Annotated in this window: 67 protein-coding genes, 1 tRNA gene, 2 other RNA genes and 1 pseudogene (1 of these 71 running past the window's edge); 33 read left to right on the top strand and 38 right to left on the bottom strand. The window is 44.0% G+C overall.

Translation table 11 applies throughout. The features are described 5' to 3' along the window. The 7 genes from Xinn_RS00360 to Xinn_RS00330 all read left to right on the top strand — a co-directional run. Positions 1–1,527, top strand: partial view of an anthranilate synthase component 1 gene (locus Xinn_RS00360; protein WP_086953249.1) — the 3' portion only. 33 nt of this gene lie to the left of the window's left edge; the window shows 1,527 of its 1,560 coding nt (coding positions 34–1,560); its start codon lies off the left edge, out of view; it ends in the stop codon at positions 1,525–1,527. Beyond that, positions 1,527–2,123 carry a glutamine amidotransferase-related protein gene (locus tag Xinn_RS00355; protein WP_086953250.1) on the top strand — a complete coding sequence of 199 codons (597 nt, stop codon included), beginning with the start codon at positions 1,527–1,529 and terminating at the stop codon, positions 2,121–2,123. The genes Xinn_RS00360 and Xinn_RS00355 overlap by 1 nt, the downstream gene beginning before the upstream one ends. Before the next feature lie 15 nt (positions 2,124–2,138). After that, positions 2,139–3,137 carry an anthranilate phosphoribosyltransferase gene (gene trpD / locus Xinn_RS00350; RefSeq protein ID WP_086953251.1) on the top strand — a complete coding sequence of 333 codons (999 nt, stop codon included), beginning with the start codon at positions 2,139–2,141 and terminating at the stop codon, positions 3,135–3,137. A gap of 2 nt (positions 3,138–3,139) precedes the next feature. Beyond that, complete coding sequence (gene trpCF, locus Xinn_RS00345; RefSeq protein ID WP_086953252.1) at positions 3,140–4,504, top strand: bifunctional indole-3-glycerol-phosphate synthase TrpC/phosphoribosylanthranilate isomerase TrpF; 1,365 nt, start codon at positions 3,140–3,142, stop codon at positions 4,502–4,504. Between the two features lie 46 nt (positions 4,505–4,550). Next, the gene (gene trpB, locus Xinn_RS00340; protein WP_086956421.1) at positions 4,551–5,741 is read left to right on the top strand and encodes a tryptophan synthase subunit beta; all 1,191 of its coding nucleotides are present in this window, start codon (positions 4,551–4,553) and stop codon (positions 5,739–5,741) included. Then, the gene (gene trpA / locus Xinn_RS00335; RefSeq protein ID WP_086953253.1) at positions 5,741–6,547 is read left to right on the top strand and encodes a tryptophan synthase subunit alpha; all 807 of its coding nucleotides are present in this window, start codon (positions 5,741–5,743) and stop codon (positions 6,545–6,547) included. The genes trpB and trpA overlap by 1 nt, the downstream gene beginning before the upstream one ends. A gap of 210 nt (positions 6,548–6,757) precedes the next feature. Then, a complete protein-coding gene (locus tag Xinn_RS00330) occupies positions 6,758–7,072 on the top strand; it encodes a BON domain-containing protein (RefSeq protein ID WP_086953254.1) in 315 nt (104 codons plus the stop codon). A gap of 628 nt (positions 7,073–7,700) precedes the next feature. On the opposite strand, the gene Xinn_RS00320 is transcribed toward Xinn_RS00330, so the two are convergent. Then, a complete protein-coding gene (locus Xinn_RS00320) occupies positions 7,701–12,674 on the bottom strand; it encodes a trypsin-like serine protease (RefSeq protein WP_086953255.1) in 4,974 nt (1,657 codons plus the stop codon). A gap of 29 nt (positions 12,675–12,703) precedes the next feature. After that, the gene (locus Xinn_RS00315) at positions 12,704–15,676 is read right to left on the bottom strand and encodes a hypothetical protein (protein ID WP_143706501.1); all 2,973 of its coding nucleotides are present in this window, start codon (positions 15,674–15,676) and stop codon (positions 12,704–12,706) included. A gap of 363 nt (positions 15,677–16,039) precedes the next feature. Here Xinn_RS00315 and Xinn_RS21895 point away from each other — a divergent pair, with 363 nt between their 5' ends. After that, on the top strand, positions 16,040–16,177 hold the full coding sequence (locus Xinn_RS21895) for a hypothetical protein (RefSeq protein WP_169923506.1): 138 nt from the start codon (positions 16,040–16,042) through the stop codon (positions 16,175–16,177). 227 nt (positions 16,178–16,404) lie between these two features. On the opposite strand, the gene ompW is transcribed toward Xinn_RS21895, so the two are convergent. Next, entirely contained in the window at positions 16,405–17,046 is a 642-nt protein-coding gene (ompW, locus tag Xinn_RS00310; protein ID WP_086953257.1) for an outer membrane protein OmpW, read from the bottom strand. A 296-nt stretch (positions 17,047–17,342) separates the two neighbouring features. Here ompW and Xinn_RS00305 point away from each other — a divergent pair, with 296 nt between their 5' ends. Continuing rightward, positions 17,343–18,083, top strand: coding sequence for a YciC family protein (locus Xinn_RS00305; RefSeq protein WP_086953258.1), 741 nt, complete (start codon positions 17,343–17,345; stop codon positions 18,081–18,083). A gap of 23 nt (positions 18,084–18,106) precedes the next feature. Here Xinn_RS00305 and Xinn_RS00300 read toward each other — a convergent pair whose 3' ends face one another. Then, positions 18,107–19,813, bottom strand: coding sequence for a SulP family inorganic anion transporter (locus Xinn_RS00300; protein ID WP_086953259.1), 1,707 nt, complete (start codon positions 19,811–19,813; stop codon positions 18,107–18,109). 263 nt (positions 19,814–20,076) lie between these two features. On the opposite strand from Xinn_RS00300, the gene Xinn_RS00295 reads away from it, so the two are divergent. Further along, positions 20,077–20,613 carry a septation protein A gene (locus Xinn_RS00295; protein ID WP_086953260.1) on the top strand — a complete coding sequence of 179 codons (537 nt, stop codon included), beginning with the start codon at positions 20,077–20,079 and terminating at the stop codon, positions 20,611–20,613. A gap of 78 nt (positions 20,614–20,691) precedes the next feature. Further along, positions 20,692–21,120: an acyl-CoA thioester hydrolase YciA gene (yciA, locus tag Xinn_RS00290; RefSeq protein WP_086953261.1), complete on the top strand. Its 429-nt coding sequence runs from the start codon at positions 20,692–20,694 to the stop codon at positions 21,118–21,120. A gap of 87 nt (positions 21,121–21,207) precedes the next feature. Here the strand turns inward: yciA and Xinn_RS00285 are convergent, their stop codons facing one another. The 14 genes and pseudogenes from Xinn_RS00285 to Xinn_RS00220 form a co-directional block, all read right to left on the bottom strand. Next, positions 21,208–22,827 (bottom strand): condensation domain-containing protein, encoded by a 1,620-nt coding sequence (locus Xinn_RS00285; RefSeq protein WP_086953262.1) that lies wholly within the window; start codon positions 22,825–22,827, stop codon positions 21,208–21,210. Further along, positions 22,824–27,758: a type I polyketide synthase gene (locus tag Xinn_RS00280; protein ID WP_086953263.1), complete on the bottom strand. Its 4,935-nt coding sequence runs from the start codon at positions 27,756–27,758 to the stop codon at positions 22,824–22,826. The genes Xinn_RS00285 and Xinn_RS00280 overlap by 4 nt, the downstream gene beginning before the upstream one ends. Before the next feature lie 21 nt (positions 27,759–27,779). Beyond that, the gene (locus tag Xinn_RS00275; protein ID WP_244590101.1) at positions 27,780–34,685 is read right to left on the bottom strand and encodes a non-ribosomal peptide synthetase; all 6,906 of its coding nucleotides are present in this window, start codon (positions 34,683–34,685) and stop codon (positions 27,780–27,782) included. An 11-nt stretch (positions 34,686–34,696) separates the two neighbouring features. Beyond that, entirely contained in the window at positions 34,697–48,010 is a 13,314-nt protein-coding gene (locus Xinn_RS00270; RefSeq protein WP_086953264.1) for a non-ribosomal peptide synthetase, read from the bottom strand. A 60-nt stretch (positions 48,011–48,070) separates the two neighbouring features. Continuing rightward, positions 48,071–48,847, bottom strand: coding sequence for an amidohydrolase (locus Xinn_RS00265; RefSeq protein ID WP_086953265.1), 777 nt, complete (start codon positions 48,845–48,847; stop codon positions 48,071–48,073). A gap of 86 nt (positions 48,848–48,933) precedes the next feature. After that, positions 48,934–50,166, bottom strand: a complete 1,233-nt coding sequence (locus Xinn_RS00260; RefSeq protein ID WP_086953266.1) for an SDR family oxidoreductase — start codon at positions 50,164–50,166, stop codon at positions 48,934–48,936. A gap of 47 nt (positions 50,167–50,213) precedes the next feature. Further along, positions 50,214–50,981 (bottom strand): SDR family NAD(P)-dependent oxidoreductase, encoded by a 768-nt coding sequence (locus Xinn_RS00255; protein WP_086953267.1) that lies wholly within the window; start codon positions 50,979–50,981, stop codon positions 50,214–50,216. Continuing rightward, positions 50,978–53,824 (bottom strand): PfaD family polyunsaturated fatty acid/polyketide biosynthesis protein, encoded by a 2,847-nt coding sequence (locus tag Xinn_RS00250; protein ID WP_086953268.1) that lies wholly within the window; start codon positions 53,822–53,824, stop codon positions 50,978–50,980. The genes Xinn_RS00255 and Xinn_RS00250 overlap by 4 nt, the downstream gene beginning before the upstream one ends. Then, the gene (locus Xinn_RS00245) at positions 53,821–58,236 is read right to left on the bottom strand and encodes a polyketide synthase family protein (protein WP_086953269.1); all 4,416 of its coding nucleotides are present in this window, start codon (positions 58,234–58,236) and stop codon (positions 53,821–53,823) included. Before Xinn_RS00245 ends, Xinn_RS00250 begins: the two co-directional genes overlap by 4 nt. A gap of 67 nt (positions 58,237–58,303) precedes the next feature. Next, complete coding sequence (locus Xinn_RS00240; RefSeq protein ID WP_086953270.1) at positions 58,304–64,228, bottom strand: type I polyketide synthase; 5,925 nt, start codon at positions 64,226–64,228, stop codon at positions 58,304–58,306. Between the two features lie 85 nt (positions 64,229–64,313). Continuing rightward, a complete protein-coding gene (locus tag Xinn_RS00235) occupies positions 64,314–65,330 on the bottom strand; it encodes a DUF6347 domain-containing protein (protein WP_086953271.1) in 1,017 nt (338 codons plus the stop codon). A 321-nt stretch (positions 65,331–65,651) separates the two neighbouring features. Next, positions 65,652–65,875, bottom strand: a pseudogene (locus Xinn_RS22590) (IS1 family transposase); the annotation flags it as partial. An 82-nt stretch (positions 65,876–65,957) separates the two neighbouring features. Further along, positions 65,958–66,677 carry a TonB system transport protein TonB gene (tonB, locus tag Xinn_RS00225; protein WP_244590100.1) on the bottom strand — a complete coding sequence of 240 codons (720 nt, stop codon included), beginning with the start codon at positions 66,675–66,677 and terminating at the stop codon, positions 65,958–65,960. A 130-nt stretch (positions 66,678–66,807) separates the two neighbouring features. Further along, entirely contained in the window at positions 66,808–66,987 is a 180-nt protein-coding gene (locus tag Xinn_RS00220; RefSeq protein WP_086953272.1) for a YciY family protein, read from the bottom strand. A 324-nt stretch (positions 66,988–67,311) separates the two neighbouring features. On the opposite strand from Xinn_RS00220, the gene cls reads away from it, so the two are divergent. Together cls and Xinn_RS00210 are read left to right on the top strand one after the other, a co-directional pair. Next, positions 67,312–68,772 carry a cardiolipin synthase gene (cls, locus tag Xinn_RS00215; protein ID WP_086953273.1) on the top strand — a complete coding sequence of 487 codons (1,461 nt, stop codon included), beginning with the start codon at positions 67,312–67,314 and terminating at the stop codon, positions 68,770–68,772. Positions 68,773–68,968: 196 nt separating this feature from the next. After that, entirely contained in the window at positions 68,969–69,292 is a 324-nt protein-coding gene (locus Xinn_RS00210; RefSeq protein WP_211285987.1) for an HI1450 family dsDNA-mimic protein, read from the top strand. Between the two features lie 59 nt (positions 69,293–69,351). On the opposite strand, the gene oppF is transcribed toward Xinn_RS00210, so the two are convergent. From oppF to Xinn_RS00180, 6 genes are all read right to left on the bottom strand, one after another. Next, positions 69,352–70,353 carry a murein tripeptide/oligopeptide ABC transporter ATP binding protein OppF gene (oppF, locus tag Xinn_RS00205; RefSeq protein WP_086953275.1) on the bottom strand — a complete coding sequence of 334 codons (1,002 nt, stop codon included), beginning with the start codon at positions 70,351–70,353 and terminating at the stop codon, positions 69,352–69,354. Further along, the gene (gene oppD, locus Xinn_RS00200; protein ID WP_086953276.1) at positions 70,350–71,360 is read right to left on the bottom strand and encodes an ABC transporter ATP-binding protein; all 1,011 of its coding nucleotides are present in this window, start codon (positions 71,358–71,360) and stop codon (positions 70,350–70,352) included. The genes oppF and oppD overlap by 4 nt, the downstream gene beginning before the upstream one ends. Positions 71,361–71,369: 9 nt before the next feature. Next, a complete protein-coding gene (gene oppC, locus Xinn_RS00195; RefSeq protein WP_086953277.1) occupies positions 71,370–72,278 on the bottom strand; it encodes an oligopeptide ABC transporter permease OppC in 909 nt (302 codons plus the stop codon). 14 nt (positions 72,279–72,292) lie between these two features. Continuing rightward, entirely contained in the window at positions 72,293–73,213 is a 921-nt protein-coding gene (oppB, locus tag Xinn_RS00190) for an oligopeptide ABC transporter permease OppB (RefSeq protein ID WP_086953278.1), read from the bottom strand. A gap of 84 nt (positions 73,214–73,297) precedes the next feature. Then, complete coding sequence (gene oppA, locus Xinn_RS00185; RefSeq protein WP_086953279.1) at positions 73,298–74,938, bottom strand: oligopeptide ABC transporter substrate-binding protein OppA; 1,641 nt, start codon at positions 74,936–74,938, stop codon at positions 73,298–73,300. A 121-nt stretch (positions 74,939–75,059) separates the two neighbouring features. After that, on the bottom strand, positions 75,060–76,700 hold the full coding sequence (locus Xinn_RS00180) for an ABC transporter substrate-binding protein (RefSeq protein ID WP_086953280.1): 1,641 nt from the start codon (positions 76,698–76,700) through the stop codon (positions 75,060–75,062). Positions 76,701–77,605: 905 nt separating this feature from the next. Between Xinn_RS00180 and adhE the strand changes: the two genes are divergently transcribed. After that, positions 77,606–80,251, top strand: coding sequence for a bifunctional acetaldehyde-CoA/alcohol dehydrogenase (adhE, locus tag Xinn_RS00175; RefSeq protein ID WP_086953281.1), 2,646 nt, complete (start codon positions 77,606–77,608; stop codon positions 80,249–80,251). Positions 80,252–80,466: 215 nt separating this feature from the next. Here adhE and Xinn_RS00170 read toward each other — a convergent pair whose 3' ends face one another. Then, positions 80,467–81,078 carry a thymidine kinase gene (locus Xinn_RS00170; protein WP_086953282.1) on the bottom strand — a complete coding sequence of 204 codons (612 nt, stop codon included), beginning with the start codon at positions 81,076–81,078 and terminating at the stop codon, positions 80,467–80,469. A gap of 643 nt (positions 81,079–81,721) precedes the next feature. On the opposite strand from Xinn_RS00170, the gene hns reads away from it, so the two are divergent. Continuing rightward, positions 81,722–82,123 carry a histone-like nucleoid-structuring protein H-NS gene (gene hns, locus Xinn_RS00165; RefSeq protein WP_086953283.1) on the top strand — a complete coding sequence of 134 codons (402 nt, stop codon included), beginning with the start codon at positions 81,722–81,724 and terminating at the stop codon, positions 82,121–82,123. A 226-nt stretch (positions 82,124–82,349) separates the two neighbouring features. On the opposite strand, the gene Xinn_RS00160 is transcribed toward hns, so the two are convergent. From Xinn_RS00160 to galU, 3 genes are read right to left on the bottom strand one after another with little or no spacing between them, the layout of a single operon-like run. Further along, entirely contained in the window at positions 82,350–83,360 is a 1,011-nt protein-coding gene (locus Xinn_RS00160; protein ID WP_086953284.1) for an NAD-dependent epimerase, read from the bottom strand. An 8-nt stretch (positions 83,361–83,368) separates the two neighbouring features. Beyond that, positions 83,369–84,712 carry a UDP-glucose dehydrogenase family protein gene (locus Xinn_RS00155; RefSeq protein WP_086953285.1) on the bottom strand — a complete coding sequence of 448 codons (1,344 nt, stop codon included), beginning with the start codon at positions 84,710–84,712 and terminating at the stop codon, positions 83,369–83,371. A 24-nt stretch (positions 84,713–84,736) separates the two neighbouring features. Further along, on the bottom strand, positions 84,737–85,654 hold the full coding sequence (galU, locus tag Xinn_RS00150; protein WP_086953286.1) for a UTP--glucose-1-phosphate uridylyltransferase GalU: 918 nt from the start codon (positions 85,652–85,654) through the stop codon (positions 84,737–84,739). Between the two features lie 470 nt (positions 85,655–86,124). Here galU and Xinn_RS00145 point away from each other — a divergent pair, with 470 nt between their 5' ends. The 5 genes from Xinn_RS00145 (at position 86,125) to Xinn_RS00125 (ending at position 88,045) form a co-directional block, all read left to right on the top strand. After that, positions 86,125–86,586, top strand: coding sequence for a YchJ family protein (locus Xinn_RS00145; RefSeq protein ID WP_086953287.1), 462 nt, complete (start codon positions 86,125–86,127; stop codon positions 86,584–86,586). A 45-nt stretch (positions 86,587–86,631) separates the two neighbouring features. Next, positions 86,632–87,480: a formyltetrahydrofolate deformylase gene (gene purU, locus Xinn_RS00140; RefSeq protein ID WP_086953288.1), complete on the top strand. Its 849-nt coding sequence runs from the start codon at positions 86,632–86,634 to the stop codon at positions 87,478–87,480. A 132-nt stretch (positions 87,481–87,612) separates the two neighbouring features. Continuing rightward, positions 87,613–87,697: transfer RNA gene (locus Xinn_RS00135), tRNA-Tyr, on the top strand. A gap of 41 nt (positions 87,698–87,738) precedes the next feature. Beyond that, positions 87,739–87,871, top strand: a non-coding RNA gene (locus Xinn_RS00130) — RtT sRNA. Positions 87,872–87,912: 41 nt separating this feature from the next. Next, a non-coding RNA gene (locus Xinn_RS00125) (RtT sRNA) lies at positions 87,913–88,045 on the top strand. Positions 88,046–88,478: 433 nt separating this feature from the next. Here the strand turns inward: Xinn_RS00125 and Xinn_RS00120 are convergent. Next, positions 88,479–89,342, bottom strand: coding sequence for a LysR family transcriptional regulator (locus Xinn_RS00120; RefSeq protein WP_086953289.1), 864 nt, complete (start codon positions 89,340–89,342; stop codon positions 88,479–88,481). A gap of 649 nt (positions 89,343–89,991) precedes the next feature. Between Xinn_RS00120 and xthA the strand changes: the two genes are divergently transcribed. Further along, the gene (xthA, locus tag Xinn_RS00115; RefSeq protein ID WP_086953290.1) at positions 89,992–90,798 is read left to right on the top strand and encodes an exodeoxyribonuclease III; all 807 of its coding nucleotides are present in this window, start codon (positions 89,992–89,994) and stop codon (positions 90,796–90,798) included. Positions 90,799–90,857: 59 nt separating this feature from the next. On the opposite strand, the gene Xinn_RS00110 is transcribed toward xthA, so the two are convergent. Both Xinn_RS00110 and Xinn_RS00105 read right to left on the bottom strand, forming a co-directional pair. Continuing rightward, positions 90,858–92,789, bottom strand: coding sequence for a DNA topoisomerase III (locus Xinn_RS00110; RefSeq protein WP_086953291.1), 1,932 nt, complete (start codon positions 92,787–92,789; stop codon positions 90,858–90,860). Positions 92,790–92,942: 153 nt separating this feature from the next. After that, complete coding sequence (locus tag Xinn_RS00105) at positions 92,943–93,494, bottom strand: NAD(P)H nitroreductase (protein WP_086953292.1); 552 nt, start codon at positions 93,492–93,494, stop codon at positions 92,943–92,945. A gap of 171 nt (positions 93,495–93,665) precedes the next feature. Here Xinn_RS00105 and sppA point away from each other — a divergent pair, with 171 nt between their 5' ends. From sppA to pncA, 3 genes are all read left to right on the top strand, one after another. Beyond that, complete coding sequence (gene sppA, locus Xinn_RS00100; protein WP_086953293.1) at positions 93,666–95,564, top strand: signal peptide peptidase SppA; 1,899 nt, start codon at positions 93,666–93,668, stop codon at positions 95,562–95,564. 367 nt (positions 95,565–95,931) lie between these two features. Beyond that, positions 95,932–96,951 carry an asparaginase gene (ansA, locus tag Xinn_RS00095; protein ID WP_086953294.1) on the top strand — a complete coding sequence of 340 codons (1,020 nt, stop codon included), beginning with the start codon at positions 95,932–95,934 and terminating at the stop codon, positions 96,949–96,951. A gap of 11 nt (positions 96,952–96,962) precedes the next feature. Beyond that, on the top strand, positions 96,963–97,598 hold the full coding sequence (gene pncA, locus Xinn_RS00090; RefSeq protein WP_086953295.1) for a bifunctional nicotinamidase/pyrazinamidase: 636 nt from the start codon (positions 96,963–96,965) through the stop codon (positions 97,596–97,598). Positions 97,599–97,716: 118 nt separating this feature from the next. Here pncA and Xinn_RS00085 read toward each other — a convergent pair whose 3' ends face one another. Beyond that, positions 97,717–97,998 (bottom strand): YeaC family protein, encoded by a 282-nt coding sequence (locus Xinn_RS00085; protein ID WP_086953296.1) that lies wholly within the window; start codon positions 97,996–97,998, stop codon positions 97,717–97,719. 147 nt (positions 97,999–98,145) lie between these two features. Then, complete coding sequence (gene msrB, locus Xinn_RS00080) at positions 98,146–98,553, bottom strand: peptide-methionine (R)-S-oxide reductase MsrB (RefSeq protein WP_086953297.1); 408 nt, start codon at positions 98,551–98,553, stop codon at positions 98,146–98,148. A 340-nt stretch (positions 98,554–98,893) separates the two neighbouring features. Between msrB and gapA the strand changes: the two genes are divergently transcribed. Next, positions 98,894–99,889: a glyceraldehyde-3-phosphate dehydrogenase gene (gapA, locus tag Xinn_RS00075; protein WP_086953298.1), complete on the top strand. Its 996-nt coding sequence runs from the start codon at positions 98,894–98,896 to the stop codon at positions 99,887–99,889. 182 nt (positions 99,890–100,071) lie between these two features. After that, positions 100,072–100,947: a D-hexose-6-phosphate mutarotase gene (locus tag Xinn_RS00065; RefSeq protein WP_086956425.1), complete on the top strand. Its 876-nt coding sequence runs from the start codon at positions 100,072–100,074 to the stop codon at positions 100,945–100,947. Between the two features lie 179 nt (positions 100,948–101,126). On the opposite strand, the gene alr is transcribed toward Xinn_RS00065, so the two are convergent. The 3 genes from alr to fadR all read right to left on the bottom strand — a co-directional run bounded on the left by alr (position 101,127) and on the right by fadR (position 104,807). Then, complete coding sequence (gene alr / locus Xinn_RS00060; RefSeq protein ID WP_086953300.1) at positions 101,127–102,194, bottom strand: alanine racemase; 1,068 nt, start codon at positions 102,192–102,194, stop codon at positions 101,127–101,129. 21 nt (positions 102,195–102,215) lie between these two features. Next, the gene (locus Xinn_RS00055; protein ID WP_086953301.1) at positions 102,216–103,517 is read right to left on the bottom strand and encodes a D-amino acid dehydrogenase; all 1,302 of its coding nucleotides are present in this window, start codon (positions 103,515–103,517) and stop codon (positions 102,216–102,218) included. 567 nt (positions 103,518–104,084) lie between these two features. Further along, on the bottom strand, positions 104,085–104,807 hold the full coding sequence (gene fadR / locus Xinn_RS00050) for a fatty acid metabolism transcriptional regulator FadR (RefSeq protein ID WP_086953302.1): 723 nt from the start codon (positions 104,805–104,807) through the stop codon (positions 104,085–104,087). A 358-nt stretch (positions 104,808–105,165) separates the two neighbouring features. Between fadR and nhaB the strand changes: the two genes are divergently transcribed. From nhaB to ttcA, 3 genes are all read left to right on the top strand, one after another. Continuing rightward, positions 105,166–106,716, top strand: coding sequence for a sodium/proton antiporter NhaB (gene nhaB / locus Xinn_RS00045; RefSeq protein WP_086953303.1), 1,551 nt, complete (start codon positions 105,166–105,168; stop codon positions 106,714–106,716). 175 nt (positions 106,717–106,891) lie between these two features. After that, the gene (dsbB, locus tag Xinn_RS00040) at positions 106,892–107,410 is read left to right on the top strand and encodes a disulfide bond formation protein DsbB (protein ID WP_086953304.1); all 519 of its coding nucleotides are present in this window, start codon (positions 106,892–106,894) and stop codon (positions 107,408–107,410) included. Positions 107,411–107,588: 178 nt separating this feature from the next. Next, positions 107,589–108,503 carry a tRNA 2-thiocytidine(32) synthetase TtcA gene (gene ttcA, locus Xinn_RS00035; protein ID WP_086953305.1) on the top strand — a complete coding sequence of 305 codons (915 nt, stop codon included), beginning with the start codon at positions 107,589–107,591 and terminating at the stop codon, positions 108,501–108,503. A 251-nt stretch (positions 108,504–108,754) separates the two neighbouring features. Here ttcA and zntB read toward each other — a convergent pair whose 3' ends face one another. Further along, the gene (gene zntB, locus Xinn_RS00030; RefSeq protein ID WP_086953306.1) at positions 108,755–109,738 is read right to left on the bottom strand and encodes a zinc transporter ZntB; all 984 of its coding nucleotides are present in this window, start codon (positions 109,736–109,738) and stop codon (positions 108,755–108,757) included. 19 nt (positions 109,739–109,757) lie between these two features. After that, positions 109,758–111,347, bottom strand: a complete 1,590-nt coding sequence (locus Xinn_RS00025) for a peptide ABC transporter substrate-binding protein (RefSeq protein WP_280176123.1) — start codon at positions 111,345–111,347, stop codon at positions 109,758–109,760. Between the two features lie 200 nt (positions 111,348–111,547). Here Xinn_RS00025 and tpx point away from each other — a divergent pair, with 200 nt between their 5' ends. The 4 genes from tpx to tssK all read left to right on the top strand — a co-directional run. Next, positions 111,548–112,051: a thiol peroxidase gene (gene tpx / locus Xinn_RS00020; protein WP_086953308.1), complete on the top strand. Its 504-nt coding sequence runs from the start codon at positions 111,548–111,550 to the stop codon at positions 112,049–112,051. A 563-nt stretch (positions 112,052–112,614) separates the two neighbouring features. Beyond that, positions 112,615–114,591 (top strand): type VI secretion system Vgr family protein, encoded by a 1,977-nt coding sequence (locus tag Xinn_RS00015; RefSeq protein WP_086953309.1) that lies wholly within the window; start codon positions 112,615–112,617, stop codon positions 114,589–114,591. Positions 114,592–114,677: 86 nt separating this feature from the next. Then, positions 114,678–115,073 carry a DUF4150 domain-containing protein gene (locus Xinn_RS00010; RefSeq protein ID WP_086953310.1) on the top strand — a complete coding sequence of 132 codons (396 nt, stop codon included), beginning with the start codon at positions 114,678–114,680 and terminating at the stop codon, positions 115,071–115,073. A 108-nt stretch (positions 115,074–115,181) separates the two neighbouring features. Further along, positions 115,182–115,343 (top strand): type VI secretion system baseplate subunit TssK (tssK, locus tag Xinn_RS00005; RefSeq protein WP_169923505.1); only part of this gene is annotated, 162 nt, incomplete at its 3' end.

Below are 115,343 nucleotides of genomic sequence, written 5' to 3'. Positions count from 1 at the left end.
CAGCGAGAAACAGTCTATCAGGCTGATCCAACGCTGCTTTTCAACCAGCTATGTAATAATCGGCCAGCAACATTATTGTTAGAATCTGCTGAAATTAACAGTAAGAGAGATCTCAAAAGCATATTGATTATTGATAGCGCTATACGCATCGCAGCTAACGGTCGGCAGGTTGATTTTACAGCGTTAACTAAAAATGGCGAAAATCTGCTGCCTGTCTTAGCTAATCTGCTATCAGAAAAAGCCCTGACTACTCTCAAAGCACCCACCCTTCAGGTACAATTTCCTGCTATTAAAGAGAATTTAGACGAAGATAGCCGCTTAAAAGCCGATTCTGTTTTTGATGCATTACGTGCCATTACTGAATTATCTTCTTTTGCGGAAGATCCTGATGCCATTTTTGCAGGCGGATTGTTTTCCTATGATTTAGTCGCCGAATTCGAACAACTTCCCACACTCAAAACCTCTCAACGCTGCCCTGATTTCTGCTTTTATCTGGCGGAAACCATAATGATGATTGACCACCAAAATCAGCGCGCTATGTTACAAACTTCGCTGTTTGGTGCATCAAAGGCAGAAAATCAGCGCCTTGAGGAGCGTTTAACTGCGCTGGAAAATACCATTGCCGAGCCTCGCCAGCTCTTAAAACCGGTCACACTCCCTGACATGGAAATTTCCTGTAACCGGAGTGATGAACAGTACGCTGATATCGTGCAGCAGTTACAGCAATTTATCCGGCAGGGAGATATCTTTCAGGCTGTTCCATCCCGACGTTTTACCTTACCCTGCCCGGCTCCGCTGAATGCTTACCATACTCTGAAAAAACAAAACCCAAGCCCTTATATGTTTTTTATGCAGGATCAGGATTTTTGCCTGTTTGGCGCTTCGCCCGAAAGTGCCCTCAAATATGATTCCGATAGTCAGCAAATTGAAATTTATCCCATCGCAGGAACACGACCACGCGGACGTGATGCCTGTGGTGAGTTAGATGCTGATCTGGATAGCCGACTTGAACTAGAAATGCGCACCGATGCTAAAGAGTTATCCGAGCATGTCATGCTGGTTGATTTAGCCCGTAATGATTTAGCCCGTATTTGCGAACCGGGTAGCCGCTATGTTGCGGATTTAATGAAAGTCGATCGCTATTCATTTGTCATGCATCTTGTTTCCCGGGTTGTCGGTACACTTCGCCATGATCTGGATATTTTCCATGCCTATCAGGCCTGTATGAATATGGGAACACTGACAGGCGCCCCGAAAATCCGGGCGATGCAGCTTATTGCCCGGTATGAGAATGAACGTCGGGGCAGTTATGGCGGTGCAGTAGGCTATTTCACCGGTAAAGGGGATTTTGACTCATGCATTGTTATTCGTTCTGCCTATGTAGAAAACGGGGAAGCATCTGTTCAGGTGGGAGCGGGTATCGTTCTGGACTCAGTTCCGTACTCAGAAGTTCAGGAAACTCAGAGTAAATCCAGAGCTGTCATTCGTGCTATTGCTCAAGCTCACAACACGGAGGTCACATTCTGATGGCGAATATTCTTCTGATCGATAATGTTGACTCTTTTACCTACAATCTCGTGGATCAACTACGCTGTGGTGGGCATCAGGTTATTATCTACCGTAATACGGTATCCGCAGAGATAATAATGGCTCAACTTGAAAACATGCTATCGCCATTACTGATGCTGTCTCCGGGGCCGGGAAAACCATCAGATGCCGGATGTATGCCACAATTACTTCAACAGGTTATCGGAAAAATTCCGGTGATCGGCATATGCCTCGGGCATCAGGCAATTATCGAAGCTTATGGTGGCGATATCTCAGCAGCCACTGAAATCCTGCACGGCAAATCAACATCAGCAATTCATGATGGAGTGGCTATGTTCTTCGGGCTGCCTAACCCGCTTCCTGTTGCTCGTTATCATTCTCTTGTCGGTGTAAATATTCCGTCAACATTGGTTGTTTCGGCTTATTGTCACGACACTGTAATGGCTGTTCGTCATGACGATAACAGAGTTTGTGGATTCCAGTTCCACCCTGAATCTATCCTGACAACACAAGGAAGCCGATTACTTGAACAAACGCTGGCATGGGCACTCAAGTTGCCAGAGCAAGGTCAATAAAAGGAGGATGGGAAAATGCAATTAATTTTCGAAAAACTGTTCAGTGCCCAAGCCCTGACCCAGCAGGAAAGCAAAAAACTTTTTACTGCTATTATTTGCGGTGAGTTGAGCGATACCCAATTAGCCGCTGTATTAATCAGTATGAAACTGCGCGGTGAACAGCCACAGGAAATTGCCGGAGCTGCACAGGCATTTTTAGCCAATACATCTCCGTTTCCGCGCCCCGATTACACCTTCTGTGACATCGTTGGAACAGGCGGTGATGGCACAAACAGCATCAATATCTCAACAACCAGTGCTTTTGTCGCGGCAGCCTGCGGTCTTAAAGTAGCAAAACACGGTAATCGCAGCATTTCCAGTCGCTCAGGATCATCCGATTTGCTGGCTGAATTTGGTATTTCACTGGATGCCAGTGCTGAAGAATCCCGTCGGGCACTGGATGAAATCAATATCTGCTTTCTTTTTGCCCCCCGCTATCACAGTGGATTCCGTCATGCCGTGAATGTTCGCCAGCAACTGAAAACCCGTACTTTGTTCAATATTCTCGGCCCGTTAATCAACCCAGCCCGTCCACCGCTTGCCCTGATTGGTGTTTACAACCCAGAACTAGTGAACCCTATCGCCCAGACACTACAGGTATTGGGTTATCAGCGTGCTGCCGTTGTACATAGCGGAGGTATGGATGAAGTTGCTTTACACGCTCCGACTCAAATTGCTGAACTTAACCATGGTGAAATTATCCAATATCAGTTAACAGCGGAAGACTTCGGGCTGCCAAATCACCCGATATCAGCACTCAGCGGAGGAACACCACAGGAAAACCATCATATGATGAGCTTATTACTACAAGGGCAAGGTAAAAAAGCGCATATTGATGCGGTAGCGGCCAATGTTGCTCTTTTAATGAGAATACATGGTCAGGAAGACTTACGGCAAAATACGCAACAGGCATTGGATACGATTTACAGCGGTCGTGCCTATGAAAAAGTGATCACATTAGCAGCAGGGTTTTAATGATGAAAAGCAATGTATTACAGAAAATCGTTGAAGATAAGGCGTCATATCTCATCACTCGCAAGGCTGAACAGCCGCTGGAAAGTTTTTTGGATTCCGTTGTGCCAAGCCACCGCCGGTTTTATCAGGCACTGACGCACAAACAGACCGTTTTTATTCTGGAATGCAAAAAGGCGTCGCCTTCAAAGGGATTAATTAGGCCTGATTTTGATCCGGTGCGCATTGCTAAAACCTACCAGCCTTATGCTGCCGCAGTCTCAGTACTGACCGACGAAAAATATTTTCAGGGCAGTTATGATTTTCTCCGTCTGGTCAGTGCAGCCGTGCACCAGCCTGTTCTGTGTAAAGATTTCATCATTGATCCCTATCAGGTTTATCTGGCTCGTTATTATCAGGCAGATGCCATCCTGCTGATGCTTTCCGTACTGGATGATGAAACCTATCGTCAGCTTTCAGATCTGGCTCACAGCCTTAATATGGGAGTATTAACGGAAGTCAGTAATGAATCTGAACGCCACCGGGCAATCGCACTGGGAGCAAAGGTCGTTGGTATCAATAACCGGGATCTGCGAGATCTGTCCATCGATTTGCAACGTACCCGTAAGCTGGCAGCAGGCTTACCCGAAGAGACTATCGTTATTAGTGAATCAGGCATTCACAGCCACCAGCAAATACGCGAGTTGAGCCAGTTTGCAGACGGTTTTCTGATTGGCAGTGCTTTGATGTCTCAGTCCGATTTGGATCTTGCGTTACGCCGCCTGATTCTGGGTGACAATAAAATTTGTGGTTTAACCCGCCCACAAGATGCAAAAGCAGCTCTACAGGCAGGGGCTGTCTATGGCGGTCTGATTTTTGCCGAAAAATCACCGCGCAGGATAAGCCAGCAACAAGCGCAGCAAATTATTAATGAAGTACCTTTGTTATATGTGGGTGTATTCCAGAATCAGCCCATTGATTTTGTCTGCCAGACTGCCCGGACTCTTTCACTGACCGCAGTTCAGCTACACGGTAATGAAGATCAATCCTATATTGATGCGCTTCGCTCTTTACTGCCCGAATCCTGTGAAATCTGGAAATCCGTTGATATGTCAAAAACGGAAGGATTTTCCGGCCTGTCTAATATTGACCACTTATTACTGGACAATGGTTCCGGAGGTACAGGAAAAACGTTTAACTGGAAATTAATTGATAAAAGTTTTCAGCAGAACAGTGTTCTCGCCGGGGGGTTAAATGCTGATAACTGTCGGCAGGCCGCCGCATTGGGTTGTTACGGACTGGATTTTAATTCCGGTGTTGAACTCAAACCCGGAATTAAAAGCAGCCAGAAAATAAAACAGGTTTTTCAACAATTACGCTGCTACCAGTGATATTTCAGACAACTAATATTCAGACAGAAAGTGGGAAATGAAAACAATGAGTAAATTAAATCCGTATTTTGGTGAATTTGGCGGACAATTCGTCCCCCAAATTCTCAGCCCTGCCCTTGACCAATTAGAAGAAGCATTTATCGAGGCAAAAAGTGACCCTGAATTTCAGCAGGAATTTCATGACCTACTGAAAAATTATGCCGGTCGTCCGACCGCGTTAACGCTATGCCAGAATTTAACCAAAGGCACCAAAACCCGTTTATATCTGAAACGTGAAGATTTACTTCATGGCGGGGCACATAAAACCAATCAGGTATTAGGTCAGGCGTTACTGGCGAAACGAATGGGAAAAAAAGAGATCATTGCCGAAACGGGGGCTGGTCAGCATGGCGTGGCAACCGCGCTGGCGTGCGCGCTGCTTGGCCTGAAATGCCGTGTTTACATGGGGGCAAAAGATATTGAACGCCAATCCCCCAACGTATTCCGTATGCGTCTGATGGGTGCAGAAGTCATTCCTGTTCACAGTGGCTCTGCAACCCTGAAAGATGCCTGTAATGAAGCCATGCGTGACTGGTCCGGCAGTTATGATAAAGCACATTACTTGCTTGGCACTGCTGCTGGCCCGCATCCTTATCCAACAATGGTACGTGAATTCCAGCGTATGATTGGTGAAGAAGCCAAAGCTCAGATTCTGGAAAGAGAAGGACGCCTGCCCGATGCCGTCATTGCCTGTATTGGCGGAGGTTCAAATGCTATCGGATTATTTGCGGAATTTATTCCTGAAACGGATGTGCGTCTGATAGGCGTTGAACCCGCAGGGCATGGTATTGAAACCGGAGAGCATGGAGCACCATTAAAACACGGCAAACTGGGCATCTATTTTGGTATGAAATCGCCGATTATGCAGACAGAAGACGGGCAGATAGAAGAATCATATTCCATTTCTGCCGGTTTAGATTTTCCTTCCGTTGGCCCTCAGCACGCCTACCTTAACAGCATCGGGCGGGCGGATTATGTCTCCATCACAGATGATGAAGCACTGGACGCATTTAAAGCGCTGTCACTGAATGAAGGAATTATTCCGGCATTAGAGTCTTCACACGCCCTCGCCTATGCACTGAAAATGATCCAGCAGGAGCCGGATAAAGAACAATTACTCATCGTCAATTTATCCGGTCGTGGCGACAAAGATATCTTTACTGTTCACAATATCCTGAAATCCAGGGGGGAAATCTGATGGAACGTTATGAGCTGCTATTCAAGAAATTAGAAAAACAAAATCAGGGCGCTTTTGTTCCTTTTGTCACTCTCGGTGATCCTAATCCTGAATTATCTTTAGATATCATTGATGCCCTCATTTCCGGCGGAGCCGATGCGCTGGAGATTGGTATTCCTTTTTCCGACCCTCTGGCAGACGGGCCGACGATCCAGAATGCTAACCTGCGTGCTCTATCTTCCCATGTTACACCAACACTCTGTTTCGAATTACTGACACAAATTCGGGCAAAGTATCCCGATATTCCCATCGGCCTGCTAATGTATGCAAATCTGGTATTCCACAATGGAATAGATGAATTTTACGCCCGCTGTAAAAATGCCGGGGTTGATTCCGTTCTGGTTGCTGATGTGCCAGTCTCTGAATCGCGCCCTTTTTACTCTGCAGCCATAAAGCACAATATTGCTCCCATTTTCATCTGTCCGCCCAATGCAGATGATAATTTATTGCGTGAAATTGCCTCATTCGGACGCGGTTACACTTATCTGCTATCCAGAGCAGGTACTACCGGTGTACAGAACAGGATGGAAAATCCACTGACAGAGCTGGTCAACAAACTCAAAGAATATCGTGCAGCTCCGGCTATACAGGGGTTTGGCATTTCCGAGCCAGCACAGGTGACATCTGTTATTAACAGTGGTGCAGCGGGTGCAATCTCAGGTTCAGCCGTAGTCAATATCATTGAGAATAATTTACATCAACCACAGGTTATGTTAGAAAAACTCAGGGTATTTGTTCATTCAATGAAATCCGCTACCCTACGATAGTATCGGTTTCCCCCATAAGTGAATTTATGGGGGAAATGACTAAAAACAAAATCTACTTTATTTGTAAGTTCCCTTATCTTCAACAATACTTCTGAATTACTGCTATTCCAACATTCCTCTGTAAAAGCCTTGCCACAGTGATGTGTGTAAAATCATCGCCAGAGAACAAAAATCGTATTTTATTATTCCTGACATCAACGGAGAGCCATTATGAAAAAATCACAATCCATTTATGCATTCTTTATCGCAGCCGTTATCACCGCAATGTTATCTGCATGTGCGCCAACAGCCACTACCGAAAGCACAGGCAACTATATTGATGACACCGTAATCACAACAAAAATAAAAACGGCACTATTTGAAGACAAAAGTCTTAACTCCAATGATATCAATGTCGAAACTTATAAAGGGCGTGTTCAGTTGAGTGGTTTTGCGCGTTCCCCCGAAGAAGTCAGGCAGGCCATTCAAATTGCAAGAAGCATTTCGGGAGTTAAAACGGTTATTAACTCGATAAAACTCCGGTGATTAAACTGATATAAGTTAACCTGAATTCTGGATAAGAAATTGACGGTGATTTCTTGACCATTTTCGACTGAATGATGACTTATAGCCTTAAACGGAAAAAAACCGTCACTGAAAATTTTCTATTAAAATAGATGTTTCAGTGACGGCTTAAACATAATTCGGATTATAGAATTTTACACAGGAAACAATTGTAAAATAGTGGGTATCGTGACCAGTGCAATAAGCAGAGAAATGATAATGGAAAAAGAGATAATTTCCTGTTTAAACCCATATTTATTCGCAAAAACATAAACACCCGCTCCGATAGGCTGCGCAGCCATGACAATCGCGGTAATTAACCAAAACTGATTTTAAATGGAATGTAACTTCAGGCAGGGATAAAAAAAGCCCCGAAACGGGGCTGAAAGACAGGAGCACTGTCTATCAGCTATCAGGTGATATGACGTACAAAACAGGGATGATACCACAGTGATTAGAATTACAGGGGCTAAATACCGATTCGGCTGTATTATTGAATAAAAGAAACCCTATCGCATCATGATTAAGTATCAAGTAAACGATAGGGTCGGAATAACTATTTACTGTGCCTGTTTTTTATTAAAACCTATCAATCAACAGATTAAGATATCTATCTTAGGTATGGACGATAACAAAACCGGCGTTGTGCTGAAGTGGGTTGCCCGCAATATTGGGCATAAATTGTTAATGTGTACTCACCCAGTTGAGTAATTTCTTCATTAAAATTCCACTGCCCATTACCATCAGCGGTTATACTATTTTTTGCAGCATATTCTGATGTCATCATCTCTTTAGATAAATTAAACCCCCGGCAAAAAACATTTTCACTATGCAGAATATGATATGACATCTCCATATTCGGTTGTGCTGTTCCTTCTATACTCACATCTATTGGATGATTATATTTACGATAGATTCCCTCATGAGGGTTGGTGATACTCAAAACAGCCGCATTCACATCATCAGTTTTCTTATTGTAATAGGGATGGCCATTAACTGTAATAGTCTGCTTGGCTTTGACTGTGTATATTCCCGGTTGCGCGTTTTCCAGAGTACAGCTCCATGTACCATCCGTCATTGAAACACGTACAGGGCCACATTTCTGGGGTTTTTTACCCTCCAATGTAGCTTCCAAAGAGATATCAGCCCCTGTTGTTGCGATCCCTGTAATCGGAATAGAAACAGTTTTATTTGCAACCGCACAATCCGGTTCAGCCGTAGGATTAATGGTAATATCCTGCATGTAAATCACATCAAAATTGCGTATTACGGGCTTACCTGATGCTACATCACCTATCCATTGCTGAGCCAGGAGCTTATATGAACCCGGAATTGATTTCATGGTCGGGCAAGCCCAATGCTGATTTTCATCAACATATGTACTACAAAGCAGTGCACCAGAAAGATGTATGGTGATATGTGCTCCTACCTGCCCTTTACCTGCTATGGTATAGGTCGGGGTTTTGATTTGCTCTCCTTCTGTAGGTTCAAGCACACGCATTTGCAGATTATCCCCGTAACGCACTTTAAAACCCCGATTAACATGAGTGCCTGCATCATCCATAGCTGTTACATTATAATCCCCCGATACAGAACTATAAGGCCCACATGTCCACGTATAATTCTGCTTATTGAGCTTCGCAGAGCATTCATCATGGCCACCGAATGCTTTTACAGTAACTGTTTTAGCATTCTCAGGTATTGAGCCACTCAAGGTATATGAAGGTGTTTTTATAACTTCACCTTCTTTGGGGCACTTTATTGTTAGTGCATCATCTCCTATATAAAATGCCACTTTTGCCGTGGATTGTTTCACTTTGTTCAGGAAGGCTGTTGCTACCAACGTCTGTTCTCCTTTAGTGGAGGTATCTAATCCATTAATTCCTTCCCAATTTCCCTGATCATCTACAGTCATGCCATTCTGACAAATTTGCGACAACTCTTTGCTATCCAGACAAACTGTCGTCCCCGGCATTCCGGTACCCTTCGGCAAGATGTTTTCAAGATACTGATATAATCCACCGTTATGTGGTTGCGTGATAGCCACTGATCTCGTGGTTTTAGTCTGAACTTCAAAAGAAACAGATGAATGGGAATTCTGCGTACCATCAATAAATTGTTCAGCGGATACAGTATATTTACCCTCTTCCGGCTGATAAGGCCCACAAGACCATTTGCCTGATTTATCAATAGTGGTACGACAATCTTTAGTGTTACCAAACGCATTAATGTGTACTTCAGCCCCTTCTTCCCCAGTACCTTCAATAGAGAAAGGGAGAGTCGTTATTTTCGCACCATGAACAGGATGAGTAATATCTATTTTTGTTTTGGCAACAACATACTTGCGTGTGACCTGAGACGTTCTTTCATAATCTCCCCCAAATGCTGTCGAGGTCGTTTCCTTATACTGAGCCGCATAAATATAGAATGTTCCTTCACTTGTTGCCGATAATACCGGTTGGTTAGGGCAGGCCCATTTACCTTTTGAATCCACAGTAGCAGAACAAATTATTCCCTTCTTAGATCTTGGAAGTGTCATTTTTTTTGGAGGTAGAAACTCTTTTGCCCCGGTAACGATAATTAATTGCTTAGGGCTTCCCTGACCTTCAATAGATATCCCATCATGTAGCTTATATTGCGCTCCCTTGGCTGGTGAGGTAATGCGCATAGGAACAGTAAAATGCCAGGTGATCGGCTCCCCGACATGCGCCTTATTGTGAGTTTCCTGTAGCTTAATCGTATAGGTATCTCCACCTGAAATAGCACTAGGATGAATAATCAAATCCCAAAAGGAGCCAAGGCCAGTGCTGAATGGCGAGTTAAATAATGAAGATATGCCGCCGAAAATCGACCCGAATATATTACTGAGAAAACCACCGAAACCGCTACCACCGCCGGAGCCGCTTAGTGAGCCTGAAAGGCGGATAGGATTATCTGGATCTACAGTTGAATTATCTTTAGGGTTCTTTACGTCAAATTTTTCCTTTTCCGGATCATCATTTTCACCTTTAATAGTCAGCTTGGTAGTATCTTTAGCAACAACTTTTCCTTCTTTCATTAATTCAGCGGTTATTTCATAAGTACCCTCTGGAAAAATTATTGGATTCCCACATTCCCAATTACCATTATCACTTACAACAGCGCCGGTACAAATAGAAGTCTCCTGAGCAAGTTTTTGATTATTCTCCTCCGGTTTTGATAAAGAAGGATCTATTTTTCGCCTTTTAACATCAACCTCATCTCCGGGAATATTAGAACTACCGGATAAATAACTGGCAGTACCTACTGTACTGGTTTCTCCAGTAGAAGGAGTTTCAATCTTAACTTCAGGTGTTATTATCCGAAAATAACTTCTTTCAAAAGATGTATTTCCCCAATATCGTTTAAATTTTTCCAACCCTAATGGATAATATTCATCCGCTACTTCAATATAGTAAAGCCCATCTTTTAGTTCATAATAGGGTCGTTCAATCTCCCAAGTTGGAGGTCTATTTTTCTCATGATTCAGAACAAGACGAGAAAAATAAACCTCTCCACCCGCTAATTTTATTTTAGAAAAAGTCTCTTTACCCTCATCTTTCTTATATATAGAATACTCAGACTTTAAAATAAAATCCTTATTTGGCAAAGTATACTCATTGTCATCACCACCCTCCCCCTTGGCCAATATATTAGGTTGATTTGAAGAGTTTATTTCTCTCGGATTGTTAATATCATACTTATCCTTGAATGTTGGCGCTAAATATCCTCCAATTAGACTTGATTTACTCCATAACACTGGGTCAAATGGGTCAACATGATCAATTTTTTGCGTAACGAAAAGTTTAAAACTCGACAACACTTCATTTGATTTAGTTATTTTTTTATTAAGAATATATTTCTTGCCTGAAGGATCATTACCACAATCTAAATATGCCTGATTGAAAAAACAAAAGAAGCTCGCTGAATCATCTAACACCAAGCTGAAAGGTAACATTTTAGTATATGAATTTACGCCATCAACTTTAATGACTGGTTTTTTATTTTCTTTTGGTTGAAACAATATATTAACCTGATCGTAAATATTTAATTTATCAGTATGTTGCTTTGCGGTTATTTTATAATTCCATTTTGTTTCATCACTTGGGCTTTCAGTGACTTTAATATCCTCTTTGACTTCACATGACCAAAAACCATAATTTGTTGTTTTTATCCTATTATTAGATCCAGGCATCTTGCATAATTCTTTTTGACCATATTTATCATCGCTAGTATTAGATTGCAATGTGAGCTCAATTTCTGAATCAGGATCAGCATACCCACGTATTATAAAATTCTTAGTAGATACTGTTGATTTATCAGCCGGATAAACAATACCGAATTCTTTTGAAATGGAAGATATCTTTGCTTGTACACTATCCTCTCTCCACGCTACATTTTTTGACAAACTATCGGGTGATTCTCTGGCTATAATAATCACATTTTGCTCTTCTTCTTTATTAACTCCTTCAGTAAAAAATTCATTGTTCGGAATCTTACATTTCCAATTACCTTTATTATCAACAGTATCTTTACATTTGAATTTTTTTTGCGGGGCATCATTAATAGAATAAATTATTTCTATTACACTGCTTGGTCTTCCCCATCCCTCAATAAGAATATCATCACCTCTCTTTTTCAAATGAGAATTCCAATCCGGGTTATCAATCCAGATCTGCTTCATTGTTTCAGAAAACCACTTCCCAGGAGAAAAAGGTTCGATAAAATCCCTCTTATTATGTTTACCTGTAGTATCTGAAATTGCAAAAAAAGGGTAATCTTGATTATAAGCATCTTCCTGATTTACACTGGCCATGTCAAAACCAAAAGAAGCAACCCCAATAATTGTATCGTTCCAAATAATAGGTCCCCCGGAATCACCATTTTGTATAACCCCCGGCTTTAATCCTTCTTTTTTATTTGCTGTTGCAACCAGTCCATTATTGTCAAAATAATCATGTGCAGGAGAAACAATAATCACATCAGCACGATACTGTGTATTATCACTATCATCTTGCCGCTTACCTGTTTTTTTATTAATTCCTCTATAACCATACCCATAGGCAGAAGCTTGATAATAATCACTATCTAATCGTTGATAAGCTTCATCATAATTGAAAAAACGACGAATACGACCATACTTTCCATCCAACTCCAATGGATTATCCAACTTTAAAATCGCTAAATCATGCGAATCAGTAGTTTCATATAATGAAGGAATATCCATTTTTATAAAATTATTAGCTGATGCAGTCACTTTTTTATTTTTATTATATGCGCTAACCACATAATAGTTTTTAGCTGTATCATCTTTACAATGCGCTGCAGTTAAAACATAACTCGGCGATATTAATGAACCTGTACATATGCTATTTCCTTTATTTTCTTTATCGACAGAATAGATACTAACAACCCAAGATTTGCATTTATTGCTATTAATATCCTTACAACTATCCTCTCCTCCAGCAATAGTTTTTAATGGTGGCAATTTCATCTCACTTTCAGCAAATGAATTACTAAAATGGAATAAAAACAGTAAAATAAAAACACACCTGATAACAATCATGCCAATCTCCTTAAATATTAAGGCGAAAATTAATTTTTAACAGTGCAATTCATTCCGTCATCACCACCTGTGCATTCGATATTTTTTTTACCTCTGCCATCATAACTCTCATTATTAGATTCTTCTTCAAAGGTAAACGTATACTTTCCTCTACGAGCGTAATTCTTATCTTCATATTTCCAATTACCATTTTCATCAGGTACAGCAATTTTAATACTCCCAACCCCATCAAGTGATATTAGAATATCAGGATCTAAATATTCATCTTCACCTTCATCTTCAATAGTTGGCATAGATGTGCCATAAAACTCGGTGAAAACACCGTCATTTTTAGTTGCTACAGAAAAAAGTTTAGAACTGAGTATTGTCACTTCATCTTTCTCATCAGGCATTAAACCACCAGATGAATCTTTGCCGACAGCAGTAATAGTAATAAAACCTACTGGTACTTCCTGAGCCTCATAATGCCAGGTATCATTATCAGAACTAGCAGGGGATGGTGAAGACTCGGAATTACCGGATTTATATGACACCTCAACTGTAATTCCAGTATCAGCCTTACCTTCTATTGAAACATTTTGTGTATCCTGAGTATTGGAAGAAATGAGTTCCTTATCTTCAGGCTTAGTAATCTTTACAGAACAGGCTTGCACAGAGTAACTCACTTCACTTTTACCGGGCATGCCGGGTAAGAGAGATTGATGAACAGACTGCAATTCTGATGAAGACTCGGAAACTGATGCCTTATAATTAATGGAACAAACTGCCGTTAAATATTCCAGAGTCCATTTACCTGTATCCGTCTCAACACTCGGCGTATAACTTTTTGTTGGTGAATAAATCGTTCCATCATTGTTATAACCCGTTATCTGAACCTGTATATCTCTTGCATCACCTGCTGTATCACTATTAACCAGACCCGATAAATCGTATTTTCCGGCAGGAATAGTTTGCCCATCTTGTATTGAAGTGATCGTTTCTCCGCATGGCGGGCCATTAAATGTAACACCCGAATTACCCATACCAGTAATACTCACTGTGCCGGTAATACCACATGGCACCCACATGTATACTTCCCAGTCATCACCATCACCAATATGCTGGGTTGAGTAACTATTATTATCGAAACTGGTGACAAGTACAGGCCAATTTCCATCTTCAGCACGGCCTTTTCCTGAAACGGAAATATAGTTATTGCCAATGGTGGAATTAGGTTCCGGGCTGGTTATACTCGCAGAGCAATTTTGTGCCGAGTAACTCACTTCGCTTTTACCGGGCATTCCAGGTAGGAGAGATTGATGAACAGACTGTAATTCTGATGAAGACTTGGAAACTGATGCCTTATAGTGAATGGAACAAATGGCTTCTAAACCTTCCAGAGTCCATTTGCCTGTATCCGTATCAACACTCGGCGTATAACTCTTTTCTGGTGAATAAACAGTTCCATCATTGTTATAACCCGTTATCTGAACCTGTATATGTTTTTCATCATCAACCGTATCACTATTTACCTGTCCCGATAAACTGTATTTTCCGGCAGGAATAGTTTGCCCATCTTGTATTGAAGTGATCGTTTCTCCGCATGGCGGGCCATTAAATGTAACACCCGAATTACCCATACCAGTAATACTCACTGTGCCGGTAATACCGCATGGCATCCAGATATGTCCAACCCAATTATCACCATCCCCGGTAGGCTGGGTTGAATAACTCTTCTTATCGAAACTGGTGACAAGCTCAGGCCATTCTCCATCTTCAGTACGGCCTTTTCCTGAAACGGTAATATAGTTATTGTCAGCGGTGGAATTCGGTTTTGGGCTGGTTATACTCGCAGGGCAATTTTGTGCCGAATAACTCACTTCTGCTGATGCTTTTGCTATAGAAAAATATAAGTAAGGAGATGCAGAAGCTTTATATTGAATAGAGCAGACTGCCTCTAAATCTTTCAGAGTCCATTTACCTGCATCCGTATCAATATTCGACGCATAACTCTTTTCTGATGAATAAACAGTTCCATCATTGTTATAACCCGTTATCTGAACCTGCACATTACCAGCACGTGAATCGATATTTGCCAGCCCCGATAAAGAGTATTCTCCAGCTGGAATAGTTTCTCCATCCTGCATTGAGGTAATCGTTGCTTCACACAATGAGCCATCAATTATTAAACCAGAATTATCTACATCTTTAATACTAACTGAAGTACCAAGACCGCATGGAAGCCAGAGGTTACTTTCCCAATGATTATTCGATGTAGCTGTAACACTAACAAAATAAGGAGAAGAAGTAATAGAAGAATTGATACTAAGTTCAGGTAAAGTTCCATCTTCATTTAAACCCTCCCCTGAAACTAAAACCCAGTTATTATCTAAAACTGTATTAGGAGCGGGAGAAGTAATTCTTGGTGGCTCCCAGTCATTATCATCTTTTATAGTGATAGTAATATTATTATTGTCATTAATTGGATAACCATCGTTATTTAAACAATCACCGCCACCACAATCAACAGTAACGGTAAGATCACAACCCCGAGCTGTATCAACATGATAAAACCATCCCATCCCAGGACCCAACCAAGTTGGGTTATAAGAAAAATCTAATGTAATATCACAACCCTTATATTTTTTATTATTAAAAATAGTCTCTGTAGTCCAATCAATAGTTTTTGCTATTCCCGTACATAACGGAATACCAAACGTATTTTTAATTTCAATTTCTTGTCCAAAACTACCCCCGGCTGACACGGAAAAACTTTTTTCTCCTGAATTATACATACAACGATCGTCAATTCTATCAATATTTAATGTGTCATGTTTACTTTCATTTTTAATTGTTAAATTGTAATAATAAAATGGAGGTACTGGCCATATTCCGGGCTTTTTTTCTTGGCTATTTTTTATATATGGGATAATTACCATCCTATCTGATTCAGCTGCATTAGCATTATGAAAAATGATTGATACTATAAAAAATAATATGGAGTATAAATTTATTTTTTTCATAAGATAATATCTCATCAAAAAATGATGTTGTCTGGTGAAAAACAACAGAATGAAATTCACGATAGATTTAAACAGAATTAAATTCAAACAATTCCATTTATAAAAAATATACTATCCGTTACAGATTCAACTCATTGGCCGATACACAGAAGAAAAACACATCAAAAAAAACGGTTGACAAGCAAATAAAGGATCAGTTCGCTAGTACGCAGGATTGATTCAGATACATATTACTAACACTCTACTAACAAGGCGCTTATGATGATCACACTTATGAAAACTATGAGAACAGCTCAAACCGTGCGTTGGTGGCTCTACTTCCCTCTCAGGGCGGTTGAATAACGATAATAAAAGAGGGGGAGTATGACAGATAAGGACTTCAATATTTCGATAAATCAGCGAGAAACGGTCTATCAGGCTGATCCGACGCTGCTTTTCAACCAGCTATGCAATAATCGATCAGCAACGTTATTATTAGAATCTGCTGCCTGTCTTAGCTAATCTGCTATCAGAAAAAACCCTGACTACTCTCAAAGCACACACCCTTCAGGTACAATTTCCTGCTATTAAAAAGAACTTAGACGAAGATAGCCGCTTAAAAGCCGATTCTGTTTTTGATGCATTACATGCTATACCCATCGTAATTAAAGATGGGTATATGTGACTGGGGTGAGCAAGCGTAGCCAACAAAGAAGCAGCTTGAAAGACGAAGTGTATATATCAAATCATCAGAATTTATAACCAACACCGAACATAAATACCCAAGGATTAAGGCGGGTTTTATATTTTTGTTCTTGATCAGCAACTTTAAATTTCACATCAGTTTCAATATTAATCCACCAGAGTGAAGTATTTAACATCCAGTTTTTATCAAGTTGATAATCCAGACCAACCTGCCCTGCAACACCCCAGGAGTTTTTCAGATCCAGACTATTTAAATTTGCCGCTTTTACAGTAGCATTATTATTAAATTTTTCATCAAAAAATGTTGTATAGTTTATACCTACGCCGACATAAGGACGTAATTCATTCTCTGCATTACCGAAATAATATTGAGCCATTAATGTTGGTGGTAACTGTTTAACTCTCGCAATTTCCCCTGCACCCGGCAAATTGACATTATGTTGAAATGGCGTTGCAGCCAATAATTCAGCACCAATATTATCAGTGATCATATAACCGAAAGTTAAACCTAATTGCGTATTATTATTTACATTAAATGAGCCTAAACCTAATACATCATCAGAGCCGGTATGTGGCCTTACCGTTGCTGTACCAGCACGGAACAGGAAGTCACCGGATTCATGGGCAAAAGCAAATGATGGGGCCAGCGTTGCCGCAGCCAGGACAAGCGCAGAAATTTTTTTCATTATCGATCCCATTTATTTAGTTTTTGTGGTTACAAATTTATTATTTCACCTATGGGATATTTTGAATTGATCCAAGTCAAAATTACCTGAATATCTGCCTATCAAAATTTGAGTGGTTAACAACGATTTGTCACAATCCTCACATAAATGGAGCATGCTCCATTTATGACAATGAACCAATTTTAATAAGTAAAATTGCACAATAGTTGTCAACTTTATCTTTTAGCTATCCAATAATCCGTTGAACAAGGTACAATTGGGTTTCATTACTGTTTCATCTGATAGGAGCCATTTACATGCCCATCACGGCAAATACCCTGTATCGTGACAGCCTCAACTTTTTTAAACACCAATTGTTGAATATTGTCATACTCTCTGTTTTAGCCGCGTTGGTGACTACACTGCTGAATCACCTTCTGATACCTGATGGTGAGCAACTTAAGTTATTGACTGAAATACAAGATACTTTTCGGGAATCCGGCAATTCAGGTATTAAAAACTATATTGAGCAATTGGCCCCGGAAACACAGCTAATGCTCATTCGCACAATGGGCGGGATCTTATTTTCCAGTATTTTTGGTGATACTTTACTGACTGCCAGTGTATTAATACTTATCAGTGCTATTTCCAACGGGCATCAGACTAATGCGCTACAAGCCTGTCAACTATCGTTGACTCAATTACCTAAGATGTTTTTACTGGTACTCATCTGTACCCTGTTAGTTCATATAGGTTACGCTTTGATGTTCATTCCGGGAGTTCTGTTTTCAATTGTATTTGCATTTGCTCCGCTTCTGCTGCTTGAGAAAGGCAAAGGTATATTCGTATCCATGCAGGAAAGCTGGCGATTAGCATTCGATACTTTCCGCCTGTTAGTTCCTGCCGTTTTGCTATTGCTTGCAATGAAACTGATTATTGCGCTTGGATTATCCAAAATGCCGGACATCGCCTTATCAACAGCAAATAACCTGTTGTCTTCCCTGTTGCTGATTTATCTATTCCGTTTGTATATGCTGGCTAAACCAAAAAATCCGTAGATGGCAAACCAAACAGCCTCGCTTTATTCAGCGAGGCTCTCTTCAGCCTGTTTTTTACTCTGGATCAAACGAATAGCAAAATAAAGATCGGGAACAACCATTAAATCCTCATCACTACGCCGGAGTTTGTTCTGTTTTATCCAATTCTTTAATTCAGTGCTGCGGCCTGCAAGAACTAATGTTATTCGTTTCCTTTTCAATTCAGTAATCAGTTCATCCAACACAGCGAACACACTGACATCATCATGGGTAAAACTGACTGTTGCATCGATCACCAGCCATTCCGGGCGTTTGGAGGTACTGTTTATATGTTGTAAAACCCGCTTTTTGAAATATCCGGCATTGAAATAAGTCAGAGGAGAGTTAAAACGATACATGACTATTCCATCGACAGGTACAATATTATTGCCCTGATTGATGGAGCGGATCATTCCCTGTTCATTTACTCCTAATAACTGATCTGAAGGACGAAATATAATGCGTAAAAATTGTAATAAACCCAATAACACCGCAAAACCAATTCCATCAATCACACCAACTAACAAAACAGCAACAAGGGTAAAAGTGGATAGTATAAAAGCCTGACGATTGCGTTTCCGATATGCCCAGATATTTTTTAATCCGAGTAATGACCATGTAGAAAATATCAGGACAATACCTAATGACGATAATGGAATATATGACAAAAATTTCGTCATAAAAAGCAACACCAACAAGATGGTGATTGCAGAAATTATCGATACCATCTGGGTTTTGCCACCAAGGGCATCATTGACCGCAGTACGACTGCTGGCTGCACTGACTGCAAACCCCTGAGATAATGATGAAGCAATATTGGCAATACCCAATGCCCGTAATTCTGAATCTGCATCTACCTGATAACCGTTTTTGCTGGCAAAGCTACGCGCCGTTATCATAAAACTGACAAAACTGATAACAGCCAGGTTTATGGAAGGAACCACCAAATCACGGATACTACCCAGTTCAAATTCAGGCACTGGTACAATTGGCAGCCCATCTTTCATATGACCAACAATCTCAATACCATATTGATTTAATTCAAATTGCCAACTCACATAAGTAGATATCAGCATCGCCAGCAATGGTGCTGGCCAGCCCGGACGCAGGAAACGTACACTCAGCAGAACAAGTAAAGTCATTGCAGACATTGCCATTGTCGGCCAGTGAGATTCCAGTAACTTATGTGGTAATGCAATCAACCGCTCAATCAGTTCCAGAGGCAAACCAGAAATCCCGAATACTTTAGTAATCTGGCCCGCCATAATAGTAATGGCTACCCCATTGATAAAACCTTTTAAAATGGGGCGCGAAAGAAAATCTGCAAATGCTCCCAACCGAAAATGGCTTGCCAGTATGCACCAGATCCCTGTCATTAACGTCATTATAATCGCAAGCTGCCAGCGGACATCTGCATTTCCGAATGCCAGAGGTGTTACCGCAGCAGCAATAACAGCACACGTTGCAGCATCCGGCCCGATAATCAACTGGCGGGATGTGCCGAATAGTGCATAAACAAACATAGGCAGAATACAGGCATACAGACCAATAATTGCACTTATGCCCATTAATTCAGCATAAGCAATCGCCACAGGTAAAGCGACAGCGGTAACAGACAGGCCTGCCCGTATATCATGGCTAAAATATTCTTTCCGATAATTGCAAAGACTCTCCAAACCCGGCATCCAGCGATATAACCTTTTCCCCAGCATAGTTTTCCTCAACATAGCCTTACGCAATGGTTTAACACAATTCATAACCAAGTAATCAAGCCGTTACATAATCAATGATTTTACATAATATAGCGATACAAACCTTCTGTGAAAGGAGATACATTATAAAATCAGGTCAAATCAAAACCCACAACGCGCCCTCTCCTGACGGTCTTTTTCTTTAAACCATTTTATTAAGATCTGATACACTCTGGCATAAATTCAGAAACCTGCCATCATGTGTATTACAGTGAGCTAATTTTATGAAACAACTTCTAGATTTTTTGCCATTAGTCGTTTTTTTTGTTGTCTATAAGATGTATGACATTTTCTATGCTTCAGGTGCATTGATCGCTGCTACCGGGCTGGCTGTTGTTATCACTTATGCGGTTTATCGCAAAGTTGAAAAATCATCTTTAATTACCTTCGCAATTACCGCTGTCTTCGGCACACTGACTTTAGCCCTTCATGACCCTTTGTTTATGAAATGGAAAGTAACTGCTGTTTATGCCATTTTTGCACTGGCTCTGCTGATCAGCCAATGGGTGATGAAAAAACCATTAATCCAGCGTATGTTGGGCAAAGAGTTAGAATTGCCTGTTGCTATCTGGAATAAACTGAATATGGCTTGGGCCATTTTCTTCATTGCTTGTGCATTAGCAAATATTTATGTCGCTTTTTGGTTACCTCTAGATGTTTGGGTTAACTTTAAAGTATTCGGGCTAATGGCATTAACACTGGTCTTTATCGTATTGAGTGTGATATATATTTACCGCCATCTGCCCCGCGAACAAGAATAATAACAATAATTTTCATATGGATACCTGCCGGATTATGGGCAGGTATTGTTGTATTCACCAAATAAAGCAAGTTTTCTAATGACACAACAACAATGCTTACCAAACGGAGAATTGGTTCTCCGTACACTGGCTATGCCAGCTGACACTAATGCCAACGGGGATATCTTCGGTGGTTGGCTGATGTCCCAGATGGATATTGGCGGCGCCATTCTGGCAAAAGAAATTGCAATGGGACGTGTAGTTACTGTCAGCGTAAATGGCATCAGTTTTCTAAAACCGGTCGCGGTAGGTGACGTCGTTTGCTGTTATGCCCGTTGTCTGAAAACAGGCAACTCATCCATTACCATTCACATTGAAGTCTGGGTGAAAAAAGTAGCATCTGAACCAGTCGGGCAACGTTATCGTGCCACTGATGCCGTTTTCACCTACGTCGCCGTTAATGAAAATAATACTTCCCGCCCGTTACCGGAAGGGAAAAGAAATTTCAAACTGGAAAGCAGTAACTAAGGGTCGCTACTCATTGAGAAAGTAACCCGTCAAGGTGCTGGTTTTTATCCGGCACCTTGTTGGTTTTGCGTACTCATACTCTGTATCTCATTCAGGTATAAGTAAGGAAAGGGACGATAGTTTTTCTTTAAGTAATCCGGTAAACCGCGCCATTCCTGCCTGATTGAAGCAGCAACAATTGATTTGCATGATCGGTTTTCCATCCTCAGAAAGTGTGACATAAATATTGATAGAGTCATTTTCCCACCGGGTAGAAATGGCCTGACTGGATAGTGCCTGATACTCCCGATGTTCACTTTTCCAGTAACTGCTCAGGTGCAATCCGCCCGGTCTGTTATCAGCAACCGCAGCCTTGAATACATCCTGTAATATGTTGATATTAATCGTCGGTTGTGAGATTTCTACACTGCGCTTCGTTCGGCTGATAATAGATTGCGGAGGTCTCGGCTCCATAAACAGAAAATCAGCCAGAAAGTGTGGATAGAGCCGGGCACGCCGGAATATTTTGCTGTAAAGCCAGCTACCGGTACGGATAGCCAGAGAGTAAAGTTTAGGGCTTTTATGCCAGCGCTGTTCAGCCAGCACGCCAACAGGTAAACCCCACGGGCACTCCATATGGTCATAAGCAGATAAAATCTTTTCCCTGATCTGTTCCAGCAGGGCAATTGTTGCCATTCCCTCCTCTGTTTTTTTATCCTCCTTGTTTTTATTCTTTATGCCTGTTTTATCCATATCGACAGGCACTGGCATGACGCGCAGCGTGGGTGCCATCAGTGTTTCACTTCCGGGCTGTTCCCGCCCTTCCAGTACCGAATTAAGGGAAAAACGCGCCTGGCCTGTCATGGCATAAACCACCTCAGAAACCAGTGTCAGAAAAACCATCTGCAATGTGGCTTTTTGCTGCTTTGCCAGAATACTCAGCGAATCATAGCTATTATCGGGAAATGGCAGGTATAACTCATGGTCGGTAAGGCTATCCTGATTGAGATAACAGGCAGGAAAGCGCGCATATGGATACCCCGTCAGATGACGCCGCCAGAAATCCCGATCCTGCCGCTGCCGACGATGATACGTTGCCCGCTCACGGCTTACCCATTCATCAATCTGCATCTGTTCTGACGGGTTTTTATCACGGTGCTCCAACGACATTTTTTCCCCGTGGCACCCTTGTGCATAAAGATGCCATAGCTGTTGTTCGAACAGATGTATGGCTCCCCCGTCAGCCACAATATGAGGAAAGCATATAAGCAGCAGGTGCTTTGATTTTTCCAGCCGGAAAAGCTGTGTCCGCAGATGGGGCGGTGTTTTCAGGTCAAAGGGGGTATCCGAGAACTGCCGGATAGTGCGGATAATGAGCTGCTCCTGCTTATCAACGCCGTTACTGTCAAAACAGTGGCCTGACAGATCCTTAAACGGCAGGTCAAATTCTCTGATCTGACAAAGCCGCTGCATCGGTGCATAATCCAGAATTTCCGTGCGCAGGGAAATATGTGACTGAATCAGGGTATTGATAGCCTGTTCCAGCACTGTTGTCCGTAATTCTCCTTCAATCAGAATAGACGCCTGATTGTTAGCGGTATCCCCCAGTGCCGTAGCAACAAACCAGAAACAGTGCTGAGCATATCCCAGCGGGAACCAGTCCCCCTTCCCTTGACGCCTTTCTGAGTGATGTGCCCCCCGTTTCTGGGTATGAGTACGGATGATCATTTCCTTTCCTCCGGCCTGGCTGTCTGGCTTTCGTTTTTTTCACTTTCGGTTTTCTGGCGACGAAAATTGACCTGTTCAGCTAATTGTTCAATGGTGGAATATTCGTAAATAAATCCGACGGGAAGTGCCACTTGCAGCCGTTGTTTAATGTTTGCGATGATCTGCACTGCCATAAGCGAGTGTCCATTCAGTTCGAAGAAATCATCAAACACACCCAACGGGCCAACCCCCATTTTCTCCTGCCAGATATCAGCAATAATCTCTTCTGTCTGATCGCGGGGAGGTTGATACTCAATACTCAATATCGGGCGGGGATAAAGATTCTGCTTACTGGTTTGCTGTATGGCTGCGATTTCATGCTGATCTTGTTGCTGTTTTGTTGAGGCACTTTTTATTGCGGTACTTTTTGTGGAAACATGGCTTTCTGTATCGTCGTCAGTATCCGGTAACGGCAGGCCACGGGTCGAGATAGCGTAAACACTGTCACCGTGTGCCAACAGTGATTCCAGCAACTGACAACCCTCTTCCGGCAAAATACCGTGTATAATGCTGTCCTGTTCTTTATCATCCTGATACCACTGTCGCAGGCTATCCACGGCCATGCCGACTTCACGCCATGAATCCCAACCGATGGCAAGGTAACGGGTATCCTGCTTTTTGCCTGAATGACGCAATAAAGCATAAGCGTCCTCAAACGCATTCGCGGCACAATAAGCAACCTGCCCGATGGCTCCTACGGTGGAGGCCAGCGATGAACACAACACGAAAAAATCGGGTGGGCGACGTTTAAATCCATTGCCTATAGAGCCATTACCCATAAGCCCATTACCCATAAACCAATTATCCAGCACCTGGGTTCCCATCACTTTGGACTGAAAAACCTGTAGTGAATCTTCAAATCTGCGGTTCTGAATCAAACCACCGTCGGCAATTCCGGCACAATGGAAGACGCCGTGGATCTGCCCGTACCGGCGAACAACATCGGTTAATGCCTTGCTGACTCTGGAGGCATCCGCCAAATCAGCGGAAATGACTGAAACAGATGCTCCCCTCTGTTGTAATTGCTGTAATAAACGAATGTGACGTGACCGTTTATTATCGGCGTCATGGGTTTCCAGCCAGTTCGTCCATTCGTTCTCAGGAGGTAATTCACTGCGGCTGATGAAGATAAGATGAGGCTGACAGCGACTCGCCAGATAGGTTGCAATGGTGGTACCAATACCGCCGAATCCTCCTGTAATCAGGTAGTTTCCTCCATTCCTGAATAACGGCTTTGATGTAGCGGGTAATGTGACGGTTTCAGTCAACGGAACATAGCGATGCCTTCCCCGAAGTGCCACCGTATTATTTTGATCGCCTGTATCCCCGTTTTGCGCTTCAGGCCGCCCAAGAAGCTCTGTCAATAATGTTGCTATTACTGTGTTAAACCGCCCGGCACTCAGCAACGGCAATGACCATCGGGTAGAAGGCAGAGCAACATCAATACTCCGGCACTGTACCCGTTCAAACTCTTTGGGGATCACGCGATAAGGGCCAATCAGCAGAGCTTTGGCAGGATCGTTACGCTCATGTTCAGTAATGGCATGCAGCCGGTTGGAGAGAATATCTATTTTTAATAGCGCAGTCTTTTCTGATGTTTCCGCTCCCGCCGCAAATTGTCGGGCAATGTGCAGCAAAGATTCATAATTAGTAAAAGCAGTGGTTAATCTAATGGAAGAGGAACGGGTGATCGACCAGCCATGAATAATATGGTTTACCGCTATTTTCTGATGTTGAAAGACCTCGGTCAGTGACTGATAGTCTTCGTTGCGTTGTGGGTGAATCGTTATCTGGCGTGCATTTGTATTAGCCCGGAAATGCCTGCCCCGTATCACCTGCCAGACTTCACCACCCAATTGGCTCAACTCCGCCGTTAATCGTTTTCCTACCCCTGACCGATCCATAAAAATCAGGAAAACCTGCCCATTTAACCGTGCATGATCCTGCATGGGTACCGTCATCTGTTTCCAGCGCACCTGATGGCTCCACTGTTCCAGCGGCAGTCGTTTGCTCTCCGGTTTACTGCCCGATGCAGACTGACCAGAGCCGGAATCGCTGTTTACGGCATGGCTATTTGAAGTATTTTTATTTGAGGTATCGTTGATCAACGTATCCAGACTGTAACGTTGATGCTGAAACGCATATCCGGGCAGAGGGAGACGATGACGTTTCTGGTGCTGATAAAATGCGGCCCAGTCTACAGATACCCCTAGCTGCCATAATTGTCCCAGTACATTCAGCAGATGCTGGCGATCAGGAACATTCTGTTTGATAGCACGGGTACTGTTGAATGTGTGCTGAGCCAGCCCGCTCAATTTGACTAATCCGGTTAAAGAACTGCCCGGCCCGACTTCCAATAAGATGGGGGCTTTGGGAAGTGAGGCTTTCTGTGGCTGTAATTTTGCCGGAGTCGCTTTTGCAGAATCTGCCGGTTGAGACAACAAGCATTCGATACCCTGACTGAATGCAACCGGTTCACGTAACTGGCGAACCCAATAATCCGGTGAAGTGGCCTGTTCCGCCGTGATCCATGTTCCTGTGATACAGGAGATAAATGGCATACGGGGTGGTGACAGGGATATGCCCTCGAATGATTGCCTGAAAGGTTCCAGACACTCATCCATCATAGCGCTATGAAAAGCGTGGGAAGTATGCAGCGGTCTGGCTACGATATTATCCTCCTCCAGACGCCTTTCCAGTGCCAGTATGGCCTCTGTTTCGCCGGAAACCACGCACAGTTCAGGCGTATTATAAGCAGCCAGTGTCACGCCTTCACTGAGATAACCCTGTAATTTTTTCTCATTAAGCTCTACCGCCAGCATTTTTCCGGCAGGCATCTGATTCATTAACTTCGCCCGTCTGACCACAATTTTCAGGGCATCTTCCAGAGTAAAAACACCGGCAAGGCAGGCTGCAACATATTCACCGATACTGTGACCGATACAGGCTGTCGGATGGAGTCCCCATGTCATCAGCAACTGGCTCAACGCATATTCAACCGCAAACAGTGCTGGCTGGGTATAACGTGTCTGATACAGACCGGAATTGCTATCGGATACCGCCGAGTCAAAAATCAGCGGGCGAATATCGCGCCCCAGTAACGGCAGCATGATCTCCGCACAACGATCAACGATGGTTTTAAATACCGGCTCCTGCTCATAATATCCCTTCATCATGCCGGGATATTGCGCGCCTTGTCCGCTGAACATAAAAACAACTGATGAGGAAGTAGTACGTGATATGGAAGCAGTACGTGATATTTCCGCGCTCCGCTGTGCTGTCTGGGACAAATAATTATTCAGTGCCGTTATCGCCTCTGCATGGTTATGACAAACCAGACTATGCCGGTAATCCATTTCATGGCGACCGACATGCAGGGTATATGCAATATCCGCCAACGAGCACTCAGGTGATTTCTCCAGCCATTGGCGGAAGTGAAGTAAGTTGTCCTGCAATGCAGCAGGAGATTTAGCTGAAAAACAGAGTAACTGTTGAGGATGAGCCGGGCCTGACGAGGAAATATCGGGCGCTTCCTGCAAGATCATATGGGCATTGGTTCCGCCGATCCCAAAGGCGCTGACTCCCGCCCGGCGAACACTCTGGCTCTGCCACTCTTCCCCCTGAATCGGGATATAGAACCTTGAGCCGGTCAGGTTAATCTCAGGGTTCAGACGGGTAAAGTTAACTGCCGGAGGCAAATAGCGGCGTGTCAGCATTTGCGCGACTTTGATTACGCTCGTCGCACCTGCGGCAGAATCTGTATGGCCCAGATTTGCTTTTACAGAGGCCACCGCACAGCGTTTCTGCTTCGCCTCTTGTTGATCATACACGTTGAACAGGGCTTTCATTTCCATCGGATCGCCAAGACGCGTGGCTGTGCCATGTGCTTCGATATAACTGATACTCTCGGCTGACACATCCGCTGCCAGCAATGCACGCTGGAGTACCGCAGTCTGCCCTGTCACCGAAGGGGCGGTAAAGCCGATTTTCTCCGCGCCGTCGTTATTTACCGCAGAACCTTTAATAATCGCATAAATATGATCGCCGCTCTCAATAGCATCCTGTAAGCGTTTCAACACCAGCACACCAACGCCATCTCCGCTCAGTATACCTGTCGCCTCCGCGTCAAAAGTACGGCAGTGGCCATCATGGGACAGAATACCGCTGCCATCAAAGTGATAACCGCTGCGGGATGGAAAACCAATGTGGACACCGCCTCCCAGCGCAATGTCACAATCTCCGGCCAGCAACGACTGACAGGCATAGTGCAGAGCCACCATTGAACTGGAACAGGCAGAGCCGATAGTAAAACTCGGCCCCTTCAGATTGAGCTTATAAGATACTCGTGTCGAAAGCAGATCGTTATTATTGCCGAACAGCATATCCAGTAAATTCTGTCTTATTACTGCGGGATGATTCAGTAAATAGTGCAGTAAATAGCTGCTGCCCGAACTACTGGCATATACGCCGATTGTTCCGTGGAATTTTTCCGGCGCATACCCGGCATTTTCCAGCGCCAGCCATGAGGTTTCCAGAAACAGACGCTGCTGTGGATCAATAGCCTCAGCTTCCCTGGGAGAATAACCAAAAAACTCAGCATCAAAATCTTCCGGGTGCTCTAATACGGAAACATTACGGATAAAATCGGCCCGTGAACGGGCCTCCATTGATATACCTGCCTCATCCAACTCGGCATCACTCAGCGTTCTGACAGATTCCACGCCTGCGGCGATATTCTGCCAGAATTGATCTATATCCTCCGCGCCGGGAAATTTCCCTGCCATACCGATAATGGCGATTTCGAAACCATTCATCGATTCCATTATCTGTTTTGTCTGAATCTCATTAATGTCGCTGTTTTTATCCGTGTTTTTATTAACATCAATATTCATGATCGGCTCTTCCTCTTCCCGCTATTTTTTTGCCTGCTGCATTTTTTTCTGCATTTCTGCCAGACGCTGGCGTCCCTCAGGAATAGTATTTTTGCTGGCTGCGTTATATTTCTGTCCTGTCTCCACGGTTCCCGCTGCCGGTGACAACGGTGATACTGTGTGCTCACGCCCGTTACTGATAAACCGGGCAAGCTGGTGAATAGTGGTGTAATTGAGTAAATCAATGATGGAGAGATGGGCATAGCCCAGCGCATACAGTTTGAGATGGATACGAGCCAGCAAAAGGGAATCTCCCCCCAGATCGAAGAAATTCGCATCACAATCAGGGAAATCCACATTCAGTACTTCGCTCCAGACCTGTTGGATGGCCTGAACGATGGTTTGCACAGCAGGATCAGCTGATAAGGCCGAGGGTTCTGCCATTCTGTCCGCCGGAGAAACGCCGTACTGCTCATAATATGAAGTCTGGCTTGAGACAGGCGGTGAGAGGTCGTGCGGCAGCCGCTCAATATCGAGTTTGCCATTTGCATTCAATGGCAGTGAAGAGAGTACCTGAAAATACGCTGGAACCATGTAACGCGGCAATCTTTCTGCCAGATAATTGCGCAGTTCCGTTGTGTCCCATTCCGTTGTGCCTACCGTATGTCCGTCAGGAGCGGTTCTATCATGAAGGACAATATAAGCGGCAATCCGTTTACCCCGGCTTTCCTTTATGACACGTACAGCCGCACGTTCCACATCAGGATGTTTGCACAGAACCGCTTCAATCTCTCCGGTTTCTACCCGGAATCCTCGGATCTTGTTCTGATTATCCATCCGTCCCAGAAAATCAATATTGCCATCAGACAGATAACGCCCCCGATCACCGGTTTTATACAACCGGGCAGAGAGGGATTTATCAAACGGGTTTTCAATAAACAGCGCCTGATAGAGGCTCTCCTGATTGAGATAGGTTAACGCCAGACCCGTACCGCCGATATACAACTCCCCCACAGTGCCGACAGGTACAGGATGAAGGAAATGGTCAAGGATATAGACCTGATTGCCCTCAGTCGGTCTGCCGATGGGGACGCTGCTATTTTCTGTACCACGATAATGGTAACAGGTAGTGAACGTGGTATTTTCTGTCGGGCCATAACCGTTGATCAGGCTCAGAGCCGGATACTGTTCTTTAATTCGGGCGGCATGCCATGCAGACATTGCTTCACCACCGGAAACAAGCCGTTTGACGGTTTGCAGCGCTTGTGGTCGTTCATCAACAATCAGGTTAAACAGGGAAGCGGTCAGGAACAGGCTTTCCACTCCCGCCTCCTTAATGATTTTTTCCAGCAGGAGTACAGAAATAGCCGCCTGCGGGTAAATCACGATGGTTCTTCCATTCAGTAACGGCCCCCAGATTTCCCATGTTGAGGCATCAAAGCTGACAGAAGCCAATTGCAGGTAACGGCTGAACTCGCGGAAATCCATAGAGTTGACATCTTTAACCAGACGGATAATGCCTTTCTGCCCGATGAGCACACCTTTGGGTTTACCGCTAGAGCCGGAGGTGTACATAATATAAGCGGGCAGACTGGCCTGATTTTCCGTGTCGCATTCGGGCTGCTCCGGCGGAGTGGTATTCTTCATCTGAGCCAGTGCGGACTGCTCTTCATCCAGCCATAACATAGGGAGATAATGGAATAAATCAGCAGGCAGCGGCCTGTCAATAAGCCGCCCGTCCGTGATCAGCAGATCACATCGGGTATCTTCCAACTGTTCAATCAGGCGGATATCCGGATCATCGGTATTGAGTGGCAGATAAACCGCACCGAGTTTTATCACTGCCAGCATTGAGACAATCAGCTCGATACTGCGTCCCAACAACAGCGCAATATACTGCCCCTGCTTCACGCCTTTCTGTGCCAGCAGATGTGCCAACTGGTTGGATTGCTGATGCAGTTCCAGATAACTGAGCCGTCTTTCACCCAGTTCAAGGGCGCATACAGCAGGCGTGCGGCCGACCTGCTCGGCAAACAGCTCTGCCAGTGTTTCCTGCCCCTGATAACCGGCACTCCCCTGACTGAAACTGTCAATCTTCCGTTGCTGGGTGACAGGCAGGAAATGACCGGCACAATGCAATGCCTGCGGATCTGCCACCATCGCAGTAAATACGGCGGTATAGCATTCCGCCATATTCGCCGCTAATTCACGGCTGATTTTATTTTCATCATAATCAAGCTGAATAGATATTTGATCGCTTGCCAAAGCCGAAGAGAGTGTCAGATGCTGAAAATGAACATCCAGAGTAAAGTGAGTTCCTTCGTAAACATCCTGAGTATGCAGCCTGTCCACTACTTCCAGCCCGACCTCCGGTGCCATCTGGTCGTAAACATGGAAATCAATGTAATTAAACAGCACCTCATCCAGCAACGGTTGCTGACCGAACTGGCGCTGAATTTCTGCCAGCGGATAGCGACGATAAGGCAGGGCTTCCATTTCGTTGGCAAAGACCTGTCGGATCAGCTCACTCCAGGAAACTGACGTCAGGATATGGCGGAATGGCAGGATATTGAGGAACAGGCCGTACAAATCATCCCCTCCCTGCACCTCCGGGCGTCCGTTAGAACTGATCCCGGTCAGAACGTCATGCTCTCCGCTGAAAATGCTGACAACTTTAATATGCCCGGTCAGCAGAATACTTTTCAGCGGCACCCCGAGTTGTTGCATCAGATGACGCAATCCCTGATAAACCCGACGTTCCAGAACCAGAGAAAAGGATTTCAGTTTCGGGCTGGTGGCAGCGGGTGTAACGTGATGAACCCCGTCCGTATGCTGTTTGCGGGGCAGCTCAGGAATAGTGCAGTCGTTCAGCTTCTGTGCCCAATAATCTTTTTGCTTTTCATCAGCAATTGCTGCCAGCTCCAGTGCAATAAAGTCACGATATTCCAGTGATGGCCTGTTTGGTGATGACTTGTTCGGTGAGCGACTGTCTGATAATCGTTCCAGTGTCTGCCCGCTGGCCTGCCCTGTCAGCACGGCATAACGATTGAACACATCCACGATCATGGTGTTATAACTCCAGCCATCAAAGATCGGGTGGCACTCTGTCATCGTAAACTGGAATGAATTATCGGTACGCAACTGGATAAAGAAACGCAACAGCGTTGGCTTCAGCAAATCAAACGGATTGACCCGTTCCGCTTCCAGTAAGGCTTTTGCTCGTCTATCTTGTTCTTCCTCAGACAAATGACGTAAATCTTCCACTACAATCGGCAATTCAGCGAAGGCATAAACCAGTTGCAGAGGTTCGCTGTAATTTTCCATATCAAAGGCGGTACGCAGAACATCATGAGCCGCGACAGTCTGGGCGGTCGCTTCCCTGAACGCCTTTTCATCAAACGACCCGTTAATACGCAGATGGGAAGTGCCGGTACAGTGATACACATTAGCATCGGGAGAGAGGTTCATGTGATAGAACATCCCTGCCTGCATCCGGCTGAGCGGATAAGCATCGGTGATGTTTTCCCCGCTTTCCAGTAAGCGCTGGTAATCTTTTTCTGAAATCTGGCTGAACGGCGCAACACTTTGCATCGGTTGTTGACGCACTCCCTCAACAGCCGCGTCATCAGCCCCGCGCTTATCAATCAGAGCCGCCAGTTCAGCTACTGTCTGGTGCATAAACAGATCCACCAGCGTCAGTGACCAGCCATGTTCCTGTGCTTTCCCCGTCAACTGCACACCGCGCAGGGAATCGCCTCCGAGCGCAAAAAAGTTATCGTGGATACCAATCCGGGAAACCGGCAGTGTATCCTGCCAGAGTATTAACAGGCGGCGCTCAGTTTCATTGCGCGCGGCCTGATATTCACTGGCTAATTGTGGTCGGATTTGCTGCGGTACAGGCAATGCCCTGCGGTCAATCTTGCCATTACTGGTCAACGGCAGAGTATCAAGGAAAATAAAGAGGGATGGCAGCATGTAATCCGGCAGAGTATGTTTCAATTCGGCTCTGAGCATTTCCACCGATAGATTGTGGTCAGACCCTGTTTTGACAGTCCGCGTTTCAGCCGGAGTCGGAACAATATAAGCCACCAGATGGGAGGTATGGCTGCTGTTATCCTGATGAGCAACGACAACAGCCTGCTCTATGGCATCAAGGCGTTTCAGGGCGGTTTCAATCTCCCCCAGTTCGATACGGAATCCGCGAATTTTTACCTGATGGTCAGCACGCCCAAGATATTCCAGACAACCATCCCGCCGCAAACGTGCCAAATCGCCACTGCGGTATAATCGTTGTCCTGCTTCTGCCTGCGGGAAAATCTGCCGTTTGTCGATAAAACGCTGTGCCGTCAACTCAGGCGCGTTCAGATACCCCCGTGCCACACCCGCTCCGCCAACGTAGATCTCGCCCACCGCTCCCTGCGGCGACAGTTTTCCCTGACCATCAAGCAGAAAAATGTCCAGATCATCCAGCGCTTCACCAATCGGGCTTCTTCCCCCCTGTAAGGCATCCGCCTGCACAATCCGGCGATAAGTCACATGGACGGTGGTTTCAGTGATCCCATACATGTTGATGATTTCAGGCTGTCTGTCGCCATGTTTTTTGAACCAGCCCAGCAGACTGCTCGGCTCCAGCGCCTCTCCTCCCAGGATCACATAACGCAGTGACAAAGGCGTGCTCAATTGCTCATCTGCCGCAATAAAAAGCTGGAACGCGGAAGGCGTCTGGTTCAGGACGGTGACTTTTTCCTGTCGTACCCATTGATAGAAATGTCCCGGTGTACGGCTGACCCAATAAGGCACAATACTCAGGCGTCCGCCGTACAGCAATGCGCCCCATATCTCCCATACTGAGAAATCAAACGCACAGGAGTGGAACAGTGTCCAGACATCGTTTTCGCTGAATGAAAAATGCCGTTCACTGGTGCTGAATAACCGCATAACATTGGCATGGGATATTTCCACCCCTTTCGGTACACCAGTGGAGCCGGAAGTATAAATCACATAAGCCAGAGCATCGGGAGTTTCCGATAACGACGGATTTTCCAATGGCATCGTCTGGATAAAGGTTTTTTCGGTGTCGATACAGAGATAATCGACGTTTTTGCTCTCAAACAGCGTCCGGTGAGCCGGAATACCAATCACCAGCCGGACACCGGCATTGTTAACACAGAAACGAACCCGTTCCGGCGCGTTGCTGCCGTCAATCGGCAGGTAGGCCAGCCCGGCTTTTAAGACCGCCAGAATAGCAACCAGCATCTCCTCATCACGTTCCAGACACAGACCGATCAACGGCGTCTGTTCCTGAGGCATTTCCGTTTGTTGTCTGATTCGCAGAATATAATGAGCCAGCTGGTTGGCTCGTTGATTCAATTGCTCATAAGTCAGCATCCGTCCATTATCGGCACTCACGGCAATGGCCTGCGGACGCCGCCGCACCTGTTGCTCAAATGCCTGATGCAAAGTCTGTGTCACCGGCTTCTGTGTCACCGAATTGCGGTGAAGACTGCGCGGCCATTCATGCAGAAGCCAGTGTTTTTCAGCTTCATTGATGCATTGATAATCCGTCAGAGCCATGCCTGCATTCCGGGCAATTTCCTGCAACAGAAAATGGAAATTAGCCTCAAACTGTTTAATGGTCGCTTCTTCAAACAGGTCACTGCTGTACTCAAATGCTCCCTGCAACTGTTCCCTGCCATCTGCCAGCAAAGATTTTTCCATTGACAGCGTCAAATCGAATTTGGCGTAATCCCCCGCCAGAGTAAACGGTGTTGCTTTCATTCCGTCGAACTGCCATCCGGTAGCGTCTGAACCATCAAAAGCAAACATTACCTGAAACAGTGGTGAGTAACTCAAATCCCGTTTAGGGTTGATAGCTTCCACCACTCGCTCAAAACTCACCTGTTGATGGGAAAGCCCATCAAGAACAGTATTAAAAACCTGCTCCTGCAATTCAGTAAAAGTCGCCAGCGGATCAAGCTCAATCCGGTAAACCAGTGTGTTAACAAAAAAACCGACTATGCCTTCCAGCTCCAGTTGTCCGCGCCCGGATACCGGAGAGCCGATGGTCAGGTCGGTCTGACCGCTATAGCGATAAAGCAGCAGGTAAAAGGCACTCAAAAGCGTGGAGAACAGGGTCTTATTCTGTTGTTGTGCCTGTTGTGTCAGTGCCTGAGTCAGTTCAGGAGTGAGAGTAAAATAATGGGTTTTTCCCCGCAGGCTCAGTCGATTCGGGCGTGGATAGTCAAAAGGCAGAGCGATAGGTTCAGCACCGGACAGCTTTTCTTTCCACCACATCAGTGCTTCAGCCGACTCAGGGTTTTCATCCTGTTGGTGCTGCCACTCTGAATAATCGATGTATTGAATGGGTAACTCCGGCAGCATCGGCCTATTGCCCTGCCGACGGGCGTTATAACAGGCTGTCAGTTCACGGCTGATAATACCGGCTGACCAGCCATCAGAAATAATGTGATGCAGCAACATAACCAGAAAGTGGCGATCTTCACTGATCCGATACAGCGTAAAGCGCAACAAAGGCGCCTGTTGTAAATCAAATGGTTGTTGACTGTCATACTGTAAACGCTGCTTTTGCGCTTCTTCGTCCAGTACGGATAAGTCAACAATTGCAAGAGGAAAAGGCACGGATTCATGACAACGCTGATAAAGCGTATTGTCCTGATATACAAAATCAGTGCGGAAAGATTCATGCCTTTCCAGCATATCGCGGATAGCCAGCGTCAGCGCCGGTATCTCCGGTTTTCCTTCAAGTACCAGCGCAGTCGTGATGTGATAAACGGCAGATTGTTGTTCGAGTTGTTCATGTAACCACACACGTTTTTGCGCCTGGGATGCTTTAAACTGAAATGCGTTTTCCTGCATGTTTTCTTCCTGCATATGGCCTCCGACAAAATACCCTTCTCCTGATAGATTTCGGGTATCTTTCATCATCATTATTATGTTTTTTATTTCTGTCCGCGTACGACCCGTTTGATCGTGTTATGAACAGCACCTTTCCCGGTCATACGGGCATTCAGTAAATCAGCGAGCAACTTAATTGTCCGGCACTGCAAAAGTTCAGCCAGAGATAGCCTGACGGCCAGTTGCTGCTCAATGCGGGCAACAATACGTAAGGCGTGTAATGAGTGCCCCCCCAGAGCAAAGAAATTCTGATCACGTCCGATTTCCTGCTGTTGCAACACCTCACACCAGATATCCCGCAGACGTTTTTCCAGTGGTGTTTGCGGGGGAGATAGCAAGCCTGCTGCCTGTTTTTGCTGTTGTAGTTGAGATAAATAAGGCTGAGACACATTCTGTCCAGAAAAATAATCCGGCAGACGTGTCAGCAGGGTTCGGTAATCAATCTTGCCGTTTGTGGTCTGTGGCATTTCGTCCACGACGACAACCTTGTTAGGTAACATATGCGCAGGCAGGCTTCTGCTAAGAAAACCGATAATCTGCTCTGCAAACGAAGCTTGTGAAAACGACGCTTTTGAAAGTATGTCGGCTTTTACTGCCGATTTCAGGGATACACAGGCCACCAGCAGCATGTCGCCCTGTTCGGCATAAGTAACCAGCGCACTGTTTTGTACCGACGGATGCTGCATCAGCCGGGCTTCAATCTCCCCTGGCTCAATACGATAACCACGGAGTTTGATTTGCCGATCAACGCGACCAAGATAGAGCAGCTTCCCATCGGGTAAGGCACAAACCCGATCGCCGGTACGATAAACCCGCAGGTTTTCTTGTGATTGTGGCACTGTCTGGGATTGCGGTACTGACAGAGTGATAAATTTCTCTGCGGTTAATTCAGGACGGTTCCAGTAACCCCGCGCCACACCCAACCCGCCGATATATAATTCTCCTGCCATACCCAACGGCGTTGGTGAGAAGTCATCATTCAGTACAAACAAGCGGGTATTGGCGATAGGTAAGCCAATCGGCATGGCGCCCTGTAAATCCTGCCGCTTATCTGCGCGATGAACACAACATCCGACCACTGTTTCAGTCGGGCCATATTCATTGAAAACGCCGATATCCGGCACATCAGACAACCACGCCTGCACGATTTCAGCATTGAGTGTGTCACCGCCGACTACCAGCGAATGGACATGGGGTTTTGCCTTGGGTTCCAGATATTCGCCCAAAATGCCAAGATGAGCGGGCGTGATTTTCAATAAGTGGCTGACTGGTTTTTGAGTATCTGATTTTTGCATTAGCACCGCTGCCATCGCCGCAATATCCGCATCATCTCTTATCACGGTGATCGTGCCGCCATGCAGCAGCGGCAGATAAAGGCTGGTCAGTGTGGCATCAAAGCTGACAGAAGAGTGGAACAGGCTCTGGGTATACGCTGTCACCTGATAACGCTGACCGGCATCGGTCAGATAGTTAATCAGGCTCTGGTGTTCAATCATGACGCCTTTTGGTGTTCCTGTGGAACCAGAGGTGTAGATCAGATAGGCCAGTGCATCGGCATCATCAGTCAGCGGAGGCAGAGGCTGTGAGAGTAACCTTTCCGGCGGCTGACTCTGATCCACGACCAGCACCGTGATGTCAGGCATAACCCCCGCCAATTGTGTCTGCTGTGCCTGATCAGTCAGTACCAGAGAACTTTGGCTGTCAGACAACAGATAAGCCACCCGCTCCGAGGGATAAGAGATATCCACCGGCACATAACAGGCACCGATCCGGCTGACTGCCAGCATAGCGGTGATATAGTCCAGACTGCGCGGTAAATAAAGCGCGACCCTGTCACCGGCTTTAGTTCCGTTGAGATGCAGACGAAGGCAAAGCTGCTCAACATTCTGTTCCAGCTCGGCATAACTGACCTGCTGCTGTCCGTCAATCACCGCAGTCTGTCGGGGTGAACGCTGTACCTGACGGGTAAACAGGCTATACACGTTGCCGCGAAAAACAGGGATAACCGGCCCCTGCCATTGTGTCAGCAACTGCTGTTTTTCCTGTTCATCCAGCAGGACTATATTTGCCAGAACACGATTTGCCAGAACACGATTTGCCGACACACGCCCTTTCAGCCCATCGGTCAGGTTATCGATTATCTGGGTCAGAATATGGGTAAAGTGCTTTGCCAGACGGCTCACGGTAGCAACATCATACAAACCTGTGTCATACACCAGTTCATTACGCAGGCAGTCAGAGAAAGACGAGACCAAAACCAGTGGATAATTCGTGCTTTCCGCCGCCTGAACAAATTCAAACAACTTTTCCTGTTTATCTGTTGGTTTGGGTTGCGGATAATTTTCAAACACCAGTAACGTCTCAAACTCCGGCAGGCCACAGACTGATTTCAGATCTGCCAGCGAAATATCACTGAATTTTTCATGCTCCCGTTGCTGCTGTTGAATGGCCATCAGCCAGTCCGCCACTGTCTGCTCAGGATTGCTGGTGATATAGGTCGGCAAGGTGCTGATTAACAGCCCTGCCATTTTGTCGATACCCGCCAGTTCAGCCTGCCGGCCGGATACCGTCATGCCAAACAGACAGCTATTTTCAGGCTGATATTTATTTTGTGGGCTGTAGCGCTGTAACAGTAACGCCCATGCCCCCTGAATCAGGGTACTGATGGTTAAACGGTGGCGGCGTCCGCTTTCTGCCAACTGAGCAGACAGATCTGGCGACAAACTGAATGTATGCCGCTGCTTCAACTGACTGGTTGCTCTGAGCGGATGAGCCGCAGGCAGCGGTGTTGCTGAACTGACCTTAGCCAGTTGATCCTGCCAGTAATCCTGACACGCTTTGCGATTCTGCCGTTGCCAGCGAATGAATGAACGGAATGCCGGAGCCGGTGGCAGGATGTTATTCGGCTGAAAATAGAAGGTTTCAACGGTCGTCAGTAACAGCCTGACTGACCAGCCATCGAGAATGGCGTGATGATGGCTGAACAAAAGCTGTAGCTGTTTATTCGGCATCTGTAAGACGGTAATACGGAACATGGCACCATCTTCCGGTATAAATTCTTCCGCCATATCTGCCGCCAGCAGGTTTTGCCGATAAAGTTCAGCATCAGATGCACTGTAAAGGCGCAGATCATGCAACCGCCAGTCCAGCTCCTGATGAGGCATGACAATCTGCAAGGGTTCATCGGCAAGGCGCATTTCAAAGCGACTGCGCAAAATGGGATAGTAAGCAACGGCTTTCTGCCATGCCTGTTGCAGATGTTCGATATTTATACCTTCACCGCCTTCAGGATCTGTACCGTCAGGCTGGCTATAAGGTGGTAGCGTAAAACAGAGCTGTTCGTGATACAGGCCACGGCCCTGTTCTGCCATCGAATGGAACAGCATTCCCTCCTGCGTGTAAGTCAGCGGATAAATATCTTCTATCACACGATACCGTTGCTGCAATTGATGCAGCGTTTCCGCATTCAGGCGGGCAAGAGGGAAATCCGAGGGAGTGTAAGTTGTCTGAGTCTGTGCGGCGCAGTGTTCAATCAGCCGGATAAGCCGATCCTTCATTGCCGCTGCCAGTCTCTCAATGGTTTCATGGCGATAACATTGGCAGTTATATGTCCACTCTATTTGTAGCTGTCCCTTATCAATCTGTCCCTTATCGATATAGCAATCAACTGCCAAGCCATGTGATCTTGCATTATCTGCCGCATAACGCTGTTCCGGCGCAATATCCGCAACACCGCTGAAGGGGGTCTGATGAAAAGTACGGCTAAATTGTCCGAGATAGTTGAAACAGATATCAGCCTGCGGAGTATCGGGTAATTGATGACTATCCGTTGCCGGGCTATTTATTGTCGGGTTATTTACCGTCGAACTATTTGTTGCTGGGGAACAACGCAATGCGCCATAACCTGTGCCACTGTAAGGCACCTGACGAACCGCTTCTTTCACCAACCGGATGAGTCTTTCTGATGAACAGGATGCAGGCAGTTCCAGCAACAGAGGATAAATCGCGGTAAACCAGCCTACTGTCCGGCTGACATCCACATCTTCATGCAGACTGTCCCGCCCGTGTCCTTCCATATCCACACACACTGATTTGTTGCCACTCCACTGTTGCAGTGTTGCCACCAGCGCCGCCAGTAATAAGTCACCCACATGGGTTCGATAAGCATGTCCGGTGTTCTGAACCAGATTTGTGGTCACGACGGCATCCAGAGTCAGGCGATAGGTGGCTGATTCTCTGACTAAACCGGGTAAAGATTTTCCTCCCCGATCAACCGGCAATGGCGTGACAGGCTGATTCAGTTTCTGCTGCCAGAAACGATATTCAGCCTGCGCCAGAGCGGATTGAGCGTAATCGGCAAGATGGGATGACCATTCAATTAAAGAGGCAGTTTTTGCCATCGGAGGAAGTGTTTTTCCTGCCAGTAATGCCTGATAAAAGCGGCTTAAATCTTCGATGATAATTCGCCATGAAACACCATCGACAATCAGATGATGAACCGTCAGCAGCAAATAATTTCCGACTGAGGTAATGAAGTGAGTGGCGGTCAGCAATGGGCCATGTTCAATATTCAGTTGTGCCTGCCGTTCGGCAAATGCCTGTGACAACGCTTCTTTTACCGGTCTTTCCGTAATCAAACACGACTCTATCTGCCACTCAGTCACCGGCTCTGTTATCAGCCCGTATCGCTGTTCATTTTTCTGTTTATTAAGCGGGAAACGGGAACGCAGGCCATCATGCTGATTAACCACCTGAGCCAGTGCCCGTTCCAACAGCGGAATATCTGTCCCTTCTTCCAGTGCATACAGATAAGATTGGTTATAGTGATGCGGATTGGCATGATGCTGTGCAAAGAATGCCTGCTGAATCGGCAGTAAAGTGTACTTTCCCTGTATTGACGCAGTATCACTGTTTTCGGCCTTATTCACCGCTGTCACTACGGCAGCTAAGCCTGCAATAGTGGGATAATCAAACAGCATTTTCGGCGTGATACGAAAACCTAGCTCCCGCACCCTGAAGACTATTTGCAGGCTGAGAATGGAATCTCCCCCCAGTACAAAGAAGTCATCATCAATACCCGGATTTTCCTGATCCAGTACCTGTTGCCAGATCTCCGTCAGTTGTTTTTCCAGTGTGGTTACAGGCATCCGGTGCATTGAATGACGCGGCTGTTCCGTTAAGGTAAGTAGCGCCAGCGCGTTGCGGTCGATTTTACCGTTAGCGGTCAGCGGTAGTGTTTCCTGCACAACCCACTGAGTGGGGCACATATACACCGGCAAACGCTGGAGCAATTCCTGCCGGATACTTTCAGCATTTTTTTCACTGATTGAATTTGTTGCTTCTGCCACGGATTTCTCCAGCACCAGCCACGCCACCAGATGCTGGCGTCCGTGAATATCCCGCATTCCCGCTGCTGCCTGAGAAACACCCTGACAAGCCGAAAGCTGGGCTTCGATCTCTTCCAGTTCAATCCGGTAGCCATGCAATTTAATTTGCTGGTCTTTGCGCCCCAGAAACAGCAAGTTGCCGTCCGGCAGATAACGGGCCAGATCCCCTGTCCGGTAGAGTTTTTCTTCTGATGCCGCCTCTCCTGATACCGAAATTAAAGGATCAGCAATAAAGCGGCTCTCAGTCAGCGCTGGCTGGTTGAAATAACCCGACCCCACTCCCGCACCACCGATGTACAGCTCTCCCACTGAGCCGAAGGGCACCAGTTGCTGACACTCATCCAACAGGTAAAGCCGGGTATTGGCGATCGGACGACCAATCGGCAGAGCACCATCTCCGGTTATCTCTCCGGCCTGTATTTCGTAGGTACAGCAACCCACTGTGGCCTCCGTCGGCCCGTATTCATTGATGATCCTGACCTGCGGTGCATGTTGCCGCCAGAAACGCAGAGCACTGGCAGAAAGGCTTTCTCCGCCAATCACCAGCAACGGTATGCGCCCGGCCTGTTCCGGCGATAACTGCTGGCTCAGAAGCTCCAGATGGGCCGGGGTGATTTTTGCCATTGTCAAATCCGGCAATAGCTGCCACGCCTGTATTAATGCCGGAATATCGTCTCCTTCCGGCAGAATAAACAGCGTCTGCCCCTGTAATAACGGCAGGAACAGGCTGGTTAGCGTGGCATCAAAAGAGATGGAGGCATGGAGCGTATTTCCCTGTCTGCCCGATGTGCCGTAATGTTTACAGGCATGTTGCAGATAATTTCCCAGCCCCCGATGTGGAATGAGGGTTCCTTTTGGCCTGCCGGTAGAACCTGAGGTATAGAGAATATAAGCAGGCTGTTCAGGTGAAATAGCGATATCGGGGTTAACGGTATCAGGGTTAACAATATCAGGATCAACAGCCTGATCGGTAATAAACTGCGACCGTGCCAGCAGGAGGCTTTGATGCGTAGGCAGGGTTAATCTGACGGCCTGTTCATGCGTGGTGATAACCTTTGTCACCTGTGCATCTTCCAACATAAAGCGGGCACGTTCTGCCGGATAAGTCGCATCAACCGGCACATAGGCAGCGCCTGTCTTCATCACAGCCAGAATAGCGATGACCAGCATGGCAGAACGTGGCAGGCAAATCCCTATCTGTATACCCTGACCAGCGCCTTGCGTCAGTAACTCATGCGCCAGCCGATTAGCATAATGGTTAAGCTGCTCATAACTCAGCGCCAGTTCTGTTTTATTTTGCTCACCTGTTTCATTTTGCTCACGCACAGCAATCGCCTGTGGTGTCCGGTTCACCTGTTGTTCAAACCACTGATGTACGACCGGATAAAACAGCGGCTGCGCTGTGGTATTAAGATCGCTCAGTTGCCGCTGACGTTCCTGTGGTGACAACATTGCCAATTGATATATCGGGCTATCCGGTGTGCTGCACAGGCTATCCAGCAAGCGGGTATAATGGCTCACGAATTGCGCCACAACTTCCGCAGTAAAACACGCTTCGCGGTATTCCACCGACAATAACAGGTTATCCGCCGTTTCCTGTACAAACAGCGTTAAATCGAATTTGGCTTCAGGATTCTCTACCGACTGGCTGTTTATCCGCGGTGTACTTGCCGAATATTGATGTGCATTAAACACAAACATGATCTGAAACAACGGCGAAAGTGAGCGTTTTTCCGCTGGCAAAATCGCATCAACCACCTGCTCAAACGGAATATCCTTGTTCGCCATCGCCTGATTCAATGTTTGTACACTGCTGTGCAGGAATTCAGAGAATGACTGTCTGATATCAATAGGCTGACGCACCGCCAGCGTGTTAAGCAGTAACCCAATAACGGATTGCAACTCCGGTCGGTCACGCAGGGAGACAGGAATACCGATGACTATATCTCCCGTCGCCTCACCTTCCCCACTGTAACGCTGCAATAAGACCTGGAAAGCCGCCAGTAACAGGGTAAACAGGGTTGTATCCTGCTGCTGTGCCAACCGGCGTAATGCAACAGTTTGTTCAATGGTGAGCGGCAGACGGTAGTAAGCGGCCTTTGATGCTTCAACAGGCGCATAAGATTGCTGAGGCAGTGTCACTACCGGTGGCCGTTGCTGATACACCTGACGCCAATAATCCAGTTGGCTATGCCACATTTGCTGTACTTCCGCACTGCGCTCCCATGTGGCAAATTGCAGGTAATCAGGCGCAGATGCTTGCGGAATATCTTCTGTTACTGACTGGTTTTTAGTTAACGATAAATAAATTGACTGCAATTCATCATCGAGCAGCGCCAGTGACTGTTCGTCCACCAGAATATGGTGCAGGCACAGAATCAACGCACTTCCCTGCCGGGCATCACTCACCAGCAACAGGCGATATAATGGGTGTCCGATCAACTGAAACGGTGTCCGCATCATGTCAGTCGCCCGCTGTTGCAACATCTGCTGCCATTCCTGTTTATTCTGTACTTCGACTATTTCATGCGGGCAATCCGGTGGCTGTTCACTGTAATATTGTCGTGGCGTTGTTCCCTCCATCCGCAAACGCAGATTCAGTGACGGATGGCGACTAAACAGCAAGGTGATACTTCTGCGTATCCGCTCATTTTCTTCGCTCTTGTTTTTTTGGTTCTCGGCTTCATCTCCGGCAACGGTTTTCAGAACAGGAAAGGTTTTAATGGAAACAATGTGATAACGGGAACTGTCAGGATACAGTTGGTCGAGGAACCACATCCTTTGCTGGGCAAAACTCAATGGCGCATCTTGAATTTCCGGCAGACTCAGCAGATTGATGCCAGCGGTTAAATTAACCTTTTCTGCCAGCCGCTTCGGTGTCCTACAGATAAAAACATCACTGACTTTAATATACAGCCCGCACTGTTCGGCAAGCATGGCAACCATTCTGGCGGCCAGCAGAGAGTGTCCACCCGCAGCAAAAAATGAGGTGTTGCGCCCAATCGCTTCATATCCCAATAAAGACTGCCAGATCTGAATAATCGCTTGTTCTGTTTGGTTGTGGGCTGGTTCGGTTGCAATTTCACTTTCCTGCCGTATTTTGGAGAGCACCGGCTTGGGAAAGCGCTTTCTGTCCACTTTGTTATTCGGCAGGCGGGGAAATTCAGTCAGAAAGACGTAGCGGGAAGGACGCATAAATTCCGGCAGCGAACCCTCCAGATATACCTCAATCTGCGATGGTTCAAGCGGGGTATTCGGTTGAGTGAGGATATAAGCGACAATCGCACTGGCATTCAGGTAATCTTCCCGCACCATTGCCACCGCATCAGCAATAGCCGGATGCTGGCGTAATGCACTTTCAATTTCCCCGAGCTCTACCCGATAACCACGGATTTTTATTTGCTGATCTATCCGCCCCAGATAATCAATGTTGCCGTCTGCCCGATAACGCGCCAGATCACCGGTACGATAAAGGCGGGCATCTGGTCGGGAACTGAATGGATCGGCGATAAAACTGCGTTCAGTCAGTTCAGGATGGTGAAGATAACCCGCCACCACACCAACACCACCGATACACAATTCACCGGCAACACCAATCGGTAACAGTGAACCGTATTCATCCATGATCCAGACCTGAGAGTTGGGAATTGGGCGACCAATGTGGATCTGCTCACTCTCTGGCGTCAGTTCTGCATTGGTTGTGCCTACAGTGGCTTCCGTCGGGCCATAGGAGTTAATAAAACGGCGGTTTTTACCCCATTTATGCAGCAAATCCAGCCCACAGTTTTCTCCGGCGACCATCAGTACCTGCAAATCGGGTAAATCCGCCTCAGGTAGTGCCGCCAGTGCTGAAGCAGGTAACGTGATATGAGTGACACGCCGCATGATGAGTTGTTCCAGCAGATCAGGGCCGGGCATCACGGCAAGACGGGGAGCCATCAGTAGCGTTGTGCCGGAACAAAACGCCATCAGGATTTCCCAGATCGAGGTATCAAAACTGAAAGAGGCAAACTGGAGTATCCGGCTGCCCGGTGGTACTGCCAGAAATTCTATTTCCGTTTCTGCCAGATTACATACGCTGCGGTGCCGGACAGGAACACCTTTAGGTTTACCGGTTGAGCCGGATGTATAGATGATATAAGCCGTATTTTCAGGCCGGACATCAACCCGTGGATTTGCAGCACTGAATGTTGATAATCGGGGTATCAGCGTTTCAATGGAGAATAAAGGCAGGTTATATCCCTGATAGCGTGAGATAAATTTTTCCTGTGTCACCAACAGGTGCAAACCGACATCTTCAATCACATAACGGCTGCGCTCCAGCGGATAATCCGGATCAATCGGCACATAAACGCCACCGGCTTTCAGAATCGCCAGAAAACAGATCACCAGCTCCGCTGAACGCTCAACACTCAATCCGACACAAATTTCAGGCCCTACCCCCTGTTGGATCAGAAAATCAGCCATCTGGTTGGCACGCTGATCCAACTCCGCATAAGTCAGTGATTGCTGACCGAACTCAACGGCAATGACATCAGGCACACGCTGTACCTGACGTTCAATAAGCTGGTGAATGCCGATATTATCGCTGAAAGGTTGTTCGGTCTGATTCCATTCGGCCAGTTGTTGCTGTTGAGCTGGGCTGAGCAGCGGGATTTTCCCTATCGTTTGCTGTGGCTGATGAATCAACTGTGACAGAAAATAGCAGAGGTTTTCCGCCATCCGTTCAATGGTTCCTGACAGGAAACGATCCCCGGCATACTGAAATATGCCCTGCAATTCCCCCTCTTCCTGCCACATTTCCAGTGCCAGCTCATATTTAGCAATTTGCACATCCCACTGACGTAACGGTGAAAGTTGTACGCTCCCCATCCGTTTGCTGACAACAGGGATATTCTGATAAGTAAACAGCACCTGAAACAGGGGAGAAACTCCGGGATGATGATTATCTTCCGTACTATCGCGTGATCCCTGCAATAAAGGTAACAGTTGGCTGAATGGCATATCCTGATGAGCAATCGCATCAATAAAGGTTGATTTGACCTGTTCCAGTAACTGTTCGAATGGCTGGCTGATATCAACCTGATTGCGCATCACCAATAAATTGAGTAACAAACCAATCGGCTGCTGCTGCTCACTGTAATGACGGTTGGAAACGGGTGTTCCCAGCAGGATATCGTTCTGACGTGAATAACGTGCCAGAAATGCAATAAATCCCGCCTGTAAAATCAGATAAGGAGTGATGCCATATTGATGAGCCACGCTTTCAAGCTGTTGCAAGAATGCCGTGGGCAGAGAGAATGGCACTCGTTTCCCCTGATAACTGCGGGCGGCAGGAACCGGAAAATCATAGGGCAGTTGCAGCAACGGCAGGGTTCCGGCTAGCTGGTTTTGCCAGTATTGACGGGCTGCCATCCCCCTTTCTCCATTAACCCGCTGATACTGGAGACGAACATGTTCCCGCTGTCCATACTGCGCAGGCTGAATATTCAGCGCTTTTCCCCTTTGCAGCAGGCTGTAATTCTCCAGCAATTCATCCCACAACCGTTTCACAGATTCCTCATCCACAATCAGATGATGGAATGTCAGTATAATTTGGTGGCTATCGGGTCGCAGCGTCAGCCCTGCCATACGTAACAGTGGCGGCTGAGTTAACTCAAAGGGCAAAGAGGCAAACCGATTGATAATGTTTTCTGCATGTAATTGCGCCTGCGCGCCATGTTGAATCAGATCCTGCCAAATGATTCTGGCAAATACCGGATTATCCGGCGGATACTCAGCCACCCGTGCAATGATCTCCCCTTGCTGCATCAGAAAGCCGGTTCTCAGCACATCATAACGGGCAAACAAGGCATCAAGGGATTGCTGCAACCGCTGATGATCCAGCGCGCCCGACCATTGAGCAACATAGACCATGTTGTACATCGGGCTGTCAGGCGCCGTTTGTTGGTTCAGATAAATACCCTGCTGTTCATAGCTGGCGCTATCCGAACCTGCCGCTATGTCCGGTTCCTGAGTCAGCGAGAGTTTATCTGCACTCATCATCTCAACACACTGAGCAAGGGTTGGTTGCCGGAACAGTTCACTAAAACGAAGGCTCAGCCCCATTTGTTGCCGTACCTGAGCAATCATGCGGATTGCCTGTAAGGAATCGCCTCCCAGCGCAAAGAAACTGTCATCTCGCCCGACTTGTTCAATCTGTAACAACGATTGCCAGATAGCCGCCAGTCTGGTTTCCAGCTCCCCTTGCGGAGCAGCAACATCCGACCGGTTAGGGTATGTCTGACGAACAACCGGCGGCTGTAACGCCTTGCGGTCAATTTTGCCATTGGATAATAACGGGAACAGAGGCAGGAACTGATAATCAGCGGGACGCATAGCGGCTGTCAGATTGGGCGCTAAGTAATGATCTAATTCTGCCGCAGTCAGCGTTGTTTCTGGGATCAGACGAACAAAAGCCACCAGCCGGACATGCTTTGTTTGTTGATGAGACTGTTTATTTGGGGATTCTGCGAGCTGTTCTGATAACTGTTCTGGTGACTGTTCAAACGCCTTGACAATAGCCTGTTGTACAGCGGGATGCTGCTCAAGAAGACTTTCAATTTCTGCCGTTTCAAGGCGCTGCCCATTGATTTTGATCTGAAAATCATTCCGCCCAAGCAAAATCAAATTACCCTGTTCATCAATACGCCCCAGATCACCGGTACGGTAAACCGACCGCCCGGCCAGTTCTCCTTCCTTCGCTATCATAAAACGTGAGTTATTTTCTGCTTCAGAAGACCCGACGTTGGAAGACCCGACGTTGGAAGACCCGACGTTGGAAGACAAATAGCCCGCGCTCATATAATCCGTACTGATCCACACTTCTCCTTCGCTGCCTGCCGGAACACTGACACCCTGCTCATCCACCACAAGAATGGTGGTATCGTCGATGGGCTGACCTGCCGGAATCAGCGGCTGCCGGAGATCTTTTTCCGTAACACGATAAAAGACGCTTGCCAGTGTGGTTTCGGTTGTTCCGTACAAATTGATGATTTGGGGTGTCTGTCGTTGAGGAGACGACAACTGACTCTGATAAAACAGATCCACCAGCGACCCTTTCAGCGGTTCACCGGATAGTACTGCATAGCGCAGGAACCGCAGGCTATCAGTGGATTGCGGGCATTCCAGCAGAACCTGAAATAAAGAGGGAATAAGGTGAGTAATGCTGATTTTCTGCTCACTTATCCAACCGAGCAATTCCTGCGGTGAGTAACGGATATCGAGGGAAGAGGGAATACATAATGTGGCACCATTCAGCAAAGGCAGCAACATGTCACGCAGGAAAGGATCGAACATCTGATTGATCAACTGGCTGACTTTATCTGCGGGAGTCACACTCAGTTCACGGCTTTCCCAACGGATGAAATGCAATAAGCTGTCTTCGCGTCCCAATATCGCTTTGGGTTTTCCGGTAGAGCCGGATGTAAAGTAGACATAAGCCAGATTATGTACTTTTTCCACCCATGCGGGCATCAATGACGATGTGATTAAAGGGTGATCCTGAACTTCATCAGCCAGCACCAGCGAGTAATCTTCTGACAGATGTTCTAACAATGGCAGCCACTGACGGCAGGTAACAATTGTTGCACCACGAAATTGAGCCAGCAAGGTGGCAAGACGCTGTTCCGGCAGTTTGGGCGACAATGGCACAAACACTTTGCCTGCTTTCATGATGGCTAAGGCCGCTGTTATCAGAGAAATCCCCTCTTCCATCAGCGTTATGACAAACTGATTAGCCATGACAGGCGGATGAGTCATGACATGCTGATTGCCAGCCTGACCATGTTGATCCTGAAGGTACAGTACACGGCTGAGTGCAGTAACACGTTCTGACAAAGTGCAATAAGTCAGTTTTTCATTGCCTTGTGTCACTGCGATATTTTCCGGGAAACGTGCAACAATTTGCTCAAATTCAGTTGAAATCACCATTCGCCATCTTCCTTCAATTTACCCTTACTGTGATTTAAAGCTGTTCCTTTAACATGACGCTTACAAAGCAAATGGATCGGCATCTTTCAGGAAAGGAAAGCGTTCTCTGGTATCCCGCACATGAGCAAGCGAGAGAGTCATGGTTTTCACTGCCTCGCATTCCCTCTCGTGCAGCAGGATTTCTCCCAGTGGCTCAATCAGCATTGAGTCGCCCGTGTAGTCGAGCTGATTCCCATCCTGCCCGACCCGATTCACCCCGATGACATAACTCTGGTTTTCAATTGCACGGGCCTGTAACAGAGTGCGCCAGTGAAGTGAGCGTCTGGCTGGCCAACTGGCGATATAGAGCGCAGCATCATAACGTTCATTGAGATTGCGTGACCAAACCGGAAAACGCAGGTCATAACAGATAAATGCTGCGATTTTCCATCCTTTGAAATCAACAATCAGCGGGGTATTGCCTGCGGTATATTCGCGATCTTCGTGAGCGAAAGTGAAAAGGTGCTTTTTGTCATAATGGGCGATAGAGCCATCTGCATTCACCCATAAAAGACGGTTATAGAAATGCTGATTTTCGGTGATGATCATACTGCCGACGATGGCACAGTTTTTTGCCGCCGCCTGTCTTTGCATCCACTGAATGCTCGGCCCATCCATCGTTTCAGCAATGGCTTGTGGCTTCATACTGAATCCGGTCGTGAACATCTCCGGCAGAATGATCAGATCACTGTCAGTTATCTGTTCAATGTGATGCTCAATATGTTCACGGTTTTTTGCCGCGTTCTCCCAAACTAAATCAGTTTGAACCAACGTTACTCTGAGATTTTGTTCAATCATTACAGACTCCGTTCAATATTTTTTTATTAAAATTTTCCGGCATATATCCAATGGATTTCGAGTTGCTTGAAAGACGACGGGGATATCTATAAATCAGCATCAAACAACGACTCCATATACCCGCTCTGTGCCGACAGTTTGCGGATTTCCGCCTTTTCTCCCTGTTGTTGAGGAGGCGGAATAAATCCACTCTCAATCAGGTAGTTGAAATAGCAGAAAAGCAGTTTTTTATCCGATGGCGGGCACTGGATACCGCTGCCGCTGAGCAAATTGGCGGTTATCTCTGTGGCAAATTTCGCGCTTTCGCTCATTTCCAGACTGTTATGAACCAGCGCCAGAATATCGGTAAAAACGGAACGATAAGGCTGTCCGTTGAGATACAGACAACTCTGCGCCAGCGCTTCCATATAAGTGTCATTGTCAATGGTTTCAATGCGGTAGCCGAATTCCCGCAACAGAGAAGTGATGCCGTTGAAAGTCAACGGATTAGGTGTTGTCAGATGCAGGGTAGTGCCATTAAATTTTTCGATATCACAAATGGCGTACAAAGAGGCTTTCGCAACATAGTCAACGGGAGAGATATCAAAATCTTCTGTCGAACTGAAAGTCAGTCCGGTCTCCACCAGTGCCCTGATCATTTCGTAATAGATGCCTTTGACCCTGGCATTTCTCAATGGATAGCTGCCATCGGTGCTGTCACCCCAGATATTGCCCGGACGCACAATTACCCATTTAAGCCCTCTTTCACCCGCACGATGAACAACCTGTTCAGATTCAAATTTGGTGCGTTCATAATCCATGTCATCGAACCGCTGCCCCACATCCAAATCCGTTTCGTGCAGGACAAAACCTTTGCGATACAGAAAATCACCCACCATGCTGAAACTGGAGGTATAGAGCATGGGAATATCGCCCCGCAGGCAGAACTCAATGACATGCTGGGTTCCCGTCACATTAACAGCAGCCAGCCGGCTATAGGACGCCACCAAATTAGTCAATGCCGCACAATGGATCACCCGATCAATATTAGCGGTCAGCTCAGAGTAAATATCTTCTGTCAGCCCAAGATTTGTTTCCGTAATGTCACCTAATACAGGAATAATGCGCTGAACGCTGTCCCGGCATTGCTGTTCCTTATCGTAGGTGAACAAAAAGCCTTCCAGACGTTCCCGTGCCTGTTGATTATTTTCAGCTCTTATCAGGCAATAAACATTCGCATCTGTTGTCGTCAGGATTTCAAGTAAAATCCGTCCTCCCATAACACCTGTTGCACCGGTTATCAGGATGTTTCTGATAGACTTGTTGGTGTACTGAAGCATACTCATCCCCTTCCCTCTTTCTCGGTTTAGCTTATGGTTGGTTTATCTTATAAAGTGCCGACCCGCATCCCGCCATCCAGCGGGATCACAGCGCTATTGAGATAATTGGTTTTACAGTTCGCCAGAAATCCGACAACTTCTGCCACATCATCGGATGTTCCCCAGCGTCCGACCGGAACAATGGAGCGCACAATCTTATCTTCCGCCGCTGATTCCATCGGTGCTGAATTGACAAACTGCTCCAGCATGTCGGTTTTACAGACGCCCGGCGCAATCGCTGTCACACTGATATTCAGGGGGCCAAGCTCACGCCCCCAAGATTCTGTGGCAGAAATCAGCCCCGCTTTTGATGCGCCATAGGCAGCGCCGCCCGCTGCCCCCCAAATACCGGCAATAGAGGCAATATTGATAATGCGTCCATATCTCTGCTCCGCCATGTAACGAACAAATGTTGAGGTACAGTTGAAAGCCCCGGTCAGGTTAACGTCGATCACTTTGGCGGCCTCCGGCAATCCTTTACCGGACAGGCAGAAAGTCCGGTGAATAATGCCGGCATTGTTCACCAGTACGGCGATTGTTCTGCCGAATGTTTTAGTGATCTGTTGTGCCGCCTGCTCAACAGAGACAGCATCAGTCACATCCATCTCAAAAATCGCAAGGGATTCCGGTTGTCCGAGGCGTTCTTCCAGAAGCATCAGTTTTTGTATGCAGATATCCGTTGCAGCCACCAGATACCCCAGATCCAGCAAAGTCTTGCTGATCGCAGTGCCGAATCCCCCTGCCGCCCCGGTGACAACAGCGATTTGCCGACTCATCTGCCCGTTCCTTCTTTAAACGCGATATCAATGACTTTGCGGACGTTTTCCATTGCATCGAAGATCCGTTCTTCAAAGAAACGCACATCATCCTGTGACATCAGCAGGTTGGGATACATGCGCGACAGTGGCGAGAACTGAATTCCATAACGTTTGGCAATTTCACGGATGATAATGTCGCAGAATTTAACTTTATCGCTGTAACCTTCCGTAGACATGACAGGAGTGTCCTGAGAGTGATAAACCAATGCGGTCGGCATACCCTGTACCACCAGCGGTAAATCAACCGCTTTTGCCGCTTTCACAAATACATTGGAAATCTGGCGCATGATGTCGCCCATGCGGTCATAACAGCCGGGGTCCTGCTCAATAAGTCTGAATGTGGTCTGAATGGCGGCCAGTCCGAGCGGATAGCCGTTGAAAGTCCCTGCGTGAATAACTTTACCACGGGTATAGAGGTTCATGATGTCACGACGTCCGGCAATGGCCGAGATTGGCAAAGCGCCGCCGCCCAATGCTTTACCGAAAGTTGCCAGATGAGGAGTAACCCCCAGTATTTTCTGCGCGCCTCCCAGCCCCAGACGGACACCAGTGATTATTTCGTCGAAAATCAGCACAATATTGTATTTTTCACACAGTGCTTTGGTTTTTTCCAGATAACCTTCAACGGGGAAAATACCGCCACCATTAATACAGAGCGGTTCCATCAGCACAGCGCCAATTTCATCGTGATAGCGCTCGACAGTCTCAGTCAGAATATCAATGTCATTCCACGGCAACATAAAAGATTGATCGGTAATGACGTTAGGATCACGTCCCAGCGTATCCAACAAGTCACCACTAAACTGCTCCGGCACCGGATACGTCAGATCCTGCTTCTTGCGCCAGCCCATGATATTGTCTGCATTGCCATGATAATGGCCATGAAAACGGATAAAGCGGTTTTTACCGGTAAAAGCACGGGCAAGGCGCAGCGCATTCTGGACCGCCTCCGTTCCGCTCAGGCAGAAACGCACCATTTCGGCACAGGGAATATGTTTCACCATCGTTTCACAAACGCCGACTTCCAAATCACAGGTGTCAACAGAAGTGACTTTATTCATGTATTCGATCAATGAGCTGTTGTAAGCCTCATTGTGGTGTCCGACCAGTAATGCACCGAATTTACAGAACAAATCCAGATGCTCATTTCCATCCAGATCCCACACACGGGATTTGTCACCGCGATTAAACGGTATAACCAGCGGACGCTCAGGATCACCAAAGTTATAGTGTGACCCGCCGGGCATCAAATCCCAGCATTTTTTATAAAAGCCTTTTGAATTATCCAGACAGAGTTTTGTTGAAGCATCCATAGATTCTTTACTCCTCACCTTTGGTTTTTGGTCGGATTCTTGTTTTTGTTCAGGGGAATCAATATGTTCAGGAAAAACGCTATTTTCAGGAGAAACAACGTTGAGTAATTCAAGTAATGCGGTACGGGCAAGAGAGGCGGCACCGTCCATCAGCAATCTGGCGATATCACTGACACGCCTGTTTTCAACCGCTTCAAAAGGTGTGCCTTTCAGCCACTCGTTCATGGCTCCCATTGCCGAACCGCACCAGATTTGATAATCCATATTACGCGCAGGATCACCGGTAATCGCCCAGCGGGAGGATTGACCGAGATACCACTGGAATATCAGTGCCATTTTTTTCTTCGGCTGTTTTTCGGCTTTGGTAATGGTGTCAGGCTGGTTGAGCGTGTGGAAATAGCTGATGGTTTGCTGCCAGATCGCTGCCAGAGGCTGATGAAATACCTGTTTTTCCAACAGGGTAATTTCTTGTTCCGGCAGATCATCCAGACTGTCGTACTGCTTATACAGGTTGTACAGCTTCTGAGCGCGCACGGCATACATGCTGCCCTGTTTCAAAACCTGCACTTTAGCGCCCAGTTCAAACATATCTGCTGATGGTGCCGTGGCAACATCACTGATGCGGGCTTGTCCCAACATTTTTTTCACGGCGGCGGAAGTGCCCGCCTCCACACAGCTCTGGTTAACTGAACCGGTCACGACATAAGCCGCTCCCAGTGCAAAAGCCGCCAGAATCGCATGAGGGGTTCCCAGCCCTCCCGCTGCACCAATCCGAACCTGATAGCGGTTCTGATCCTGAATCGGGCTTTTAACTGCGATTTCATCCCGCAGATGCACAACCGAGCGGAAAATACAGGCCAGCACGCCCTGATCGGTATGTCCGCCGGAATCACCCTCTACCGTGATGTCATCGGCCATTGAAACCTGTCGTGCCAGTTCTGCCTGTTCAGCCGTGATAAGCCCGTCTGTCAGCAATTTTTGCAGCAGGTTTTCAGGTGGCGGACACAGGAAATGCTGTGCCACTTCCCTGCGGGAGACTTTGGCAATCAGGCGGTGGCGGCGCAGAATTGTGCCATCAGGCTGTTGAGCCAGCCCACTGGCACGGTAATAAACCAGTGCCGGACTGAGATTGATATAGGCCGAGGCTTCAATGACCCGAACCTGATTTTCTATACACAAACGAACACAGGCCATTTCCCACTCAGGGTTGCCGGGGTTATGCAGTAAATTGACCCCGAACGGCCCTTCCGGTAATACCTGCCGGATACGTGAAATGGCTTCTGCGATCCGTGGAATATGCAAGCCACCGGAACCGAAGATCCCCAGAATGCGCTGACTGCCTAATGCAATGACCATCTCTTCGGAGTGAATACCGTTCGCCATTGCGCCAACATAATAGGCGTAATCCACGCCATAATCCGCCCTGAAAGCGGCATCACCCAAGCTGCCTGCGGTTATTGCCGACAAATGTGCTTTTGCCTGATTCATTCTGAAACTCCCTGTTCCTGAACTGCGCTATCTGCCCCTGAATCAGCCCCTGTCGCTTGCCGGAGTTGACGACGGATGTATTTCACCCCCATGTTGTCACTGATACCCACAACATTGCCGCGATAAAGGGTTTCCGCGATGAAAAACAGCGTGATCGATTGCAATTGGTTATTCTTTGTTGCTCCGTTAACGGTTTCGTCATAACGGGCATCAATGGATTTACAGGTCAGCCGGTATTGCAGCGCACTCCGCTCACATTTCACTTCACCACGGAATTTGGCACTGGTTGTATGGTTGGTCAGGGTCTGTGCTTCCATATCCGGCAGGGAATGTAATCCAAGATAGAACAGATAGAATTTCATTAACTGTTCCGAACCTTCCACCAGCAATGTTCCGGGCATCACCGGATCATTTTTGAAATGAGCCCTGAATGCCCAATGCTCAGGATCGATATCAAACTCACCGATGATCTGCCCCAGACCAAACTCACCGCCCGTGGTGTTAACACTCAAGATCCGGCTTAACATGCGGGTATCCGGCGTACACAGATTGTTGTTATGCATGTGACCGTACTGAGAACCGAAACAGGCAGCCAGATCACCTTTCATCACACGAATGATGTCCTGTTCGGTAAATGTTGTCCGGGAACAGTGCAACAGCCCTTTGACGTTACCGGTAACGACTTCTCCGGTAACTTTGGCTTTGTCTTTGACAAAATAGGCTCTGGTATCAAAGTCTCCCGCTTTTTCAATTTCTTTGCGGCTAAAGAAACCTGATGTGGCGGCTAACCGGAATACCAGACGCTCCCCCACGTAACAGAAGTATTCATAATTTGCCAGAAAACGGCCGCCTACCCGCATGACAGAGGTGATATTGACCCTTCCGCGCAGAACTTCGCCTGCCCTCGGCATTTCGCTGTAAATTGTCGTGTTACAATCCACGGCACGGTAGCAAAGCTGCCCTTTGAACATCATGTCGCAGCCAATGACAGTAAATGCCACGATCATCGCGTGGGATGATTCCAGAGCAACGAAGGAAGGAACCCGACCATCTACCGCATACCACGCATTCTCAGGAATGTCGTATTCCCACTCGATATAACATGGCTCCAGTTTGCCTTTCACGGCAGAAAGACCCGTAATGCGGGAAACAAACATAAACGGTGGCGACGGCATACGGGTGCGGATCAGATAGCTGTCCACTTCGGCATAATCAGCACCCAGAATTTTCTCTACGCTACCGTCGGTCAATTCCAGTAACTGTTGTTCGTTAAAAATAACGGGTTCATCAGAAATAACGGGAGAAATGGCCGCCGCTATTTTCGGAACGGAAAATTGTGTCAGATGCTGTTTTATCAATTGGTAAAACGTCTGTTCCAGTTGCAGATAACGTAGTTGGGTATTGGCATTGCGGATAAAATGGCTGACTTCCAGCGATTGGGGAATTGTATTCCGCGAGACAGACGGTGATGCGGCAACCGTGGCAATCGGTGCGAAACGCGCCATTGTCTCTGTATTGAGAATAAATTCCTCTACCGTTTTTTCTCTCGCAGTATAGACCGTCACTTTCAGGCCGGATTGCTCCGGCACCGGAAGGCCGGTTGGACGCGCACGTTTTCCGTGCTGGGATTCACTGAAAATCACATGGTTGTAAGACCGATCAATACCTACATGGCTGACAGCAGCGCGGCGCGGCGCTTTAGTCGGAGCAGGCCAGACCTGAGTCTGTGTCGGTAAGCGGAATTTTCCCGCTGCATAATGTGCCAGCATCTGACGATGGGGGTAATCCGGCAATACCGGCAGATACCGCTGTGCCAGTTGCAACGCTGATTTGATAATACTGAGCAGCCCCGCAGTGGCAGACAAGTGGCCGAAATTGGCTTTCAGAGTCCCAATGGCAACCTCTGGTTTCCCGCTTGTCGTACCATAGACCCGCCCGAGGGCCGATAATTCGGTCGCAATTTCCCCTGATTTTCCGCCTGCATGCAGTTCGATGTAGTCAATCTGATCTGCGCTACAACCGGCTGCGTTCAGGCTTGATCGGGCTGCTGCCACCATAGCCTCTTCACTCGCTTTGAGATCACTGGCTGTAAAGTCAATAGAACGCCCCGGAATATGACAGGTGCCGATACCATCCAACAGGGCATAAATCGGGGTATTGTCGCTGATAGCATCCCGTTCACGTTTGAGAACAATCGCGCCACCGCCATCTCCGACTCTCTGGTTGCCATGTTCGGACTGATGATCCCACAGCACATTTTCCAGACTACCGCTGAAACTGGCACCGACAATCATCACTGCATCCACATGTTGTCTGGTCAGCATAAACTGAGCCAGCTCCAGCGCCTTAAACGGAGAACTCTCTTCACCGTAGAGCGTAAATGCCGGGCCATTCAGCTTCAGATAGGCTGCCAGACGACTTGCTGCAATATTACCTATCCCCCCCGTAATACCTTCGGGGTAAGGTTGCGGAAACAGGCTGTCTTTAACGATTTCCTGCAAAACAGCACTATCTTCTTCCGACAATTCAATACCGCAATTGCTGAGGCTTTTTTTCAGTTGCCAGCTAATTTCATTACGTACCTGATAACGCAGGCAGCTATAGTCAATGCCGCCAGTGACAATAACAGCAATATTGCGTTTGCTGCCATCCAGCAGATAACCCGCATCAAGAAAAGCACGTTCCGCGATAGGAAGTAAGAACAGGTGGCAACTTAAATGCGCTCCGACGACATTGGGCGGCAATCTGAACTTCTGACAGTCAAATGCAAAAGTTTCGATGTAAGCACCTAACGGTGGCTGGCTGATCCCCCGCATTGCCAGAACATCAGGGCGTTTTTCCATGCCAATCCAGCGTGTTTTCGGCAAAGGATAAAAATGCTGAGTGCCTTGTTGTAACGCCTGATCCAGTGTCTGGTTATCTTCCGTCTTCGCCAGATGAACGCCAATACCAACAATGGCCAGCCGCTCACTTTTCTGCATTTTTTCTGACGGCACTTTTTCCGGTTGAGTGCGTCTACAAGCTGCACGCCGTTCTGGAGTATCTTCACTCACCACCATATGACCGTTAACACCGCCAAAACCAAAAGCATTAATACCGGCTCGTTTGGGACGCTGACTCACGGGCCAGGGTCTTGCTTCCCGCACAATATGGTCGATATTGAGCTTGCCTTTGGGGGTCGTAACTAACTGATTGACGCGGGGTGTGGCAGGGATCAGGTTATGCTGCATCGCTAGCAATACTTTCAGCAGGCTGCCCATACCGGATGCTGTGAGCATATGTCCATTGATGACTTTGTTCGCCCCCACTAATGGGATCTTGCTTTGCTCATCATGGTGTTGCTCGCTACAGGCAGGCTCACCAAAAAAAGTTTCGATAGTGGATAATTCGGTCTGATCGCCAATATTGGTTCCCGTTGCATGGCACTCAATGTAATCAATATCCCGTGGGCTATTCTGATAGGCGCGTTCCAGTGCAATGTGCTGTCCTTGCTGATCGGGAACTAACAAATGTTTCGTACCTGCATCGTTAGACAGGCCAATAGATTCAACGATGCCATAGATTTTATCGTTATCACGGACAGCATCGGCATAACGCTTAATTGCAACAATGCCGACCCCTTCACCGGCTTTGACCCCTTTGGACGATTTATCAAAAGGAATGGAATCACCTTTTTCGGGGAAAACCTGCAAGATATTAAATCCGTGGTCAATGTAGATATGATCGGTACAGCAAATCGACCCGACCAGCATCATATCTGCCTTGTGACTGAGAAGATAATCGGCTCCCAGTTGAATGGCATACAGTGCCGATGCACAGGCAGCATCAAGACAATAACGAGGCCCCGCCAATCCAAGCGCCAGCGCAGCAATGGTGGCATTGTGTCCGCCAGTCATTAAATTCTGCTCAGAATGAGCTGCTTGTGGCCAGAATTGATCAAACCGGAAATCCGGTCGTCCAATTAATTTTTGAATATAAGGTTGTAATATTTGGTGATAGAACGGATTAATTAATTGTTTCGTGGAATGCGTCGGCATAGCAATATTACCGAGAATTAATCCCGTTTTTTGTAATATATTTTCATTCCGGCGATAACCGCTGTCATTTAATGCCTGATCTGCGGCATAGATTGTCCATTTAAATAGATTATCCAGCGTGTTTAATTCTTCTTCCGGTAAGTTATAACCTTTACCGTTGAAATGAAAATCACGGACATGTCCATTATTAATATAATTAATTGTGTCAGGTTTTCCGGCAACCGGAGAATAATAACAACTCGGATCAACCCCTAATTCCAGTGCCGATAACGGTGTGGAACCCTCTTTTTCCTGTAAAAGATTATCCCAATATTTTTCCGGGGTATCTGCTCCGGGAAATAAACACCCGATCCCAACAATTGCAATATGTTCCATAAAGGAGAGACTCCTTAATATAATGGTGCTTCAGCAATATTTATAAGGCGTAATTATTTTTTATTATTCAGCTTCGTTTTTTCGGAGCCATATATGTTTTCCCGCCAATCGTAATTTGGCGCGAGCGGGTATCACAGAATTCACTGACAAAGCGTTGTGCTCCTTCTTCAAGCGGGATAATCACCATATTCTGAGCTTCATACGCCCGCTTCAGAACATCACTGACCATACCGCCATCCCACGGCCCCCAGTTCACTGAACGGACTACCTGTCTGTTTTCCTTGTTATTACCTTTGAAAGGCAGCCAGACAAATTTGTTCAGTACTTCGTTTGCCAGTGAATAATCTGTTTGTCCCGCATTACCAAAGAAGCCGGAAACTGATGAAAACAGAATAATATGGCGCAGGTTTTCACAATCTAATCCGCGACACACATTTTCCAACCCTCTGACTTTGGTATGAAAAACTGAATGTAAATCCGCCAGCGTTTTCTTTTCAATACGCTTATCTGCCAGATTACCGGCTCCGTGGATCAAACCCGTTATCGGCCCAAATGGTCGTTGTGCTTTTGCCAGTACCACCTTTACCTGTTCCGGCACAGTGATATCACAATGCAGATATATTGCTCTGGAGCCTGTCTGCCTGATCGCCTCCACAGTGGCATTGATTTCATCAATATGGATCAGAGGATTTAACATGCTGCTCACTTTAACCGGTGTCGGCTGAATCCCCTGACTTTTCAGGTAATCAATAGCCGCCGCCCTACGTTCAGCCAGTGTTGTTTTACCTGCTGACCATGCCGGTAACGGCGCAGTAATGTCGGTACGTCCGAGCAGAATAAAAGCTGCGCAACTCTGTTTTGCCAGCTCAATCACACAGTGTGCAGTAATGCCACGGGCACCTCCTGTCACGACCAGTACATCACGATTACTGACCCGCATATCCGGTGCTGCCGGTAATGTTCTTTCTTCTGTCAGCGCTAAGGTCATGCGTTCACCATTCACACCGCGCCCGATTTCTGCTACATCCGTCCGGCTGTCCTGAAGCTCTTCTATCACCATCCTTGCAACATCGTTGTCGTTAACGCTGGCATCAATGTCCACTGTGCGGCAGAAGACATTACTCCATTCAATATTCAACGACTTTGTCAGCCCGGTGATACCCGCTGAAACAATCGGTAAATACTCACGGCCGGAGGTCAGTAATTCACCATCACCCCGCATAATCACCATAAAGTATCCCGGCAGTTTCCCGTCACGGGTAAGACTGCTTTGCAGACATTTCGCCAACAGAAAAATGGTTTCAACTGAGCGATAATCCCGCTCATTGAACACTTCTGTCAGTGTCTTAACCGCCTGCTTCGCCGCTTGCAGGTAAATAACGCCTTCAATAGCCCCATATTGCTGTTTAATATCGCTCAGCGTGGCATTCAGTGCAGACTCATTTCCCATTACGGACTGATCCCGCCACAGCGACATAACAACAACCTGTTGCCCCAGATTATTCAGTGTTTCCACAACCGCATTCACACTGGTTGTTCCCTCATCAACCACCAGCCAGCGTTTCGGAGACGAAAAGACTCTCTGTAAACGCTCCGTTATCGGCAACATTTGTTTCACCACCGCAAAGCGGGAAACAGGCGAGTTCTCAAATAATTTATCTCTGCCTTCTTTATTCAGTGCAAGGCCATGATTCAGTTCAGGCTGAACCGCAGAAGTAATTTCCTGTTGCGATTCAGCCAATGGCTTTTTTACGTCATTACCTACAGCCGGAGACATGGTTGATGTGACAAACCCCAGAGGTGAATACTGGTTTTCAACAGCACGATTTTCAGAAACATTGTTTTCGGAAACACGGTTTTCGGAAACACGGTTTTCGGCTACATAACTTTCTGCGCGGGATTTTTCTATTGGTGGTAATGATGAGGGGGATGCCTGCCCTGATTCAGGCGCGCTTTTATTGTGGTCGCTTTCTTTGTGATACAAGGCACTGATTGCCTCATCGACCATCTGTCTGAAGAAGCCACTCATTTTGGCAAGAGTACTTAACGAATCGACTTCAAAATTTTCTATATCTTTATTTCTCGATGTTTCACCATACAGCTCCAGATTTGCTGAGAATACATCAAACATGGCACCGAAAATTTCCAGTCGTTTGATGGAATCAATCCCCAAATCGGCCTCCAGATCCATTTCCGGGCTGATCATCTCCGGTGGATAACCTGTTTTTTCACTGACAATATTGAGCAGCTGGCTGATAATGTTTTCTTCGGTGATCTGTTCAAGACGCTTAATCAGCTTTTCTGTTTCAGGATCTATTTTTCTTTCCTGCGCACTGACTTCCTCTTTTGCCGGTGTCGGTATCACTGGACGTACAGCCGCAACCTCCTCTCTTTTTTCTGTCGGCTGGAAATCCGGTACGGCTACAGAAACAGGAGAAATGGGTTCGACAACGCTAACCGATACCGCTTTTGTTGGTACAGCTTCTGCCGATACAGCTTTTACCGGTACAGAAAGTGGCGCAGAATATTCAGCAGCAGGTTGAGTCGGGCGGTTGATTGCAGACATCACTGGAACAGCCTGCCCGGGTTGGAACAGACTCTGTTGCGTCATAAAATAACGTTCGTGGTTGGTATGGTACAACTCAAGATTTTTATCAAGCAACTGAACGCTCTGGCTCAGACTGGAGAGCATCGCGGGCAGGTTCTGATGATCACGGCAATTTTCCAACAGGCTATACTGATTCTCCAGCAACATTCTTAACAACTGAATGTACTCCTGCTGGTTTGTCTGAAACTGTTGGTGTAGTTGGCTCATTACCTGCTGAGCCTGTAACAATCCACTTAATGTATCCCCGTTTAATGTATCCGCCGTTTGGTTTTCACTCATCTTATTATTCTGTTCCATAGGGTTATCTCGTTTTTGAATAATTGTAAGTTCATGCTGTTGGATAGAGTCGGTTTCTGATAAAGAGCCTGTTTCTGATAAAGAGCCTGTTTCTGATAAAGAACCTGTTTCTGGTAAAGATTCTGTCGGTACTGGCGATAAGCTGGCGATAAACTTCTCAACAACGGTATGATCCCCATCCCGCAGGGCATGTCGGCGTCGTGCTTTATTTTTTTCAGATAAGAAGAAACCACCGCTTAATCTGAATGTCAGACGCTTGTTGCCGTTATCCTCCAGTGGCGGGGTACGGACGTGCTGGTTTATATCCCGTAAGCTGACACCTTCAGCCAATAATCGAGCCTGAGCACGGGCCAGCTGCAATCGTTCTTCGCCTTTATCACTGGGATTGACAGAAATGACAGTGTGTTCCCGTGTTTTCAGAATATCGGACACTAATTTACCTAAAACGCCTTTTGGCCCGAATTCAATAAATAAACGCCCGCCCTGCTGATAGATTGCTTCGATGGTCTGGCGGAATTTAACCGGTTTTATCAGCTGCTCTGCCAGCAACTCCCTGATCATTCCGCTTGAATTACCATAAGACTCTGCCGTTGCACTGGAGAATAATCTGCATTCCGGCAACTGAAAGTTGATATCAGCCAGGAATTCACGGTAAGGCTGATAAGCCGACTGGATAAATTGGGTATGGAAAGCAGCGGATACCGGCAATATCCGGCAATGAATGCCCTGTTTTTTCAACTCATCATACAGCCGGTCAATCTGGCTGGTTGCGCCGCCGAAAACCACCTGCTGTTCCGAGTTATCATTAGCAATGATAATGTCTGCATAACGTTGCAGAATTTTTTCCCGCTGTGCGTGGGTCAATGAAGCTGCCAGCATCGCACCGGCATCATAACCGACACCATTGCACTGACTGGCTGAGGCTGCCGCTCTTCCTCTTGCAAGGGAAACACGATAAAAATCTTTTCCGGAAAGCACACCAGCGGCCCAGAGTGCTGTCACTTCACCATAACTGTGACCAGCAACAAAATCTGGCCTGAATCCTCTGTTTTTCAATATATCGAAATAACCGGCACTGACTGCCCCCAGTGCTGGCTGGGCATTAGCAGTCTCTGTCAGCCGTTGCTGCTGTTTTGTATATTCTTCCTCTGAAAATGCCGGGACGGGATAAATCAGCGGCGAAAGTGTATGGCCTGATTCCCTGATGGCAACATCATCAAGGGCTTCGAGCGCCTGACGCATTTCAGGGTAGTCATTGGCTATTTCCCGCGCCATATTGATATATTGCGAACCCTGCCCCGGAAACAAAGCAACAATCCTGCCATCCAACACTTTTCCCTCTGGCTGATAATAGATCCCCCGTGGATGTTCCCAGCCACTGGCAGTGTTCTTTTGTAACTGGCGGATCGCAACAGAGAGTAATTCCGCTGTTTGTTCTGCGGACTGAGAGACGAGCAATATTCTGGCCTGATGCGGCTGTAAATTATCAATATCCTGCTGTTCAATATGACGTCGGATGGCATTTTCCGCCGAATCTGCGGTAAAACAGGATAACGCGGCTTCACACTGTGAAAGTAATTCCGTAGGATTTTCGCCTTTGAATAACATAATCCAGGGCGATTCATTCAATCGGTAACGCCCGTTCGTCTGTCTTTTATACTCTTCCAGAATGGCGTGAAAGTTAGTTCCACCAAAGCCAAACGCACTCAGTGCGGCGCGGCGCGGTGCATCACCGGTTGAACGTAACCACGGCCGGGCCTCACTGTTAACATAAAAAGGAGTGGTTTCTGACAACAATAAATCTGTGGGCTTCTTCACATTGATTGTGGGCGGCAATACCTTATGGTGTAACGCCAGTGCCACTTTAATCATAGAAGCAGCACCTGCTGCACAACGGGTATGTCCTATCTGAGATTTGATGCTGCCGATTGCCACCGATTTCGGAGGAAGTGAGCATTCACCAAAAACAGCATGCAGGCTCTTCAGTTCGGTATCATCACCGGAAGCGGTCCCTGTACCGTGTGCTTCAACCAGTTGAATATCACTCGGCATAACACCTGCACTGGCATAAGCCCGTTTCAGTGCTTTTACCTGACCTTCCAGACGAGGGGCAAAAATACTCTTTGCCCGGCCATCGCTGGAGGCTTCAACGGATTTGATAACGGCATAGATTTTATCGCCATCCAGTTCGGCATCTTCAAGACGCTTCAACACCAGCATTCCCACGCCATCCCCCAACATCATGCCATCAGCACTCTGATCGAACGGTCTGGATACGTTATTTATTGATAATGCAGGGGTTTTACTAAAACACAGAAACGAAAAAACCGAGTTTTCCAGATTGACGCCCCCGGTTAAGACGGCATCACAACTACCGGATTGTAATTCACCTATCGCGGCTTTGATGGCGGCAAGGCTGCTGGCACAAGCCGCATCCACCATATAGGATGTGCCGCCAAGATCAAAATAACTGGCGATCCTGCCACAGGCAACATTACCCAAAAACCCCGGAAAGCTGTCTTCATTCCATTCAAGGTACATTCCGTGCGCTCGTTCAATAATGTCGTCTGCGACCTCTGCGGAAAGACCTGATTTCATCATGATTTCACGCAGGTAAGGTGCCTGTTGACGGGCTGCCAGCGAGAAGGAAGTATTACCGTTACCGCCACCACCTAAAATCACACCAATATGATCACGATTCACTTTGCTGTTTTGATGAATCAGTAAACCGGCATCCTCCATTGCCTGTTTGGCAACATACAGAGCGAATAACTGAGCTGTACTGAGCGAATCGAGAATTGCAGGCGGGATCTTGAACTCTACCGGGTCAAAATCGATGGCTGGCACAAAGCCGGCACGGTAACTATAAGTTTTATCAGCAGCAGCCGGATCTGGATGGTAAAAGTCGTCTTTTTTCCAATATTCTTCTTTTGACACCTCAGTGATATCGAGCAGCGAATCCTTTTTGCCTATGATATTTTCCCAGAATTTATATAAATTTGGTGCATCCGGGAAATGGGTTGCCATCCCGACGATCGCAATATCTCCACTAATTTTTCTATCATGCAAAAAATATGTCCTGGACATACATTCCTCGCGTTTTGAATAAAACAATCCCATACTCAGTACATATTTAATGCACTGCCTTGAATGTTTTTACTATTATCTACTGTCAGGAATATGGCTTAACTTTTTGAGATAAAACTTTAGTTCTCCCTCTTAATAAACCTGCTAATGAACCTACGATGCCGGATAAAGCACCCACAACAGTTTCAATAATCGTTATTTGTATTGGAGAAAAATGTTCTATAGATAAAAATTTAGTCGCAATAAAGATGAATGCGATGACACATCCACTAAAGACGTGGATTAGATAATACATTGAATTTTCATCAAGTTTATCATCTTCGTCAAACTGTAATAAGTTTGCTTTGATATCAATAATAGTTTGTTTCTGTGTCACATAAGCTATCCATAGAGAAATAATATAAGATGTACCTCCTGCACTAAAAGCCGCCACCGAAACTGTAATAACATCGGTAAAGTTACCGCTCTCTTGCCGAAAATAACCATATGCCAGCAAACCTGCAATTACAGCAGTAATAATTGACCAAGGTAAAAAATAATTAAATATTATATGTGTGTCACTGTCTTCTTTTTTGACTGCCATTTTTTTCAATAAAAATCGTTTTTTATATAACTCAACTGCGTAATACTTTATTCTGGATACAATGAAACACCCTGAAAACAATACCAATAAAAAACTAAAAATTAGTGACAACCAGATATTAATTTGTGATGACAGAGAAAAGAACTGTAATAAAAAATAAAAAGGAAGGGTTAATATAATATAAAACAGGAGAGCATAAAGACTAATCATACCCCATAACCGATAAACACTTTCACTCCTTCTTTTCATAATGTCTGATTTTTCAATGTCATATGACATCGTCTTGTGAGTAAGTTCATCAGAAGAAGCGTTGATATTATCAAGGATAATTTCAAAAGAAATTGTAATAGTAGCAATCAGTGGATAAATAAGAAGGTAAACACCGATTGAAGGCTCACCATTGAAGCTACAAAGGAAAAAGTAAATCCCGCCAATAATAGTAATATCAATAAAAGCACGCACAACAGCATTAGAAAAATCAGCCATTGTCAGACCTTGCGTGAGGTTCGATGTAACCATAACACTTCCCCTTATAAATCTGACCTGAAACCCATCGGGTATATTATTTTATACGTTATAAATTTTATTGTGCCTGTCACGATAAAGATAAATTACTAACATTTTTCGTCACAGTGTCTTTGTATACATCTAATTCATGACTGTTTCAATTTAAAAAAAATTCTTTAGCCTAAGAATAGTCTTTCATTAATCATTTAAAAACAAATAATTAATGGCACTTTTAGCACAATTAAAGATTAATTAATTAATGATAAATAAAAAATATAATTTTCAGATGTGGAGCCGTTTTGAGGTCATGTATTAAATGGTTAGATGTTGGTGCTAAAAATAATGTTCACGTTCAAGAAAAGTTCCTATCACTTTATCGTGCATTTCCACCGATTTTGAATAACCAATGTTTTTCTATTCAACCTTTTGATTCGGGTACGATGTGTTAAGTTCGTTCTTTCTATGCGCTAAGCAAGTGTCTTTCCAGGTAGTTGTTTTTCATCAGGAAGGTTGTCATAAACAGCATAATTATCTGTGCAGTAAAACCGAATAATGAACAACCCCGCCGCAAGCGGCGGGGAATATAACCCTCAGAGATTTACATCCCCTGTTAATGTCAAATAGTAACATTAATAAAAATTACGATATTGAAACACCTGTCAACTTAAACTCGATAGTAGTCACATATCCTGTGGCTGGTTTTTTTTCGTATCGCCATTTTTTCATCGCATTCCTTACATGCCGGTCGAAAACATTTTTAGGTTCTGCGGATAAAATCTCGATATTCTTAACCCGGCCATTCTCATCAATATCATATTTTACCTGTACAGAGCCTTCTGTGCCCAGTTGTCTTGCTCTGTCTGGATATACAGGATCTGCCCTACTTAGTGCTCTTGGCCCAGTCTGAGCTTTAGCTGTTGCACTGGTGGCGGAGTCTGTAGATTTTTGCCCATCTAACTTGTTTGTCAGCAAAGATTCCTGATCAGTGATAGGTTGTACAGGCTCTTCTGATCGTTTTTCTGTCTTGATTTCTTTTGGCTTAGACTCTTTTTTAGCAACTTTCTTCTCTTCCCGTTTCTTTTCTCTCGGTTTTTTTTCAGGCTTAGGTTCAGGTAACGCGATTTTCGCAATAGTTTCAGGTTCTGGTTCTGGAGCCGGTGGCTCGGGTTCAGGTTCGGAAATAGTTTCAGGCAGAGCTGGTTCAGAAACCGGAGCTTGCTCCGCTGCCAACTGGATCATAGCTACCGACAATGGAGGTGCTTCTGGCGGCTCACCAGATTTGAGCGTATGAAATAACGCCGCAGCAATGGAAATATGTAAACAAACAGAAAGTAGTACTGGCCAATGTATCCAACGCATAAGAAAATTCTTGATTAGCAGCATGATAGTCAATTTTAGGATAGACATTAGTTTAAATGCAAATGACTATCATATTCAATAAAGATTGAAAAACATCTGTATCATGCCACACATCATGTAAAGCTATATGTTAAAGCAATTCTGCGTTTTGAATGAACAATATCGACCGGCGATGCTTGTAAGTTCCCATCTTACGTAGGGCATAAATGCGTGAATAACGGCGAGATTGGCTTTCCAGCCAACGACGGCGGCGCTGGATACTTTGGCGAAGGAGACGCCATCTTCCTACTTCATTTCTGCTTCTTTTCATAAAATACCCTGATGAATTTTTCTCAAAATAAAATTTCTCTCAGCATAAGCGGAGTGATGTTATTCTTAATCGTCACTGTCGGGAATGTCAACCAATTACAGGTTTGTCTCAGTGTTCACGATGAGAATACCTGAGCATACATAAATAACCCCGATAAATAACATCAACTTAAACTAACTCTATTCGTCACATTTAGTTGGACATTAGTAATATTTAGGCTATTTTCTGCCAAATAGACTTTATTCCCTTGATAGTTTCTTAAAATTTACAGAAACTTGCATCAACAATGGTATTAAAATACTTAAACAGGATTGATTGCCACTTATGACAACCATTTATTCTGTACTTTACTGGCTGGCTATTTTCCTATACTGGCTGATTATTGCTGGTATTACTATCCGGGTTCTGATGAAACGCCGGCCAGTGACATCAGCAATGACCTGGGTGCTTATTATTTATATTTTTCCTTTAGTCGGAATAGTTGCTTATCTGTCATTTGGTGAACTGCATCTGGGTAAACGCAGGGTCGAACAGGCAAAGCAAATGCACTCTTCGGTGGCAAACTGGCTTTCTGAACTAAAAAAATCACAACATATTTTTGCCAATAAAAACAGTGAAGTCGCTGAACCTTTATTTCAGTTATGTGAACGACGGCAGCAAATCAAAGGGGTCAGAGGCAACCAGATGCAGCTTATGACATCTTATGAACAATCTCTTAAATCCCTCATTAATGATATAGAAACTGCCGAGCATAGTATCGAAATGGTGTTTTATATATGGCAGGCCGGGGGGTTGGTTGATCAGGTTACTGACGCTTTAATGCGGGCGGCAAAACGTGGTGTCAGGTGTCGTATCATGGTGGATTCGGCTGGAAGCTGGCAGTTTTTCCGTAGCCCCTACCCTGATATGATGCGCAAAATCGGTATTGAATTTGTAGAGTCGCTGAAAGTTAATATCTTCCGTCTTTTTTTACGTCGTATGGATTTACGGCAACACAGAAAAATCATTCTTATTGACAACTACATTTCATATACCGGCAGTATGAATATGGTAGATCCCCGTTTCTTCAAACAGAATGCCGGTGTGGGCCAATGGATTGACATCATGGTAAGAATGGAAGGCCCTGTGACAACGACACTGGGAATTATCTATGCCTTTGACTGGGAAATGGAAACGGGCCAGCGTCAGCTCCCTCCACCGCCTGACACTAATATTATGCCCTTTGAGCAGGCATCCGGGCATACAGCTCAGGTCATTGCCTCCGGTCCCGGCTTTCCTGATGAATTGATCCAACAATCACTGATGACCGCCATTTTCGCCGCCAGAGAACAACTCATTCTTACCACACCTTACTTTGTTCCGAGTGACGATTTAATGCATGCAATCTGTACAGCGGCCATGCGAGGCGTGGATGTCAGCATTGTTATACCGAGTCAGAACAACTCATTCCTTGTACGCTGGGCAAGCCGGGCGTTTTTTACCGAATTACTGGAAGCGGGGGTAAAAATCTATCAGTTTGAAGGCGGGTTGTTGCATACAAAAAGCGTTTTGGTAGATGGGCAGCTCAGTATGGTCGGCTCTGTTAATCTGGATATGCGCAGCCTATGGTTAAATTTTGAAATTACCGTGGTAATCGATGATGAACTCTTTGGCAGTGATTTAATGCTTGTCCAGCAGGATTATATTACCCGCTCAACGCTGCTTGATAGCGAAGAGTGGCAAAAGCGCCCTGTACGGCAGAGAGTGCTTGAACGCCTCTGTTATTTTTTCAGCCCGCTTTTGTAATCTGTGATTTTCGGCACAAAAAATCATCTTGGCATAAATAGTTAACTCTTTTTCATAGCCTCGCGACTACCAACGGGGCTATGATTACAGCTTAATAGTATTCAATCACTACCATTCATGTTTTAATTCCCTTCTGTTACCAGTTTCGGACACTACCATTATGGAAAATCAACCAACATATCCACATTCTCTTCACATGGATTTCAATAACCGGATGACCGAAGACGAAGCGCTGGAACAAGCCTATGATATCTTTCTGGAACAAGCGGTTGAAAACCTCGACCCTGCGGATAGCTTACTATTCAGTTTACAGTTCGAAGAGCGCGGTGGCGCAGAGTTATCAGAACCCTCAAACGTCTGGCTTAACCATGTTGATTTTGTGTTAGATCCGGACTTCTTTTCAGAAGTGATTATTGGATTGGCAGAATCTGATGAAGCCGAAATTGATGATATTTTTGCACGTATACTGATTTGCCGGGAAAAAGCGCATCCGATATACCGGATATTGTGGAAAGAGTGACATTGTTTGTATCACTAGAAAACCGCTCACACTTAAGTAAACGGTTTTCTTTTTTGACACTACAGAGGATCAACCTTCAAGCAAGAAACAGCATGTTTAAAGCTGCCTTCTAGCAATGGGCGTGTTTTGGCACATTCCGCATCAGCCATTGGGCAACGGGTGCGGAAGACACATCCGGATGGGGGGTTGATTGGCGAAGGTAGCTCCCCTTCCAATAATTCAATCTGTTTGTAGCGCTCTTTATCAGGGTCAGGGATCGGTACTGCTGACATCAATGCGCGGGTATATGGATGCAGTGGATTGTGATAAACCTCATCGTAAGTTCCCAATTCGACGGCATTCCCCAAATACATAACTAACACACGGTCTGAAATATGTTTCACTATCGAAAGATCGTGAGCGATAAAAATCAGCGAAAGCCCCATTTCCCGTTGCAATTCCTGCAATAAATTCACAACCTGCGCCTGAATGGAAACATCTAATGCGGAAACAGGCTCATCACAGATGATCAGTTTAGGTTCCAGTATCAGGGCGCGGGCAATTCCGATACGCTGGCATTGACCACCTGAAAATTCATGAGGGTAACGGTTTATCAGATTTGGTAGTAACCCCACCTTCATCATCATTTTTTTGACTTTTTCTTTTATCTCCGCTTCTTTCATTTTAGGGTAATAAGTTTTCAGCGGCTCGGCGATAATATCGCCGATAGTCATGCGCGGGTTAAGAGAGGCCAATGGGTCCTGAAAAATCATCTGGATATCATTGCGGATATCCCGCCACTGTTTTTCATTGAGATCAAACAGATTCTGACCAAGCCAGGTTACTGAACCACCAGATGCTTTGACTAACCCAATCACTGCTCTGGCAAGCGTCGATTTACCACAACCTGATTCCCCCACTACTCCTAGTGTTTCCCCTTCATATAGTCTCAGAGTGACACCATCGACAGCTTTCAGTTCTTTCGAAGGCTGCCAGAACCATTGTTTACCATCTTTAATATCAAAGTAAACTTTCAGATCATCAACTTCCAGCAGGACTTTTTTTTCAGTTGCAGTATTCATGCTAATTCCTCCTGACGTCTGAAACAGGCACGCAAGCGTCCGGGGTTAAATTGCTCCAGAGGTGGTTCTTCAGTCACACAATGTTCAGTGGCAAACTGGCAACGAGGCTGAAATGGGCAGCCTTTTGGCAAACGCAATAAGTTTGGCGGGTTACCCTGAATTGTTGCCAGAGATTCTTCATCGCCATCCAGTCTGGGAACAGCATTCAGCAACCCAATCGAGTAAGGGTGTGTAGGATGATAAAATATGTCACGCGCAGTACCATATTCCATCGTTCTGCCTGCATACATAACCAACACTTTGTCACAAATACCGGCAACAACGCCCAAATCATGGGTGATCATGATAATGGCGGTATTCAGTTCTTTTTTCAGCTCGTTCAGCAATGTCATTATTTGTGCCTGAACAGTAACATCCAATGCAGTCGTCGGCTCATCCGCAATCAGAAGTTTAGGCTGGCACAATAACGCCATTGCTATCATGACACGCTGACGCATTCCGCCAGAAAATTCATGGGGATACATTCTCATACGCTTACGTGCTTCTGGCATCTTAACGGCATCCAGCATTCGGACAGATTCTTCGAATGCCTCGCTTTTACTCATATTTTTGTGCAGCATCAGCACTTCGATAAGTTGCTCACCCACACGCAGATAGGGATTAAGAGATGTCATCGGGTCCTGGAAGATCATTGAGATTTCTTCCGCCCTCATTTTGTTCAACTCTTTTTCTTGCAGGTTAAGAATTTCGCGACCATTAAAAACCGCAGAACCACTGACATTACCATTACTGGCCAATAATCCCATTAAGGCAAAGGCTGTCTGAGATTTACCGGAGCCGGATTCACCAACAATACCCAGCGTTTCTCCGGCCTGTAAATCAAAATTCAGTTTATTTACTGCTGTTACATTGCCATCAGGTGTACTGAATACTACGTTTAAATCTTTCACCGTTAATAGTGATTCAGCGCTGTTATTAGTATTTTTTATCATTTCTACGCTATTCATAGGCTCTCCTTAACGGTCTTTCGGGTCGAGGGCATCTCGCAGGCCGTCACCAATAAAGTTAAAACAAAACAGGGTTAACACCAGAAAGCCCGCAGGAAACAGGAGTAACCACGGAGCCACTTCCATTGAGTTAGCGCCATCACTTAATAAGGCTCCCCAACTACTGAGCGGCTCTTGCGTTCCCAAACCCAGAAAGCTCAGGAAAGATTCGAACAGGATCATGCTTGGCACCAATAATGAAGCATAAACGACCACAACACCCAGCACATTGGGCACAATATGGCGCAGAACAATGTTACGGCTGGATACACCACAAACCAGTGCAGCCTCAATGAATTCCTTACGTTTAAGACTCAATGTCTGCCCCCGGACAATACGAGCCATGTCCAGCCATGACACCATACCTATTGCGACAAAGATCAGCAGAATGTTTTGCCCGAAGAAAGTCACTAACAGGATAACGAAGAACATAAACGGAAAGGAGTTCAGGATTTCCAGCAGACGCATCATGACCATATCGACTTTACCACCAAGATAGCCTGACATGGCACCATATAATGTGCCGAATATCACAGCGATCAGAGCTGCGGCAATTCCAACCATTAATGAAATACGCCCACCAATAGCAACACGGACTAACAAATCACGGCCTGATGAATCTGTCCCAAAGTAGTGGTGTGATTCAAAATCAGGAGACATAGTCATCATATTCCAGTCAGTATCATCATAGGCATACTGAGATAACATTGGTGCCAGAATGACGAACAATGTGATGACAAACAATACACATAAACTTGTAATTGCTGCTTTATTGTGAATAAAACGACGACGTGCATCCTGCCATAAACTGCGGCCTTCAATTTCCAGCTGCTCAGAAAAATTTTCCAGAGCTTCGCTATTTTTCTTATTCAGTAACATTGCGTGCTCCAGTGTTAGTAACGGATTTTCGGATCGATGACGGCATACAACACATCAACGATAGCGTTAAACATGATGGTCAACCCACCTACCAGAATCGTCAGGCTTAACACCAGTGAATAGTCACGGTTTAAAGCACCATTAACAAACAATTGCCCCAAGCCGGGCAAGCCGAATATTGTTTCAATCACCATCGAGCCGGTAATAATGCCCACAAAGGCTGGCCCCATATAAGAGATGACGGGAAGTAAGGCTGGTTTCAGTGCATGGCGGAAAATAATCTTTCGTAGTGGCAGCCCTTTGGCTCTTGCGGTGCGGATAAAGTTGGAATGTAGTACTTCGATCATGGAGCCACGGGTAATACGGGAAATACTGGCAATATAAGAAAGGGATAACGCAACCATCGGCAGGAGCATATATTTAGGTGCTCCGCCATTCCAGCCTCCCCCCGGCAACCATTTTAATGTAATCGCGAATATCAGAACCAATAAGGGTGCAACCACGAAACTGGGGATAACAACCCCTGTCATCGCAAACCCCATTACCGTGTAATCCCATTTTGTATTTTGATTCAGTGCCGCAATAACGCCCGCACTGACACCAAATATCACGGCCATAATAAAGGCAGCAGCTCCCAATTTAGCAGAAACGGGCAACGCTTCTGCCACCAAATCGTTTACGCTGTAGTCCTTATATTTGAATGAAGGGCCAAAATCCCCTTTGGAAAGTTGAATCAGGTAATTGAAATATTGTTTATAGATAGGGTCATTCAGGTGATATTTTGCTTCGATATTTGCCATAACTTCAGGCGGGAGTTTTCTTTCTCCGGTAAATGGGCTGCCCGGTGCAAGCCGCATCATGAAAAACGAAATGGTAATGAGAATAAAAAGTGTCGGGATCGCCTCTAAACAGCGGCGTAAAATAAATTTCAGCATTGCCCGTTCCTATTGTCTGACCAAACCATGGTCATTAATTATCTGATACACAGGTGGTTTATTACTTAAACCACCTGCTGATTCCTAATGTTTGATAATGTACATATCCTTGGTGTGGAAGTTATCCAGCGGATCTTTACCGGTATAACCACCCACATAAGGTTTCAATAAACGAGAATTTGTATAGTAATAGATAGGGACAATGGCAGAATCTTTATCCAGTTGCGCATTGGCCTTAGCATAGATTTCAGCGCGTTCTTCATCTGTTTTAGCCTGCAATGACTGTTTCATTAAGGCATCAAATTCTTTGCTTTTATAATGAGCCGTATTGTTGCTGCTATCAGATAACATTGAGTTCAGGAAGGTAGAGGCTTCATTATAATCAGCACACCAGCCGGCACGGGCGACGTCATAATTGGCCTGATGGCGAGAGTCTAGGAAAGTTTTCCATTCTTGGTTTTCCAGAGAAACATCAACCCCGATATTCTTTTTCCAGATGGAAGCGGCAGCAATAGCTAATTTTTTATGCAGGTCTGAAGTGTTATAAAGCAGTTTAACTTTCAGTGGATTATCTTTGGTAAACCCGGCTTCAGCCAGAAGTTTTTTCGCTTCTTCATTACGTTGTTGCTGAGTTAATTTAGTAAACCAATCTGGTTTTTCATCTTTAAAATCGGCGATATAAGGAGGTGTATAACCATAAGCAGGTATATCTCCCTGATGTTTTACCTTATTCGTCATAATGTCTTGATCCATACCTAATTTCAGTGCAGTACGCACTCGTGGATCGTTAAATGGTGCCCTCTCATTATTAATTTCGTAATAATAAGTACACAATTTAGGATTAGCGCTCAGTTGCTCAGGGATCTCTTTTTTCAGTTTTTGGAATAACTCAACAGGTAAGTTGTCATAGCTCATCTCAATCTCGCCAGCGCGATAACGGTTGACATCAGTGACTTCAGAGGAGATAGGCAAAACAGTGACTTGATCAATAACAGTATTTTTATTATCCCAATATATTGGGTTCCGTTCGAAAACCAAGCGCTCGTTAATTACCCAGTTTTTCACTTTATAGGCACCATTGCCGACAAAATTTTGTGGCTGAGTCCATCTTTCACCATATTTCTCAACAGTTGCTCGATGCACAGGCGATGTTGATGTATGAACCATTAGCCGGACTAAATAGGGTACAGGATCACTGAGTGTTAATTGTAATGTATAGTCATCCAGTGCTTTAATACCCAGTGTTTCCGGTTTTTTCTTACCCTTGATGATGTCGTCAACATTCAGAAGATGGGCATACTTCATATAACTTGCATAAGGGGATGCTGTGTTTGGATCAACCAGCCTTCTCCAACTGTAAACAAAATCTTGGGCAGTGAAAGGATCACCATTTGACCACTTTACATCTTTACGCAGATGGAATGTCCAAGTTTTGAAATCCGGGCTATGTTCCCAACTTTCAGCAACTCCCGGAATGATGTTGCCATCAACATCATTAATCACCAGTGTTTCAAATAAATCACGAGCGATGTTCGATTCCGGAACGCCCTCTATTTTATGGGGATCCAGCGATTGAGGTTCAGAACCATTATTGCGTACCAAAGTTTGTTTTTCTGCCAGTTGTACACCAGCAGGAACTTTTGCCGCAAACGCCTGTACCCCGATCATCATACCCAATGCTACCGTAATCCCAGCAGCAATCTTCTTTCTTGTTGTGTTCATCATCGTTTTATTACTCCTATTGATTCATCTGGCTTTCTCAAAAGCCCCCTGATTTCAGGGTTAATTATTTTTGTATTCCAAAGGGAATTATTTTATTCGCAGCAATAGAATTCATTAATAACAATCAGTTATCTAATTTCTTAATATATAAATTCTTAAGGTCAACATAATCGAGAGGATCTTTTCCGGTCATCCCTCCGACTGTTGGTCTAATCAGGCGTGTAGAAACCCGGTAATACACGGGGATTAATGCAGAATCAGCATCAAGTTGTCTTTCTGCCTTCTGATAAAACTCCTTACGTGTTTTTTCATCTTTAGCTGTCAGAGCCTGATTGAGGTAATTATCGAAGGCTTCATTCTGGTAGAATGCCGTATTATTACTGCCACCTGACAAATAATAATTCAGGAAGGAGGAAGGTTCGTTATAATCACCACACCATGTCGCCCTTACTACATCATAATTGCCCTCGTGACGGTTTTGCAGGGAGGTTTTCCATTCCTGATTTTGCAATGTGACTTTTGCACCAATATTTCTCTGCCACATCGATGCTGCTGCAATAGCCTGCTGTTTGTTCTGTTCTGTGGTGTTATAGAGCAGAGTAAACTTGAGTGGGTTACTGGCATCAAAACCAGCCTCTTTTAATAATTCTTTTGCCCGTTGATTGCGTTTTTCCTGCGTCCAACCTGCCCATTCTGGATTAATACTAAGACCACCACCAATATAGGTAGGAGTGAAACCATATGCCGGGATCTGCCCTTGTCCCATAATTTTTTCTGTAATGATATCTCTGTCGAGGCTTAGCTTAATGGCTTCACGTACTCGTTTATCTTTAAATAACGGCTTTTGATGATTGATTTCGTAATAAAATGTACACAGATAAGGTACTGTTCGAAGTTGATCAGGAATATCCCGCTTCATCTTTTGGTAGAGTTCTGGCGGGATAGCATCATGAGTAATATCCACTTCCCCACTACGATAACGGTTTACATCACTGACACCCGAAACAATAGGCAGTAACGTGCCTTTTTCTATAATGGATTCTTTATTATTCCAGTAATGTGTGTTGCGTATTAAAACCATGCGTTCATTAATAACCCAATCCTTTAATATATAAGGCCCGTTGCCAATAAAATTTTCTGGTGAAGTCCATTTGATACCAAATTTTTCAACAACATCCTGCCGGACGGGTTTCAGCGGTGTATGACTCAACATATCGATAAGATAAGGAACAGGACGGCTTAATGTCACCTGAAAGGTGCGTTCATCTAATGCCTTCACACCCAGTTGCTCAGGCGATTTTATGCCTTTTAAGATATCATCTGCATTCAAGACATAGGTGTATTGCAGATAACTGGTATAAGGGGAACCTACTTTTGGATCAGAGAGACGTCGCCAGCTATAAACAAAATCCTGTGCAGTGACGGGTTTACCATCACTCCATTTAGCATCTTGACGTAAATAAAATGTCCATACCTGATAGCCTTCATTTTCCCACTTTTCGGCTACCCCCGGCACAGTTTCGCCATTCAAATCAGTTGTCACTAATCCTTCAAATAAATTACGAATAACATTTGTTTCCGGACCACCTTCAACTACATGAGGGTCTAATGATGTCACCTCAACACCATTATTAATGGTAACTTCTTGCTTTTCTGCTAATACAACTCCAGCGGGCACTTTTGCCGCCATCCCTTGTGCCATGGGAAACGATAATAAAACGATAGACGAAATCAACTGACTCAACTTTGATGGCATTTTTCTCATTATTCTCTCCATTCTCACCAAGTGATAAGCATAAACAGCAAATTAATCGTTTTTTAATCTAACAATCCCGACAACCTATGTTATTAAATAAAAATAACTTATATGTTTGAAATTTAACCCATGCAAGGTTTGTTGTGATATTTTTTATATTATGTTTATTAAAACGTTAAAGTAATTGTTTGTTCTTACATATAACATGCAACCAGAAAAATAAATAACACATTGATAAAAATAATTTTTCTTACTTAATTTTATCGAGAGCATCACGTTAAAATTCAAGCAAAAAAAGAAAATAAACATTATTTTAACAAAATGCAATCATCACTGATTAAAAGACAGTCTTCATCACAAAATATTGCAACAAAGTCCAGTAATAGAGGGTCATGACATGAAATGTATGTATAAAAAACAGTATTACTCAAAGCTAAAACAGGCAGTTCAACAAATTAGAAGAGTTTTTTAGTAAGAAATAGAAAACATTTATTAACTGATAATACTCTTTATTGGATGTCAGTTAATTATTTTTAACTTATTTTTTTATAAAATATATTACCAAAATTTATTTAACAAATAATTTCATAAAAGTTAAATAAATATTTCAAATCATTCTTGATATTTTTTTGATAACCATTATCAAAAACCTACAAGCTGAATGGTATCAGCCTACTGATTTCATGATCTAAATCACTATTTAAAAACCATCCGGTGATAAGCTGTTTCCAAAAGCCAATCTCAGAAAAAATACATAACCCGTTTTTAACAATATAGAACAATAAAGTTTTTTAAGGTAATTGGTCGTTTTTATGCAAGTAGATTAGTGACGAGCCTCACAACATAACCTTGCAGTACAATAATCAAACAGCCAATTCCCTGAAAAAATTTAACTTTTATTAGGAGTAATCTTTATGGCTGTCACTCAGGTTGCTGAACTAAACGAATTAGTTACTCGCGTGAAAAAAGCGCAACGAGAATTCGCCAGTTTTTCTCAGGAACAGGTTGATCAAATATTTCGTGCTGCAGCTCTCGCTGCTGCTGATGCCCGCATTCCACTGGCAAAATTAGCTGTTTCTGAATCAGGAATGGGCGTTATAGAAGATAAAGTAATCAAAAACCATTTTGCTTCTGAATACATTTATAACGCTTATAAAGATGATAAGACCTGCGGCATTTTATCTGAAGACGATACTTTTGGCACAATCACCATCGCTGAACCTGTCGGTATTATTTGTGGGATTGTGCCGACAACGAATCCGACTTCAACCGCTATTTTTAAAGCACTTATCAGCCTGAAAACCCGTAACGGTATTATTTTTTCTCCACACCCCCGCGCCAAAAACGCCACAAATAAGGCAGCAGAAATTGTTTTACAAGCAGCTATCGCTGCCGGTGCGCCAAAGGATATTATCGGCTGGATAGATGAACCTTCAGTAGAACTCTCAAATGCGTTGATGCACCACCCTGATATTAATCTCATTCTGGCAACAGGCGGCCCAGGAATGGTAAAAGCTGCTTATAGCTCAGGTAAACCCGCTATCGGCGTTGGAGCAGGTAATACCCCCGTTGTGATTGATGAATCCGCTGACATCAAACGGGCAGTCGCCTCGATTTTAATGTCCAAGACTTTCGATAACGGCGTGATTTGTGCTTCTGAACAATCCGTTATTGTGGTTGATAACGTTTATAAACAAGTCCGTGAACGTTTTTCCAGTCATGGCGGTTATATTCTACAAGGAAAAGAACTGAAGGCAGTTCAGAATATTATTTTGAAAAATGGCAACCTGAATGCCGAAATTGTCGGGCAGCCAGCAATGGAAATCGCAAGAATGGCTGGGGTCAGCGTTCCCGAAAATACTAAAATTCTTATTGGTGAAGTTACAGTCGTTGATGAAAAAGAGCCGTTCGCTCATGAAAAATTATCACCGTTACTGGCCATGTATCGGGGTAAAGATTTCGAAGATGCAGTGGAAAAAGCAGAAAAATTAGTTGAAATGGGCGGAATTGGTCACACATCTTCACTTTATATTGATCAGGATAATCAGACAGCCCGCATTAAATATTTCGGCGATAAAATGAAAACGGCACGTATTCTGATTAATACTCCGGCATCTCAGGGCGGTATTGGAGACCTTTATAACTTTAAACTCTCCCCTTCCCTTACACTGGGATGTGGCTCATGGGGCGGAAACTCTATTTCAGAGAACGTCGGGCCAAAACATTTGATCAATACCAAAACTGTCGCGAAAAGGGCTGAGAATATGTTATGGCATAAAATCCCTAAATCTATCTATTTCCGCCGTGGCTCGCTGCCGGTTGCGCTGGAAGAAGTAGCAACCGATGGTGCCAAACGCGCCTTTATCGTGACAGACTCTTTCTTATTTAATAATGGTTATGCCGATCAAGTCATAAGAGTCTTGAAATCTCATCATGTAGAAACCGAAGTATTTTTTGAAGTTGAAGCCGACCCTACTTTAAGTATTGTCCGAAAAGGTGCTGAACAGATGCGTTTGTTCAACCCGGATATCATTATTGCTCTCGGTGGTGGTTCACCGATGGATGCAGCTAAAATCATGTGGGTCATGTACGAACACCCTGAAACTCACTTTGAAGAATTAGCATTGCGTTTTATGGATATCCGAAAACGCATTTATAAGTTCCCGAAAATGGGAACAAAAGCAAAAATGATCGCGATTACAACCACCTCAGGTACTGGCTCAGAAGTCACACCTTTTGCTGTCGTGACTGATGACATCACCGGGCAGAAATATCCGTTGGCAGATTATGCACTGACGCCTGATATGGCTATCGTTGATGCAAACCTTGTTATGGATATGCCCAAATCATTATGTGCTTTTGGTGGCCTAGATGCTGTCACCCATGCTCTGGAGGCTTATGTTTCTGTTTTAGCAAATGAATATTCTGATGGGCAGGCTCTACAGGCTCTGAAACTACTGAAAGATTATCTCCCTGCCAGCTACCAACAAGGAGCTCAGAATCCTGTTGCCCGTGAGCGTGTCCATAATGCCGCAACGATCGCCGGAATCGCTTTTGCCAATGCCTTCTTAGGCGTCTGTCATTCTATGGCGCATAAGCTGGGTTCTGAGTTCCATATCCCACACGGATTAGCAAACGCCCTGCTTATTTGTAATGTGATACGCTATAACGCTAATGATAACCCGACCAAACAGACCGCATTCAGTCAATATGACCGGCCTCAGGCAAGACGCCGTTATGCTGAAATTGCAGAACATTTAGGGTTAAGTAGCACAGGAGATCGCACTGCAATTAAAATTGAAAAACTTCTGGCGTGGTTAGAAGAGTTAAAATCTCAACTTAATATTCCAGATTCAATCCGTGCGGTCGGAGTTCAGGAAAGCGATTTTCTGGCAAAAATTGATAAACTTGCCGAAGACGCTTTTGATGATCAATGTACTGGCGCTAATCCTCGTTATCCATTAATAGCCGAGTTAAAACAGCTACTGTTGGATTCTTTCTATGGTCGTAAATTTATAGAATCGGCTGTATCTCAAGAGTGTAAAAAAATTGAAAAATAATAAGAAATAATAATAAATGATAAGCTAAATAGTGTTTCAAAATGATAGGAGTAACTCTTATCCCATGCATCGCAAGGGATAAGAACTCACCTTTTGAAAAGGCTCTCACTATTATGAAAAACCATATAGTGTGACTTAAAAAGGCATCAGATATCCTCTGATGCCTTTTTATTAATTTATTTTTCTAACTTAATCGTATTACCCATACAAACAAACTATCTCTGAATCTGTTCAGCTTTTTTGGCTTTAGCTTCACGAATAACATCATAATAGTGCTTACGGCACACTGAGACATATTTTTCGTTGCCGCCAATATCAACCTGTTCTCCATCATAAACAACATTCCCATCGTTGCTAAAACGCAGTACACGGCTCGCTTTTCTTCCACAGTGGCAAATGGTTTTCAGTTCGACTAATTTATCCGCCCACGCTAGAAGATATTGGCTGCCACTAAATAACTCGCCCTGAAAATCTGACCTTAACCCATAACAGAGGACAGGAATATCATCGTAATCAACAATTTCACAAAGCTGTTCAACATGTTCTTTTGTTAAAAACTGACACTCATCAATCAAAATACAATGAATCTTTTCTACATCGTTTTCACATCTGATAAGTTCAGCAATATTCGTGTCTGGTGAAAACAGTAAGGCATCCGCAGATAGCCCAATACGGGAACTCACCTTCCCTTTTCCAAATCGCGTATCTATTTCTGCTGTAAAAATCAACGTCCTCATTCCTCTTTCGTTATAGTTATAGGAAGACTGTAATAATGAAGTTGATTTTCCTGCATTCATAGCAGAATAATAAAAATAAAGCTGAGCCATTGGCCCGTCCGTCCTCTTGTCAAATTTAACCAAGCGATATATCTCGCGAGTTTACCACAAACTTAACTCAAGGTTATCCTTTGTTATTGACCAAATGGAGCGTAAAAGAAAAATGAAATGAATCTGAAAGAAATATTTTTATGATAATCATCACATTTGTGCATATAAAATCAGCACCACAAACACTTATTGCACGACAAATGAACAAAATTAATATCAGAAGTAAATATCGATTTTATATTCCACTCTTTGCATATTAATAATCAAAATGGTTTACTTTTACTCGATCTACAACACTATAATCATAACCAACCGATTACCCATAAAAAAAATTCCATTTCACACTTGAACATCAGTTTATTTTCAAGTGAATAGTTAGCATATCTTACAAATTGACTATAAATTAGTTTTATATGACTAAGTTAATCCTTGAACAGCTTTGAGTAATCTACGTCTACCCGTTATCGAGAAATGATAAATCCAATAGTAGAATTAAAACACAATATATCGATTATCAAAAAAATTGCATTTTAAAATGGGATCTTTTAGCCTTAGAAAGTAAATTCACTATTGCAGAAAATAAAATAGCATTCTATTATTATCCATACATCAGCCATCATCATTATAATTTGAGACCAGGACAATGAGCGAAAATTTAAAATCCCTAAATAACATCCGTACTTTGCGCGCGCAAGCAAGAGAATGTGAACTTTCTACTTTAGAAGAAATGCTGGAAAAACTGACAATTGTTGTTGAAGAACGTCGTGACGAAGAAAGTCAGGCTCGTGCTCAAATAGAAGAGCGTACACGTAAACTTCAAGAATACCGTGAAATGCTGGAAAAAGACGGTATTGAATTAAGCGATTTAGTAGACGCTTTAAGCGGTAAAGCAACTGGTAAATCTAAGCGTGCTACTCGTCCGGCTAAATATTCATATATTGACGAAGGTGAAGTTAAAACTTGGACCGGTCAGGGCCGCACCCCAGCAGTAATCAAAAAAGCAATTGAAGAAGAAGGCAAAAGCCTGGACGATTTTCTGATCTAATCAGTTATTTTGCCGTCTAATAACAAAAATACCCTCTGAAGGGTATTTTTGTTTTATGGTTAATAAATCTAACTAAGTTAATTATGGGCTGATGTACGAGTACAACCGGTTATATGCTATCTTTGCATTTTCGGTGTAAAAAAAGAATTTAACACTCACTTAGTTTTTTATTAACATGAAATTAAAAAAGGAGCTAATAGCTCCTTTTCTTATTACTCAGCAAGTGTTAAGACATCTGATAAAAATCCAGATACCAATCAACAAATTGTTTCACACCTTCTCTGACTGGAGTATTAGGAGAGAAACCAATTTTTTCATACAGGGCACTGGAGTCCGCACAAGTAGACAGCACATCGCCATCTTGAATTTCCATAAAGTTTTTCGTTGCTTTTATCCCTAATGAAACTTCAATGGCTTCAATAAAATCACCCAATTTTGTCGGCTGACCATTGCCAATATTATAAATACGGTATGGCGCTGAACTGGCAGAAACTTGTCCGGTTTCAACTGACCAATCTTTATTAGGTTCAGGAATAATAGCCTGTAATCTGATTATAGATTCGACAATATCATCGATATATGTGAAATCCCTTACCATATCTCCGTGGTTATAAACATCAATAGGCCGCCCCTCCAGCATCGCTTTAGTAAACTTAAATAAAGCCATATCAGGACGTCCCCATGGACCATATACCGTAAAGAACCGTAAACCTGTGGTTGGTAATTTATAAAGATGTGAATAACTGTGAGACATTAATTCGTCAGCTTTTTTCGTTGCTGCGTATAAAGAAACCGGATGATCAACCGAATCGTCGGTAGAAAATGGTTGCTTTTTATTTAATCCGTATACTGAGCTTGAAGAAGCATATAATAAATGCTCAACATTGTTATGGCGACACCCTTCAAGAATATTGATATGACCCACAATATTGGCATCAATATATGCCATTGGATTTTGTATTGAATAACGAACACCCGCTTGAGCTCCTAAATGGATAACTCGCTGAAATTGGTGTTTAGTAAACAATTCAGAGATCCCTGCTCTATCAGCCAAATCTAGTTTTTCAAATTTAAAACCGGGATGAGGGTGTAATAAATTTAATCTTGCCTGCTTCAAATTGACATCATAATAATCATTGATGTTATCAATGCCGACAACTTCATACCCCATATTCAATAACCGCTGGCTCACATGAAAACCAATAAAACCAGCGGAACCTGTTACTAAAAATTTCATATTACAACTCAAATAACTGGATTGATAGAGGAACCACGACCGATACCATAATATGTGAACCCTCTGGCCTGCAGGCGTTCCGGTTCATAAAGGTTACGCCCATCGAAAATAACCGGAGTTTTAAGTGAATCTTTTATAAGATCGAAATCAGGCGCTCTAAAGTTTTGCCACTCTGTGCAAATAATCAAAGCATCAGCATCTTTTAAAGCAGCTTCTTTTGTTCCCATCAGAGCAAGATCATCGCGTTGCCCATAAATACGCTGAGTTTCCTGCATGGCCTCCGGATCATAAGCCTGTATTTTAGCTCCACATTCCCATAAGGCTTCCATCAATACCCGGCTTGATGCTTCTCTCATATCATCAGTATTCGGTTTAAATGATAGCCCCCATATGGCAAATGTTTTGTCAGATAGATCCGTACCAAAATGATGTTTAACGAAAGCAGGTAATTTTCTTTTTTGTTTTTCGTTAACCAACTCTACTGCCTGTAAGATTTTTGGTGTATATCCAATCTGCTCAGAAGTACGAATGAGTGCCTGCACATCTTTTGGAAAACATGAGCCACCATATCCACAACCCGGATAAATAAAGTGATATCCAATACGTGAATCAGAACCAATCCCCTGACGTACATGCTCAATATCAGCTCCCAGCATTTCTGCCAGGTTAGCAATTTCATTCATAAAGCTAATTTTTGTGGCCAACATGCAATTAGCAGCATACTTTGTCAGTTCTGCACTGCGGATATCCATAACGATCATACGGTCGTGGTTGCGATTAAACGGCTCATACAGCTCTCGCATAACATCCACCACACTATCGTTATCGCAGCCAATGATAATGCGCTCAGGACGCATACAATCAGCAACAGCGGCACCCTCTTTTAAGAATTCAGGATTGGACACAACATGGTATGGAATATTAACCCCGCGCCCAGCCAAAACTGCCTGCATTACAGCTTTGACTTTATCCGCCGTGCCGACAGGAACGGTTGATTTATCAACCACCACTTTAGGGCTATCCATATTTTCTGCGATAGTACGGGCTACAGCAGTAACATATTGCAGATCTGCCGAGCCATCTTCATCGGGAGGTGTTCCGACAGCAATAAACTGTAATTTGCCATGTGCTACACCGGCCTTGGCATCTGTCGTAAAATTCAGACGCCCTTGTGCATGGTTTTTCTTAACCAGAGTTTCTAACCCCGGCTCAAAAATAGGGATCTGCCCATTTTTCAGGTTTTCAACTTTTTTTGCATCAACATCAACACAAAGTACGTCGTGGCCAACTTCAGCAAACACAGTCGCCTGAACTAAGCCAACATAGCCAATACCAAATACAGTTACTTTCATCTCACACCCTAAATTACTAGTAGATTATTTTTTAATCTGAGTCTGCAAGGTCATAACCCAGTCACTGAATGACTCTCCCAACTGCTTATGCTTCATTCCATATTCAACAAACGCCTGCATATAACCCAGTTTATTACCACAATCATGGCTACGGCCTTTTAAGTGATATGCTTCAACCGGCTCTTTTTCCATCAGCATAGCAATGGCATCAGTAAGCTGAATTTCATCCCCTGCACCCGGCGCAGTTTTTGCCAGTAGCGGCCAGATTTTTTCAGACAGGACATAGCGACCAACAATAGAAAGATTCGATGGTGCTTCTTCTGGTTTAGGTTTTTCAACTACGCGGGCAATAGGCTTGCTGTCACCCGGCTGTAAATTTTTCCCAAAACAATCCACGATACCATAGTCAGAAACGCTTTCATAAGGTACTGGCTCGACCAGTATCTGACTTGCACCATTCTCATTAAAACGTGACAACATTTCGCTCAGATTGTATTTCGACAAGTCTGTGCTGTACTCATCCAAAATAACATCAGGCAGGATAACAGCAAATGGTTCATCCCCAATTAGCGGCTTAGCACATAACACTGCATGCCCTAACCCTTTGGCTATCCCCTGACGGGTCTGCATGATTGTTACGTGACTCGGGCAAATAGACTGGATTTCATCCAACAATTGACGTTTAACCCTTCTCTCAAGGATCGCTTCCAGCTCAAAACTGGTATCAAAATGGTTTTCTATCGAATTTTTGGATGAATGTGTAACCAGAATAATCTCGTTAATTCCTGCTTTAATACATTCATTAACAACATACTGGATTAACGGTTTATCAACCAAAGGTAACATTTCTTTAGGTATAGCCTTGGTAGCCGGTAACATCCTGGTCCCCAAGCCTGCAACAGGGATCACTGCTTTTTTTACTTTTTTATTTATAACTAACATTACATAATCTCCTGCGGCTATATTATGGTTATGGCTGAAAAACTCCTTCTACAGCATAAACGATAGCCTAAACTCTTTAAAAAAACGTATGTGTGAAAAATTGGATATGTGAAAAGAATCACATACTAAAAAATAGCGCGCCAGAGTATATCAGCTAACCCGAGCAGATATACAGTAAATGAGAAGTGAATTATATTTTTTATATGGCAATGTATAATATTGCCGTAGCAAATATACATACAAGATACATGCACCTAACAAATATCAGTTTTATCATAGCGAATGTCGAACATAGCAGAGTTCCAACAGTACAGATAACATCTGTCAGGAACGCTCTTGGTCAAACATTGCGACCAGGCTTTGTATTCAGTATTATCAGATAAATTATTACTCGTTATTTCTTATATTCCCACACACTTTTGAAATACTCATCACATGCACAACAACCTTTTAAATTCACCGGAGTTATTTTGACAACACTATGTCCCTGTGGCAGCAGTTTATCTTTCGCACACTGCTGCGGCCCCTATATTGATAATCATCGACCGGCCCCGGATGCTGAGTCTCTGATGCGATCCAGATATAGCGCTTATGTAACAAAAAATACCAATTATCTTATTGCAACCTGGCATCCTGACTGTCAGGCAGAGACTTGGCGTTCAGAAATAGAGCAAGGTTTTGTCGGTGTCGAATGGTTGGGGTTGAATGTGATCAATACAGACGAAGGACGCCATAATGACGAGGCCTACGTTGAATTTTCAGCTTGCTTTATTGAACAAGCAAAGCAAGATAGGCAACTGATACATGAGCGCTCCCGTTTTTTACGCATTGAACAACATTGGTTTTATATTGATGGCATTCGTCCTCAGATTGGACGCAATGACTCATGCCCATGTGGTTCAGGAAAAAAATATAAAAAGTGCTGTAGTTAAAACACAATCATTCACACAGTGAAAAATTTGAGGTCACATTAATTCATGCAGAACGCAATCATACAAAAAAAAATCTTGCGCACAATTTGTCCTGACGCCAAAGGGTTAATCGCTAAAATCACAAATATTTGTTACAAGCATCAATTAAACATTGTTCAGAATAGTGAGTTTGTCGACCATCTCACTGGCCGTTTTTTCATGCGTACAGAGCTGGAAGGTATCTTTAATGATGAAACATTTCTTGCGGATCTGGATGATGCTCTTCCTGTCGGCTCAAGCCGTGAATTAAATACAGCGGGACGCCGTCGTATTGTTATTATGGTTACTAAAGAAGCTCACTGCATTGGTGACATATTAGTAAAAAGCGCTTACGAAGGATTGGATGTGGAGATAGCCGCAGTTATCGGCAACCATACTACCCTGCAATCATTAGTTGAGCAGTTCGGTATTCCATTCCACCATATCAGTCATGAAGGATTAAGCCGAGACCAGCATGATGAAGCACTAATGGCGCAGATTGATCAATATCAACCTGATTATGTTGTACTTGCTAAGTATATGCGTGTCTTAACACCGGCATTTGTTCAGCATTATCCTAATCAGATTATCAATATCCATCACTCATTCTTACCAGCATTCATTGGCGCCCGTCCTTACCATCAAGCCTATGAGCGCGGAGTTAAAATCATTGGAGCCACGGCACATTACGTTAATGATAATCTGGATGAGGGTCCTATCATCACTCAGGATGTAATTAACGTGGATCATAGTTATACAGCTGAAGATATGATGCGGGCAGGACGGGATGTCGAGAAAAATGTACTGAGCAAAGCTCTGCACTCCGTTTTTTCCCAACGAGTATTTGTGTATGGCAACCGTACTGTAATCTTATAAATGGAATTAAATTTGAGCTTTAGGGTTAAATAATCAGCACTTGATATCTGACTTTAAAATATTTACTTTACAGCGGCGGTTCATTTGATATGATGCCGTCCGCTGACAACGACAGCGTACAATTCAAAATTTGGTGGGGTTCCCGAGCGGCCAAAGGGAGCAGACTGTAAATCTGCCGTCACAGACTTCGAAGGTTCGAATCCTTCCCCCACCACCATCTAATGATAACTCCTAATTCACCAACCAATAAAAAAATCAAATAGATCCACCAAGGGAAGGACGAGAGCCTTCGACCAAGGTTCGAATTGAGCGTAGCGAAATAACAGTGCGCGTAGCGCATTGGCCCGCAGGGTGAGGAACGAAGTGACGAATCATCCTTCCCCCACCACCATCTAATGATAGCTCCCGATTTACCAACGAATAAAAAAATCAAATAGACCCACCAAGGGAAGGACGAGAGCCTTCGACCAAGGTTCGAATTGAGCGTAGCGAAATAACAGTGCGCGTAGCGCATTCGCCCGCAGGGTGAGGAACGAAGTGACGAATCATCCTTCCCCCACCACCATCTAATGATAGCTCCCAATTCACCAACGAATAAAAAAAATCAAATAGATCCACCAAGGGAAGGACGAGAGCCTTCGACCAAGGTTCGAATTGAGCGTAACAAAATAACAGTTAACCGGGCGCTTATAAGTAATAGCTGGGTGTGGTAAACACAACCTAATGGCAGGAAAAGTTTGTATTGGAGAAAAAAAGAGAATTTGATTGGAGCACAATAAAACAACAATGCCTATAGTGCTTCATCCTTCCCCCACCATATTCAAAGGTATATTCCATTATTTGCATTTACTGTCAAAACTAACAGATATATTGCTTGGGGGAAGAACCATCTAATTTACTCAATGAGTAAATGAATATTATAACATTGGCGTGTTCACAGAACACCAATAGCGGAGCTCCAGAAGAGCTGCTGCAATTCGCTCCGCTTATGCAATCGGTTACTCCATATCGCTAACAGAATCGATGAAACGATTCAACACGCTTGAGTGTGACTTAGATTTATAGACGTAACACTGATTAACTGCATCAGCTCGTGAAATTGGCATAAAGCCCAGATTTTTACCATCCTCCAATGCACCAGAACGGGCATCTGTAATAAAAACATAATCTTTAGACTGAATAAAATTGAGACAACACTCCATATTATCCATTTGTCTTATATTCGCTTTCTCTCCATTTTTTTGCATATCCTCTTCCAGGTTCTTTATAAAATCACTTTTATAGAGAACTGGATCGCATAACCATGTTTTATTTTTCAGTAGTTGAGTTAAATCACCATTGGATTCATCAATTAATTCCTGACGACAACAAATACCTAAGTTCTGGCCTTCAATTTTACGTACCAGACTGAATCTATCACTAAGGATTTTTTCAGAGCTTAGGATTATGGTATTTCCCTCATAATCAACTATTTCATCGATGTTATCATAACTGAATCGTAATATATTAACTTGAGCATTATTCCTATCTGCAGCTTTATACAGTGAAATCAGGTGTCTATCTTTCCCCCAGTCATAGTAAATATTAACACTATTACAAATAGTCCCACTAAAGTGTTTCTTTGTAATTTCTTTTTCTTTCAAATAAAGTTCTTTTAAGTCATTATATAGCTCCGCTCCGTCTTTAGTCAGTATCATCCCAAACTTCTCCCTTTTAAATAAGCGTTTTCCTAACGTCGCCTCAAAGTCTTTAATTGATTTAGCTACTGGGGGAGTCGTACGGTTCATCACTCTTGCCGCTTTGCTTAAAGAACCCATTTCCACCACCGCCATGAATGCTTCTAATTTACGAGAAAAAAACATAATTCACCGTTCCTATGTAACTTGTGGCTAAAATAATATCCTTGAAATGGCCTTCTCATCAGGTAACCGCTAAATCAAACTTGATATTGTGAAGGTATAATTTTGTACAATAAAAATAGCTATTTTTCAAATGGCATTTATTGAAATGCCAGCCCCTGATGCAAAAATGCGGTTCAGGTGAACTATATTATTCACCTGTATCATGATGAATATTCCATCGTGAATGTAAACCGTTAATAAATATAAACATGGTCTACTGGTTCAATTTTCTATCAGAGATTGATTAACTCTTCTACTTTTTCATTAATTATTTTTTGTAACGCGTGACATAGAATAAATTCCAAGAATAAAAAATCTCACTTCAAAACATAATATCAAATGTGAATATAACAGAGAATTACTAATTAAATAAGTATTTATTTATTAAATCTTCATTTAATTAAATCTGTCCTTTTATATTATTTAACATGATTACATCCTTTAAATTTGAATAATAAGCAAATTATATTCAATATGACATTACATATATGAGTAAAATAGTGAAACATCAAGATAACAGGCCTAAAATTATTATTTAATAAATGGTTACATTCTTATTTAGATCTGATAAGATTAAAAATAAAAACATTATTTAGGTGATTATAACGATATGAAATTTGTATCATTCAATATTAATGGACTGCGGGCGCGTCCTCACCAACTTGCTGCGATCGTTGAACAACATCAACCTGATGTTATCGGGTTACAGGAAACAAAAGTCCATGATGAAATGTTTCCTTTAGAAGAAGTCAGCAAACTTGGTTATCATATTTTCTATCACGGTCAAAAATCTCATTATGGTGTTGCTCTGTTGACACGCCAGCAGCCAACAGCTGTCAGGAAGGGTTTTCCTACTGATGACGATGATGCGCAGCGTCGTATTATCATGGCTGATATCGAAACTTCCTCTGGTTTACTGACCGTGATCAATGGTTATTTTCCACAAGGTGAAAGCCGATCTCATGAGGTAAAATTCCCTGCAAAAGCAAAATTTTATCAGGATCTGCAAACCTATCTTGAAACAAAGCAATCTCCGGAATCCAATATTCTCATTATGGGTGATATGAATATCAGCCCGACTGACCTTGATATTGGGATAGGGGAAAATAACCAAAAACGTTGGTTAAAAACCGGAAAATGTTCTTTCCTGCCTGAAGAAAGAGAATGGATGGAACGCCTCAAGAGTTGGGGACTGGTTGATACATTCCGGGCACATCATCCGGAAATCAGTGATCAGTTTTCATGGTTTGATTATCGCTCAAAAGGCTTTGACGATAACCGGGGGCTTCGTATCGACTTGCTGCTTGCAAGCCAGCCATTAGCAGAAAAATGTCTCTCTGCCGGTATTGACTATAATATCCGTGCTATGGAAAAACCCTCTGACCACGCACCTGTCTGGGCAGAATTTAAGATCTAAAATAAAATACAGCGCCGTATATTTCGGTGCTGTATTTTTTTCACTTACTTTTATCTGGCCTATTCAGCTTTATTTACCTGCTTAGTTTTAGCTTGCTTACCTTTACCACCTCTTTTAGCTTTCACAGGAGCAGGAGGCAGATCCCTGAACGCTTTCAAATTTCGATATTGCTTTGCCTGCCAAATCAATTGTTGCAATGTGTCATGAAGAGGCAACATAAAATCCTGATAACGGAATTGTTTCTCACTGATTTGAGTCAGTCTGGATTCCCAATGCGCTGTCATATCAGGTAATACCGCCATATCGGGTAAAACATGGATAAGTGCACGGCCTGCCGGTGTTGCGTGAATATGACGTCCTTTTTTATACAGAAATTCCCGTTTGAACAGCAATTCAATAATTCCGGCTCTTGTTGCTTCTGTTCCCAGACCATCGGTGGCCCGTAACACCTTTTTCAGCGCCTTATCCTGAACAAATCTGGCAATCCCGGTCATTGCTGATAATAAAGTGGCATCGGTAAAAGGACGCGGTGGCTGAGTCTGCCTTTCCACGACTTCTCCTTTCTCACATAAAAGTTCATCGCCTTTAGCTACAATGGGCAGTGGAGTACCCTCATTTTCCTCATCCCGCTCTTTATTACCCAATAACGTCCGCCAGCCAGCTTCTGCCAGAAAACGCGCCTTGGCGATGAATTTCCCACCAGCAATATCAAGTTCAATTGTACATTTCCGGAATATAGCATCCGGCAAAAACTGCATCAGGTACTGTTTGGCGATCAAACCATAAATATTCTGCTCATTTTCTGTCAGCTTGACCTGACTGCTCCGCGCTGTAGGAATAATCGCATGATGTGCATCAACTTTTTTATCATCCCAGCAACGGTTCTTTTTTTCCGTATCCAGTGCATCTTGTGGTAGCAAATGGGGGGTATGCACCGAAATAGCATTTAAAACAGTGTGCCGCCCCGCAAAGTGTTCTTCTGGCAGATAACGACTATCTGAACGTGGATAGGTAATCAATTTATGGGTTTCATATAACCGCTGACAGATGTCCAGCACATCCTGAGCACTCAGACCAAAACGCTTGGCGGCTTCAATCTGTAGTGAAGAAAGAGAAAATGGCAGAGGTGCTGTTTCTGATTCCCGTTTATCCTGATATGCAGCAACATAAGCAGGCTGCCCCATAATACGCATAACAACATGTTCTGCTAAAGGCCGGTGAATAACCCGCCCTTCTTCGTCCTGAAAATCCGCGCAGGATTCACTGGGCTGCCATACCGCGGTGAACCGTTCTTCTTTCGGAGTAATAATATGAGCTTTAACTTCAAAGAAATCCTTCGGTACAAAATGCTCTATTTCTTCATCACGACGAACAACCAGACCCAGAATAGGTGTCTGCACCCGACCGACTGATAATACGCCCTGATAACCGGCATTCCGCCCCAACAATGTATAAGCCCGGGTCATATTGATCCCATAAAGCCAGTCGGCTCTTGCTCTGGCCAGAGCTGAAACACACAGGGGAATAAATTCCCGGTTACTTCTCAGACGCTCAACGGCCTTCAGTACCGCCTGCGGATTTAAGTCGTTGATCAGACAACGTTGGACATTCTGCTTTTTATGCTCTTCCAGCTGCAAAAAATCCAGCACTTCATCCACCAGCAATTGCCCTTCACGATCCGGGTCTCCGGCATGAATAATTTCATCAGCCCTTGCCAGAAGAAATTTAATCGTATTGAGCTGTTTAGCAACCTCAGCTCGTGGTTTTAACTGCCATTTTTCAGGGATAATCGGCAAATCCGCTAAGACCCAGCGCGCATAGCGGCTATCGTATACATCCGGCTCAGCTTGTTCTAACAAATGACCTACGCACCAGGTCACAATCTGGCTATCACCACACTCAATAAACCCATCTCCCCGACGATGAGGTTTCGGTAAAATATCGGCGATAGCACGTGCGAGGCTGGGTTTTTCTGCAATAAAAAGACGCATAGAATTTATTCAGTAACTTCAATCAATGCCCTGTCTGAGTGTGGTTAATTCAGTTCGCCCAGGCAATAAATTAATGGGATAAGCTGATGTAGTGGTGTTCACCTTATCCACCACATCAGGTAATAATATCTTTAGTAACTCTAACAGGAATTTTTAGAAATAACTGACAAAATCAGTTAAATCTGGAGAAGGCATTTTCATCGGTGATTTCAGTTCTGGTGTCCCCAGATAGAGGAACCCAACAATTTTGTCGTGCTCTTCACACCCCAACCCGGCTCTGACGGTTGAGTCTTCTGTCCAAGATCCTGAGCGCCATATTCCACCAAACCCTTGAGCTACTGCTGCCATTTGCATGGCATGTACTGAACAGCCAGCTGCTACAACCTGTTCCCATTCCGGCACTTTTACATGCTCAACAACTTTAGCAATGACAGTAATAATCATAGGAGCACGATAAGGAGCATTTTTTGCTTTTTCTGCCACATCTTTACCCATTTCACCGTTAATCGCAGCCTGCTCGAGCAATTTACTGAATTTATCAATTCCTTCCCCTTGCATTACAATGAAATGCCAAGGGCGTAATGCTCCATGATCTGGTGCTCTCATTCCTGCTGCAAGGATATTCTGTAATTCATCTCCCGCAGGAACCGGAGTAGTTAAACGTGAAACCGAACGGCGACTCAATAAGAGTTCCAAAGCATTCATAATTTGCTCCTGAAATAAGATAATCTATCACGACCGGACATTCTCTGTTTATTCGCTACCGAATGAAAGCGTAAATGTTATTTTTTAAGTTATTTTCGTGATTTCTGGCTGACATTTATCAATTCGCTGATTAGGATAATCTTATTTGACGATCTCATAACCGGAGACGATATGCATACTTTATGGAAGTTTATAGCAGGACTACTCAAATGGAGTTGGAGGCTGCTAAATTTCATTCGCCAACTTATTTCCAATTTGTTGTTTATTATATTTATTGTATTAGTTTCTATTGGCGTTCTTATATATAAAGAACAGTTCCCCGCAGATGATAATGATTACCACGGCGCGTTATATGTCAATTTGTCTGGCATCGTCGTTGATCGGATATCTGCCCGTAACCCTTTAGATCAACTGAGCTTGGATCTGCTTTATTCATCCGGCAACCGTACGCAACAAACTTCAGTATTTGATATTGTTGACAGTATTCGACGGGCAAAAAATGACGATAAAATTACTGGTATGGTGTTAAAACTGGATGATTTTGTTGGGGCTGATCAGGCTTCCATGCGTTATATCGGCAAAGTCATCAACGAATTTAAGAGATCAGGCAAGTCCGTTATAGCTATCGGGCATCATTACGACCAGCAACAATACTATTTAGCCAGCTATGCTGACAAAATATTCCTTACCCCTCAGGGCGGTGTTTCACTTAAAGGTTTTTCAAATAATCATTTGTTCTATAAATCACTATTAGAAAACCTAAAAGTTTCCACCCATATTTTCCGTGTCGGTACATACAAATCAGCAGTAGAGCCAATGATGCGGAATAATATGTCTGATGCGGCCCGCACAGCAGATTCTCTCTGGCTGAATGAACTTTGGCAAAATTACCGGCAGGATATTGCTGTTAATAGAAAAATCCCGGTCAATCAGGTACTTCCTGAGCCTTCTGTATTTATTGAAAAACTTCGTAAAGCAGGAGGAAACAGTGCACTGTATGCTCTCCAGAATGGTCTGGTAGATAACATTTCACCTCTGAATGTTATCGAAAAGAAACTGGAAAACAAATTCGGATGGGATAAAAAAAACCAGCATTTCAATTACATCAGTATCAATGACTATATCGCCAAACAACCTGTCGAGAATACTTATCAGAACGATGGCAATATTGCAGTGATTATAGTTGAAGGGGAAATCATGGATGGTAAACAGTCCGGCGATATAGCTGGCAGTGATACTATCGCAGCCCAATTACGTGAAGCACGCCTGAATCCCAATATCAAAGCCATTATCCTGCGAGTAAACAGCCCGGGCGGCAGTATCAGCGCATCTGAACATATTCGTAGTGAACTGGTAGCCATTCGGGAAGGTACTGATGAAAATGGCAAAAAAATCAATCAAAAACCAATTGTGGTTTCAATGGGGGGGCTTGCTGCATCGGGAGGTTACTGGGTATCCACACCGGCTGACTATATTATTGCCTCCCCGAATACCCTGACCGGCTCAATTGGTGTTTTTGGCGCTATCAATACTTTTGAAAAAAGTCTGGATTACCTTGGTGTAAATACAGACGGTGTTTCAACTTATCCACTGGCTGATATTTCTGCAACTAAAGGGATAAATCCCCTGTTTTCTGAAGTCATACAACTATCGATTGAAAATGGCTATCGTCAGTTTATCGGACTGGTCGCAGATTCCCGCCATAAAACAGTAACCGAAATTGAAAAAATCGCTGAAGGTCGTGTCTGGAGTGGCAGTGATGCTAAAAAGTATGGTCTGGTTGATCAGTTAGGTGATTTCGATGATGCCGTTAAAAAAGCCTCTGAGCTGGCGGGTCTTAAGAGCGTATCACTAAACTGGATGCACCCTGAACTTTCATTCACGGAGAAACTGATAATAGGCTTTTCTTCATCTGCGCAGGCAATCATGCCAAACGCTTTGCAATCAATGCTGCCAGCGCCATTTGCTCAGGTGGCACAGGATATGAAAAAACAGTCTGCGTTTTATAACCACATGAACGACCCGCAGAATATTTATGCGTTTTGTCTGAACTGTAGCGATATTCGCTAGAAATTCATCACCTGAGCGTGATAACCACAACTATAGCCAATGGATTTCGAGTCGTATCGCGGTGGCAAAGGGATGACAAATTCGTCGGGAACGAATTTGCCCAGCCAAAGGCTGACCTCCGGTGAAAGACAGGAGCCGTTAACTAATCCCCGGGAGCATAGATAACTATGTGACCGGGGTGAGTGAACGCAGCTAACAAAGAGGCAACTTGAAAGCCGAAGGCTATAAATTTAAAGCCTGAATCTTATATGCCCAGCGAATTTTGAGTTGTATTACTCAACAAGGGTATATATCAGGCTTTTTTTATTCCTTATACCCCCTATAATCGGCAGAGAATTTTATCAAAGTACTGTTTTGGGGTACTACCATGCAGAAGAAATCTATTTATGTTGTTTATACGGGCGGAACAATTGGAATGCAGCACTCTCCCAATGGTTACATTCCCGTCTCTGGTCATTTACAGCGACAGTTGACACAAATGCCGGAGTTTCATCGCCCAGAAATGCCTACATTCACTATCCGTGAACATCACCCCCTTATTGATTCTTCTGACATGAGTCCAGATGATTGGGGAATTATCGCCAGTGATATTTACCAGAATTACCATGATTACGATGGTTTTGTGATCCTGCATGGTACTGATACCATGGCTTTTACCTCCTCAGCCCTCTCATTCATGTTTGAAAACCTCAACAAGCCGGTTATCGTGACAGGGTCACAAATTCCTTTGGAAGCATTGCGTTCAGACGGACAGACAAATTTGCTCAATGCCCTGTATCTGGCAGCTAATTATCCCGTCAACGAAGTCAGTCTGTTTTTCAACAACAAACTGTATCGAGGGAACAGAACAGTCAAAGCCCATGCTGACGGTTTTGATGCCTTTTCCTCTCCCAATTATCCTCCGCTTATCGAAGCTGGGATCAATATCCGAAAATTTAATACCGCACCACTGCCTGCTGGTCATGGTGATTTTATCGTACATCAAATCAGATCACAGCCAATTGGCGTAGTGACCATCTACCCGGGGTTATCCAGTCAGGTGGTTGAAAACATCCTGATGCAGCCTGTCAAGGCATTGATTTTACGCTCTTATGGTGTCGGCAATGCCCCGCAGCGCCCTGATTTATTACGTATTTTAAAAGAGGCGACTGAAAGAGGCATCATTGTCATCAACTTGACACAATGTATTTCCGGGCGGGTCAACATGGAAGGTTATGCTAACGGCCATGCATTGGCTGAATCAGGCGTGATCAGCGGCTATGATATGACATTTGAAGCAACCCTGACTAAACTTCACTACCTGTTAAGCCAGCACTACGAAATCGACGAAATTCGTTCACTGATGCAGCAGAATATACGCGGAGAATTGAGCCACTCCGACAAGTAATGAGGAATATAATGAAAACCGCACTATTACTGATCGATCTACAAAATGACTTCTGTACAGGTGGCGCACTGGCAGTCAAGGAAAGCGAAGAAGTTATCGCAGTGGCAAATGAAGCTATACAACTGTGTCAGCAATACAGTGTCAGCATTATCGCCAGTCAGGACTGGCACCCTTCCGATCATATGAGTTTTGCTGTGAACTCAGGCCAGCCAGTTGGTGAATTAGGTGTATTGAACGGTATCCCTCAAATATGGTGGCCTGTACACTGTGTACAAGGGAAAAGTGGCGCAGAGTTTCATCCAGCCTTAAACCACGCAGCTATTCAGGAAGTTTTCCGCAAAGGTGAAAATCCACAAATAGACAGTTATAGTGCATTTTTTGATAACGACCGTAAAAATGCTACCCGATTACATCACTGGCTGTCAGAGCAACATATCAATCGCCTGCTTATTCTGGGTATTGCTACTGATTACTGTGTAAAGTTCACGGTATTAGATGCATTAGAGCACGGATATGAAACTTACGTCATTACAGAAGGCTGTCGCGGGGTTAATATTCAGGCAGATGACAGCCTGAGGGCTATTGAGGAAATGGCAGCTAAAGGTGCCAAATTTGCTCCATTGCAGGAGATAACAGCTCTTTTTTAGCGTACCGAAAAAATATTTGTTACCCGCAAACCGCTATAAATATATCCCTGAAATCAAACTGACCTCGTTCTTTCCTACTGATGTGTATAAGAACGAGGTTATCATTTAACCTGATGATTCATTCTTCTGATTGCGGCTTTAACCTGGCAACCATTTCTGACTGAAACATAGTCTTCAGCTCTTGTTTGCTTTTTACGGCAATTTGGCCATCCGTGCCAATCGTCATATGTTCAGGATTATGATTATGTCTGGCCTGCCAAAGCATGACCATTTGCAGGCTGTGTTCTTTTTGCTCTGGTGTTAATGAAACACCATCCTGCCATTTCCCTAACTCAACAGCCTGAACCAATCGCTGGTAAATCTCAGGCGTCATGACAGAGAGTAAATCATCTAAATTCATCGATATTTCCTTAAAACTAGTTATTTAAAACCACTTACTAAAAACCAGTTACTGAAAAATTGCATACTGGCATCACAAGCTGAATCGATTCTATTTCATTTGCCGATTTACATCATGATTTGGTCAAAAACCGTTCTAACCATCAAATTAACCGGTAATTTCCTCTCCTGAATCTTCATCAATGAAACGCAGCGCAGCCGAATTAATACAAAAACGCTCCCCTGTCGGTTTGGGGCCATCGGGAAAAACATGCCCCAGATGCGCCTGACAATAGCTGCAACGCACTTCTATCCGATGCATGTTATGAGAATAATCATCAATATAGTTGATGCATTTATCATTAACCGGTTGATAAAAACTTGGCCACCCACAACCGGAATCAAATTTGGTGTCAGAAACAAATAACGGCTGAGAGCAGCACAGGCAATGATAAATACCACTGTTTTTGTTGTGCAACAGTTTTCCTGAAAATGGCGGCTCAGTACCTGCATTCTGCGTAACATAACGCTGCATTTCACTGAGCTGTTCGAGAGAAAGAGAGATATCTTTAGCCATGGTAACCACCTTTTAAGGCCAATATTTTCAACAAAAAGCACCGAAAACAACAAAAGCAAATAGTAAAATGTTAAATCGCATTTTAACTCATTCAACATGATGATTTACTTTACTAATTGTGATAAATCTCACATATCTTATTAATGAGAACTTTAAATATCTCCTTATACCCCGATAATAGTGCGCGTAAAGATTGTTACAGTTGTATAGCGGATGTTCAGATAATGGTTTTTTAATTGATCTTTTTCAATTGTTGACACGATTCCGCTTGACGACTGACAAGATTTTGGTAACTTTAGAAACAACTTTTAATTCACTAAAAAATAGCTGGTGGAATACTATGACTATCAAAGTAGGTATTAACGGTTTTGGTCGTATTGGCCGTATTGTTTTCCGTGCTGCACAAGAACGTTCTGACATTGAAATTGTTGCAATCAATGACCTGTTAGATGCAGATTACATGGCTTACATGCTGAAATACGATTCAACCCATGGCCGCTTCAACGGTACTGTTGAAGTAAAAGACGGTCATCTGGTTGTTAACGGCAAAACCATCCGCGTTACATCTGAAAGAGACCCAGCTAACCTGAAATGGAACGAGGTAGGTGTTGATGTTGTTGCTGAAGCAACCGGCATTTTCCTGACTGACGAAACTGCGCGTAAACACATTACTGCTGGCGCGAAAAAAGTTGTTCTGACCGGTCCTTCAAAAGACGATACCCCAATGTTTGTTATGGGTGTTAACCACAGCAACTATGCAGGTCAGGATATCGTTTCCAACGCATCCTGCACAACTAACTGCCTTGCTCCACTGGCTAAAGTTATCAACGATAAATTTGGTATCGTTGAAGGTTTGATGACAACTGTTCACGCAACAACAGCGACTCAGAAAACCGTTGACGGCCCTTCTGCAAAAGACTGGCGTGGTGGTCGTGGTGCGGCACAAAACATCATCCCATCTTCTACCGGTGCAGCAAAAGCAGTAGGTAAAGTCATCCCAGAACTGAACGGCAAACTGACTGGTATGTCTTTCCGCGTACCGACTCCTAACGTTTCTGTTGTTGACCTGACTGCCCGTCTGGAAAAACCAGCAACTTATAAAGAGATCTGTGAAGCAATCAAAGAAGCGGCTGAAGGCGAGCTGAAAGGCATTCTGGGTTACACCGAAGATGACGTTGTATCCACCGACTTCAACGGCGAAAAACTGACTTCAGTCTTCGACGCGAAAGCAGGTATCGCTCTGAACGACAACTTTGTGAAACTGGTTTCCTGGTACGACAACGAAACAGGTTACTCTAACAAAGTTCTGGATCTGGTCGCTCACATCTCTAAATAACAGAACCTATATACTTTATGAATTTCAGGTTGCAGACCACAAACTCGCAACCTGAAAAGCAATGGGTATAATCATTGTTCAATAAGTCACCTTTACCGGTGACTTTTATTTTGCCACTTTCCCACAATAAGCTATTCTTGCCTTCACTAACCATCACTAGAAGTTTATGTAAGGTCATGATGATGTTTGATAAAATTTTCTCATTGCCGATTGTAAAACAGATATCACCTAATATCAGCCAACGGGATATTGATGGGTTTCCATTAATTGTGATTACTCATCCTAAAGTCCGTAGCGCAATCAGCATCCAAGGCGCACACCTTATGGCATGGCAACCCAGTGGTGAAAAACCGGTATTATGGTTAAGTAATAATACAAAACTTTGTGCAGGAACTGCTATCCGTGGCGGCATTCCCATCTGTTGGCCATGGTTTGGTCCTCAGGGTACACCAAGTCATGGCTTCGCCCGAATCTTACCATGGGAATTTAAAGGGCATCATGAACATGAAAATGGTGTTATTTTGATGTTCATACTGCAAAACAACGAGTATACCGAACAATTATGGCCGCATGAATTTACACTTATTGCCCGTTTTAAATTAGGTGAAACCTGTGAGGTAGAACTGGAATCCTACGGGGAGTATCAAACCACATGCGCACTACATTCTTATTTTAATATCAGTGAAATAGAACAAATTAAGGTCAATGGGTTAGGTAGCCATTTTATCGACTCGATAACAAACAAAACACAGCAAACTACTAGTGAAGAATTAGTTTTTCAGAAACGTACTGATCGCATTTACACAGAACCAGAAGATTTCAGCCTAATCAGAGATAAGCAATGGAAGCGTACTATCGAAGTTCATCACTACCATCACAGTGATATTGTTTGCTGGAATCCCGGTGCCGAGTTATCAGGCAGCATGAAAGATATGGAAAAAGAAGGCTATAAAAATATGGTCTGTGTTGAAACGGCTCGTATCAGTAGCCCTTTGTATTCCAAAAATGGTAACCCCGGTAAGCTTTCTGTCGTTCTGCGTTGCCGCCATACAAACTAAACGTAACTGATTGAACAGAATTGAAACTGAATAACAGGCATTGATTCAAACTGCCAATACCCCATCACTGGCATGGGAGCAGTACGAAAAAATGCCTGAGAAAATAAAAAAATAAGTATATCCAATGGATTCAAGTTGCAGCTAACAAAGAGGCGGCTTGAAAGACGAAGGGGATATCATTAATCAACAACCACCGGAACACGTCTGGCTAAAGCGCACAGCAGTTCATAACCTATCGTTCCTGCAAACTCTGCCACTTCATCCACGGGCAGGTGTTTTCCCCACAGCTCAACTGAGCTACCGATTGTTGCCTCCGGGCACGGTGTCAGATCCACCGTCATCATATCCATTGAGACCGCTCCCAACACACAAGTGCGAATACCGTCAACGATAACAGGTGATCCCGTTGACGCATGCCGAGGATAGCCATCAGCATACCCACATGCAACAGTACCCACTCTGGTTACACGCTGCGTGGTATAGTGGCTGCCGTAACCAATTTTTGCACCTTTCGCAAGTTCATGAACAGCAATAATCTCACTTCTCAGGCTCATCGTTGGTCTCAATCCTGTATCTGCAATATCACGCCACTTCCCGCTGGGAGATGCTCCGTATAGAATAATCCCCGGCCTTACCCAATCAGCGTGCGTTTCCGGATGCCATAGTACTGCACCAGAATTAGCCAGACAGTGCTGAAGTGAGTCCATTTTGAGTTGCCTGACAACTGTGAATTGCTCACTGACACCAATTTCATTGTCAGAATTCGCAAAATGGGTCATTAAAGTGACGGAGCTGATATTCTTTATCCCACTCGCCATTGATACTATCTGTGGATATTCATCGGGTGTGAAACCCAGACGGTTCATGCCACTGTTAAGTTTTAAATAGATATTTACAGGTTTATCGAATGCCGCCTCTTCTATTGCCTTAAGCTGCCAATGGCTATGCACTGTAGTTGTCAGATTATATTTATTGATTATCTGCAAATCTGCGGCTTTGAAAAAGCCTTCTAACAACAGAATAGGCCCTTGCCACCCCTGTTTTCTCAAATAAATAGCTTCATTCATATCAAGCAGAGCAAAACCATCTGTCTGCATGAGTGATTGCCATATTCTGTCCAACCCATGCCCATATGCATTCGCTTTCACTACCGACCAAATTTTACTGTAACCAACCTTCTGACGGATAATGGTCAGGTTATGCCGGAATGCATCAAGATGGATCGTTGCCAAAATAGGACGTGGCATGCTGGCCCCTTCTAATTTACTTTACGCAGTATGTAAGCGATGCTTCATCCGAAGCACTTTAGTATTAAACCCATCGATGTATCTGAATACGGAAAGATCATCCGCAACAATGTCAGTTTTTTTACCTGAAATTAAATCAGATAACAGCTTTCCTGAACCACAAGCCATCGTCCAGCCTAATGTCCCATGCCCGGTATTCAGATAAAGATTAGCGTATTTAGTAGGGCCAACAATAGGTGTACCATCCGGTGTCATCGGACGTAACCCAGCCCAGAATGATGCTTCTGCAATATTGCCACCGTTGTGGTAAAGATCGTCAACGACCATTTTTAGTGTCTCACAGCGGCTTTTCAGTACATCCAGATTGAAACCGACTACCTCTGCCATCCCACCAACACGGATACGATTATCAAAACGGGTGATGGCAATTTTATAAGTTTCATCCAGTATTGTTGAAGCAGGTGAACGTGTTTCATCCATTATCGGCATTGTCAGCGAATAACCTTTCATTGGATAAACCGGAATTGTGACAAGGCCTTTCAGCAATTCTGTGGAATAAGCCCCCATCGCTATCACATACTGATCTGCGGTCATAACACCATCATCGCACTGAATACCGATGATCTTATCCCCATCCACCAGAATTTGTTTAACCTGTTTGTTAAATATAAATCTGACACCCGCTTTTTCTGCCATTTTGGCCAGTTCTTTCGTAAAAATCTGGCAGTCACCAGTTTCATCATTGGGAAGCTGCAATCCCCCCGTCAATTTATGGGAAGAGTGAGCAAGTGCAGGTTCAACTGATGCTAATTGATCAGCCGTCAATAACCGATAAGGAACGCCTTCCTGTTCCAGTACCGTAATATCCTTAGCGGCACTATCAAACTGTTTAGCGGTTCTGAATAGCTGCAATGTGCCACCCAGACGCTCTTCATATTGGATACCGGTATCCGCTCTCAGTTGTTTAATACAGTCACGGCTATATTCAGCCAGACGCAACATTCTGCTTTTATTCATCGCATAATGGTCGGCATCACAGTTACGCAGCATTTGCCACATCCAGCGCAACTGAAATAATGAACCATCAGGACGAATAGCTAACGGGGCATGGCGTTGGAACAGCCATTTTATCGCTTTTAACGGGATACCCGGAGCCCCCCAGGGTGTTGAATATCCGGGTGAAATTTGCCCTGCATTACCTGCACTCGTTTCTTCGGCAGCGCTTTGCTGGCGATCGACGACTATAACTTCATGACCTTCCTGAGCCAGATACCAAGCGCTGGTGACACCAATAACCCCACTGCCTAAAATAAGGACTTTCATTCTGCCCCCTACTGATAAGAAACATACGCAGACAAGCATAATATGCTAAATAGAAAAATCCAACACAGAATAATAGACCATGAAAGCATTAATTGAATTTTAGGATTTGAATCACAATTTCATTACAAAATATTGATAAAACAATCTTCTTTACCATGTAGAAAAACAATAAAATACCAGCAAATACAATTAAATAAAGTAGAATAAAATACTATTGATTGATTATATAAATATCAGAAAAAGTGATTTAACCGGAAAAAAACCAACATTATATTCACATAATCCTGTTTTATTTTAATCTAAAATTAATAATTTTTTTAGAATAAAGCCCTTATTCAATATAAACTGAACAGCATAATCATTTAAAAATTTTCATTTTACAGTTTGGTAAGTGACCGGAGTGAGTTGACGCAGTCAAAAGAAGCAACGTGAAAGACGAAGGGCATACCACATATAGGGGCAATTATAAGACAAATGGGAAGCGGCGAACTACGTAATGTAATTCGCCTTTAAAAAAATAGGCTAGCTCAAGGAATCAAATTGAAAATTGGGTAGGGTGTAATTTGATCAATTCTGACGTGCTGCTGTTAAATCATTGAACATGATCCCTTGCATTTCATGCCAAATAGTTCCGCTGTCTTTACCATAATTACGTACGCATTCAATGATCTTGTCATGAGCTTCTTCCCGGCACAGTAAGCTCAGCTGCTGATAGAAATTCAGGGCTAGTTTACGGGCTTCGGGGTTAGAAAAGTAATAACGGCCAACACGGGTATAAAGCCCTTTTAATCCGTTAATAATCAGCCCATAAATAGGATTGCCGGATGCAAACGCTAACCCACGGAAAATATCATAATCCACAGAACTGAAGGATTCAGCAGTATCTTCTGCTTTATCTTTTTCCGCCAGAACTTCCAGTGATTTTTCCGGGTTGTGCCTGAATGCAGTACGGATAAAAATAGCTGCAATATTTGTGCGGACTGACAATAAATTATCGACCAACTGAGGCACACGATCATGATCTAAACGCGCCAGAGTTTCCAGAATGTTAAGACCTGATGTTTCCCAGAAGTTATTGACCTTTGTTGGTTTTCCATGCTGAATAGTCAACCAGCCATCACGAGCAAGGCGCTGCAATACTTCACGCAAAGTGGTACGGGTAACACCGATTAATTCAGATAATTCACGCTCTGCTGGCAGTATAGAGCCTGGTGGAAAACGATTATTCCATATACTTTCAATAATATACTCTTCCGCAAAACTCGCAGGACTCTGAGCCTTAATTACCATATTTTAACTATTCCAAAGCAGTTTTATTGGCTAATAATAAGCACTGATCATACCAGAATGCGTCAAGTCGACATAGTTACATAATAAATAAACCGTGAAAGAGTGAATGAGGTCATAAAAAAATATAATTATTATCCAATTAATTATGAGATTATTCCCTTAAATTACCACCTGTTAGAGCATATGATACTCAATGTATTGCAAGTTGCATCAAGGTAGTAAAGAAGGAACATAGCTCATAATATAACTAACTGAAATAAGCGAGCGCAGCCGCCATAGAGAGGCAACCGGAAAGACAACGAATATGTTGTGCTTTAGAAATGTCCCATGAATCCACAGAAGAGGAATATTAATAATAATGGAAATCAGTATACGACGTGCAGTGGTGAAAAACTTTCTCGGTAATTCGCCGGATTGGTACAAGCTGGCTATCATTGTTTTTCTTATCATCAATCCACTGGTTTTTTTCTTTGTCAGCCCCTTTGTTGCAGGCTGGATGCTCGTTGTTGAATTTATCTTCACACTGGCAATGGCTTTAAAATGTTATCCTTTGCAACCGGGAGGGTTACTTGCTATTGAAGCTGTAATTATCGGCATGACCTCGCCAAAACAGATAGGGCATGAAATCAGCAATAATCTGGAAGTTATCCTGCTGCTGATTTTCATGGTTGCTGGTATTTACTTTATGAAGCAACTTCTGCTATTTGTTTTCACCAAGCTACTGTTAAGCATTCGCTCCAAAAAAATGCTGGCATTGGCATTCTGTCTGGCAAGTGCATTTTTGTCGGCCTTCCTTGATGCTTTAACAGTTATAGCTGTTGTTATCAGCGTATCCGTTGGTTTTTATTCCATTTATCATCGTTATCTTTCCAGTCAGCATAATGACAACATAGACCTTAGTGATGATCAGTTTATTGATAATGAAGATAAAAGACAGACACTGGAACAATTCCGGGCATTTCTGCGCAGCCTGATGATGCATGCGGGGGTCGGTACAGCCTTAGGTGGTGTGATGACTATGGTTGGTGAACCACAAAACCTGATCATCGCAAAACATGTTGGCTGGGATTTCATGACATTCTTTATCCGCATGTCTCCCGTCACTGTGCCTGTTTTTATCTGTGGTCTGCTGGTCTGTCTGTTGGTTGAACATTTCAAAATGTTTGGTTACGGTGCTGAATTACCTGAGCGTGTCCGCTCTGTTTTGGAAGACTACGCAAAAAAAACGGCTGAAAAACGTACTCGTCAGGAAAAAGCCCAGCTTGTCGTTCAGGCTTTAATCGGCATCTGGCTGATTGTAGCTTTGGCGTTCCACTTAGCTGAAGTCGGGTTGATTGGCTTGTCAGTTATTATTATGGCTACCGCTTTTTGTGGTATCACTGAAGAACATGCTTTAGGAAAAGCCTTTGAGGAAGCTTTACCTTTCACTGCATTACTGACTGTTTTCTTTTCTGTGGTTGCGGTCATTATTGATCAACAACTATTTACCCCCTTTATTCAGTTTGTACTGCAATCTTCACCCGCTTCACAACTCTCCCTGTTTTACCTGTGTAACGGGCTGCTTTCCGCAGTATCTGATAACGTATTTGTAGGGACTGTTTATATTAATGAAGCTCTGTCTGCTCTCAAAAGTGGCCTTATTTCACAACAACAATATGAATTTCTGGCTGTAGCCATTAATACAGGGACTAACCTGCCATCAGTAGCGACACCAAACGGGCAGGCAGCTTTCCTGTTCCTGTTGACATCAGCGCTATCACCATTGATTCGCCTGTCTTATGGCCGTATGGTGATAATGGCGCTACCTTACACTATTGTGATGACTCTTGTGGGTCTGCTGTGTGTTGAGTTTTGTCTACTGCCTGCTACTGAATATCTTGTAAAACTTGGCTGGGTTATCCCACTATAATCCCTTATATTTATTATTAAGGAATTCTGCCGGATAGGGTGTAAAATTCCCCTATCCGGTTTTTTTATTAAAAATTTTAATTTAAAAAACGACGTAATTGACTTGAAATTGATTTTTTTGTGATTTAAGAAGCGGCAGAATAAACAGCTATATACACGATACGGGAAGAAGAAGAATGTTACATTTTCTAAAACAGAGTTCCCAAGGGCGGAGCACATGGTTATTAATGGCGTTAACGGCTCTTTTGTTGGAGTTTGTTGCACTTTACTTTCAACATGTTATGCAGTTGCAGCCCTGCGTAATGTGCATTTATGAGCGTGTTGCTCTATTCGGTATTTTCGGCGCAGCCCTACTGGGTGCAATCGCTCCCAAAACGCCGCTGCGCTGGCTGGCTATTTTACTCTGGCTCTATAGCTCATGGCACGGGTTACAGCTGGCATGGGATCATACTATGATGCAGTTATACCCCAGCCCTTTTAATACCTGTGAATTTTTTGTCAGATTTCCGTCATGGCTGCCGTTAAATGAATGGCTGCCTTCAGTATTTCAGGCTTTTGGCGACTGCTCAATAAAACAGTGGTCATTTCTGACTCTGGATATGCCGCAATGGCTGATTGGCATTTTTGCTGCCTATTTAGCAATTGGATTTTTGGTTCTTATCAGCCAGTTTGTCCGGCTACGGAATAAATATTAAGCACAATCCCCTATTTTTCCTATATGGGGAAAATAGGGGTTTTTCGCTAACTCTGATTGATAATCCCTTCCCATTCGCTATTATTGTTCCCTTTTCATGTTCTCCGCCATAAAATCATCGTAATTTTTTAAGGGCCTTTAGCCGAACAGCCATCAGAAACAATAAAGAATAACCAGAAATGAACACTCAAAAAGAACAGTATAATTTTAATAAATTACAAAAGCGCCTGCGTCGTGATGTAGGCCAAGCCATTGCAGATTTTAATATGATCGAAGAAGGTGATCGCATTATGGTCTGCCTTTCTGGTGGCAAAGACAGCTACACTATGCTGTCCATTTTGCAGAACCTGCAAAAAAGTGCTCCTGTAAATTTCTCTCTTATTGCTGTCAATCTGGATCAAAAACAGCCGGGTTTCCCTGAACATATCCTTCCTGCTTATCTGGATGAGCTGGGCGTCGAGTATAAAATCGTTGAAGAAAATACCTATGGTATTGTCAAAGAGAAAATCCCGGAAGGAAAAACGACCTGTTCTCTGTGCTCCCGGTTACGCCGTGGTATTTTATACCGCACCGCTACTGAACTGGGTGCAACCAAAATTGCGCTGGGGCATCACCGTGATGACATCCTGCAAACTGTTTTTCTGAATATGTTTTATGGCGGCAAATTAAAAGGTATGCCACCAAAACTGATCAGTGATGATGGTAAACACATTGTTATCCGCCCACTGGCTTACTGTCGGGAAAAAGACATTGAGCGTTATGCGGAAGCGAAAGCATTTCCAATTATCCCCTGTAACTTATGCGGCTCACAGCCGAATCTACAACGTCAGGTTATCAAAGACATGCTGCGTGACTGGGACAAACGCTATCCGGGGCGGATTGAAACTATGTTCCGTGCTGTACAAAATGTGGTTCCATCCCATCTCAGCGATTTTAATCTGTTCGACTTTAAAGGTATTAATCACGACAGTGAAATCGTTGATGGCGGAGATCTGGCTTTTGATCGGGAAGAGTTACCCGTACAACCAGCCATCGATCCTGACGAAAAAATGGGTTTTCAGGCGGAACGATTGGATATCATTGAAATAAAATAAAAAAATAGCCGATACTAATGATTTTAGTATCGGCATAACGTCAATTAATCGGTATAAAACTCAATATGAGAAACACTACAATCATGGAGCACAACGTTCATCGCTCAACGTTGTATTCACCTGCGGGAGTTATAGTGCCTCAACTTTAGAGTGTTATTATTGATATACCTCAAACCGAATGGAATTAACCCGCTGATCCAGTCAGTATTTGATTCAATAGAAACCCGATCACAATAATAATCACCGCTTTTTTATAACCACTTACTGCGCTTTAACCACCACGCGAACCCCGCTATCAACAACGACAGCAACAGGCTGAATAAGCCAAAGCCAAACTCATCCTTATTTCCGGGGATACCGCCAAGGTTAACGCCGAATAATCCGGTTAAAAAAGTACTTGGCAAGAATATTATTGTTAATAATGACATCATGTAAATACGGCGGTTCATTGCATCCGCCATGATGGACGTAATCTCATCTGCAAGAACCGCCGTCCTTGCGATACTGCCATCCAAATCATCCAGCCCACGCCCCAGACGATCAGAAACTTCCTGCATCAGATGACGAGCTTCGTCACTCATCCAGGGTAGCTTCTCACTGGACAAACGTGTCAGAACATCACGCTGGGGCGCCATATACCGACGGAGAACAATTAATTGCTTGCGTAATAATACTAATTCGCCTCGTCCGGGGATCTTCTGCTCCAGAATGTTATCCTCAAACTCAATCAGATTGTCATGCAACTCTTCAATAAAATCATTCACTTCATCGGTAATAGCATCAACTATTTCAACCAGCCAGTGCCCTGTATTTTTTGCACCTGTGCCATTATTTAAATCCGTCATAACCTGCTCAACCGGGTACACTTTTCTATGGCAACTGGAAATAATGACCTTTTCGTTAATGTAGATACGAAACGATACCAAGTGATCAGGACGGGCATTGTCATTTCGATTAATCGCCCTCAGTGTAATCAGCGCTCCTTCGCCGGTACGAATAAGTTTGGGCCGAATACTCTCACCAACCAGCCCATCTTTTACAGGGGCCGGTAATTGGTTCGTATTCATAAGCCATCGATAACTGCTCTGATTTTGATAATCAAGATGCTGCCAGAAAGGCTGCCCTGCCGTTGCAGGTGCATTTTCGCTAAAATCTGTGATACCACCCTTCCCATTCAACTGGCAGGCATATACAGCATTTGAATCTTTAAATGCTGAGCCATAAATCGTTTCCACATCCGCTCCTGTTCAACATTTAATGTTTTTTAATGATATACATAGTATGGCTATAAGCCACATCTTCAGGATTGGTGATCGGGTATCCTTTTAGCCATTTTTTGATTAACCGACCATTGGTGTACTGATAAATCGGCACAATCGGAGCCTGTGCCTCAAGCATTTTTTCTGCCTGATTGTAATCCTTGTTTCTAATTTCATCATCGGTTTCCAGACTGGCGGCTTTCAACAAAGCGTCATAAGCCGGGTTATGAAATTTGGCAAGATTTCCGCTATGTGTTGATGTCAGAAGAGATAAAAAACTTGATGGCTCATTATAATCTCCGGTCCATGATGCCCGGACGACATCAAAATTACCGGTATTCCTGTTATCCACATACGTTTTCCATTCCTGATTAACTAACTTCACTTCAACACCCAGTTTCTTTTTCCATTCTGAACTGACTGCAATAGCAATGCGTTGATTATTTTCTAAATTATTATAGAGCAAAGAAAGTTTTAGTGGATTATCAGGGCCATAGCCCGCTTCTTTTAACAGTGCTTTTGCTCTCTCATCCCTTTTCCGCTGAGTCAGAACCTGTTGCCGGCTGCTTTCTGGCTTAAAACCGGCCGTAACATCAGGCGTAAAATGCCATGCAGGCTTTTCTCCTGTGCCCAATATCTTTTCCGCAATTAGATTCTTATCGATAGTCATGGCAAGAGCCTGTCTGACCCGGATATCATCAGTCGGTGCTCGCTGAGTATTGAATGCATAATAATATGTGCCCAGCTGATCCGGTGTGAAAACTTCTCCCGGGATATCACGCAGTAACTTGCGGTACATATTCTTAGGGAAAGATTCAGTTATATCTAAATCCCCGGCCAGATAACGCTTAACCGCATGAGATTCCTGACTGATTGGTAAAAATGTAACTTTTTTCAGTACTGTTTTTTTGTGATCCCAGTAATAAGGGTTAGGTGTCAGAACAATCTTTTCATTTACCACCCTTCCCGTCAGTGTAAAAGCACCATTTCCTACCAGATGGCCTACTCTGGTCCAGTCATTCCCATATTTTTCAACACACTGTTTATTAACCGGATACAGGCTAAAATTAGTGGTCATACTGGGAAAATAAGGTACAGGGCGATCCAGTGTGACTTTTAATGTATAAGCATCAAGTGCTTCAATACCTAATTTTTCCGGTGGCAGTTTACCGTCTATGATGTCCTGAGCATTCTGAATCCCTGACAGAGCAGCAAACCAAGAAAATGAAGAGGCATTTTTAGGATCGACCAGCCGCTGCCAGCTGTATACAAAATCAGAAGCAGTAACGTTGTCACCATTAGACCAGCGGGCATTCTGCCGCAGCGTAAATATCCATGTTTTGTTATCGGTTGTCTTCCAATGAGTGGCAACTCCCGCAACAGGGTTGCCATAAGCATCCTGATTAACGAGACCTTCCAGTAAATCACGCAATACCTGTGCTTCTGTTAAGCCAAAAGATTTAATCGGATCAAGTGATGCTGGTTCATCTTTCAAATGACGAACCAACTCCTGATGAGGGTCTAACTGAGTTCCTACAGGAACATCAGCAGCATAAACAGCAAAAGGCAGGGAAAGCCCTGTCATCAGTAGCACAGAAGGGAACAAGGTAAAATTATGCATAAATTTTTACTCTTTTGGTCTAATAATCATCTTAAAATAAATGATAAGACACTGTTAATTAAACAATAGGTGAGTATTTATAAATATTACAGCTATTTTTGTGGGCAAGATCGCACTATTCCATTACACTGGCACCGCAGTTTACTTATATGAGGGATAAAACCATGACACAAACCGTCAAATTCCAAGGTAGCGATATCACTGTAGCCGGACATTTTCCACAAGCAGGCGAATCAGCAAAAGAATTTACTCTGGTAGCAAAAGATCTTACTGACGTGGCACTGAGCCAATACGCAGGGAAACGTAAAGTACTCAATATATTCCCAAGCATTGATACCGGCGTTTGTGCAACTTCTGTACGTAAATTTAACCAACATGCTGGTGAACTGAACAATACTGTCGTACTTTGCATTTCGGCAGACCTGCCTTTTGCACAGTCCCGTTTTTGTGGTTCTGAAGGCCTTTCAAATGTTGTCACTCTATCAACACTGCGTGGTAACGAGTTTCAGGAAAATTATGGTGTAGCAATTAATCAGGGGCCATTGGGCGGATTAACTGCACGTGCTGTCATTATTCTGGATGAAAACAATAATGTTGTTTATAGCCAGCTCGTAGATGAGATTACGAATGAGCCTGATTATGACAGCGCATTATCAGTATTAAAATAAATTATTTATTGAAAGCAATGTGTTTCCTCGCGTTGAATAATCATTAACACATTGTTTTATAATAATTAATTATCGGCGGTAATTATTATATGGTTGCCGCCAACCTTTCTTACCTCTCTTACCTACCTTCTTTATATTTCTGATTTTCTTTTGTTATCTTCTCTTTTTTTCCCCTGAATACTGCATTCTTTTCTGACCATACAGATTAAACGCAAATCACTTTCAAAGGTGATCTTGCTCACTTCATGGCGAACACACACAGCTAATCAACATAATAAAAGAAATTAATATTTAAAAATTAATAGGTTCCATCTAAAGATTATTTTTCAAACAAATTATATCCATTTTGTAAAAAAGATCTGATTTGTAATTTTATATTTCATTTTGTAAAAAATTATCAAATAGTGATAATTTTATTGCGTTATAGTTTCCTCAATGGAATATTATTTATTGATTCAGGTTAATGGAAAGTAATGGTAGGTAATAAAAAGAGTTTAATTTCTTAGTCAGGTCCTTTATTAAAAGGCTCGTGCGGTAGCTTTGAATTTAGAAAGGCACTCTCAATGAAAAGAAATATTATTGCTCATACTCCACTGGGTGAAGGTGATTTGCTTTTTGGTTCATTAAAAGGTGAAGAAAAGCTATCAACAATCTATACCTTTAATATTGAATTATTAAGTAAGAAAAAAGATATTGATATCAAATCACTAAGAGGGAAATCAATTTCCATTGAAATAACTCCCCCGAATATCCCATCAGCAGAAGTACGTTATCTGAATGGCATAGTCCATGATGCTATGGTGTGTGATTTTTATGACCATTATTGCTATAAATATAAATTCATTCTTAAACCAAAGTTATCAATCCTGCAAAATAGTAAAGGATGCCAAATATGGCAAAAGAAAACAGCGCCTGAAATCATTAAGGACATATTAAATAAACACGATATCAAATTTGAAAGCAAATTAACTTCAAAATACCAACAGCTTGAATACTGCACACAATATCGTGAGACTGATTTCAACTTTATCAGCCGGATAATGGAAAAAGAAGGTATTTATTATTATTTTCAACATACTATCAGCGATCATACTCTGATTTTAGCTGACTCCCCCCAATCTCATTCGGCTTTAACAGGCTATTCAACTCTGGAATATTATCCAAATCATTTTCCTCCGAGAAATAATAAAGAAAAACGCTATTTGTATGATTGGAATGTGAGTTATTCCATTGCACCCAAAATTTATGCAATGAATGATTATGATTTTCTCCAACCTCGTGCTCAATTACTGGAAACACAGCAAAATCCAGATAATTCAGGCCCCAATACAAAAATATATGAGTGGCCCGGAAATTATAGTGAAGCATCTCAGGGGAAATTTTATGTCCTGGTTTTACAGCAATCCTATACAGCCCATTGCTATCATATTAAAGCCAAAAGCCTCGAAGCGGGTATAGCACCGGGATACACCTTTACGCTTTCTAACGCATTCAGGGAGGGAGATAATGGGGACTACCTGATTGTTGGTGCAACCTATGAATTATCAGAGTCCGGTTATCATTCTGGTGAGGTTTATTCCGGTGATAATAATAATGATAACGCAGCCAAAATTAAAACCCGCTTCACCGCAATCCCGGCCAGAATAAACTGGCGGGCACCCCGTCTAACGCCATGCCCAGTCGCCAGTATAGAAACAGCAGAAGTCGTCGGTTCAAGTGGCAAGGAAATCTGGACAAATGAATATGCTCAGGTCAAAGTTCAATTTCATTGGGATCAGGACGGTGCCAAAGATGATACCAGCTCTTGCTGGATACGTTGCTCCAGCCCTTGGGCCAGTACAAAATTCGGGGCAGTCCAGATCCCCAGAGTCGGGGATGAAGTTTTTGTCAGTTTTATCAACGGCAACCCAGATAGACCACTGATAATAGGCAGCACTTTTAACAAAGAAAATATGCCCCCGTGGAAATTGCCGAACGAAGCCACAAAAATAGGTTTTATGTCACGAAGCATACAAGGTGGAAATAGTAACGCCAGCTATTTATTCATTGATGATGCTCAAGATAAGGAATCTTTTGCTCTGCATGCAGAAAAAGATATGAATATTTCTGTCGAAAACGACCAAACAATAGCTATAGAGGGTTCCCGCACGACAGAAATAAAGAAAAAACAAATTGATACTATAGAAGAAGATGCAAGTTTCACCTATAACGCAAAACGAAATACGACTGTTGAACAAGAAGAAACAGCAACTTTCAATAATAAACAAAAAACAACTGTTGCTAACGGTAAAGAAATTGAAGTCACCAGCGGAGGCATTAAATATAGTATTACGGGTGATCATCAATCAGATATCAGTGGTAATCAAAAAGAATCCATTGCTGGAAATGAAGAGAGCAACGTTGCAGGAAACTGGAAAAAATCAGTCACCGGAACAGCTGAAGTAAAAACAGCCTCCACCCTCACTTTAAGTGCAACGGCTACTACAGTTGCCAGCCCTGCAACAATAACTCTATTGAGTACCTTAATCATAATTGGCTGAATCACTACTCCCAGAGCACACTAATGTCAGCCAAATCTGTCACCAAAATAGATGCTGAACAAATTCATGTTGATTAAGGAGATCTTATGTTTGCCAATACACAAAGTGGCGGAATGGATGTGGCGGCACCGGATGTCTGCCTGACTCCCGCAACCCCTTCTCCGGTACCCGTTCCTTATCCTAATATGGCACAAGGACCTACCGGAGTAACTAATGCCATGAATATCTTATTTGCAGGGGCACCGGTTCATAATCTGATGACAAAATGTCCTATGACCACCGGCGATAACTCGGGTGTTAACATGGGCGTAGTTTCCGGTACGGTAATGGGCTCATCGCAACATACACTAGGAGCTAATGCTGTCTTAGTCAAAAAATTTCCCGCAACTCGTCTGAGCAGTTCTACGATGCAAAACTCAACCAATGCAGTCGGCTGCCGTATCATCCCCAGTCAGCATAAAGTCCAAATTTTATCCACCTGAACTGAATACCGACAGTTTATGGCAATAAACTTAACAGGCTTTTGAGGTGTCCAGATTTAATATCCCCTCCCTTTGATTCAACATGTGTTACATGGACTGAAAAACAACATGAATAAATCTGAAAAAGTCATCTGGACAGAAGGCATGTTTTTACGCCCCCATCATTTCCAACAGGCGGAAAGCTATCTGGAAGCCTATACCCGTGATTGGGGAACCGCCCAACGGCCTTACTACTGGGGCTTTCTGACACTGGAACTGGATCAGGAAATG

It is taken from the genome of Xenorhabdus innexi (genome assembly GCF_002632485.1).
Lineage (GTDB): Bacteria > Pseudomonadota > Gammaproteobacteria > Enterobacterales > Enterobacteriaceae > Xenorhabdus > Xenorhabdus innexi.
This window is presented reverse-complemented; position numbering and strand designations above follow the sequence as displayed.

Excerpts from the sequence above, each read along its gene's own strand:
- Xinn_RS00355 (WP_086953250.1), top strand. The coding sequence starts at position 1,527 with ATGGCGAATATTCTTCTGATCGATAATGTTGACTCTTTTACCTACAAT.
- trpD (WP_086953251.1), top strand. The coding sequence starts at position 2,139 with ATGCAATTAATTTTCGAAAAACTGTTCAGTGCCCAAGCCCTGACCCAG.
- trpCF (WP_086953252.1), top strand. The coding sequence starts at position 3,140 with ATGAAAAGCAATGTATTACAGAAAATCGTTGAAGATAAGGCGTCATAT.
- trpB (WP_086956421.1), top strand. The coding sequence starts at position 4,551 with ATGAGTAAATTAAATCCGTATTTTGGTGAATTTGGCGGACAATTCGTC.
- trpA (WP_086953253.1), top strand. The coding sequence starts at position 5,741 with ATGGAACGTTATGAGCTGCTATTCAAGAAATTAGAAAAACAAAATCAG.
- Xinn_RS00330 (WP_086953254.1), top strand. The coding sequence starts at position 6,758 with ATGAAAAAATCACAATCCATTTATGCATTCTTTATCGCAGCCGTTATC.
- Xinn_RS00320 (WP_086953255.1), bottom strand. The coding sequence starts at position 12,674 with ATGATTGTTATCAGGTGTGTTTTTATTTTACTGTTTTTATTCCATTTT.
- Xinn_RS00315 (WP_143706501.1), bottom strand. The coding sequence starts at position 15,676 with ATGAAAAAAATAAATTTATACTCCATATTATTTTTTATAGTATCAATC.
- Xinn_RS21895 (WP_169923506.1), top strand. The coding sequence starts at position 16,040 with ATGACAGATAAGGACTTCAATATTTCGATAAATCAGCGAGAAACGGTC.
- ompW (WP_086953257.1), bottom strand. The coding sequence starts at position 17,046 with ATGAAAAAAATTTCTGCGCTTGTCCTGGCTGCGGCAACGCTGGCCCCA.
- Xinn_RS00305 (WP_086953258.1), top strand. The coding sequence starts at position 17,343 with ATGCCCATCACGGCAAATACCCTGTATCGTGACAGCCTCAACTTTTTT.
- Xinn_RS00300 (WP_086953259.1), bottom strand. The coding sequence starts at position 19,813 with ATGCTGGGGAAAAGGTTATATCGCTGGATGCCGGGTTTGGAGAGTCTT.
- Xinn_RS00295 (WP_086953260.1), top strand. The coding sequence starts at position 20,077 with ATGAAACAACTTCTAGATTTTTTGCCATTAGTCGTTTTTTTTGTTGTC.
- yciA (WP_086953261.1), top strand. The coding sequence starts at position 20,692 with ATGACACAACAACAATGCTTACCAAACGGAGAATTGGTTCTCCGTACA.
- Xinn_RS00285 (WP_086953262.1), bottom strand. The coding sequence starts at position 22,827 with ATGATCATCCGTACTCATACCCAGAAACGGGGGGCACATCACTCAGAA.
- Xinn_RS00280 (WP_086953263.1), bottom strand. The coding sequence starts at position 27,758 with ATGAATATTGATGTTAATAAAAACACGGATAAAAACAGCGACATTAAT.
- Xinn_RS00275 (WP_244590101.1), bottom strand. The coding sequence starts at position 34,685 with ATGATGATGAAAGATACCCGAAATCTATCAGGAGAAGGGTATTTTGTC.
- Xinn_RS00270 (WP_086953264.1), bottom strand. The coding sequence starts at position 48,010 with ATGGTGATTTCAACTGAATTTGAGCAAATTGTTGCACGTTTCCCGGAA.
- Xinn_RS00265 (WP_086953265.1), bottom strand. The coding sequence starts at position 48,847 with ATGATTGAACAAAATCTCAGAGTAACGTTGGTTCAAACTGATTTAGTT.
- Xinn_RS00260 (WP_086953266.1), bottom strand. The coding sequence starts at position 50,166 with ATGCTTCAGTACACCAACAAGTCTATCAGAAACATCCTGATAACCGGT.
- Xinn_RS00255 (WP_086953267.1), bottom strand. The coding sequence starts at position 50,981 with ATGAGTCGGCAAATCGCTGTTGTCACCGGGGCGGCAGGGGGATTCGGC.
- Xinn_RS00250 (WP_086953268.1), bottom strand. The coding sequence starts at position 53,824 with ATGAATCAGGCAAAAGCACATTTGTCGGCAATAACCGCAGGCAGCTTG.
- Xinn_RS00245 (WP_086953269.1), bottom strand. The coding sequence starts at position 58,236 with ATGGAACATATTGCAATTGTTGGGATCGGGTGTTTATTTCCCGGAGCA.
- Xinn_RS00240 (WP_086953270.1), bottom strand. The coding sequence starts at position 64,228 with ATGTCCAGGACATATTTTTTGCATGATAGAAAAATTAGTGGAGATATT.
- Xinn_RS00235 (WP_086953271.1), bottom strand. The coding sequence starts at position 65,330 with ATGGTTACATCGAACCTCACGCAAGGTCTGACAATGGCTGATTTTTCT.
- tonB (WP_244590100.1), bottom strand. The coding sequence starts at position 66,677 with ATGCGTTGGATACATTGGCCAGTACTACTTTCTGTTTGTTTACATATT.
- Xinn_RS00220 (WP_086953272.1), bottom strand. The coding sequence starts at position 66,987 with ATGAAAAGAAGCAGAAATGAAGTAGGAAGATGGCGTCTCCTTCGCCAA.
- cls (WP_086953273.1), top strand. The coding sequence starts at position 67,312 with ATGACAACCATTTATTCTGTACTTTACTGGCTGGCTATTTTCCTATAC.
- Xinn_RS00210 (WP_211285987.1), top strand. The coding sequence starts at position 68,969 with ATGGATTTCAATAACCGGATGACCGAAGACGAAGCGCTGGAACAAGCC.
- oppF (WP_086953275.1), bottom strand. The coding sequence starts at position 70,353 with ATGAATACTGCAACTGAAAAAAAAGTCCTGCTGGAAGTTGATGATCTG.
- oppD (WP_086953276.1), bottom strand. The coding sequence starts at position 71,360 with ATGAATAGCGTAGAAATGATAAAAAATACTAATAACAGCGCTGAATCA.
- oppC (WP_086953277.1), bottom strand. The coding sequence starts at position 72,278 with ATGTTACTGAATAAGAAAAATAGCGAAGCTCTGGAAAATTTTTCTGAG.
- oppB (WP_086953278.1), bottom strand. The coding sequence starts at position 73,213 with ATGCTGAAATTTATTTTACGCCGCTGTTTAGAGGCGATCCCGACACTT.
- oppA (WP_086953279.1), bottom strand. The coding sequence starts at position 74,938 with ATGATGAACACAACAAGAAAGAAGATTGCTGCTGGGATTACGGTAGCA.
- Xinn_RS00180 (WP_086953280.1), bottom strand. The coding sequence starts at position 76,700 with ATGAGAAAAATGCCATCAAAGTTGAGTCAGTTGATTTCGTCTATCGTT.
- adhE (WP_086953281.1), top strand. The coding sequence starts at position 77,606 with ATGGCTGTCACTCAGGTTGCTGAACTAAACGAATTAGTTACTCGCGTG.
- Xinn_RS00170 (WP_086953282.1), bottom strand. The coding sequence starts at position 81,078 with ATGGCTCAGCTTTATTTTTATTATTCTGCTATGAATGCAGGAAAATCA.
- hns (WP_086953283.1), top strand. The coding sequence starts at position 81,722 with ATGAGCGAAAATTTAAAATCCCTAAATAACATCCGTACTTTGCGCGCG.
- Xinn_RS00160 (WP_086953284.1), bottom strand. The coding sequence starts at position 83,360 with ATGAAATTTTTAGTAACAGGTTCCGCTGGTTTTATTGGTTTTCATGTG.
- Xinn_RS00155 (WP_086953285.1), bottom strand. The coding sequence starts at position 84,712 with ATGAAAGTAACTGTATTTGGTATTGGCTATGTTGGCTTAGTTCAGGCG.
- galU (WP_086953286.1), bottom strand. The coding sequence starts at position 85,654 with ATGTTAGTTATAAATAAAAAAGTAAAAAAAGCAGTGATCCCTGTTGCA.
- purU (WP_086953288.1), top strand. The coding sequence starts at position 86,632 with ATGCAGAACGCAATCATACAAAAAAAAATCTTGCGCACAATTTGTCCT.
- Xinn_RS00120 (WP_086953289.1), bottom strand. The coding sequence starts at position 89,342 with ATGTTTTTTTCTCGTAAATTAGAAGCATTCATGGCGGTGGTGGAAATG.
- xthA (WP_086953290.1), top strand. The coding sequence starts at position 89,992 with ATGAAATTTGTATCATTCAATATTAATGGACTGCGGGCGCGTCCTCAC.
- Xinn_RS00110 (WP_086953291.1), bottom strand. The coding sequence starts at position 92,789 with ATGCGTCTTTTTATTGCAGAAAAACCCAGCCTCGCACGTGCTATCGCC.
- Xinn_RS00105 (WP_086953292.1), bottom strand. The coding sequence starts at position 93,494 with ATGAATGCTTTGGAACTCTTATTGAGTCGCCGTTCGGTTTCACGTTTA.
- sppA (WP_086953293.1), top strand. The coding sequence starts at position 93,666 with ATGCATACTTTATGGAAGTTTATAGCAGGACTACTCAAATGGAGTTGG.
- ansA (WP_086953294.1), top strand. The coding sequence starts at position 95,932 with ATGCAGAAGAAATCTATTTATGTTGTTTATACGGGCGGAACAATTGGA.
- pncA (WP_086953295.1), top strand. The coding sequence starts at position 96,963 with ATGAAAACCGCACTATTACTGATCGATCTACAAAATGACTTCTGTACA.
- Xinn_RS00085 (WP_086953296.1), bottom strand. The coding sequence starts at position 97,998 with ATGAATTTAGATGATTTACTCTCTGTCATGACGCCTGAGATTTACCAG.
- msrB (WP_086953297.1), bottom strand. The coding sequence starts at position 98,553 with ATGGCTAAAGATATCTCTCTTTCTCTCGAACAGCTCAGTGAAATGCAG.
- gapA (WP_086953298.1), top strand. The coding sequence starts at position 98,894 with ATGACTATCAAAGTAGGTATTAACGGTTTTGGTCGTATTGGCCGTATT.
- Xinn_RS00065 (WP_086956425.1), top strand. The coding sequence starts at position 100,072 with ATGTTTGATAAAATTTTCTCATTGCCGATTGTAAAACAGATATCACCT.
- alr (WP_086953300.1), bottom strand. The coding sequence starts at position 102,194 with ATGCCACGTCCTATTTTGGCAACGATCCATCTTGATGCATTCCGGCAT.
- Xinn_RS00055 (WP_086953301.1), bottom strand. The coding sequence starts at position 103,517 with ATGAAAGTCCTTATTTTAGGCAGTGGGGTTATTGGTGTCACCAGCGCT.
- fadR (WP_086953302.1), bottom strand. The coding sequence starts at position 104,807 with ATGGTAATTAAGGCTCAGAGTCCTGCGAGTTTTGCGGAAGAGTATATT.
- nhaB (WP_086953303.1), top strand. The coding sequence starts at position 105,166 with ATGGAAATCAGTATACGACGTGCAGTGGTGAAAAACTTTCTCGGTAAT.
- dsbB (WP_086953304.1), top strand. The coding sequence starts at position 106,892 with ATGTTACATTTTCTAAAACAGAGTTCCCAAGGGCGGAGCACATGGTTA.
- ttcA (WP_086953305.1), top strand. The coding sequence starts at position 107,589 with ATGAACACTCAAAAAGAACAGTATAATTTTAATAAATTACAAAAGCGC.
- Xinn_RS00025 (WP_280176123.1), bottom strand. The coding sequence starts at position 111,347 with ATGACAGGGCTTTCCCTGCCTTTTGCTGTTTATGCTGCTGATGTTCCT.
- tpx (WP_086953308.1), top strand. The coding sequence starts at position 111,548 with ATGACACAAACCGTCAAATTCCAAGGTAGCGATATCACTGTAGCCGGA.
- Xinn_RS00015 (WP_086953309.1), top strand. The coding sequence starts at position 112,615 with ATGAAAAGAAATATTATTGCTCATACTCCACTGGGTGAAGGTGATTTG.
- Xinn_RS00010 (WP_086953310.1), top strand. The coding sequence starts at position 114,678 with ATGTTTGCCAATACACAAAGTGGCGGAATGGATGTGGCGGCACCGGAT.